Genomic DNA, 115,343 nt, shown 5'->3' with positions numbered 1-115,343 from the left:
TTTGCTCATCATTAAAACCATTTATTTTGCCAATTGCTGTATGAGCTGATAGGCAATAAATACATTCGTTTACTTGGCTTACGGCTAGATTTACAACTTCTTTTTCCTTGGCAGAAAGAGATGTTTTGGCATTTGCAAAATTGAGGTAATTTTCTAAAGCGGTATCACTATTTGCATATGTGGCATACAAATTTGGTACAAAACCTAATGCTTTAGTTAAATTGTCGAAAATGGCTTTATTGTTTTCGCTTACGTTTTCTCTTGTTGGAACATTAAATGTGCTCATAATTTTATTTTTTTAATAATTATTGTTTGTTTTTATACTGAAACGATTTCAGTATTTTTTGTTTATACAAAGGTGCGATTGATGATTGCATTAAAGAATACTTGTTTTTCCTTAAAACATGTCAATTATTCCCTATTTAGATTTATTAGATATAAAGGGTTTTTCTGAGTCGCAATAGTAATCGTGTAAAGATTTATGCTTGCAATGTGTTGCCGCACTTATGGTACTTAATATACGTTTTGGTGAACTTCTAAATATTTCAATTAAATTGAATATCGATTTGTGTGAATTTTTCATCTTTTAGGTTTTTTAAAATTACACTGCAAAGATGAGGTGAAATAGCAAGTGAGTAAATGCAGAATGCGCCTAATAACTTGTCAATATTTCCTAATAAGTTATTTTAGACTGTTTTTTATACTCGGATGGAGAGAGCGAGGTGTGTTTTTTAAAAAGCCGGCTTAGATGTGATGGGTCTTCAAAACCTACCTCATAAGCAATTTCTTTAGCTGTTTTATCTGTGTAGATGAGCAATCTTTTTGCTTCAAGTACAATCCGGTCATGAATAATTTGAAGTGGACTCTGGTTTAATTTCGCAAAATTGTTAGATAAAGTTTTTGGGGATTTAAAGAGTTTTTCTGCATAAAAACCTACGCTATGCGCTTCTCTAAAGTGTTGTTCAACTAAAAAATTATAAGACCTTAATAAATCTACTTTAGAGCTTTTAGGGGTTTCAATTATTCCTTCTTTAGCTTTTAAGAGGCGAGTAGTTTTAATAATAAATCGCGCCATTAACATGCGTAGCATTTCGGCTTGTATATTATCTTCTGTTTCAATTTCATCTATAAATACATCGTGAAGAATATTAAATTTATGCTGTTCTAAATTATTAAGTGTAATCACAGGAATATTGGTGTTTCCAAAAAATAAAATACCAACGCAACTAACTTCATGGTCATGGTCTTTTATGCAATAAAATTCTCTATTAAATTGATAGACAACAACATCTACACTATCAATTACCTGTAAATATTGTATAGGTGTTAAAGCCAAAACACTATTTGGCGTAAGTGTGAAAGGTACACCATCGATAACCAAATTAAGAGTTTGGGATTTGGTCCAAATAAACGTATAGAGTTTTGTTTGCTTTGCTTCCTTAAATTGACTTAAAACAGTTTGGTCTCCAATATGCAAAACAGCATTTGTTGAGAATTCTTTAAAATTGTACACCATAGCTTATAAGTCTGTAATAATTATATAAAATTACAGAAAGCTCGCATTTTTCTTCAAAACCTTTATTACATTTATAAAAAGCGTTAAATATTCAATTTTATGTCGACACAGCCAAAACTTACAAGATTTAAAACTAATGTGCTAAGTAAATATCAAATTTACAATAGTATATTTATGACGCTGCCTTTTGATAATATTACAAAAACAGGTGCCTTATTACCTTTGTTTCATGAGACTTGCCAAAAGGGATTTGCTGCTGGCGAAAACCCAACAACAATTGTCGAAACGTTTTTTAGAAAATATCAAGGTCGCCGCTCTAAAGACAGCCAAATAAAATTACTTTTTAAATTTATACAGTACATAGAGCGACAGGTTGTTTTATTTGATGCTATTGAGGATGCCGCTTTTCCTATTGTAAATAATATGGATGGTATTGGCACACTAAGAAATTTAAAAGAAAATGCAAAATCTGAGAATAAATTAAAGGCCTTACAGCAATATTTAAACGAATTTAAAGTACGTATTGTACTTACTGCACATCCAACACAATTCTATCCAGGATCAGTACTAGGTATTATTACAGATTTAGCAGATGCCATAGCTCATAATAAATTAGAACTTATTAATGACCTTTTAGCACAGCTTGGTAAAACACCATTTTTTAAAAAGCAAAAACCCACGCCATATGATGAAGCTATAAGTCTTATTTGGTATTTAGAACATGTATTTTATAAGTCTTTCGGAAAAATTTACGATTACATTCAACAAAATATTTATGACGAAGTACCAATGACAAACGAAATTATAAATGTTGGTTTTTGGCCTGGTGGAGACCGAGATGGTAATCCATTTGTAACACCAGAAACAACCCTAAAAGTTGCAAAAAAACTCAAACAAGCTGTTTTAAGGTGTTATTATGCAGATGTAAAAAAGCTAAAACGAAAGTTGACATTTAAAGGCGTTGAAGAGCATATTACAGAACTTGAGCAGAAACTGTATGACGCTGTAATAAACCCAAACACTAAAGACACAATTTCAATGCTACAGTTGCTTGATGGGCTAGAGAAAATAAAAAATAGCGTTATATCAGACCATCAATCTCTATATTTTAATGAGGTACAAAGTCTTATAAACAAAGTACGTTTGTTTGGTTATAGATTTGCAACGCTAGACATTAGGCAGGACAGCCGAAAGCATAACGAAGTTTTTACAGATGTTGTTGAAACATCAAAGCGTAATGGAAGCACAATTTTTCCTGAAAATTTTAATGATTTGGATGAAAAAGAACAGGTCGAAATTCTATCAAAAATAAAAGGAACCATAAATCTTGATGATTTTAAAGACGAGTTTACTTACCGAACCTTAAAAACCATGCAAACCATAAAAACCATTCAACTACAAAATGGCGAATTTGGTGCTAACCGTTACATAATAAGCAACAACCAAATGGCACTTAATGTTATGCAGTTATATGCCATGTTAAAGCTCGTTGGTTTCAACAACGAAATGCCTGTAGATATTGCTCCTCTTTTTGAAACAGTTCCAGATTTAGAAAACGCGCATTTAGTTATGGAAGAGTTGTATACCAATGAAGCTTATCGTGCTCATTTACACAAGCGAGGAAACAAACAAGATATAATGCTAGGCTTTAGCGATGGAACAAAAGATGGTGGTTATTTAATGGCAAATTGGGCTATTTTTAAGGCGAAAGAAGAGCTCACTAAAATATCTAGAGCACACAACATTGAAGTTGTGTTTTTTGATGGACGTGGTGGACCACCAGCACGTGGCGGCGGAAAAACACATCAGTTTTACGCTTCACTTGGTCCAACTATCGCCGATAAAGAAATTCAGTTAACCATACAAGGGCAAACAATTAGCTCTAATTTTGGAACTTTAGATTCGTCACAATATAATTTAGAACAACTCATTAGTGCTGGTGTCTCTAATAGATTAAGTGATAAAAATCTCAAGATGTCTGTGGCAGACAAAAGTGTTATGGATGATTTAGCTAAAACAAGCTACCAAGCATATGTAGATTTTAAGAAGCACCCTAAGTTTTTACCTTATTTAGAGCGTATGAGTACATTAAAGTATTACGCTAAAACCAACATTGGAAGTAGACCATCAAAACGTGGCAAATCTTCAGAATTGGTTTTCGAAGATTTACGTGCCATTCCTTTTGTAGGTAGTTGGAGCCAACTTAAACAAAATGTCCCTGGTTTTTTTGGTGTTGGTACAGCATTAAAGGCTTATGAAGATAATGGCAAATTTGAGGATGTTAAAAAACTATATCACAATTCTAAATTTTTTAAAACACTTATAGAAAACAGTATGATGGCCTTATCAAAATCTTTTTTTGATTTAACCAAATACATGGCAGATGACAAAGAATTTGGTGAATTTTGGAAACTGATTTACAAAGAATATGAAACATCAAAACGACTTATATTAAAACTTACAGGCTATGAAGAATTGATGGAAGAAGAACCAGCCGGTAAAGCTTCTATTGATGTTAGAGAATCTATAGTATTACCATTATTAACAATACAACAGTACGCACTAAAAAAGATTCAAGATTTAGAAAAAGATAAAAATCCTAACAAAAAAGAATTAGAAATTTTTGAAAAGATAGTAACGCGCTCGTTGTTTGGTAATATTAATGCGAGTCGCAATTCTGCTTAAAAAAATATGTCTTGTGCCAACCTAAAGGTATTAGCGTGCGCATCTACAATGGTTTTAATGTCTGGCGAATATCCGCCACCCATAGAGCACATTACAGGTATTTTATGAATTTTGCATTGTTCTAAAACAAATTTATCTCTTGCTTTACAACCATTAATTGACATACCGAGTTTTCCTAATTTATCTGAAGCAATAACATCAACACCGCAGAGATAAAATATAAAATCGGGTTGTTGTTCCTCAATGAGTCTTGGAAGCGTTGATTTTAATACCGAAAGGTAAGTGTCATCATCGGTTCCGTTTTTTAAGCCGATATCTAAATCGCTTTCTTCTTTTTTAAACGGATAATTACTTTCACCATGCATTGAAAAAGTAAATACAGTGGAATCATTCTGAAAAATTTCTGCAGTTCCGTTTCCTTGGTGCACATCTAAATCTACAATTAAGATTTTTTTAGCCAAGCCTTTATTTTGGAGATATTTTGCGCCAATAGCTTGGTCATTTAGCATGCAAAATGCTTCGCCACGATTGGTATAAGCATGATGTGTTCCGCCAGCAATATTCATTGCAATACCATTTTCTAAAGAAAATTTTGTAGCCTTAATGGTTCCGTCTGTAATAATACGTTCTCGCTCTACCAAAACTTCACTTAGCGGAAACCCTATTTTTCTTGCAGCGCGTTGGTCTAAAGTTATGTTTAATAAGTCGTAGAAATATTCAGGTTCGTGAACGGCTAATGCATACTTGTCATTTGGGATAGAAGGTTCAAAAAAATTGACTTCTGAACATGTGCCTTCATGCATTAATTGTTGCGGTAAAAGCTCGTACTTTTCCATGGGAAAACGATGACCTGTAGGCAATGGATGCTTGTATATTGGATGAAAGGCTATCTTAAGCAATTAGTTATTCTTTTCTATTTTAATTTCTTGAGAAATAAATTCATTATCATTTACAAAGCCTTCTATAAATAATGTGGTATTGCTAGTGCTATTACTTTTATACTTGAAAGTACTTTCGCCTTGATTGTTGAATTTTAAATTCGGTTGCCAATCTATTGTACCGTATTCTCTAAAAAAATCAGTGTTGTAATATGAGTATTTTGGCGTGTAAAACGTTTTATTCTTACTAAACACTAATGGGACTTTATAATCAACAACGTTATTTGGTTTGTTTATTTGTGAACCTCCTGGTGTTGTGAAAATTTTTATATAACCAGCGCCACCTCTTATTCCTCCACCAATCCCATAAGTTTCGTATTCAATATAATCTACTTGATCCATAGTTATGAACGTGAGGATTCCAAATTCTGAAAATCTTCCTTGGGTAGTTAACAAAGCTGAGTTAAGATAGACTAAAGGTGTTGGATCTGTCCAGCGTATTCTGGGATTAACTATACTTAGTCTACCTGATAAAATATCATAGTAGGTGTCGTACCCTAATCGTTGCAAATAAGTGTCAACACGCATTCCTGTTAATTTTACATTTTCCTCAATAACTCTAAATTTTGCAACTATTGCTTTTTCTCGTAATTTTTCAACTTTAGTTTCTACTGTATTCGCTTTAGCATTAATAACAACCTCTTCCAATTTGTTAGCATTGTATAAATCGAAAGCATTTAAATTTGTTTCGTTTTTTAAATAGGTATCGTCAATTGAGTAAGTTTCTTTAATGGATTTAGTTGGAATGCTAAAATCCGGAAATTGAGAAGGATAAAATTGCAAATAAACGGATGGTTTCTTTTTAAACTCTTTTCTTTTTGTATCTATATATCCAATTCTAAACAAATCGTCATCGGTAGGAAAAGATTGTTTTATAGTAAATTCATCTTCAGATTCCTCTACATCAAATAATTGAGTTTTACTTTCTGCCAGTGGATAAACAATATACGAGCCTCTTTTGTCGTCATTAATATTTGCAACGACATCAATTCCTCGCTCGAACGGGTAGATGTATTCACGTTCGTTTTTATCAAAAATCGTATTCCAGCTATAGCTGCTCCAACCTTGAGTTAACATTAGCAAATCTAGATTGTACTCGGTTTTACGATTCTTATCTTTAAAATAAGAGCCACCGTTCTCTAAAAAGCCATTTATGTAGGGTTGAATATAAATTTGCGAAAGAATTGAATTATGATGATTATAAGATTTTGTACCGGTTGGTAGGATTGATATACTTATATTAGAATTTTTGATATCTATTTTTTCGTTGATTTTAAGATTAAAAAATAAGCTATCTTGTTTTGAAGAAACACTAACATTATCTATTTCTCTTTGGTTTATATCTGTAAGATTAAAGTATAAACGTTCTAATAAAGGTGTGTTATTTTCGTTAAAAATGGTAATAATATTTATTCCTTTAAATAAGTCCGTTTTTTGAAAACTTAAAATGGCTGTTCCATCTTCATTAAAACTAAAAGGTGCTAAAACTATTTTATTCCCGTTATGAAGACCAACATTAAAGCCTTTTCCTTGAAGATTTGAATTAGTGTTTTTATTGGCTTTTAAAAGTACTTTTACAGCATCTTTTGTTTGATTAAGCGTTAAGTTAAAACCATTTTGCTTTATTCCTTTTATTGGAGTTGAAACCGTATCGCCATTTAAATCTAAAACGACATTATAGTTTGTATTAGATTTTGGACTTAATAAAACTTTAGCAAGGCCTACGTCGTTTAACTGAAACTCACTAATTACATTTTCATTTTCATCTAAAATTTTACCAAACGCATTTGCAATTCCATACCCAAATTGGTTTTTTGCTATAATTCCAATGGTGTTTGGGATATCGTAAATTATATGTCCACCTTCACCAAGAATTTGTAAATCAACTTTAATATCCTTTTTGTCAATTGGTTTTATTTCAGACTTATTATCGGCATCAATTACTTTAAATGTCTGCTCAAAATGATTGTGCTCTTCAAAATTTCGCATCCAGTTTGTATAAGCTTTAAATGTAAATATGCCTGTAGATAACGTACTGTCAATGTCAAAGACGTTAGAGGCAATTCCATCAGTAACACGAATAAGTTTCTTTTTTAAAACCTCGCCATCTTCATTTGAGATAGTACAATAGAGATTGGTAGTTTGTTTAGAAGTAGCTTTAGTAAACTTATCAAAAACATAAGAGGTAAAGCCTAATATTTCGCCCTCGATATAAGTAGATTTATTTAAATGCGAATATACAACCTCTCGAGGTGCTTCAGTATAATCCTCATAAGATTCAATAATATCTGTTTGAGCATTTATAACCGAAAGATTAAAAAAAAAGAAAGAAAAAAATAATAAAAAGTGGAGAAAGGAATTGTTTTGCATGGTTGGTTTTTTTATAAAATTCCACAAAAACTATTCCTAAAACTAAGGTTTTAACTAATTTTTATTATTACAATTTCTAAAATCAACTAAAACAAATTCTTTTTTCTTAAGGTTGATATAGGTGTAGTAAGGTGTTTCATCAACAAAAAACAAATCCTCTGCAGTTATCCCTTTATAATCTACCATGTAGTCATCAATACAATCGTTAATCGATGGTTCAAACTCTTTTTTAACATGTTCAAAATTTTCGGTTAAAACAGTTTCAAAAAATGTGGCTTTTGTCGATGAAAAAGAATTGTAATTATAAAAAGTAGGGTTAAATATTGGTACAAAAGTGCCTGTGCCAGTATTAAAAGCCAAATTATTGCCACCAAAACCTATTCCAAAACCCGCAGATTGTACCTGTTTGTAGCCACCAAGAATTATTTCATAAAGGTTGTCATTTTTTAAAATTGAAAGACCTATATCACCTGAACTTATTTTTCTAAGGTATTTTGAGCTAGCCTCTAACTCTCTTCTATTTTGAAACGGCAAATAAGTTTGCCCTTCTTGAACTATTGGACCATTTTTAAAGGTGATAGAGTCTTCTTTGGTAACATAAAATTCTTTTAAAATAGTAGCGTCTAAATCTTTTATTTGAAAGCTCATTTCTTTTCTAGATGATGCTAATTGAAAAATTCTGTCTTCGTAAATAAAAGAATTAAATTTTTTAAAGTCATCGATTTTACCTTTTGGATACAAGAATGAAGACTCCGAAATAAAAAGTGTATTTAAATCTATAGTGTAAACTAAAGTGCCATTTTCTTCGTCTTCAAAGGACAAAACAAGATTGTCTTTAAATTTATAAAGCTTATTTGGAGTTGAAGCTTGTTCTATAGAAATAGGAATCCGATGGTCTATTTTTGTAATGTTCGACTCTCTTATTTGAAGCCAAAAATACCCCCAAAAATCTGGTCTGCTATTGTATAATTTATTGTTTTTAGAGTTTTTGTTGACTTCAAATGTGCTAACTTTTTTAAGATTATTATTTTCGGTTAGCGTTCTAATAATTATAGAAGTTTTATCACTTGTTAAGAGATATAAGTTATTATCATGTACAACAGTATCAATATAAAGTTCTTTATCAATATCAAAATTGAATTCCGTAGTTGTGGTTTTTTTATTTAAAAAATCAACCGTTACAACTATAAATTTAGAAAACCCGCCATTGGCATAAAGCAGATTATAATTAGAGTCTTTAATAGAATAGGCAAGTGGCTCTAAGTACTTTCGTTTTGGCGCATCAAAGGTAAATTTTGAAACAGCTTTAAAGTCCGCGTTAAAAAGATTAGCATGTATTTGATTTCGGTCTAATATTAAAAATGCAAAATCTTTTGTTTTGCTATCAACTAAAGAATAAGTAGCTTTTTTACTTCTCGTATTTTTAGTGTCAATGCCAAAACGCAGCACTTCATCTTGGCTGTTTGCCATTAAAGAAATGCCTAAAGCAAAAAAAAGAAGTAAAGTAGGTAATGTTTTCATTTAACTAATCTTTAACCCGTTACTAACACCATCGCCTGCACTGAGCGGAGTCGAAGTGTCTGGGTTTACAAATACTAAATCGCCATGCTCGTTTTCGGTCATTAAAATCATACCTTGACTTTCAACACCACGAAGTTTTCTTGGCGCAAGATTTACTAAAACTGTCACTTTCTTGCCAATGATGTCTTCAGGTTTAAAACTTTCTGCAATACCAGAAACTATTGTTCTAGTATCTATGCCAGTATCTACTTTTAAAACCAGAAGTTTTTTGGTTTTTGGCATTTTTTCAGCTTCGAGAATCGTACCAACACGAATATCAAGCTTTGTAAAATCATCAAAAGTAATTTCTTCTTTTTGAGGTTCTACTGCTTTATTTGCTGCTTCATTTGCTTTTTTACTGGCTTCGAGTTTGCTTAATTGTTCCTCAATGGTTTTATCTTCAATTTTAGAAAATAACAATTCGCCTTTGCCAATTTTGTGATTTGTTGGAAGTAAGACGTTTTTTTCTGTTACATCTTCCCAAGAATTTTTAACTGCGTCTAAATCTGTATTAAGTATCGTTTTTAATTTGTCTGAAGTAAAAGGTAAAAACGGCTCACTTAAAACGGCTAAAGCAGATGCAATTTGAAGGGCTACAAACATAACTGTTTTTGTACGCGCTTCGTCTGTTTTTATAGTTTTCCACGGTTCTTCATCAGCCAGATATTTGTTTCCTAGACGTGCTAAATTCATTAACTCTTGGCTTGCTTCTCTAAAACGGTAACGTTCTATAGAGCTTGAAATTACTTGTGGATACGCTTTTACGGCCGCTAAAGTTTCTTGATCAACCAAAGCCAAATCGCTTGGTTCTGGCACAATACCCTCGTAATATTTGTTGGTTAAGACAACAACACGATTTATGAAGTTTCCAAAAATAGCGACCAACTCGCTGTTGTTTCTTGCCTGAAAATCTTTCCAAGTAAAGTCGTTATCCTTTGTTTCTGGTGCGTTTGCGGTTAATGCATAACGCAATACATCTTGCTGATTAGGAAAATCATTTAAGTAGTCTGGCAACCAAACAGCCCAATTTTTTGAAGTAGATAATTTCTGACCTTCCAAATTTAAAAACTCATTTGCAGGTACATTTTCTGGTAAAATATATGAACCTTCGGCTTTTAACATCGCTGGGAAAATGATACAATGAAACACTATATTGTCTTTTCCTATAAAATGAACTAAAGTCGTGTCTTCATTTTTCCAGTAATCTTCCCAATTTTTATCTTCTCGCGCAGCCCATTCTTTTGTTGCTGAGATGTAGCCAATTGGCGCATCAAACCAAACATAAAGTACTTTTCCTTCGCCACCTTCAACAGGTACAGGTATTCCCCAATCTAAATCTCTGGTTACAGCACGTGGTCTTAAACCATCATCTATCCAGGATTTTACTTGTCCGTAAACATTTGGTTTCCAGTCTTTTTTATGTCCTTCGAGAATCCAATCTCTTAAAAATTGCTCGTGTTTATTTAGCGGTAAAAACCAATGTTTGGTTTCTTTTAATGTTGGCACATTACCTGTTATTGCCGATTTTGGATTTATTAAGTCTGTAGCATTATGGCTTGTTCCGCAGCTTTCGCACTGGTCGCCATAAGCTTCTTCATAGCCACATTTTGGACAGGTTCCTGTAACAAAACGGTCTGCTAAAAATTGGTCGGCTTCTGCATCGTAAAGTTGTTCTGAAACTTCTTCAACAAATTCGTTTTTATTGTAAAGAGTTTTAAAAAATTCTGATGCGGTTTCATGATGAATTTTTGCTGTTGTACGCGAGTAATTATCAAACGTAATCCCAAAATCTTCAAAAGATTGTTTGATAATAGCATGGTACTTATCAACGATATCTTGTGGAGATACGCCTTCTTTTTTCGCCTTAATCGTAATTGGTACGCCATGCTCATCGCTTCCGCAAATAAAAGCAACATCGTTTCCTTTAAGGCGTAAATATCTGGCATAAATGTCCGCTGGCACGTAAACACCAGCTAAATGCCCAATGTGTATTGGTCCGTTAGTGTAAGGTAATGCTGCGGTTATGGTGTATCTTTTAGACATCGTGTTTCTTTAATTATAGGCTGCAAAAGTACATATTATCGCAGCCATTTTGAAAAAAAATGTACATTTACAAAAAGCACATTTATGAATGTAAAAAAGTCGGTATTCATTATAACTATTATAAGTTTTTTTGTCACGAACCTAAAACTTAGTGCACAAAACTCTACAAAATCTAAAATTGAAATGATTCAGCCACCATATCTTAAAGCCGGCGATACTGTTGCTATTGTTGCACCATCAGGAATTTTAAAAAATCGCGAGCGTGAAATTAACCAAGCTGTTGAGTTATTAAAAAGTTGGGGTTTGCACGCTCTTGTTGGTAAAAACGTATTTAGTAAATATGATCATTTTGCAGGTACAGACGCACAACGTTGTGAGGATTTTCAGAATGCTTTAGATGATCCTAAAGTTAGTGCCATTTGGTGTGCCCGTGGCGGATACGGAACCGTACGAATTCTAGATAAATTGAATTACGAAAAATTTAAAAAACATCCAAAATGGCTCATTGGCTATTCAGATATTACGGCGTTACACAATCAGTTTCACAACGAAGGTTTTCAAACTATTCATGCGTTGATGTGTGTAAGTCTCACCAAGGATTTGAGTGAGATTGAACAATCAATTTCTACTTTTAAATCGGCATTGTTTGGAGCTCCAGAAAATTATGTTTTAAAAGGTTCAGCCTATAATAAACAAGGTGAAATTACAGCACCAATTGTAGGTGGTAATTTAACCTTATTACATACTATGTTAGGTTCTGAAACTAGTATAGATACTTCTGGAAAAATTTTATTTATTGAAGAAATTGGCGAATACAAATACCATATTGACCGCATGTTACAAAGCCTAAAACGTGCTGGTTATTTTGAAAACTGTAAAGGTCTTATAGTTGGAGATATGTCCAGAATGCGAAAAAACACCACATTTTGGGGAAGTTCTGTTGAGCAGTTGGTTTTAGATGCTTTATCCGAATATGATTTTCCTATAGCTTTTAACATGCCAGCTGGTCACGAAAAAGATAATCGCGCATTGATTTTAGGGAAAACAGTGGAGTTAAAGGTTTCTAAAGATAAATCTACAATAACCTTAAAATAGTTTTTTTTGACTTGTGTAAAATATCATTGCGCCAAAAACATATAAAATCACATCTATAATATCTGCTGTATATCGCTCATAGAATTTTGGTAGAAACCATTCAAAATGAAAGATGAAATAGATTGTAATAATACTTATAGTAGTTAGTGATATATAAATATGTTCATTTTTCTTTAAAATTCTTACAATTGCTAAACATGTAGCTAAAACAATAGGCATGCACAAGAAATCATTTAAGTAAGATGAAATAATTGTCGGCAGATTGGCCCCAAAAAAACCAAGACAATAAACTATTAAAGCTATAAATAATAAGGTAACATAAATAGGGTTTTTAATAATTTTCATGCAGCAATAGCTGTAAATAGCCAAGCGATAAAGGTGCCAATGGCAATAAAAACTAGGCCAATAGATTTCAAAACCTTAATTGTTGCTCTAACAATAAAATTATTATGATTTTCATATTTTTCAAAAAAAGAGGGATTTGATTTTTTCTCTAAGCGCTCTTTTTCTTTTTGCTGAAGGTTAGCTTTTTTGTAAGCTATTTCTCTACGTTTTTTGTAAGACAATAGCGCACCACAATTTTTACAATACTCTCTGTCGGTATTAAAAACTCCGCATTCAAAACATTTTATGTGACTTGCCATTGATATAAATTTAGTTTTTTAAATGTAAAGATGCATTTAAAAATCCCTTAACTCATTAGATTAAAATTATAGTTTTTTAAGCAAATTTTTTTATTATTTCTGGAGTTTAAAAAGGATATGATTCCATTTTTCTATTTTAGTATTATGGCACAACATAACGAACTTGGTAAAAAAGGCGAAGAACTCGCCGTTAATTTTCTTCTAAAGAATGGTTACGATATTATAGAGCGGAATTATGTTTTCCAAAAAGCTGAGGTTGATATTATTGCTCAAAAAAAAGATATTTTGGCTGTGGTTGAAGTGAAAACACGTTCAACTTTAGACTTTGGAAATCCTCAAGATTTTGTAAAACCCAAACAGATAAAAAACCTAGTAAAAGCTATTGACGAATATGTTACAGTAAACGAATTAGATGTTGAAGTGCGTTTTGATATAGTGGCAATTGTAAAAGAAGGTAAAGGCTTTAAGATTGAACATTTAGAGGATGCTTTTTATTATTTTTGACAAGAATTATTTAATTTTTGTCATGCTGAACTTGTTTCAGCATCTTATCAAATTTCCGAAATTATCAAAGGACCCTGAATCATGTTCAGGGTGACAAATAAAAACAATGTTTTTATTTGTAGAAATTCATTTCATCTACATATTCCCAAACATGCTCTGGTAAAAGCGGTCTAATATTTTTTCCAGCTTTAATTGAACTTCTTATAAATGTGGAAGAAATTTCCATAATCGGCGCTTTAACGTAATGAATTTTTGGATGGCCATCAAAACGTGTTTCAACGTTGCCTTCGGAAATTCTTGGATATATGTAAATGTGGTGATTTTCTAAAATCAATTCGTAATTTTTCCACTTATGAAAGCCTTTTAAATTGTCTTCGCCCATGATTAAGGCAAACTCATATTCAGGATGTTTTTCTAATAAATAGGTAAGTGTGTCAATAGTATAATTTGGCTGTTTTAACCCAAATTCTATATCACATGGACGTAGCTTATCGTAGTCTTTTGTAGCACGATACACCATCTCAAAACGTTGACGATTATCGAGCAGGCTGCTTTTCTTTTTAAAAGGACTCAAAGGCGTCACTACAAACCAAATCTGGTCCAAATCACTATGCTCTGCGATATGGTTGGCAATGGTTAAATGTCCAATGTGTATTGGATTAAATGTACCGAAGTATAAGCCTATTTTCATCTTAATCTTGCAAAAAATCAGACACTAATTTATAAGCTTCTTCTAGAGCTTCATCTAAATTTTTATTAACCACAATCTTGTCAAATAATGGCGCCGTTGCCAATTCTGCTGGTGCCTTAGATACACGCATACTTATCTTTTCTTCGCTTTCTTCACCACGGTCTTTTAAACGTCTTACGAGCTCGTTTAAGTCTGGTGGTTTTACAAAAATGGCTAGAGTTTGCTCTGGGAATTTTCGTTTTATACGCAAACCGCCAGACACATCAATATCAAAAATAACATGTTTCCCTTTAGCCCATATACGAGCGATTTCGGTTTTTAATGTTCCGTAAAAATTATCTCTGTAGACTTCTTCCCATTCTAAAAACTCATCGTTTTTAATTCGGTTTTTAAACTCCTTTAGAGATAAGTAATAATAATCTTTGCCGTGTATTTCTTTACCACGTTTTTCACGAGACGTTGCAGAAATTGAAAACTCCAAATTAAGTTCCTGCTGTTTTAGTAAATGACGTACTATGGTCGTTTTTCCAGAACCTGACGGCGCTGAAAATACGATGAGCTTTCCTTGTTTTTCTGTTTTTATTTCTGACACGTTACTTTTATTTTATTAATGGAAAACTGCTTTTTTACTATAGTGCATTTAACATTTGCTCCTTAATCTTTTCTAGCTCATCTTTCATTTGTACGACCAATTTTTGCATCGGTGCGTAATTAGATTTTGAGCCAATTGTATTAATTTCGCGACCAATTTCTTGGGAGATAAAAGCTAATTTTTTACCGTTAGAATCTTCCGAGTTTAAAGCACTCATAAAATAATCTAAGTGATTGTCTAAACGCACTTTTTCTTCAGTGATATCAAACTTTTCGATGTAATAAACAAGTTCTTGCTCAAATCGATTTTCGTCAACTTTTTCTTTAATATCGGCAACACCTTTTTCTAGTCTTGCTCTAACGCCATCAATACGTTCTGGGTCCATTTTTATGACCTGATTTAGTAAATCTCTTAAAGTTGCAATTCTATTTTCAAAATCGTTTTTTAGGGTTTGGCCTTCGTCTTTCCGGTAAGTTTTTATATGTTCTAAAGCGGTATCAATTTCAGCTTGTATGGCTTTCCATTCATCCTCATCAATCTCGTCTCGCTCAGTCGTTACAGCATCCGGAAGCCGAATTGCCATTTTCAATAATTCAGTTTCGTTACCATCAACCACATCTTTTAGTTGCTTGATGTATTCTTTTACAACCGTTTTGTTAATTTTAGAACTTGTGTCTTCGCCTGTAATTTCAACATAAACCGAAAAATCTACTTTTCCACGTACCAAATGTTTGGCAATTTGCTTACGAATTCCAAGCTCTTTTGCACGGTACATCGATGGCATACGCACGTTTAAATCAAGATTTTTACTGTTGAGCGATTTTAATTCTATCGTTACTTTTTTTGTTGGTAACTGTAGCACAGATTTACCATAACCAGTCATTGATTGTATCATGTAATACGTAACTTTTAAAGTTGCCCAAAGGTACAAAATAGAACCATTTAATCGCAGAGCGATAGCCGAGAATAAAATGTTTAAGTGAGGAGTTATGATTTCATTTTCATAATAGATAAAATGGGCTTGCCGCAATGGTAGTTGGTTTCTATCTTTGCCGCTTCAATAAATCGAAAGCCATTATGTACAAAAAACAATTTGAAATACGTTGGAGTGACGTCGATGCTAACGGTCATTTAGCCAACTCTGCATACACTAATTTTATGAGTCATGCACGTATGACATTCTTTGCAGAGCAGGGTTTTTCAATGAAAGAAATATTAAAAAACGGCATAGGTCCAGTTGTGTTTTATGAGCACATGTTTTACTTTAAAGAATCGTTTATTGGTACGCCGATTACCGTAACTATAGAAGTTTCTGGCTTAAGTGAAGATGGTATGTTTTTTATGTTTGAACATAATTTTTATAATCATAAAGGCGAAAATTTAGCTCATTGCGAAATGCAAGGCGGTTGGATTGACCTTAAAACAAGAAAACTTTGTGGCTTACCTGAAGAATTAATGAAAATGGCTGAAAAATTTCCGAAATCTGAAAGCTTCAAAATCTTGACCAAAGAAGACACGAGAAAACATGGTGTAAAACCAAAGAACTTAGTCTAAAAGAACGTATTCAATTAAACTCTCTATTTAAACGGCGAATGCTGTTTAAATGTTTTAATCGATACATTTTTTACAAACGGACTTATAATTGCATTAGGAAATGGACGTTTGTGTTTAAAGTAACAAGTTAATGGTTGCGGCTCAGCACCAAGTGTGCTTTTAATTTCGGATGCTGTACGACCCAAATTTATACGCTTAGATTTTGTGGAAAGTCCAAGTCTTACATAGTCATTTAAAATACGTGGGTAGATGGCAAATTCTTTATTCTTTGTATAATCAATGCCAATAAAATGAGCATCAAGATTATCGCCATTTTTCATTGCAGAAAGAAAACCCACTAATTTTTCTTCGAGAAAATAACCAATAACAGTGAATTCAATTTTAAAGCTTTCTTTTAAAAAAGTATAAGTGTTCAGATTTAAAATTTGAGCATTAAAATCTGCATTATCTATAGTGTTTTGGTACAGCTCTTGAAGCTGTGTTTTATAGATTTCAATATCTTTTTTACTAAATTTTTTTGAAATTAAACGTTCACTTTTAGCGTCTGCTTTATTAGCTTTAATGCGGTACTTAGATTTTAGTGCCACTTTATAATCTTCAAAAGATGACCATTCTGGTTTAAGCTTAATAATCATATTTGGCTCAACTTCCATTGGGGTATAACCAAATTTATTAAGATGTTTTGTAATGTAAAGTGATTCGGTTTTAAAGTCTTTTACAAAAAGTCCAGTCAGTTTTTTTAATGATTTTGATAGGCGTTTTATACCTTCAGCAAGCATTTTAAAAGTTTCTATTTTTTCTTCACCTTCTTTTAAAAACGTACCATATTCGCCACTTAAAAAAATATTTCCACAGAAGAGTATTTTTATATCGTTATTGCAAAACAGTCGATTTATTTTTTGTTTTACCCAAGTGTTAATTTCAATGTTTTTAGTTATCGTTTCGACACCAATGGTTACTAATTGCGTATTGGCAAAAGCAATGGCTTCTTCATTTTTTGTAATAAACACATAGTTAAAGCTAATGTCTGTATTAGCCATTTCAAAAGCTTTTAAAAATTCTGGCGAGTAGTAAATATTTGTGCAGCATTTAAGACTATCCCAATACGCTTGTGGTATCTTATCTACGGTATCAAATATTTTGGTTTTAAAGCTCAAATTAGCTTGCGGCTTTTGGTTTTTTGCTCACAAAATATACGCCTAAAAATATTAACGAAATTGCAATGATTTTAATAAGGTCTATAACTCCAGAGCCATTTGCTACTGCAAATAAGCCCGCAATTACGGGTTGTAAATAAATAAAAATACCAACTGTCGATGCCTTAAGACGACTTATAGCTAAGGGATTTAAAAGGTAAGTGCCAAAAGTTGCACCAACAACCACAAAGACCAAAGACCAAGTAATGTACGGCGTAAAACTTTCCCAATTAACAGCCAAGACTTCAGAGTAACCAAATGGTAAAACTAAGATTAAACCAAATAAAAACAACCATTTTATAAAGTCAAACGGATGGTATTTTGCCGTGAGCTTTTTAATTAAAATAACGTAAACACTATAAGAAACTGCATTTAGAAATATCATGGTATTTCCTAAGATAACATCATCAGCAGCACGTGCCGATTTGCCATAAAGGGTCAATACCAAAGCACCTATAAAACCTAAAGCAATACCAATAATTTTAATATTAGAAATGCGCTCTTTGAGTATAAAAACCGATAACACTAAAATAACAATTGGCACAATAGTCATTATGGTTGAAGCGTGTATTGGCGAAGTAAATTCTAGACCCTTTAAAAAGAATAGCATATTTATAAATACTCCGAAAATAGCTGCGTAGAATAACTTTATAAAGTCTTTTTTCTCAATTTTTTTTGAAGGAAGAAAAAGATTTAACAACCAGAACAATAATGCTGCACCACCGACTCTTAATAGCACCAAACCAAAAGGTTTAACGTAGCCTTCATTCATTATGGTTTTTGCAAAAGTGTAATTAAAACCATACAATAATTGAACAATAAAAAGTGCTAAAATAGCAAGGTTTCTACTTTTCATGTATTGCAGATTTTGCAGCGGTAACTACTTTTTTAGAGTTGCCAATAAATATTTGATTATTAAATAAAATTACAGGTCTTTTTAGAAATGTGTAATGCTCTAAAATGTAAGATTTATAATCATCGTCAGATAAAGATTTTTCTTTTAATCCCAATTCTTTATATAATCGAGCACGTTTACTAAACAGACTTTCGTAACTATCTGTTAATGCTCTCATTTCTATAAGTTGTGCTTCTGTTATGGCTTCTGTTTTGATATCTTGGAAGGTGAAGCCCGAAGGTAAATCTAACTCGTTGATAATACGTTTGCAAGTGTCGCAAGTACTTAGGTAGTATATTTTTTTCATAGTATTTACCGAAAAATTTGATATTGCAAAGAAAATTGTTTTCGAACTAAAAAATGTACTTTTATCTAAAAATTAAAGCATGCATTACGGAATAGACATAACAAGAAAGAATAGGGTTTTATTCGAAAAATTTATAAACACGTTATCGCTTGAGCAATTAAATAAAGTACCTGATGGTTTTAATAATAACATCATTTGGAATATTGCACACTGCATCGTAACCCAACAATTATTGGTTTATAAACTCTCAAATCTTGAAGGTGTATTGTCTGACGAAATGATTGCCACATACAGAAAAGGCACCAAAACTGAGCGTGATTTATCTCTAGCTGAAGTTAACGAAATTAAGGGTTTATTGTTTTCGCCATTAGATCAAACGGAAGAAGATTACGTTGCTAAAAAGTTTGAAACGTATAATGAATATACAGTTTCTACAGGAAGCACGTTAACAAACGTTGATGAGGCTTTGGCATTTAATAACTTTCATGAAGGTATTCACTTGGGTTATATTTTGGCGCTTAAAAGAGCGTTGTAATTAGAAGCTTAAGAAATCTTGAGCGGTTTCCATCGGAATCACAAATTCTATATAATCTTGATTATAGGACGCAATTTCGTAAGTGTTGTAAAGCAAAATAACTCCCTCGTCATTAAAACCAATATTTTCTGGCAGTTGAAATGGTTTTCCGAAGAAAAATTCAGAAACATCTGTGCCTTCATTTTTCATGTGGTCCAAAAAAAAGCTTTCGGCTAATTTTTTAAATCCATCCATGTTAGAAATAAATTCGGTTTGTGGTAAAATCTTTCCAGTTTCAGGGTTGAAATTTAAAAACTGAATAGTGCCATTTCCATGTGCGCCACCAGTATCTGAATACGTGCTTAAACCCATGGTTATGATATTTTCAGATTTGTAAATAAGTTCGGTTTCTACGGATAAATACCAAGTTTGTTCACTATCTTCAAAATCATTTTTAAAGTTTAAAAATTGAGTTTCGAAATCTTTTAAAGCTTCATCAATAGTTTCAATTTTAGAATTTTCAGAAATTGGAATATTTTTTAAAATAGCTTTCTTAATTTCTTTGTTTATATTTTTAGCAACATCTGAATTTTCTTTTGCCATATCAAAGGCCACTTCAATTTCGGTTTGGAAATTATCTTCAACGAAAATAGTTTCAAATTCTAGCGGTTTAACTTCTTCTTTACAAGATGAAAGACATACCAACAATAAAAGAGGTACAAAAACTCTTTTTAAAATAAATGGACTTTTGTTAAACATACATTAAAGGTTTGATTGGCTTTACAATGCAACGAATTTAGCTTTAAATTTGTTGTATGCCATAATTAGAATTTAAAATTTTTAAAAAATGAAATTCAACACAAAAACCATCCATGGAGGACAAATAGAAGACTCATCTTTTGGAGCAGTAATGACGCCGATTTACCAAACGTCTACCTACGTACAATCTACACCTGGCGGACATAAAGGGTATCAGTATTCGCGTTCGCAAAATCCAACACGTAGTGCTTTGGAGCGTGCTTTAGCAAGTATAGAAAACGGAAATTATGGTATTGCTTTTGGCTCTGGTATTGCAGCGATTGATGCGGTTTTAAAATTATTAAAACCTGGTGACGAAGTCATTTCTACAAACGATTTATACGGCGGAAGCTATCGATTATTTACCAAGATTTATGAGAAATTTGGTATTAAATTTCATTTTATAAGCATGGAAAATATTTCGAATATTGAAGCGTATATTAATAAAAACTCCAAGCTGATTTGGGTAGAAACGCCAACAAATCCGCTATTAAATATCATAGACATAAAAGCTGCTGCAGACATCGCCAATAAGCACAATGTTCTACTGGCTGTTGATAATACGTTTGCGACGCCTTACTTGCAAAATCCGTTAGATTTAGGTGCGCATATTGTAATGCATTCGGCTACTAAATATTTGGGCGGACATTCAGATTTGGTTATGGGCGCACTTGTGGTTAAAGACGAAAATTTAGCGGATGATTTGTATTTTATTCAGAATGCAAGTGGTGCTATTTCTGGTCCTCAGGATTGTTTTTTAGCGCTTCGAGGTATAAAAACATTGCACGTACGTATGCAACGTCATTGCGAAAATGGAAAAGCTGTCGCGGAGTATCTGGCTAATCATCCTAAAATAGAGAAAGTCTACTGGCCAGGTTTTGAGAATCATCAAAATCATGAGATTGCAAGAGAGCAAATGAAAGATTTCGGTGGTATGGTGTCTTTTGTTACCAAAGGAAATAATTACGAAGAAGCAATTAAAATAGTCGAAAATCTAAAGGTGTTTACTTTGGCAGAGTCTCTCGGTGGTGTTGAGTCTTTGGCTGGTCATCCTGCAAGTATGACACATGCTAGCATCCCGAAAATTGAACGCGAAAAAACAGGTATTGTTGATGCACTTATTCGTTTAAGTGTAGGTATAGAAGACAAGGATGATCTTATTGCCGATTTGCAACAAGCTATTGGATAAGTTAATCTAGGTAGTAAATGTAACCCACATTAAGCCAAACGAGCACATCGTTCATCTTGTTTGAAGGTAATTTGTGGTTTAATCCATCAATCCAATCACTAAAATAGTACTGAAAACGTAAGTCAATCATTAAGTCTGATAGAATTGTAAGTTTGTAACGCGTACCAATACTTGTTACTACGGACCACGTATTTATTGGGTCTGTATTAATTGGGTATTCTCCACCACTAGCGGCAATCCAAGGTGCGTAAATATTATCTGGATTAAAAACATTTTCATCAGAAATAGTACCACTTCGAGCAAAAGTAGTATACTGTTTTGGATTTGCTAAGGTGTAATGTGCACCCAAACTTACAAATGGTGCCCAACCGCCTGTATGGGAAGAAAAAGCTCTAATGCTTAATGGAAAATACTCGAGTTGCATACCAACATCAAAATTTTCTGCTTCACCAGAATGCGCTCGTAAACGTCGCGCATCGATTCCAGTACGACTTGGGTTAACCCATTCTCCAAAATGATTTAGTTGGGTTTTATTGTATGAAATTTCACTTCTTAATTTAAAGTGATCATTAAAATAATTATCCGCAGTATAACAATTACAGTCAGCTCGGTAAGAAAAGTTGATGTAATGAATAAGTCCAATACCGTAACCCGTATTTCCTATATTGTTTTCTTCATTATAACGTTGCCCAAAGTCTGAACGAAATTGAGTAGGACCAGCAATTATGCCTACTTCGTGAGAAAAGCCAAACTGAGCTTGCATAGCGAGAGGCACAAAAAGTACCGTGCAGATGATGAGTAATTGCCTTATTTTTAAGGTCATAGTTTAGCTTGTTAGCAATATATTTATGCGCAAATATAAAAAATATCGACGAAATACAAAATAAAACGGACGAAATGCAATTTTATTGTGCGATTTTCAAAAACCAAACTAAAGAATATTTTTTGAATTTGGATTGATAATATTTAAAAAATTTACTACAATTTTTATAGATAACGTATATTTGTTATACAAAATCTTGAATACATTAATAATATTTCAATATGAAAGAAAAAATTGAAGCATTTTTAGAGGAAGTAAGAACCCGTAACGGTCACGAACCAGAATTCTTACAAGCTGTTGAAGAAGTGGCTGAAACAGTTATCCCTTATATAGCAAAACATGATATTTATAACGGAAAGAATATACTTCTCCGTATGGTTGAGCCAGAGCGCTTAATCTCTTTTAGAGTTTGTTGGGTAGATGACTCTGGAGAATTACAAGTAAACCGTGGTTACAGAATACAAATGAATTCAGCTATTGGGCCATATAAAGGTGGTTTACGTTTTCACCCTTCAGTTAATGCTAGTATTTTAAAGTTTTTAGCTTTTGAGCAAGTATTTAAAAATGCTTTAACAACGTTACCAATGGGTGGCGGAAAAGGAGGTTCTGATTTTGACCCTAAAGGAAAAAGTGATAATGAAATCATGCGTTTTTGTCATTCATTTATGTCAGAATTATTTAGACATATTGGTCACAATACAGACGTTCCTGCTGGAGATATCGGTGTAGGTGCAAGAGAGATTGGATTTATGTTTGGTATGTATAAAAAGTTAAAAAACTCTTTTACAGGCGTACTTACAGGTAAAGGACAATCTTGGGGTGGATCTTTAATACGTCCTGAGGCTACTGGTTATGGTAATGTATATTTTGCACAGAATATGCTAAAAACTAAAGATGACTCTTTTGAAGGTAAAAAAGTGGTTATTTCAGGTTCTGGTAATGTTGCGCAGTATGCAGCAGAAAAAGCAATTGAGCTTGGTGCTACAGTATTGACTTTTTCAGATTCTGGAGGATATATTTTAGATGAAGACGGTATTGATACAGAAAAACTAAAATTTGTGATGGAACTTAAAAATGAAAAGCGTGGTCGTATTAGTGAGTATGTTGATGAGTATCCTAATGCTAAATATTTTGAAGGTGAAAGACCTTGGTCTGTACCTTGCGATATTGCATTACCATGTGCAACGCAAAACGAGCTTAATGGTGAAGAAGCAAAACAACTGATTGATAATGGTTGTATTTGTGTTTCTGAAGGTGCAAACATGCCTTCTACTCCAGAAGCTATTCACGAATTTCAAAATGCAAAGATTTTATTTGCACCAGGAAAAGCTTCTAATGCCGGTGGTGTTGCAACATCTGGTTTAGAAATGAGTCAAAACTCTCTGCGTTTAAGCTGGTCTCGTGAAGAGGTAGATGATAGACTTAAAGATATTATGGAAGATATACACGACTCTTGTGTTGAGTATGGAAAAAACGATGATGGCTCTATAGATTATATTAGAGGTGCAAATATTGCAGGTTTTGTTAAGGTAGCAGACGCTATGTTAGCACAAGGTGTTGTATAGTATTTTTATAAAATAATTATTAAAGCTTCTGCAAAATAACGCAGAAGCTTTTTTTATATATTATAATCAAGAAAATAGCGTTACTAGTAATATATTTGAACAAATTTTAAAGTAATAATGATAAAACGATACCTTCTCGTTTTTTTTATAAGCTCAATAGTTAGCAATGTTTTATATGCTCAACAAGATTTTTCTGCGCTTTGGACAGACTATTTTTCTTTTTTTGATATAAAAGATATTACTAAAAGCGAATTTAAAGTTTTTGCAGCTTCAGAAAATGTTGTTTTTAGTTACGATGTAAATTCTAACGAAGTTGAAAAAATAACTACTATTCAAGGGCTTTCAGGCGAATTAATTTCAACAATTGAATATAGTATAGATAATCAACTGTTGCTTATTGGTTATGAAACTGGCTTAATAGAAATTTACATAGAATCTGATCAAAGCGTACTTTCAGTAGTAGATATTTTAGAAAAAGAGAGTATTGACCCTAGCACCAAAACAATAAACGATTTTTATGAACACGAAGACGTAGTTTATATATCTACAAATTTTGGCATTTCTGTATTTGATTTACAGCGTTTAGAGTTTGGAGATACATATTTTATCGGAGCTAATAACGCACAGATACCTATAGAAAAAACTACCGTATTTAATAATTTTATATATGCAGCATGTAATGGCGGAAACGGTATAAGAAAAGGTCAACTCACCAATCCAAACCTTATAGATTCTAATCAATGGGAAACCATTACAACAGGAAGTTATGTTTCCATAGAGACTATAAATAACCAACTTTATGGTTTGCGTACTGATAGAAACTTAATGCAAATTATAAATGATGCCATAACACCTGTTTTTAATTTTGACATTTTACCATTAGATTCTGATATTGGCGAAAATCAATTATTATATACAAATCAAAATTCAGTATTTATTTTTGATGCTTCAGCAAATTTAACTTCACAGATTAATCAATTTACAGATTTAGAGACCAGATTTAATTCCGCTGTTAATTTTGGAACAGATGTTTACATTGCTACAGAAGATTTTGGAGTTTTAAAAACCAATACAGATGACTTAACAACTGTTTTAGAAATTAGACCTGATGGACCTTTACGGAACAATGGATTTAGGATTCAGGCTTTTAGAAATGGTGTTTGGGTAACTTTTGGAGAGCACGATCAATTTTTAAATCCATTTCCTATAAACAGCAGAGGAGTAAGTGTTCTGCGAGATGAAGATTGGCGGAATATACCCTTTGACAGTCTTTTAGGAATGCGGGAACTTAATCAGATAAGTATAAACCCTAACAATCCAAATCAAGTTTTTATTAGTTCATTTTTTGATGGTATGTTAGAATTTAATAATTATGAAGCTACTAATTTTTTTGATGAAACAAATAGTCCTTTACAATCTTTAGTTAACCCATCTTTACCAGATTTTATAGATGTTAGAACTGGCGCTTCAGAATTTGATGATGGAGGTTTATTATGGAATTTAACCAGCCGTGTAGATTTGGCATTAAAATCCTATAATCCTGATAATGGTCAGTGGCAGACCTTTAGCTTCGAAAATTTTATTGAAGATTCATTAAATGATGAAATTGGTTTTTATGACATTGCTATAGACAATAACACTGGCACAAAATTTATAGGTTCTTTTTTTAATGGATTAATTGCATATAATGAAAATGAAGAATCTCGAATAAAGCAGATTACTAGCGAGGAACAAGGTTTGCCCAATACTTGGGTAAGATCATTGGCTATGGATAATTCTGGTCAGCTTTGGGTTGGTACAGCTTTTGGTTTACGAGTATTGTTTAATACTTCTGGTTTTTATGAAGAAGAACAACCACAACTTGAGCCTATAATTTTTTTAGAAGATGGATTAGCACGAGAGCTTTTAGAAAATCAAGCTATAACAGACATTGAGGTAGATGGCTCTAATAACAAATGGGTTGGCACGCAAGATGCTGGTGTTTTTTACTTTACACCAAATGGGCAAACAACAATCTATCATTTTACAAGAGATAACTCGCCATTACCTTCAAATTCTATAAATGATGTTTCTATTGACGAAACAAATGGTACAGTTTATATATCTACACCAAACGGGTTATTATCATTTAGAGCTGGTGGTTCGTCTCCAGTTGAGGAGTTAAGCGATGCTTATGCTTATCCAAATCCTGTAAGACCAGAATATAATATTTTGGGTTCTAATGATTTAAATGATATAAACAAAGGTGTAAAAATTGTTGGACTTACTGAGAATGTTAACGTAAAAATCACTGATGTCACAGGAAACCTTGTTGCCGAAGCTCAATCTAGAGTTAATAGACGTAATTCTAATCTTAGAACTAATTTTGCCATCGATGGCGGTACAGGTATATGGAATGGTAAAAATCTAGCCAATAACGTAGTGGCTTCAGGTGTGTATCTTATTATAATAAATGATTTAGATACTTTTGAAAGTAAAATTATAAAACTTCTTATTGTAAGATAATAAAAACGCATGCTTAGCAAATCTAGTGTTATAGTCCTGAGTAAACTTAAATACAAGGATTATGATTTAATTGTCAGAACATATAATAAAGAGCGCGGTGCTATCAGTTATCTCATAAAAGGCGGATTAAAATCTACAAAATCAAGCAGAGCAAAATCGGTTTATTTTCAACCTTTAATGCAATTATCAATAGAAGAAAATTATAAACCAAATCAATCCTTACATTATCTTAAAGAGGTTAAAACAAACTATATTTATAGAACCCTTTATACCAATGTTTACAAAAGTTCTATTGTTTTGTTTTTGTCAGAGCTAATGGCAAATGTTCTAAAAGAAGAAGAAAAAAATGAAGATTTATTTAATTTTATAGAAACTGCATTTCAATACTTAGACAGTGAAGATAATTATGCCAATTTTCATCTGTTATTTCTATTAAAGTTGAGTCGTTATTTAGGCTTTCAGCCGGAAACGCCAAAGTTTGAATCGCAATATTTTAACCTTCAGACAGGGTATTTTGAAACCACATCAAAAGGCCGATTTTCAATTTCAGGAAGAAATTTAACACTACTTAAAGCCTTACTGGGCATAAATTTTGATGACTTAGATAATATAAAAATGAATGCTTCTGAAAGACAAGACTTTTTAGGCATAGTATTGTTATATTTTGAATTACATTTGGAGGGTTTTAAAAGACCAAAATCTCTAACAGTTTTAAGCGAAGTTTTTCGTTAAAATTCAACGCACATAGTGAATTTTCTAAAATCCATATTATCATTTTTTTCGATATTTTGTTTTGTAATTCTAAATGCTCAGACCATAACGGTTAGAGACAAAATTACCAAAGAGCGAATACCGGGAGTTGCATTATACAATTTTAAAAAAACCAAAACTGTAGTTACAGACTTTAATGGAGAAGCAGATATTTCAGATTTTTTTCCGACAGAATTAATAATTTTTCAAAGTTATACTTATAAAAAATTTCAGACTTCAAAATCTATTTTGGCAACCAACAATAACGAAGTTTTTTTAGTTTCTGAAAATGAAAATTTGGCGCAAATTGTTATTTCTGCATCAAAATTTAACCAGAGTAGAGAAGAAATTCCTCAGACTATTGTTAGTCTAAGCGCAAAGGATATTGCCTTGGCCAATCCGCAAACTAGTGCGGATATTTTATCAAATTCAGGCAATGTGTTTGTTCAAAAAAGCCAATTAGGTGGTGGAAGTCCATTAATAAGAGGTTTCTCTACAAATAGACTTCTTATTTCGGTTGACGGAGTAAGAATGAACAATGCAATATTTAGAGGAGGAAATCTTCAAAATGTTATCTCAATAGACCCATTTGCTGTTCAAAACACAGAAGTTATTCTTGGTGCAGGCTCTGTTGTATATGGAAGCGATGCTATTGGTGGCGTTATGAGTTTTTATACAAAAAAACCACAGTTATCTTACAAAGATGAGCTTTTTTTTAAAGCAAATGTATTGGCTAGATATTCTTCAGCTAATAATGAAAATACAGGACATATAGACTTTAATTTAGGTTATAAAAAGTGGGGCTTTTTAACAAGTATTAGTTATACCAATTTCGATGACTTACGTATGGGAAGTCATGGTCCTGATGACTATCTTAGAAATCAATTTGTGCAAACCATAAATGGTGTAGATACTTTGGTAGATAATCCAAATCCGTTAATACAATTGCCAACGGGTTATAGCCAAATTAATTTGATGCAAAAAGTGCATTATGAACCAGCAGATAATTTAAAGTTTGATTTGGGCTTACACTATTCTGCAACTTCAGATTATGGGCGTTATGACAGACTTATTAGACCTAGAGGCGATGGATTACGTTCTGCAGAATGGAATTACGGTCCGCAAAAATGGTTTATGGGTAATTTTATAGTTACTAAGACAAGTAGCGATTCAAACTTTTACGATAAAATACATGCTGCAGCCGCTTATCAAAATTTTAAAGAAAGCAGAATAGAAAGAAATTTTGGTTCTGAGATACGTAATACAACTTCTGAAAACGTAGATGCAATTTCTTTTAATATCGATTTTGAAAAGGCGTTAAGCAAAAAATCTATATTATCTTACGGTGCAGAATATTTATACAACATAGTTAGTTCAAGTGGGTTTGAAACTAATATTACAACTAATCAAAATATTAATACTGTTTCTAGATACCCTGATGGGTCCACTTGGCAATCTATTGCAGCGTATACGAGTTATAAATACAAACCCAATTCAAAATTCGTATTTCAATCTGGTTTACGTTATAATCAAATTTTAATCGATGCAGATTTTACGGAAAACAACCAGTTTTTAAATTTACCGTTTGATGCTGCTAAAGTAAACACAGGTTCATTTACTGGAACAGCAGGTATTCGTTTTATTCCAAGTAAAATGATAGAGTGGAACCTAAATACCTCGACAGCATTCAGAGCGCCAAATATTGATGATATTGGTAAAGTTTTTGACTCAGAGCCAGGTTCGGTTGTAGTGCCAAATAATAATCTAAAACCCGAATATGCTTATGGTGTTGAATTAGGATTAAAATTAAATTTTGATGAGTTTGTAAAAATAGACATGGCAACTTATTATACATTTTTGGAAGATGCCTTAATCCGAAGGAATTTTACTTTAAATGGACAAAGTCAAATTAATTACCAGGGCGAATTAAGCAATGTGCAAGCCATACAGAACGCTTCAGAGCAAGATATTTATGGTTTTGAAGTTGGCGTTGAGGTTAATTTTAATGAAAATCTACAACTGATTTCGCAGTACAATGTTATCGGTGGAACTGAAGAAGCTAACGGAATTGAATCCCCTGTAAGACACATTGCACCAAGCTTTGGACGTACACATTTAAAGTACGATACTGGCAAATGGAAGTTTGATGCCTTCGCAATTTACAATAACGAATTATCGTTTAATCAACTGGCACCTTCAGAAATTAGTAAAGCATATTTGTATGCTTTGGATGATAATGGGAATCCATACTCGCCTTCGTGGTACACTTTAAACTTTCGAGCGCAATTTCAACTTAATAAAAATTTAGAGTTTAATGCTAGTCTCGAAAATATAACAGACCAACGTTATAGACCATACTCTTCAGGCATATCTGGTGCTGGCAGAAATTTGATTATTTCAGCTAAATATAGCTTATAAAAAAAGCCCTCTCTAAGTGAGAAGGCTTTTTTTATTTTTTATATGTTACTTTTTAATTGATTTTTTTGAAATTATAACTCCGTTAGAAAGTTCTGCTTTTACCAAATACACTTGTTGACTAAGATTAGATAAATTGTGAATTTCAGAGCTAGAATTACCTTCAAATTGGTAAATTAATCGTCCTTGTAGGTCGTATATATTAAGAGTTTCTATGGAAACAGATTGAGATTTTAATTCAAACTTCACCAAGTTATCTTCTAATTCAATTATCGAAAGTTCATTTTCATTCAACGTATTGTCGTCAATACCTAAAGCTTGATTTCTAAATACAATTTCGAAACGGTCGGTAAAATAACCACCGTCTGAAGAGAATGTATATGGTGTAGTTAAATCATGTATTGTATTTAATAAGTTGTCTTTGATGTAAACTGGATTATTTTCAAGATAGCTACCTTTTTTTTCTATAGCTTCTATAGTGTATGTTTCGTTAGTAGATATAAAAGCGCCAAAAGCAATTTTTATAACCTCGTCTTCATTTAGACTTGTTTTTGCTTTTCCTTGAATAACATAAGAACCTTCACCTTCATTATCTAGAGACACCAAATAACCCGCATTACCAGAATAATTTCTATCTGTATCAATGGTATGGCCATCGTAATTATCGGTAGCTATATCTGCGTAAGCAACACAAATTTGACTATAAATTCCAACATCTGATGACAAGTTTATATACAGCTTTTCTATATCATTTGATGTTCTGTAGAATTCATCATTAACATTATTACCACTCACACGCATGCTGTTAGTAAAAACAACACTTCCACTGGATGCCGAAGGGACAAAAAATGCTTGTCCTGACGGAATTTGTCTAGAAGGTGCTGTGGTAGTACCATTACCAGCCTCACCTAAAGTGTTTACAGTGATATAGTCGTTTTGATTGTAATTAAGAACTTCATTTCCTGGGTTAGCTCCATCTACAGGATTAACCTGAGACCACATGTAAACAACTTCATAAACAGTGTTATTGCCAGGTGCGACAGTCCCATTTTCAGCAAAAAATGCGTCAATATCTATTGCTGAAGGGTATGGATTACCAATTAGATTCCAATGAAGCCCATTTGTTGCATCATTTACAACTGGATAAGTAATATCTCCTGTGTTATATGGACCTTCAAAAATATAACTATAAGAGAATCCTGCGCCAAGAAAACCTGTCTGGTTGTGGCTACCTGCAAAACCTTGACCTGGAGTCATTGGAAAATCACCTTGTTCTCTAGTCCATGCATTTGCATCATCATCCAAGCTATCACCATCGGTATCTAAAAAATTATTGGCATTAAACCAAAATACTCTACTACTATTAAAAAGTGCTCCATCTGTGCTTTCACCTGCAACTGGAGAACTCCAATATGTAACATCATACCAATTTGTTAATGGAGAAGTAGTTTTGTTTACTACGGAACTGGCGTCAGTTCCAAGGGTAAATGAACCAGCTAAAGCCCCATCGCCACGCTGTACTAAACTACCTCTGGTTTCAACTGTAATTTCATTTGAAGCTGAGCCATCATCAGTAGCGGTAATGTCATTCATGACTTCAATATAGTAACCGTTACTGATGGTTAGACTTCCTCCAGAATTAATAACTAAACTACAAGCTGTAAAGCTTGGATTTGTAGCATTAACAGTGTAATCTCCATCTATAATAGCAGCAGTAAAAGCATTAGGTGCTCCAGCACTCCAAGTTGTACCATCCCATGTTGTAGAAGTAGTACAAGAGCAATCACTTACATGCATTCCAAAATCACTAGTATCATTTACTGTAGCAACTGACCACTGAGATGCATCGTAAGCTACCGTAGGGATGACAACATCTTGATTTCTTCTTAAAACTGTATTTTGGGCAAAGTTTGAGGCGTCTCCAATAAATCCTAATACATCAATATTTTCACCAGTAATAGTTTGTAAGGCCATAACATCATTTCCAGTAAAATTCATAGCGTTACCAGAAACAGCCAAATCTCCAGTAATGGCGGCACCAGTTCTATAGATTAAAAATGTAGAATATGAATTTATTGTTCCAGATAAATTGGCAATAGATGGCAAAGTTGCTCCATTCCTATAACTAGCTAACCTATAATTACTTAAGTCTATGTTGCTATTTGTAGGGTTATAGAGCTCGATATATTTATTGTTGCCTGTACCAGTACCCACAGGTTCGTGATATTCACTTATTATTAATTCTGAACAATCTGCAATAGGAGCCATGACTTCTGCATCAGCATTTACATTTACCGTAGTTACACCTGTGGTTGTGATAGTAACGATATCATTATAAGTATTCTCAGTTAAGCCAGAGACTAGCCTTATATAAATAGTAGTTAAACTAACAGTACCTGTTGTTGGTGTAAGATTTAAAGTATTTGTAAAACCGGTACCAGAAGTTGTTGATATTTCAAAATTAGCTGGAGCCGTAATAACGATATCAGTCGTTAAAGCAAAACCCTGCACAGTGAATTGTGCTTCTGTAAGCGAAGCATCTCCTTCAGTATAACCTAATCCAGAAACAGAAGTAGGACTTACATTTAAAGTAGGTGTCACAGGAGCTGTACCTTCAACAAGAATGTTGTCTAGCCTTTGTCGTTCTCCACCTCCATCATTAGTCATTGTGACTCTTAACTCAATGGTGTTTCCAGATAAACCAGCATCAGACACAACTGTAAGCGGAAAATCATTAATCAATGTTCCGTTATTGGTCGCTAATATCCAAGTACCACCATCTATTCTATACTCAGTAACAAATGTGTCTGCGTCTTCTAGGTTATCGTTTGCATCATTTTCAAATACATCAAGTGAAAATTGTACATTCGTAAAACCAGTAATATCAATTACAGGCGACAACCAAGTTGCTTGCGTATCTAAATCTCTTCCTTCTAAATAACCAGTTCTTACTTGGAAATAATCTGCCGTAGCTGTTAAAGAAGCAGAACTAATATCTATATTCCATGATACCCCAGAAAGGTCAACAAAATTGCTTGGACCAATAGCACCTTTTCCATTTTGACCAGTAAAATCTTCAAGGTATATTGTAGTTTGGCCAAAACAAAAAGTCGAAAAGCTTAAAATTGCAATTAGCAGGTATGGTAATTTTTTAAACATAACTAGTAGGTTTGTTACTATAGCAGTAAAAATAAAACTTTTAGGGGCTATATTTGCAATATGAACGTTGTAAAAACCTATTCTGTCGATGAAGCGCAAAAACTACTCGAAAATTACTGTGCTTATCAAGAACGTTGTCATAAAGACGTAAAGGAGAAGTTGGTGAAAATGAGGATGATACCCGAGGCAATTGACACAATTGTAGTGCATTTAATAGAGCAAAATTACCTTAATGAAGAGCGGTTTGCTAAGGCATTTGCACGAGGGAAATTTCGAATAAAAAAGTGGGGAAAAAATAGGATTGTTCGTGAGTTAAAATTTAGACAGATTTCTAAGTACAGTATCGATTCTGCTTTGCTAGAAATTGACTTAGACGACTATCATAAAACTTTGGACGAACTGACTGTAAAACGAATTGCCCAAGTCAAAGAAACTAATCTTTACAAAAAGAAAAAAAAGGTAGCAGATTATCTATTATACCGCGGTTGGGAATCTAATTTGGTTTACGAAAAACTAAACGAATTGCTGAACTAACGTGCTAAGCTTTGTGTGTTCGTAAAATAGCCTGCTCATTTTTCCAATCTATCCATTTTTGACCTTTGATTCTGCGCATTATATTATCGAAACTTCGCATAATAAAAACGTTGTAAATAGCTTTTCCAAGATTTTTAGGATTCCTTGCAATAGCTCGCAAACTCATTGAAAAACCAGGTGTAATGTAACGCATGTAATGCCAATAACCTTCAGGCATATAAAGCACTTCGCCGTGATTAAGATTGCAAACCCAACCTTTTGCATTTTTCAGCGCTGGCCATTTTTCAAAATCTGGATTGGCAAAATCAATATCTTCTCTGGTAATCAATGAATGCGGAATTTTATACAAATGCTTATTTTGCTTTTGGTCGAATAAGATGCATTGCTTTTCACCTTCAAAATGAAAATGAAAAATATTAGCCAAATCTATATCGTAATGCATAAATGTGTAAGAATCTCTTCCGCCAAAAAACAACATTGGTAACCCTTTCATGAGTCGTAATCCAAAATCTGGGAAGCTAAAATCTTTTTGAAGTTGAGGTACTTCTTTTAAAATATTCCAAAGAAAAATACGGTATTTTGTGGGTTCGCGTTTAAGCAAATCTACATAATCACTCATTTTCATCTTGGCGTGTGCCTCATTAAAACCATCTTTGTAATCTACAGGTCTATTGTCATAAAGTGGTACGGTTACATCTCCCGCAACCTCTTTCATGTAGTCTAAACTCCATTTGTTATATGCAGGCCAATCTTCAATAAAACGCTCAATAACCACAGGTTTTTGAGGTTTAAAGTAATTTTTTATAAAATCCTCTTTTGTGATGGTTTTTACCCGAGGAATGTCCTGAAGATTAAGTTTCAATGTATATTAGTTTGAAATTCAAATTTAATAAAACAAAGCTTATTTGAAATAATTATTCTCAAATAAGCGATGAAATGGTTTAACACCACTCCGATTCTCTTTTTGTTGCGTCCAAAATATCTATGTTTAATAACTTTGATATTTCTTTTGCTTTTTTAAAAGCATCTTCAACTGATTTTGTTTCGTAAGCTTTTATTTTGTGATTGCCATTGTAAAATAAATTAACTTTTATTACAGTGTCTGAAACTACTGTACTCGCGGTCGAGACCCAAACTCGAGTTTTTTCTTCTGATTTAAAAACTGAGATATAATCTATTTTTGGTAGGATTTGCCATTTACCAAATGTAAATCCCATCCAGGTTGTTATGTTTCTGAATTTTTTATTCTGAAAATTGAACTCAATTCCTTCAGACTTAAAAAAATAAAGTCCAATTATTAAAAACATAAGACCAATTAACTTCCCAGAAATTAATGAAATAACACCAATAACTAAAGAACCACAAGCGTAAATAAGCTTTAATTTTGAAGGTTTTTCTCTAAGTAGCAAACTGATAATTTCGTTATTGAATTGGTTAAAAAAAGACCTGCAAGATTTCTAAAACCTTGCAGGTCTATAAAAATTAGTCTTCAGACTTATCAATTTTAGCATCTTCTGCCTCAATCTCTTTTTTGTCTTTACCTTTTAAATACTCTGGTAAATCCATTCCTGCCATATTAAACATTTCCTGTAATGGCGGAACCGCTTTATACATGCCCGAAATAAAATTAGAAGTGGACGTTTGTCCGTCTTTTCCGCCACCGTTTTCCCAAACCGTAACTTTGTCTATTTTTATGTTTTTAATGGCTTCGGCTTGTGTTTTTACCAATTCTGGTAATTTGTCCGCGATTAATAACAGTACCGCATCTTTAGAGTTGTTGCCAGCTGCTTTTACAATTTCATCTAGACCAGCTGCCTGCTTGGTTAAAACCTCATACAAACCTTTTGCTTCGGCTTGTGCCTTAAATAATATTGCATCTGCTTCACCTTTTGCGCGTCTTCTAATGCGCTCAGCTTCAGCTTCGGCATCAATTTCAACTTTGCGTTTGTCAATTTCTGCTGGGACAATAACATCGGCCATTTGAGAAGAACGCTCGCGTTCAGCTCTTGCTGTTTCTGCTTCTTGCTCTGCTGCATATGATTCTTGTAACGCTTTTGCTGCTTGTACTTTTTCTGATGCAATAGCCACGCGCTCTGCTTCGGCTTCACGTTGGCGACGCAATGAGTCTGAGTTTGCCACTGCAATTTTTGCCGTGTTCTCACCTTCAACTGCTTGTGCGTTAGCTGCTGCGACTTGAGTTCTTTCATCTTGTACAGCATTTGCTTCACCAATAGAACCATCTCTAGTTTTTTCTGCTACCGACTTACGAGCTGCGTTAATGGCGTGTGCCGCAGCTTCTTTACCAAGTGCTTCGATATAGCCAGACTCGTCAACAATATCTGTAATGTTTACGTTGATGAGTTTAAGACCAACTTTTTTCAATTCCGTTTCAACAGACTGCGAAATGTTAGTTAAAAACTTATCGCGGTCGTTATTAATTTCTTCAATATCCATTGAAGCCACAACCAAACGTAATTGACCGAAAATAATTTCTTGTGCTAAATCTTGAATTTCATTTTGACCTAAACCCAAAAGTCGTTCTGCTGCGTTTTGCATAACGCCTGGCTCTGTGGAGATACCAATAGTAAAACGCGATGGTACATTAACACGAATATTTTGTTTTGAAAGCGCATTTACAAGATTTACCTCAATAGAAATCGGTGTTAAATCTAAGAACTCGTAATCCTGAATTACAGGCATAATAAATGCCGCGCCACCATGTATACATTTGGCTGATTGACCGCCACCAACTTTACCGTAAACCACCAATATTCTATCTGATGGACAACGTTTGTAGCGTTTAATTAATACAATCAAGATAAGGACAACAAATAAAGCAATGAAAATAAGTGCCATTGGTCCACCAATGCCTTCCATGATATTATCTTGAAGGAAAATGTTTAATAATTTCATATAGTTAAGATTTAGTATGGTTAGTAATTAATTTAATTTTTTCTGTTCTGGTAATTCTTGATGCTCAACACTTGAGACCTCAATAGGTTTTCGTGTTTTATCCACTATTAATATTCCGTTTGCGGTAACATCAACAACCTTAATTATTGTACCAGTTTTAAGCTCTGTTAATGCGTCTGTCATTGCTTCTAACTCTCTAGTTGTTCCTTGAACTCTTATGGTAACTTTACCAATATTAGAACGATCTGCTCCAATAGTTAAATACACTTCTCCTATAGCATCAATAGCATTTTTATAGTTTAATGTGCCACTATCTGTGAGTTTACCCATAAAATAGAATAATGCCGCCATAATAGTCATCATCAGTAATCCACAAATAGATGAAATGACAAGCGTTGTTGGTTTTGATAAACCAGCATCAATACAAGCAATACCACTCCAACCAAAAATTGTAAAAAAGCCAACGAGATTCTTAAATGTTATAAACTGAAATCCAATACCCGTATCGCTTTCAATCTCGGTATCTACATCTTCTAAGTCATCTGCATCGCCACCAGCAAAAGCCATAATCATTACCACGGTAAAAATTATTGACCCAAGAAGCGCAATTGACCAATAGAGCTTAGGAAAAAAATCTAAATTTGAAAACCAGTCTAACATAATTACAAGTTTTTGATGCGTTACTAAAAAGCATCCTGAAAGTTACTCTTTGAATGCTAATTACAAAAGTTAATCTGACTAATTTTTATCGGTAAAAAAAGAATGTATTTCATATTAAAAAAAATGACACACGTTTCCTGTTGAAAAGGAAAATTTCTGAAGTTTTTCGATGGTTAGTCAAAACTTTAATAAGCCTTAAGAATTGAGATGGCTTATGTTACTTTCAATATATATGTAGTCTAAGTCTTGATATTGTTACAGTTTTCATTCAAAATTCTATGTATGGCTTAAGTTCGAATGAAAAAAGCCCGAAAGATGATTTATCCTTCGGGCTTTTTTTTGTACAATATCTTTTAGTTAAATGTATATCGTAAGCCAAATAACACATTACTTGGTGGCATTGGTACGAAACCACTTTCAATATAATCAGCATCAAAAATATTACTTGCGGTTACTGTAAATTCAGTTTGTTTTAGCTTAACAATTAATGAAGCGTCCCAAACGTTGTAGGTTTGGCCTGTTGTACGTTCGGCATATTTGTAAACAATATTCTGACGTACGTTTTTAAATACTTGTGTACTTAATCTGGTAATATACTGGTGCCTCAGAGTGTTTAAAGAATAGCGCGATAAATCAGGGTTTTGGTCCATAATATTATCATCTAAATACGAATACCCAAAAGCCAAGGTCTGGTTAAAATCTTTTATTTTAAAATTATAAGCAGCATCAACCTCGACACCTTTTGTGTTGACTTCTCTAATATTTGTAGCGGTAAAAATGCCTGTTGTTGTATTTGGCCTAATGTAATCGATAAGATTTTCGGCATCACGATTAAACACAGCCACAGAAGCACTAAACTTTGAAGAAAAATATTTTAAACCAATCTCTTGAGCAAAGGCTTCTTCAGGCTCCAAATCTGGATTTCCAGATGTTGCAGGATCACTATAAAATAAATCAGTATAAGTTGGAATTCTATACGTATAACCAACATTTCCGTAAGCTCGTAAATTATCTGTAATAGAAAAACCAACATCAATACCAGGGAAAGCATTAAATTTAAAATCTGAAAAATAAGTGGCGGCAACGCCTGGTGTAATGTCTAGTTTTCCATCTAATAAATTAAAACGATGTTCTAAAAAGGCTGTTGCCATAAAACGGTTTCTTTCGCCTAAATTGTTACTTCTTAAAAACACTTTTGCTAAATCTAGTCCAAAACCAGTAGTTCCTAAATCGGACTTATAAGCCGCATTAGCTTCTGTGCCCACTTTGTTAGAAACATGAAAGTTTCTAAAAAAAGCAGGTTCAAAACGTCTCAATAAAAACATATCTTGGTTACGTCTCCAATAGATTCTTGGCGTAATTTTAAATTTTTCGTTTTTAAATGTTGTCGTAAATGCAACTAAACTATTTTGAGTTTCCTCGTATTCATTAAACGAAGGGTTTGTAGTGTAAAAGTTTTCGGCACCAAACTTGCGCTCCAAAAATGTAGCAATCATTTGTATAGGTTGCTTATTTTCATTGAAGGTGCTTTTTATAAAATAGTTAGAGTTGTCATAATCTGAATTGTTTCTATAACCCGCAGAAGTTACACGACCAGCATGAATAATATGTGATGAATTATCTAACGAAACTCCAGCAGTAACGTTTCCGTTTAATTGTCCAAACGAACCAGTTTCAACATTTATAGAAGCACTGTTTTCAAGATTTTTTTTAGTAACAATATTAATAGCACCAGTAAATGCGTTTTGTCCAAAAACACGAGCAGCTGGACCTTTTACAATCTCAATACGCTCTATGACCTCTAAAGGTAAAGCAGCATTCATGGTATGATGTCCTGTTTGTGCATCATCCATTTTTATGCCATCAATAAGTAATAAAGTTTGATCAAATCCACCACCACGAATATATAAATCGGCTTGGCTACCACCAGTTCCGCGACGCCTAATATCTACGCCAGCCACTTGCTGCAAGACATCTGCAACATTTACAGCAGCACTGTTTTTAATATCGGCTTTTGTTATAATATTTATAGTTCTAGAATTTTTTTTGAAAGGCAAATCGATACGTCTTGTAGAGTTTATGATAACTTCTTCTAGAGAATCGGTTTTTACTTCGTTTTGTTCTTGAGCATTAGCTTGAAAAAACGCAATTAAAATTAAAAGCAGAAAATTGTATTTAGTATTCATTTTAAGTCTGTTTATTAATATTGCAAAAGTCGTAACTTTCCGGACGATTAAACTAGTCCAGTTTTAAAATAATGAATAGTCCGGTTAAAGCGCTTATAAAACAATTGATTTCTTTTGATAAAAAGAGCATTCAACCCTTATACATTCAAGCGGCGCAACAAATTATAAATGCCATTCAGCGAGGATATTTAGAAAAAGGTAGTAAGTTGCCTGGCACACGAATTTTAAGCAAAATTTTAGATGTACATCGTAATACAGCTGTTGCTATATATGATGAATTAGCATCTCAAGGTTGGGTTGACATCGTGGCAAACAAAGGTACTTTTGTTTTAATACCAGATGAAAGGACTTTAAAAATTAAAGTTTCTGGACAAAGTGTTAATGATGCATATCATTATCCCAAAGTTTCAGGTTTTCCATTTCAAAGCTCCTTTAATTTAGCATCAACTAGTGATAATAGCGCTTCAAAATATATTATAAATGACGGTAAGCCAGATTTACGATTACATCCAACACATCAATTTTCGAGATGGTATGCTGCAGCAATGAAACGAAAATCACTTATAAATAAATGGAATAAATCAAGTGTAAGTTCGGCATCAGTGTTTAAAACACAACTTTGTAATTATCTAAATGCTACTCGTGGATTTAAAATTTCTTCAAAAAATACCATAAACACTCGAAGCGCAGAAATGAGCTTGTACATTGTTTCACAACTTTTAATTGAGCCAAAAGATGTTGTATTGGTTGGTGAGCTAAGCAATTATGCGTCTAACAAGATTTTTCAGCAAGCCGGAGCAACTCTAAAAACTATACCAATCGATAACGAGGGATTAGATATTGATTACATTAAAACCCATTTTGTGAAGAAAAGTATAAGATGTGTTTACGTTAACCCAAATAGAAATTATCCCACTACAGTAACTCTAAGTGCAAAAAGACGTTTACAGCTGCTCCAATTAGCAAAAGATTATGGCTTTGCAATTATAGAAGATGATTTTGATTACGATTTTCAGTACCATGGTTCTGCAATGCTACCAATAGCTTCTGCCGATGCAAGTGGTATGGTTATTTATTTGGGAAAATTAGGGCAATCTTTATTTCCAAGTTTCCATACCGGATTCATTGTGGCACCAGAAAATTTTATTTTAGAAGCTAAAAACTATCTTCAATTGCTTGATCAGCAGGGCGATTTAATCCAAGAACAAATGCTATCTGAATTGATTTCGGAAGGCGAAATTTACAGGTTAAAAAAGAAAAATAGCATTATTTACAAACGCCGTCGTGATTGTACTTCTCATTTTTTAGAGCAGTATTTTGGAGGAATTATTAAGTGGAAAATGCCTTCTGGCGGCTTAGCAATTTGGCTTCAATTTGAAGAGCCCATTTCTTTAATTAGACTTGCTGAGGAAGCTGAAAAACTAGAGGTATATCTTCCTAAAATTATTTTGTATCAAAATAAATCTACATGTGCCATACGTTTTGGATTTGGACACTTAAACGAGGACGAAATTGAAGTTGTTATAAAAAAGCTAAAGCAAGCTTATAAATTGGTACTTAATCTTTAATAGGGAAAGTTGTATTGCAATTTTCGCACTTATATTGGTAGCGAGTACTGAAAGGTAATGTGCCAAATACAAAACCTATTATAAAAGCAAAGAACGATTTAAAATTGTTAATTGTGCTAAACATCTGCACACGATTTTTACCACAATTAGGACAAATTATTGGGTTTCCGTTATCATCTAACGAATACGCTTTTATAGATTGCAATATTTCCATCGCCGCATCCTTATCTTTTGCCAAAACCTTTAGTTTAACACCACCAATAGCATTACTAACTAATGGGTCGGTATCAATTGTAAAATTATCTCGCAAAAATACTTCGATACCATCAGCCTCAAGACGTCCTTTTACGATTTGAGCTTCTGTGGTGTATTGAAATTTAGCAATAGTAATAAAGGTTTCTTCCATACAGTAAAGATACGTTTCTTGTTGAGATGAAAATAAACTTTATAAATTAAATTATTGTTTTTCAATAATTTTTATATATTTGTTATTGTTAAACAATAATTTTATGAAAAATTTCACAACTCCAATTCTAGTTTTGTTTTTGCTTTTGGTTATAGCCATCGTGGGAAATATTATTTTATCTACGATTGGAATTTTTTATAATTCTGATATTTTTAACACGGGTATATACAGTGGTACTGAAGCTTCCATAAATATTAAACTCATATTTATAGCTAAATCTTTTGCCCTAATAACTTTTATTATTGGTGTTTACGCGCTAATTAATAAATCTAAATATCTAATAAAACGCGATTTTTTTAATTTGAAATTAATCAAGGGGTTTTCAAAATCTGGAAAATTGTTTCTATTTTCTGGTATAGTAGGTTTTATAACGTCTTTAATTGAAATTCTTAATCTTATAATCCTAAATGATTTTAGTAGCCAAGCCTATTTAAATATAGATTCTAAAAGTTTGTATATTATGTTGATGATTATGGGATTATTTTTATTGCTGTTCTCAAAAGTTTTAAGCAAAGGTGGCGAGATTCAGCAAGAAAACGACCTAACCATTTGAGCCATGTCTATAAAAGTAAATTTAGATATCGTACTTTCAGAGCGTAACATGAAAAGCAAAGAACTTGCCGAAATCATAGGCATCACAGAAGCTAATCTTTCTATATTAAAATCTGGTAAAGCTAAAGCCGTGCGATTTTCTACTTTAGAAGCCATTTGTAAGGCTTTAGATTGCCAACCGAGTGATATTTTTGAGTATATTGAAGATTAATTCTTGTATCTTTATATTTTAACCCAAATATTTTGATGACGCATGATAACTCATGATTCTAAAAACCTTACTTTTTTTGTTCCCGACCCAATTGATGGTTTAGGTTCTATATTTATTAATACTGGGATTTCAGCAGGGTTTCCTTCTCCAACTGAAGATTTTACTCAAGAAAAATTATCTTTAGATGAACAGCTTATAAAAAATAAAGAAGCAACTTTTTATGCTAGAGTTAATGGTCAGTCTATGATTGGGGCAGGGCTTGATGATAACGATTTGTTGGTCATTGATAGAAGTTTAGAACCAGAAAATGGTAAAATAGCGGTCTGTTTTTTAGATGGAGAATTTACAGTAAAACGTTTACGTAAGCAGGGTAATGAAGTTTGGCTACAGCCAGAAAACCCTAGTTATCCTATCATAAAAATTACCGAAGAAAACGATTTTGTTATCTGGGGAATTGTCACCAACGTTATTAAAAAAGTATAAAATAAAAATTAATAAAAAACGCGAAGCTTAAGCTTCGCGTTTTTTATTTGTAAATAATCTTTCATAGAATTTAATCTGCAAGAATAATTATTTTATTATCGTTAATTTCTAAAGTTCCAGAGTTGATAGCCAACATGGTTTTGCCATCTTGTTTCGTAAATTTACTCTCAACGTCTTCATCTAAAGAAACAGTTCCACTAATTTTTATTTGACCTTCTTTTAAGATAGATACAATAGGAGCGTGGCTGTTAAGCATTTCAAACTCACCATTAATACCAGGAACCGCAACGCTTGTTACTTCTCCACTAAATAAAGTAGCTTCTGGTGATACAATTTCTAAATACATGTTTTTTAAGTATTCAGTATTCAGTATTTAGTCTTCAGTAGCAAAATACTAACTGATACTATTAACCGACTACTAGTTTTACGCTTCGGCTAACATTTTTTCTCCAGCTTCGATAGCTTCTTCAATAGAACCTTTAAGGTTAAATGCTGCTTCTGGTAAATGGTCTAATTTACCATCCATAATCATGTTAAAACCTTTGATTGTTTCTTTGATATCAACTAATACACCAGGGATACCTGTAAATTGCTCTGCAACGTGGAACGGCTGAGACAAGAAACGCTGTACACGTCTTGCACGGCCTACGGCCATTTTATCTTCTTCAGATAATTCCTCCATACCAAGGATGGCGATAATATCTTGTAATTCTTTATAACGCTGTAATAACTCCTTAACTCTTTGTGCACAGTCGTAGTGCTCATTACCTAAAATATCAGCAGTTAAAATACGAGATGTAGAATCTAATGGGTCTACTGCTGGATAAATACCAAGCTCAGCAATTTTACGTGATAATACTGTAGTTGCATCTAAGTGAGCAAACGTCGTTGCTGGTGCAGGGTCAGTTAAATCATCTGCAGGTACGTATACCGCTTGTACAGATGTAATAGAACCTTTTTTAGTTGAAGTAATACGCTCTTGCATTGCACCCATCTCTGTTGCTAAAGTAGGTTGATAACCTACCGCAGATGGCATACGACCAAGAAGTGCAGATACCTCAGAACCAGCTTGTGTAAAACGGAAGATGTTATCTACGAAGAAAAGTACGTCTTTTCCTTGTCCATCTCCAGCACCGTCACGAAAATATTCTGCTATAGTTAATCCTGAAAGTGCTACACGAGCACGAGCTCCAGGAGGCTCATTCATTTGTCCGAATACGAAAGTTGCTTTAGAACCTTTCATAGCTTCTTTGTCAACTTTTTGAAGGTCCCAACCACCTTCTTCCATAGAATGCATAAAGTCATCACCGTATTTGATAATACCAGACTCTAACATCTCACGAAGTAAATCGTTTCCTTCACGTGTTCTTTCACCAACACCTGCAAATACAGAAAGTCCACCGTGCCCTTTTGCAATATTGTTAATCAACTCCTGAATTAATACTGTTTTACCTACACCAGCACCACCAAATAATCCAATTTTACCACCTTTTGCATAAGGCTCAATAAGGTCTATTACTTTAATACCTGTAAATAAAACTTCTGTAGAAGTTGATAAATCTTCAAACTTTGGAGCACTTCTGTGGATAGGAAGACCAGCATCACCAGCTTTAGGTAAATTACCTAAACCATCGATAGCATCACCAATAACATTAAATAAACGTCCGTAAACATCTCCGCCAACAGGCATTTGAATAGGAGCACCAGTAGCAATAACTTCTGTTCCTCTACTTAAACCATCTGATGAATCCATAGCAATAGTACGTACAGTATCTTCACCAATGTGAGATTGTACCTCGAGTACTAATTTTGAACCATCTGATTTGTTAATTTCTAACGAATCATAAATCTTTGGAAGCTCTGCACCAGCACCGAATTCTACATCGATTACTGGACCTACAATTTGTGCAACTTTACCTGTAACTTTTGACATTACTTATCTATTTTTATTTTGCAATAATTTAAAAATGAAAACAAAGCGAATTAAATTTTAAGAATTAGCTCTGTTTTTCGCGCTGCAAAGATAGCCTTTTATTTAAAAAATAAATACTTTTTTTCTAAGGTTTTTTGCATAAAAAAAGCACGCTTATTTAAAGCGTGCTTTTTATTATTAAATCTGTGATTACTATTGTAGTAAACCAGGAGAATACGCCACATTATATTGTGATACGTCTACAAGATTTCCTGAAGCTTCGAAGTTCGATCCGTATGCTACATCAATAGCTTTTAGCATTTCATTTGCAATTAATGCATAACCTCTAGATGTTGGGTGCACGCCATCTAATGAAAACGCACCACCTGTAACTAAATCTGAAGTTAAAACTTGACCACTAGTTTCTATTCCAGCTGAAGCTAATTGGTCTAATAAAGAATTTGCATCTAATAGTGCATAACCATTTGCACTAGCAACGGATGCAATAACACCATTGTATTGAGCAGTAGCATCTGCAATAGCGCTTTGCTCTTCTGGTGTTAAAACCCATCTGTCTGCTAAAGCTACTGCAACACCATTAACTGACAATGGATTGCCTGGTTGAGCTAATGTTCCGATGAATGAAGCCGCTGGTAAAACTAATAAATCATCTGAAGTTGCTTGTCTAATATTTGGTAACGTTGTAAATGTCCCTGGTCCAGTTGGTAATGTAATTACTGTTAAATCTTCGTCTACAATTACAACGGCATTATCTGATGCAGCGGAGAATGAAATCGTTCGAGCCTCTAATTCGGCAGCAGTAATAATATTATTCGCAGCTGCTGCTTGAAGACCTCCGTTATATTGAGCATATGCTTGATTAACTAAACTAGCCGTTGCGGCATCTAATGGCACTGGATTATGAGGAACAGTTGTAAAGTGTGGTATAGCTGTAACATTAGGAATGTTTGCTAAAATTCCTTGAACACCTGGGACATTTCCAGCCATGGTAGCAACTAATGCTTGGTATGAAGCTTGGAAACCAACTCCAGCAGGACCAGCCATCGGTGTGATTGGGTTAGAGCCATCACCACCAGAAAGTGCAAATCCGAGAACATCGTTGTTTCCTATCCAAAGAGAGAAGAAAGATGGTTGTTGTGCAACAGCATCAGCAATTATACTTGTTCCAGGTGAACTTGCCATTCTTACAAAATAAGGATTAGCTGTTGGTGGATTAGATATAACTCCCGAAAAATTACCATAACCAGGAGCTAGCAAATGAAAGCTTTTAGCACCAGGAACACCTAAATTATTAAATGGTCCAGTAGGGTTATTTAAAATTACATCTGTTGTAGGAACAGCACTAGGAACTAATGATTCTAAAGGAACGGGTCCAGAACCGTTAAAAACTAAACGTGGTCCAAAACCAGGAAGCTGATTTCCACCTGCTAATAGTCCTCCAACATTGTCGTTCATTAAAGGTTGAGTAAACGAACCTCCATTTGCAACTGCCGCAAATTGCTGTGCCATAATTGCTGGTGTTGAATTTTGTTGCGCTACCTTATAAAGTGCACCATCTGCAAATCCAGCAGTTAGTGAGTTACCTAATGAAACATAAGTAGAAAAATCAGCAGAACCTGCTGTGAAAGTCTCTAGCTCTACAGCTTCTTCGTTGTTTTTATTTCTTAAATCTTCTAGAACTTCATTCTCGCATGCCAAAAAACCTAAGGCAAGAAATGATAATGCTATATGTTTAATATTTTTCATAGTTAATTTTATTATAGGTTGTTAATTGTCCAAGATAAATAGTACTGAGAACCGATAAATCCAGTTCCGAAAGCAGTAAAGTATTCATCTTGAAGTAGGTTAGTAGCGCCTAACTTAAATGTAGATTTAAAACTTGGTATTGTATAATTTATTTGAGCATCTAAAACATTAAATGCTGGTACTTCACCATCACCAAATGATGCTTCCCAGAAATAATTGTCAGACCATCTCCAAGCAACATTAAATCCAAAGTTTTCAAATAAATCTGTTTTACCGAAAGTAACTTTTACTTTATGCTCTGGTGTATTAAAGTTTGTTCTAAAATCTGGATTTGCATCTACATCAAAATCTAATTTCGCATAAGTATAGTTAGCACTTAAATCAAAACCATTAAATATTTTCTTAGAAACTTGTATTGCAGCTCCATAAGAATTTATATCAGCATCTGAATTTGTATATGTTTGGTAAGCTTGAAAATCACCGTTTGCAATAGCTGCTAGCGATAATGAGTTATCTCCTACAGTACCATATAATGGAGCAATCACTGTTTCATTTGCTAAGAAATCTTTATAAGCATTGTAGTATGCAGATGCATCGATAATAAAGCCGTCTACTTTACCACGGTAACCAACTTCAAATGAACTTACTTGTTCTGGTTGTGCAAGGTTAGAGTTCGCAATTTCTAAATCAGCAGGATTTGTACTGTCTCCAAAAGCTTGAACCGAACTTGCAAAGTATGAGTTGTTGTAGGCACTAGCACCAGTTTGTGTAATCGTACCAGGGAAACCTAAGTTTTGACCATCTACGCTTACAGCATAGTCTCTTGAAAATCTTTCTGGGTTATCAAAAGCACCACCAATTAAAATGGCACGACCAACATCTAAACCAATATATAAATCTTGTGTTGTTGGATTTCTAAAACCAGTTTGAAAAGATGCTCTGAAATTATGATTTTCATTAACTGTTAATCCGGCAGAAATTCTTGGAGAAAAGAAACCATCAAATAATTCTGACTTGTCATAACGTAGAGAACCTGTAAGTTTTAATTCCATATTCTCGTTTAACTCTAAACCTTTTTGAATTTGAGTATAAAAACCAACTTCTGAATAGTTAATAGGCGCATCAAAATCAGTATATATTGTCCCGAATGAATTTAATCTATATCTTCTGTAAGAAGCACCAACTTGAACTTCTGCAACATCCCAAAGGTGAGAGAAATTATAATTAGCATCTGCATGATATATCTTAGAATTATCTTGAAATTTTGAACCAGTACTTAAATCTGGATTGTTGATACTTTGATTAAATGCATTTTGAAATTCTGGAGTTCCTGGTAAGAAACGGCCAGTATCTGCAGCAGCTCTAGCCGCATCGTGTTTCTGTTGGTCTGTAAGACCTTGTGGGTTACCAGAAAGTTCAATACCTGCATACGTAGCAATATAATCTCCAAACCAATCTGCATCGCTTTTCCATGCACGGTTAATATTTATTCCTGTAAATACCATGTCATAAGAGTCACCTGCTTTATCTTCAGTAACATAACCTCTTACAAAAAAGTTGTCATTTCTAACTTCAATTTTGTGCTGTTGTAAGAAGAAATTTTTGATATTATAACGGTTTGCTCCTTGATATATAGTATTACCAGAACCTACTTTACCAACATATTGAATTTCAAAATCGTTAGCCCATGGACGGAAATATAATCCCCAATCTGCTTTGATGCTTTCTGCATTATAGTTGGTTAAATCAATTTCATTGTAACCTGTTCTACTTACTTCAACATCTGGAATAATTCCTAAATTTGAAGCATCTCTAATGTTAGTTGAAACTTCGTCACCATAAACATTGATTCCGTCGTAATCAGTAGCAGCTCGTGTAAGACCTCTATTAAATCTATCTTCAGTATTTGTTGCAGCCCAATCAGTTCCTTTTAAGTAACCAAAATTAACCTTTGCAGCAAATTTTTCACTGAACTTGTATGCCATTCTTATACCAAAATCAGTATAATCGTTATCTCCAGCAGCTTCTTGTGATGTAATACCTCTTTTTAAGTAAGCACTAATACCTTGGTTATCAAAAGGACTTTTACTTCTCATAAATAAGATACCATTAAATGCATTTGCACCATATAAGGCTGAAGCTGCACCAGGTAAAAGTTCTACACTATTTACATCTGTTTCTACCATACCAAGCAAGTTTCCTAGCGGGAAGTTAAGTGCAGGTGCAGAGTTATCCATTCCATCTACTAACTGCATAAAACGTGTATTTGCAAAACTTGCAAAACCTCTTGTATTAATAGATTTAAATGTTAAACTGTTTGTGTTGATATCTACACCTTTAAGGTTTTCTAGACCAGCATAGAAATCTGAAGATGGTGTATTCTTTATCTCTTTTGTGCCAAAACGCTCTACAGTAACAGGAGATTCAAAAATTCTTTCAGGTGTTCTTGAAGCTGAAATTACAACTTCATCGAGTTCGTTACCTTCTACCAATTGAACATCTACAGTTTGATTGTTAGAAGTCACTTCGATAGTTTGATTTTCAAATCCTGTGTACGAAATAATAAGTTTAAATGGAGGAACTTTGTCGGTTGAAAGTGTGTACTTGCCGTCAAAATCAGTACTTGTTCCTGTAGTTGTCCCTTCAATTATGATATTTGCTCCTGGCAAGGGCTGACCAGTATTATCAGTAACAGTTCCTTTTACTGTAGTTTGAGCAAAAGAAATTACAGAAAAAAGCATTACAAAAAGCTTAAAGGTTGTCTTCATGTTTAAAAATTAGTTAATTTATTAGTGTGCCAATTTAACTAAATATATGAAAACTTGTTAGGAAAATCTTAAAAAAGTATGCACGCATAACAAGTTTTAATAATTGAAAGCGCTTTAAACCAACAAATCCATAAAAAAACATTGTTTTTTTATGGATTTGTTAATCTTAGGTTTTAAAATAGTTACTCTACGGTAACTGATTTTGCCAAGTTTCTTGGCTGGTCAACATTTTTGTTCAAAAGAACAGCAATATGATATGATAAAAGTTGAAGCGGTATGGTTGTTAATAATGGAGATAATGATTCTAAAGTTTCAGGTACCTCTATAATATGATCTGCTAATTTTTTTACATCAACATCACCTTCTGTAACAATAGCAATAATTTTACCTTTCCTAGATTTTATTTCTTGAATATTGCTTACTACTTTTTCATAATGCCCTTTTTTTGTTGCAATGACAAAAACAGGCATTTGTTCATCGATAAGTGCAATTGGTCCGTGCTTCATTTCTGCTGCAGGATATCCTTCAGCATGTATGTATGAAATCTCTTTTAGCTTTAAAGCACCTTCTAATGCTACTGGAAAATTATATCCTCTACCTAAATAAAGACAATTGGTAGCATTCATGTATGTCTTTGCAACTTCTTTTATATGGTCATCTGCTTTTAAAGCTTTTGCAACTTTTTCAGGAATTAACTCTAGTTGCTCTAAATGATAATGAAAATCTGATTTTGAAATTGAACCTTTTTCTTTAGCTAACTTAAGTGCAATTAATGTAAGTACAGTTATTTGAGTTGTAAAAGCTTTGGTTGAGGCTACTCCAATTTCTGGACCCGCATGTGTGTAAGCACCAGCATGAGTTTCTCTTGCTATACTTGACCCTACAACGTTGCAAACTCCAAAAACAAAAGCACCGTGTTGTTTAGCTAATTTTATGGCTGCTAATGTATCTGCGGTTTCACCAGATTGGGAAATGGCTATAACTACATCTTTTTCTGTTATAACAGGATTTCTATATCTGAATTCTGAAGCATATTCAACTTCTACAGGAATTCTTGCAATGTCTTCAAAAATATACTCAGCAACTAAGCCAGCGTGCCATGAGGTTCCGCAGGCTACTATTATTATGCGATTAGCGTTGAGAAATTTTTCTTTGTGATTTTCTACGCCAGACATACGCACAATTCCCTCCTTTGCAAGCAACCGTCCACGGTATGTGTCTGTAATAGCATTAGGTTGCTCGTAAATTTCTTTTAGCATAAAATGTTCGTAGCCACCTTTTTCAATTTGTTCTAAATTAAATTTAAGTTCTTGCATTAAAGGATTTACAAGAGTATCATCTTTAATTTTACGTATTTTAATTTTTTTTCCAAGTCTTACTACAGCCATTTCCTCATCGTCTAAGTAAATAGCATTTTTAGTAAATTCTATAAAGGGAGAAGCATCACTTGCTATAAAAAACTCATCGTCACCAACACCAATTGCTAAAGGGCTTCCTAGTTTGGCAACAACAATTTCATTTGGTTTATTTTTATCAAAAACTGCAATTGCATAAGCTCCTATAACTTCATTAAGTGCTAATTGCACAGCTTTACCGAGCTTTACCTTTTGTTTATTTTTAACCTCTTCAATTAAATTAATTAAAACCTCTGTATCAGTATCAGATTTAAAAGTATAACCTCTTTTGATTAACTCTGTTTTTATGGCTTCATAATTTTCGATTATTCCATTATGAATAATTACTAAGTCTCCAGAGTTTGAATAATGCGGATGAGAATTGACATCATTAGGAATTCCATGTGTTGCCCAGCGTGTATGTCCTATTCCTAAATTTCCAGTCGTTGAAATTTCTCTTTCAAGTCTTTCTTGTAAATCAGCTACTTTTCCTTTAGTTTTTGAGAGTTTAATGTTTTTACCATCATATAAAGCAATACCAGCACTATCATAACCTCTGTATTCTAGTCTCTGTAATCCTTTTAGTATTATAGGGTAAGCTTCTCTGTGGCCTATGTATCCGACGATTCCGCACATAATTTAAAATATTGAGGATTATTGTTATTCTGGTTCTGTATAAAAAATCTCTAAAACTAATTTTTTGTCATCTACTGTGGTGGCATTTCCATAAAGAACTGTACCTCGAGGAGATATAATACTACTGACAGGGACATTCTTAAATTCATCATCATTAGTTTGGACTCCAAATTGACCAAGTGATGCTTCTAAGTTTACATTAAGTGAAACAGCTAATCCTAAATCAACATTTCCAGCATTATTTAGTAACATATTGTTAATATGTGAAGTGATTCTCATCTTATATCTTATTCCCTTATCAGTTGTTTCTTCACGTTCTAAAATACCTAAATGATTTCTAATAGATAATTCAGGCAAAGATTGGTTTTCTGCATCTTGAGAGTAATCAATTAAAGGTAATCCATTAGTTTTGTTGTATAAGTATAATCTATTTGGTTCTTGTGTATTACCATTATCATCAACTTCAATTTCATCTTGATTTACGTAAAAAATTAAATTAGCTTCATTAACTAATCGTTTTGCTGATACAAATTCTCCGTCTTCATCTACATTTACATATTCTTTTCTCCATGTCTCAAAAGCATTATCTGTTGTATTATCATCGTCAGGTTGGTCACCATTAAATAATTTTATTGTTGCTAATGACCCTTCACCACCTTTAAGATATAGGTTTTCATCTCCATTAATATCGTCTCCGTCTTGTTGGGGAAAAGTAGAATTAAAATCATTTTCGAAAAAATTGACTCTTGTAGGGTTAAAGGTTAAAACATAAGTTCCTTTATCTCTTTGATTTTCCACGGTAGGAGAATCAAAAGAGTAATGTAAAGTTATGTTAGCATCTTGAGAATTTAAATTTAATAAAAGCATAGAACCTTCATCTTGTATAGGTTCAGCTTTAAAGTAAAGACCTCTAAAATAATCATTGAAGTTATTTGTATTACTTAAAACGGTTTCTCCTTCTTGAGCTAAAATTTTTGTATTCCAATATTCTATAACATTTATATCAGCAGGTGTATTTCTATTCCATACTTTTCTTATTCTAGGAGATAAACGTTGGGTAACATTAGTTGAGGTTTCTCCTTCTTCTGTTAAAACAATTTCTTCATTTGAAATTTCTAAAGGGTCAATCACAGCAATAGGAACAGCTTCTAGTTGAGAAGCACTAATTAGTTCGTTTTCTGAAGCCGATTTATTAGAAAAAAATATCTGTGAAAAATTGAAATCTAAATTAGGGTCAAAATCTCTTAAAAAATAGGAATTCTCAAAAATACTTAACTTAATTGGTTTTATTGAATTAGAAGTTGATATAACAGAATCTAACTCATATTCAATGCCATCCGCTTCTGAAACTCCTGTTACGGTGCTAAAAAAAGGAATTGTAAAAACTACTGAATCTAATACAGCATTGCTTCCAAAAGTTGGATTAACTAATCCAGAATTAACTTGAGTTACCAAACTAGCAATGGTGCGTCCATAAGTTGGGTCATCGTATAAACCAAGTAAGTTTAAACCCAAACCACTAGTCTGCACAGGTTCTAATACATCAGTATAGCTTATAACGTCATAACGTTCTGATGTAGCATTAAAATTTGTAGCCGTTTCATCATTTATAATATCAGAATTTAGGGTTGTGAAGTCATCATCACAAGCAACAAATCCTAATGCAATAGCAGATAGTATTGCAAAATTTCTTAAAGCAATTTTTTTCAATTTCATAGGTAATTTCAATAATTATATTACACGGTTGGTGTAAAAATCTTGATAAGGTTCTGCAAATTCTTCTGGAGAATGATATCCTAGAACAGGTTTATCGGCATTATCGATGTAACTGTCTAACTCTTCCATTAAGTCTTCAGATCCTTTTATTATAGCATCAGAGTTGTCTATAGCAACTTTCATTAAATTAATGTAGTTTGGCTCACTTAATGGTTTTATTGCCTCAGCATCAAGCCCGTCAAAAGCAACTTTCTTTACCATGTCTTTATCTAACGTTCCTTCAAAGTTTTGATTGTATACTGAAGTCACAATTTTACTTTCTGTAAATAAAGGTTCGGTTTTGTAAAATTCTTTTAAATAAAGAGGTAGTAATGAAGCTAGCCAGCCATTAACATGAATAATATCTGGAGCCCAATTTAATTTCTTCACGGTTTCTATAACACCTTTAGCAAAGAATATAGCACGCTCATCATTATCAGAAAATAATTTTCCGTTTTCGTCTGTTAACGTAGCTTTACGTTTAAAATACTCTTCATTATCAATAAAATAAACCTGAATGCGTTCTTTTGGGATAGAAGCTACTTTGATAATTAAAGGCATATCCATATCATTAATCACTAAATTTATTCCCGAAAGGCGAATAACTTCATGTAATTGATGTCTACGCTCATTAATATTTCCAAATCGTGGCATAAATATTCGTATCTGTCCGCCTTGTTTGTTTACCATTCGTGGTGCTTCAAAGGACATTGAAGATATTTCGGTTTCTGGTAAATAAGGAACTACCTCAGAGGACACATATAATATTCGTTTATCTTTCATAAAAGTGATTGATTTAGAAATTCAAAGTAAAAAACATGCAAAATTACAAAAATTTATGCGATTTGCTAGTAAAATCTTAAGTTTGCACGCGTTAAACTTATGTTACAGCATTTGAAAACATTTCATAAAAAAACCGAATTAATAAAACATTTAGATAGCCTAAGAGCTTCTGATAACACTATCGGCTTTGTTCCAACAATGGGTGCGTTGCACAACGGGCATTTATCACTTGTTGAATTTGGATTAGAAGACGCCGATGTGGTTGTTGTCAGTATTTTTGTAAATCCTACGCAGTTTAACAATGCTGAAGATTTAGAGAAATATCCACGAACATTAGAGAGAGATGCCAAGTTGTTGAAGACTGTTTCGAATACTAAAATCATAATATATGCGCCAAGCGTAGAAGATATTTATGAGGGAAATACAGTGTCAGAGCAATTTACATTTGATGGATTAGAACATGAAATGGAAGGTGCCTTTAGACCAGGACATTTTGATGGTGTAGGAACCATAGTTAAACGATTGTTAGAAATTGTAAGACCAGATTTCGCTTATTTTGGGCAAAAAGATTTTCAGCAATTACAAATTGTAAAAAAGCTAGTAGAACTTAATGCGCTACCAACCAAAATTATAGGATGTCCAATCTTTAGAGCAGATGATGGCTTAGCTATGAGTTCTCGTAACGAAAGGCTAAAACCTGAGTACAGAAAAGCAGCTCCTTTTATATACAAAACACTTAAAGAAGCCAAACAAAAGTTTGGCACAAAAAGTGCTAAAGCAGTAACGGAATGGGTATCAAAGCAATTTAAAAAACAAGCTCTTTTAGAGCTAGAATATTTTTTAATAGCAGATGTTGACACTCTAAAGCCAGTTAAACGAAAATCAACAAAAAAATCATATCGCGCATTCATTGCCGCGTATGCAGATGATATTAGACTTATAGATAATATCGAACTAAATTAATTACTTTTGTAGAATGCAAATTCAAGTTGTAAAATCTAAAATTCACCGCGTAAAAGTTACAGGTGCAGACCTTAATTACATTGGCAGTATTACCATTGACGAAGACTTAATGGACGCGGCAAATATTATTCAAGGCGAAAAAGTGCAAATTGTAAACAACAATAACGGCGCACGCCTCGATACTTATGCTATTCCTGGACCGAGAAACAGTGGCGAAATTACACTCAACGGTGCAGCTGCACGTTTGGTTGCTCCAGGTGATGTTTTAATTTTAATTACTTACGCTTTTATGGATATTGAAGAAGCTAAAACCTTCAAACCATCATTAGTTTTTCCTAACGAGGAGAACAACCTTTTAAAATAGATTTTTTTTGAAAAAAACAGGTGCTATTCTCAAAATTACAATACCATTAATTTTGGGTGTCGTTTTGGTATTGTACTCGTTGTCAAAAATTTCAATTTCAGAAATATTTGAGTATCTTAAAGCATCTGATTACGGTTGGATAATTCTAGGAACTCTACTTGGTACATTAAGCCACATTTCTAGAGCTTACCGTTGGTTGTTTATGGCAGAGCCTTTGGGTTTTAAACCAAAATTTGCTAATAGTTTTATGTCGGTTTATGCGGCGTATCTCATCAACTTTACAATTCCACGAGCAGGCGAAGTGGCGCGAGCTTCAATTTTAACTAATTACGAGAAAATTCCTTTCGAAAAAACATTTGGTACCATTGTGGCAGAACGTATTGCAGATACATTGATGTTGCTTCTAATAATCGCGATAACTTTATTTTTGGAGTTCGAATTTATATTCAATTATTTTTCTGAAAAATTTAATCTTCAGACTTTAGTTTTTGTGACTTTAGCAGGAATTGTTTTAGTTGTGACTTTATTCATATTTATTAAAAAGAGCCAATCGAAATTTGCCTTAAAAGTGAAAAATTTTGTTTTGGGTTTAATTGAAGGTGCGCTGAGTATATTCAAGATGAAGAAAAAGTGGCCATTCATTTTTCATACGATTTTTATTTGGGTGATGTATGTGGCGATGTTTTACGTTACAAGTTTTGCTATACCTCAATTGGGTGAAGTTCCGCTTGCAGCAATTTTAATAGGGTTCATTTTAGCGAGTTTTAGTATTGCTGCCACAAACGGCGGTATAGGTTCGTTTCCAGAAGCAGTCGTTTTAGCATTTGGGATTTTTGCTTTAGCCGAAGACCCAAGTCGTGCCTTTGGTTGGATCATGTGGGCATCGCAAACCTTAATGATAATTTTACTTGGCGGCTTGTCTCTGATTTATCTTCCTATTTACAACAAGACTGCCAAATAATAGAAATATTGTTTACCTTGCCTTAGCAACCAAAACGTAACAACCAATGACTAAGCTAAAGGTCTTTTTATTTTTAATTTCCATTTCATTTTTTGGCTTTTCTCAAGCGAAATACGAATCTATTTCTTCCGAAATTTTAGGTCAAGAACGCGAACTTAAAGTTCTACTTCCAAGAGGTTATGATGCCGATGACAAAAAAGCATATCCCGTAATTTATATTTTAGATGGCGACTATTTATTTGAACCCGTTGCGGGAAACGTAGATTATTACGCCTATTGGGAAGATATGCCAGAAGCTATCGTGGTTGGTATCAATCAAGTTGAAACACGCGCAGACGATTTAATGTATTCTGAACAAAATTCACTACCAATTGAAAGTGGAGCTGAGTTTTTTGAATTCGTTGGTAAAGAATTGATTCCATTTGTAGAAAAAAATTACAAAACCGAACCCTTTAGAGCCATTGTAGGTCATGGCGAAACTGCCAATTTCATCAATTATTTTTTGGTTAGAGAAACACCAGTTTTTAACGCGTATATAGCTGTAAGTCCAGATTTATCAATGGATATTTCAAAATATTTAGGTGAGCGCTTAAAAACAATGGAGCAGAAAATCTTTTATTATTTAGCAGTTTCGGATGCTGATATTAAGCAAATTATGGAAGGTACTGCACAATTAAATAATACACTTAGTGCCGTTAATAACGATAACTTTCTATACACTTATAATAAAATTGAAGGACCTTCGCACTATGCGATGCCAGCGCATGCATTACCAAAGGCAATTGAATCTATTTTCTTCATTTTTCAGCCGATTAGTAAAACCGAATACAAAGAATCTATTTTAAAATTAACGACGTCGCCTGTTGAATACCTAAAACAGAAATACGATGAAATTAAAACCATGTTTGGTATAGAAAAGCAAATTTTAATGAACGATTTTAGAGCTATTGAAGCTGCCATTAAAAAGAAAGCCCAATGGGATTATTTCGAAGATTTATCAAAACTGGCAAAAGACAATTATCCAGATACAGTGTTGCCAAAATATTATTTAGGCTTGTATCAAGAAAATATTGGCGAATCTAAAAAGGCCATGAAAACTTTTCAATCAGCATACAACATGGAAGAAATTGGTGGTATTACACCAGATTTTATGTTAGAAAAAGCCGAAGCCATTAAACGCGATTTTGGATATTAAAATATGGCAAAGGCAAAAGTAAAAACAACTTTTTTCTGTCAGAGTTGTGGCAGTCAATATAGCAAATGGCAAGGACAATGTACTGCTTGTAAACAATGGAATACTATTGTTGAAGAAGTCATTCAAAAACCAGAAAAAAACGATTGGAAATCGCCGTCGATTTCAGCTTCAAAACGTGTCGCGAAACCCTTGAGAATTAAAGAAATTGATGGTTCTGCTGATGCGCGTTTAAATATGTTAGATACTGAATTTAATCGTGTACTTGGTGGCGGAATGGTGCCAGGAAGCTTAACACTTTTAGGTGGCGAACCTGGTATTGGAAAAAGTACCTTATTGCTTCAAATTGCATTAAAGTTACCATACAAAACGCTTTATGTTTCGGGTGAAGAAAGTCAGAAACAAATAAAAATGCGTGCAGAACGTATTCAGCCAAATAGTGAAAATTGTTATATTCTTACAGAAACAAAAACTCAAAATATTTTCAAACAAATTGAAGCTTTAGAGCCAGATATTGTAGTTGTAGATTCTATACAGACTTTGCATAGCGATTATATTGAGTCTTCTGCCGGAAGCATTTCTCAAATTAAAGAATGTACAACTGAACTTATAAAATTCGCTAAGGAAACCACAACGCCAGTTTTGCTGATTGGTCATATTACCAAAGATGGAAACATTGCAGGACCAAAAATTTTAGAACACATGGTAGATACAGTACTTCAGTTTGAAGGTGATCGCAATCATGTTTTTAGAATATTACGCGCCAATAAAAACCGTTTTGGCTCAACAAACGAGTTGGGAATTTATGAAATGCAAGGTTCTGGGTTACGAGAAGTCAGTAATCCTTCAGAAGTTTTAATTTCAGAAAAAGATGGCGAATTATCTGGTAATGCCATCGCTGCAACTTTAGAAGGTATGCGACCTTTGATGATTGAAGTTCAAGCTTTGGTAAGCACTGCAGTTTACGGAACACCACAACGAAGTGCCACAGGTTTTAATGCCAAACGTTTAAATATGTTATTGGCTGTTTTAGAGAAACGTGCAGGTTTTAAGCTAGGCGCAAAAGATGTGTTTTTAAATATTACTGGTGGCATTTCTGTCGATGACCCAGCAATAGATTTGGCGGTTGTTGCGTCAATTTTATCATCTAATGAAGATGAAGCCTTGCAAAGCGATTATTGTTTTGCCGCAGAAGTCGGTTTGTCTGGCGAAGTAAGACCAGTGCAACGCGTAGAACAACGAATTTTAGAAGCTGAAAAATTAGGTTTCTCGACCATATTTGTTTCAAAATACAATAAGATAAGTCTTAAAAATACACAAATTAAAATTCAGCTCATTTCTAAGGTTGAGGATTTGGTAGGTTTCTTAGTTTGATATATTTAGTTTTTAAATTGTATAAATTATCTTACTTTAGGAAAAATTAATTCAAATCAATTATGGGGAAAAAATCAATTTCAATCGAGCAAGCTACGGCTTGGACAAAGACATATCAATCTAACATGCGCTCTGGTTCTGCTAAAGCCTTTTTAATGAGTTGCGATGCTATTGTTGATATATTAAAAGAGATGAAAGTCTTACAAGACGATGGCAAAGGCAATTTTACTTTAAATAATGTTGAAGACTCAAGCATTCGTGGCTATTTAGCAATTAATCCAGACCAAACTGAAGCCAATGGAGAAACTATGGTTTTAGTCGGTACAAAAAAAGATGCCTCTGGTGTAGAACGCGATATGGTTAAAGGCGAAAAAGACGCACCTTTTAAAGAGTCTGATTTAGATGGAAGCGGTTGTTTTGATTTTTCATTGCCTTGTCCTAGACATTGTGATAAAAATAGTCCACTAAATCACGGATAAATCAAATAAATGGATATTCTAAGTGATATTTCAGCATTTGTTCCTTTAATATTAGTTGTACTCTATTTAGTAACTTTTAGAAAAAATAAAGATTATATAGGCTATCAGCAGTTTTGCATTTACTTAATATTTATTTCTTTCATATCAGCTTTTACTGCAGTTTTATATTATTTAAAAGAGAATAATTTAATTTATTCTCATGTTTATTTCATAGGAGAATTTTTGCTGTTATCTCTATTTTTTAAAAGTATTCTTTTACAAGAACAAAGAAAAAAGGCTAATTTTTTAATTATATCAGTTTCTTTTGCGTTATTAATATTGATAATTATTAGTTTCTTAGGATATTTTAATTTAACGGCTTTTCATCCTTTAGAGATTTTGCTATGTGCAATTCCAATATTATTACTTTCAGCTATAAATTTGTATAATTCTTACACAAATAAGCTTCGATTTTTATACATTACGATTGGTGTTATAGTCTATAAAACAATAAGTGTATTGGTATTTATATTGCAAAATTTTTCTAATCCAATCGAAGGATTTAAAAGTTTTGGGAGATTACTGCTAGCTTTAAATTCGGTATTTCTTTTAGTATATTATGGTTTAATATTTTTCGAATGGTTCAAGAATTTCAGGCACAAGAAAGCCAACTCATAGTAGTCCTTATTTTTGCTACTATATTCTTAATAATCGCTTGCCTAGGTGTCATCTTATTCTTCTTCTTTTCCAGAAAAAAAGTAATTGAGAAAGAGCGCGAAAAAGCCAATCTAAAAGTAAAACACCAACAAAAAGTATTACAAACTTCTATTGCAATACAAGAGCTAGAACGTAAGCGTATTGCACAAGACCTTCATGATGATATAAGTTCTAAATTAAATATTGTGAGTTTAACTACAAATATGCTTATTGAAGATGATACAATTGGGCAAAACCAAAAGGAATCTTTAGAACAAATTCTTAAAATTACATCAACCACTTTGGAAAGTTCACGAAAAATTGCACACGATTTATTGCCTCCGATTTTGGAAAAATTTGGACTTAAAGCTGCGCTTGAGGAACTTTTCGAAGATTTTAGTAAAAACACAACTATTGATATTCAGTATAATTTAGAAGAGTTACAGCTAACTCGAAATAATCAACTTCATGTTTTTAGAATTATTCAAGAGCTTGTAAACAATTCGTTAAAACATGGTAAGGCAAATGAAATAGTGGTTTTTATGGAAGATAAAGCAGATGGTTTTAAACTAAGATTTCAAGACAATGGCATTGGCTTTGACACAAATAAGGTAAATGAAAAACTAGGCATTGGACTTCAGAACATTAATAGTCGTGTTAAAATTTTAAAAGGTACATTAGCTATTGAAAGCAAAATTGGTAGTGGAAGTAATTTTTTAATTCGATGTCCTTATGAAGCCTAAAATAGAAATTGCCATAGCAGACGACGAGTTGCTATTTAGACAAGGCATCAAAAATATGCTGGAAGCTGATACAGAAATTACGGTGCTTTTTGATGCAGAAAACGGTCAAGATTTAGTTCAAAAATTACGGAGTTCAAAAATTAGACCTTCTATAGTAATAACAGATTTAAAAATGCCAGAACTAAATGGTGTTGAGGTTACCAAAATTATAAGAAAAGAGTTTCCGCGCATTAAAATTATTGCGTTAACAAGTTATTTTAGTAAACCTTTTATTTTAAATATGGTTTCCATTGGTGCTGTTGCATATTTAGCAAAAAACAGCACACCAAGTTTAATGATAAAAACAATAAAAGAAGTCCATAAAAACGGATTTTATTATACAGACGAAGTACAAAGATATATAGAAAACTCTAACCTAAACACTCAAAGTGCAAAGACAAAATCTCATCTCGATAACGAGTACTTTACAGAACGTGAGCTAGAAGTTTTAAAACTTATTTGTATGCAATTAACGGCCAATGAAATTGCCGAGAAACTATTTATAAGCAATAGAACCGTAGAAACGCATCGCAAAAATTTATTTGTTAAAACGGAAACAAAAAATATTGCTGGTTTGGTAGTTTATGCGCTTAAAAATAAGCTGGTAGAATTAGATGTAGAGTTATAAAAAAATCCAACAAATTTAATTTGCTGTATTATCTTTTTAGATTTAATAAAATAGTCTAATGTATTATAGAACCGTCAGTTTTAAACATCACATCTTTGTTTTTACCTTTCTTTTTAAACTCCACATCATAGAATAAGCCTTTGCTATGATGCATTACTTTTTCGACTTCGGTAATGTCTTCGTCATCAAATTTTTCTTTAATTACTTTTTTAATGGCTTTCGGTAACTCGTCTTTATCAATACTTATTTCGGTTTCAATCCATTTCCCAGTTTTTAAAAAATCTGCACGCATTTTCTCTCCATTTTTTTTAAAATGAAACTCGTAATTGCCATGGTCATCAATTTCCCAATTATCAGGCTTTTCATCAGGATACTTGGCTTTAAAAGAGGTTTTGACAGCATCTGGGATTTGAGCATAACTTTTTAGGTTGCAACTCACAGTAAATATAAAGAGACATATAATGTTTAAATGCATTAATCTTTTCATGTTAATTTATTTGTTGATTTACAGTAAAAATAGACCAAATTCATATTTTAATATTGCTTTATCAGTTCAAAATCTTGCTCAAAGCATATCGCTATTGAAATTAGCGCATATTCATTCAATTTTTTTTACTTTTGCCCTCTTAAAATGAAGTAATTACAATGAGCCAAAAGTTCCCTGAATACAAAGGACTTAACTTACCAAATGTTGCTGATGAAATTAGCAACTATTGGGAAGCCAACGATATTTTTAATAAATCGGTAACCACACGCGAAGGAAAACCACCTTACGTTTTTTTTGAAGGTCCACCTTCCGCTAATGGTTTACCTGGTGTACACCACGTTTTAGCACGTGCGATCAAAGACATTTTCCCACGTTACAAAACCATGAAAGGTTTTCAGGTTAAGCGAAAAGCAGGTTGGGACACACACGGTTTACCAATTGAACTTGGCGTTGAAAAAGAATTGGGTATCACCAAAGAAGATATTGGCAAAAAAATTACGGTAGAAGAATACAACGCCGCGTGTAAAAAAGCAGTAATGCGTTACACAGATATTTGGAACGACCTTACTCAAAAAATGGGTTACTGGGTTAATATGGATGACCCATATGTAACTTACAAATCTAAATATATGGAATCTGTTTGGTGGCTCTTAAAACAGATTTACGATAAAGATTTATTATACAAAGGCTATACCATTCAGCCTTATTCGCCAAAAGCAGGAACTGGTTTAAGTTCGCATGAGCTCAATCAACCAGGAACGTATCAAGATGTAACAGATACTACGGTTGTAGCGCAATTTAAAGCTAATGCAGATAGTTTGCCAGACTTTTTACAAAACGAAGGCGACATCTACTTTTTGGCATGGACAACAACACCTTGGACATTACCGAGTAACACAGCATTAACGGTTGGACCAAAGATTGATTATGTTTTAGTTGAAACTTATAATCAATATACATTTAAACCTATGAATGTGGTTTTAGCGAAGAGTTTAGTAAACAAACAATTTGCTGGAAAATTCAATTTGGTTGAAGAGAAATCTGAACTTTTAGCCTACAATTCAGGTGATAAAAAGATTCCATACTTCGTTGTAAAAGAATTCAAAGGTTCCGATTTAGTAGGAATAACTTACGAGCAGCTTTTAGATTTTAACTTAGAATTCGAAAATAAACAAAACGCCTTTAGAGTTATCTCTGGAGATTTTGTAACGACCGAAGACGGAACAGGAATTGTTCACACCGCGCCAACATTTGGAGCAGATGATGCTTTGGTAGCAAAGCAAGCAACTCCAGAAATTCCCCCATTTTTAGTAAAAGATGAGAATGATAATTTGGTGCCATTGGTGGATTTGCAAGGTAAATTCCGAAAAGAATTAGGCGAGTTTGGTGGTAAGTATGTCAAAAACGAATATTATCCTGAAGGTGAAGCACCAGAAAAATCTATTGATGTAGAATTAGCCATCAAACTAAAAACCGAAAACAAAGCCTTTAAGGTTGAAAAATACAAGCACAGTTACCCAAATTGCTGGCGTACAGATAAGCCAATTTTATACTATCCTTTAGATTCTTGGTTCATAAAAGTGACCGATGTAAAAGGTCGCATGCACGAGTTAAACATGGGCATTAACTGGAAACCAGAATCTACAGGAACAGGTCGTTTTGGTAACTGGTTAGCAAATGCAAACGATTGGAATTTATCACGTTCGCGTTTTTGGGGAATTCCGTTACCAATTTGGCGTACCGAAGACGGAAAAGAGCAGATTTGCATCGGCTCTATGAAAGAGCTTAAAGCTGAGATTGAAAAGTCAATCAACGCTGGATTAATGACCGAAGATATTTTTGCCGATTTTGAAGTTGGCAACATGTCTGAGGAGAATTACGAAAAGATAGATTTACATAAAAACATTGTTGATAAGATAACATTAGTTTCAGAATCTGGGCAACCAATGAAACGTGAAAGCGATTTGATAGATGTGTGGTTCGATTCTGGTTCTATGCCTTACGCACAATGGCATTATCCGTTTGAAAATAAAGAACTTATTGACGAGAATAAATCGTTTCCGGCAGATTTTATCGCCGAAGGTGTAGACCAAACACGTGGTTGGTTTTATACGCTTCATGCCATTGCTACTATGGTTTTCGATTCCGTAGCTTATAAAAATGTAGTGTCAAACGGACTAGTTTTAGACAAAAACGGACAGAAAATGTCTAAACGCCTTGGTAACGCCACTGATCCATTCGAAACACTATCAACTTACGGCGCAGATGCCACACGTTGGTACATGATAAGCAACGCAAATCCTTGGGATAATCTTAAGTTTGATGTTGATGGCATAGAAGAGGTAAAGCGTAAATTCTTTGGAACGTTGTATAACACCTATTCATTTTTCAGTTTGTATACAAATCTAGATGGTTTCGATTATTCTGAAGCGGATATTCCTTTAAACGAACGACCAGAAATAGACCGTTGGATACTTTCAGAATTAAATACTTTGATTCAAAAAGTAGATACATTTTATGCGGAATATGAACCTACGAAAGCAGCACGAGCGATTTCAAACTTCACACAAGAATACTTAAGTAACTGGTACGTGCGTTTAAGCAGAAGACGTTTTTGGAAAGGCGATTACCAATCCGATAAAATTTCGGCATACCAAACGCTTTATACCTGTATGGTAACCTTAGCAAAATTAGGGGCGCCAATTGCGCCATTCTTTATGGACCGCTTATATTTAGACTTAAATGCAGTCACCAAAAAAGAAAATTTTGAAAGCGTGCATTTAGCAGAATTTCCAGTTGCCGATACTAGTGCAATTGATGGCGTTTTAGAGCGAAAAATGAAAAATGCCCAGACCATTTCATCTCTCGTTTTATCATTACGAGCAAAAGAGAAAATTAAAGTACGTCAGCCATTACAGAAAATCATGATTCCTGTAACGAGTAAGCAACAAAAAGAAGAAATTGAAGCGGTTGCAGACTTAATAAAACACGAGGTTAATATTAAAGAAATTGAGCTGCTAGAAGATGCTTCGGATATCTTAGTAAAGCAGATTAAACCAAACTTTAAAACTCTAGGTCCACGTTTTGGAAAAGATATGAAGTTGATTGCCAGCGCAGTAAATAGCTTTAAAGCAGAAGATATTAACAAAATGGAGCAAAATGGTACTTACGAGCTTGACATTAATGGAAAAAATATTACTTTAGAGCTTAGTGATGTTGAGATAACGTCGCAAGATATTGAAGGATGGCTTGTGGCAAACGAAGGCGCATTAACAGTGGCTTTAGATGTAACTATTAATGAAGATTTGCGTAGCGAAGGTATTGCTAGAGAGCTGGTAAATCGCATTCAAAATTTACGAAAAGACTCTGGTTTTGAAGTGACTGACAGAATTGACGTACAATTGCAAAACGATGCAAATATTACCGAAGCAGTTAGCGCAAATGAGGCTTATATTAAATCTGAAACATTAACCGAAGATTTAAAAATTGTAGAACAATTAAATAACGGTATAGAAATTGCATTTGATGAAATAAATACCAAGTTGTTTATTCAAAAACATTAAAATTATGGCAACAGAGACAACAAACAGATATTCAGATAAAGACTTAGAAGAATTTAGAGTACTTATTCAGGATAAAATTAAAAAAGCTGAGCACGATTTAGAATTAATTAAATCTGCATATATGAATGACCATAATAATGGTACGGACGATACTTCGCCAACATTTAAAGCTTTTGAAGAAGGTAGCGAAACGATGAGTAAAGAGGCAAATTCGGCTTTAGCTATCCGTCAAGAAAAGTTTATCCGCGATTTAAAAAATGCTATCATTCGCATTGAGAATAAATCTTACGGCGTTTGTAGAGTCACAGGTAAATTGATTAATAAAGAGCGTCTAAAATTAGTGCCGCATGCGACGTTAAGCATCGAAGCTAAAAACATGCAGAAATAATATATTATTTTGAAACTTAATACAACAACAAAGCCTTGGAATATTATTTTCAAGGCTTTCTTATATTTTTTAATTGCTGCTTTTTCTTTTTCGGTTAATGCTCAAAATATAGCGAAGAATATATTTTCGGCAAACGGAATTTCAGGAGTGTATATTAATGGCGAACAGATTTTTGATATTTCAGTAGAAACATCTTCCAGAAACAATATTGAAATAGCTTCAATTTCTGATGGCGAATACGGTAATGAATTTTCGGTAATTTCAGAAGTAAAAGGCAATCAACTTATCATAGCATTAAAACGCACCGTACTTTATGATACGCCAGATGATAAAAGAAATGCGCACAAAGTTATTTCGGCCTCATTAGAAATTAAAATGCCACAAAATTTGAATCTTTCTATAAAAAGTGATGTTGGGTCTGTTGATGCTAAAGGAAATTTTAACGACCTAAAAATGGATTTGGCCCAAGGTAATTGTAAGGTTTTAGGAATTTCTAAATCTGCTGAAATAAAAACAGCTAATGGCAATATTAGGGTTGTTACCAAAAATGCGATAATAGAAACAGATTCTAAAAGCGGTTTGGTAGATATCCCCAACAATATGTTTGGATTTAATGTTTGGAAACTTACTACAGTAAGTGGAAATATAACAGTGAAAAAAGCCGAATAACAAATATAATTTAATGTCTTACAAAAACTCCATACTAATTATTATAGCGATTTTGCTTATTGACCAAATAAGTAAAATCTATGTAAAAACGCATTTTCAACTATATGAAGATGTCGCGGTTTTTAGTTGGTTTGAAATTGTTTTTGTAGAAAATAAAGGCATGGCTTGGGGAACAACTTTGAGTGATTTTCACGCTTCAATTTCTGACGAGATAGCTAAGTTGATTCTAACCCTTTTTAGAATAGTCGCTGTATCAGTCATTGGTTATTGGTTGTATACGACCATAAAAAAGCAAAAACCAAAAACACTGATTTTAGCAATTTCTTTAATCTTTGCTGGTGCTTTGGGTAATATTTTAGACTCTGTGTTTTATGGCGTTCTATTCTCAGATAGTTATAACCAAGTCGCTATGTTTTTACCAGAAGCTGGTGGGTATGCTGGTGTATTTTATGGCAATGTAGTTGACATGTTGCACTTTCCAATTTATAAAGGATTTTTACCAGATTGGTTACCCATTATTGGTGGCAAACAATTCTCCTTTTTTGATCCTGTTTTTAATATTGCCGATGTGGCTATTAGTACAGGTATTGGCGTATTGATTGTGTTTAATAAGAAGGCTTTTAAAAATTAAGCTGTTTTCGTAAAAACCGCTTCTAACTCCGAAATCTTAACAGGTTTTACCAAATAACTTTCGACCGATGAGAGAGAATTTGCTTTTTCAATATCAACCTTATTTATTGATGAGCTCACCACGTAAAGTGTAATTGGCGTGTTAAACTTATTTTTAATTTTTGTAAAGCGCTCGATAAATTCCCAACCATCCATTATTGGCATGTTAATATCTAATAAGATAATTTCTGGAATGTCTAGCTCATTGCTAAAGTTTTGAAGTAAAGTTTCAAAATAATCGATTCCACTTTTTCCGTTTTCAAAAATAAGAAGGTTTTCGGCTAGCTTTTTTGCGTCAATAATTTTACTAATGATATTTACATAAATACTATCATCATCAATAATACAGGCTAGTTTTATTTTAGAGTTTATCATTAACTAAAATGTGATTAAAAAAGTGGTCCCTTCGTTTACTTTACTTTCAACTTCAATAGTACCATTTAGAGATTCTATCTGATTTTTGGTTATAAATAATCCTATACCCGTAGCGTCTTTGTTGTAATGAAACGTTTTGTACATCCCAAAAATCTTGTCGCCAAATTTGTCTAAATCAATGCCTTTACCGTTATCTTTAATTTTTAAGCATATCCTAGATTCATCATCAGGAGAATAATAGGTTTTGATTTCTATTTTAGGGATGCGTATTTCATCTCTATATTTTATGGCATTAGAAAGGAGATTAAGAAAAATACTATCCATATAAGCTGGTATGTATTTTACGGATTCTACAGCACTAAAATCTGTTATTATAGACGCTTTATTAGAAGCAATCATTTGACTTATAGAAACACAAGCTCTGTTGAGCGTCTCGTCAAATCTGACTATTTCTCTAGGTTCCTTAACTGATGAATGTACAGTTACGACTTCATTTAAATGATTAATCGTAGAGTTAAGACTATCACTGACCTCCGTTAAGTTATCTAAAAGTTCTAATTTTTCGTTGATATCGTTTACTTCATTTATCATTTGAAGTATTAAGGAAAGATTACTGGTATGCGAGCGCAAATTATGTGATACTATGTGGGCAAAATTAAATAATCTTGAGTTTTGAGATTTTACAACTCTTGCTGCGCGTTCAATTTTTATTTCATTTTGTTTACGATCATCTATATCTTGAAATACACCTCGCAAGCCTATGATGTTTTTCCCTTTATCAAACACGGGTTTTCCCTTGGCTCTTGCCCAAATTTTTCGATTTTTAGCAGTATTAACTAAAATTTCGATATCAAAGGGTTTACCAAATTTACTACACTCATAAAATGTTTGTAAAACCAAACTTTTATGTTTTAAATTGATAACCTTATCAATTTTTTTTACTGAGGGAATAAAATCATCAGGATATTCCAAAATGCGTCTTGTTATATTATCCCAATAGCTTTTTTTGTTTTCAAAATCTACATACCAGCTACCTGTAGAAGTCATATCGGCAGTTTCTAAATAATAAAAATTACTACCTCTAACTTTTTCATGAGTGTTTATTTTAGATTTAAAAAAGTAGATGTTATTAGAGTTTTCTTTTCCATAAATTAAATCTAAAGCATCATCAGTGGTACAGACGTAATCTAATTGCTCTTTGTTTTTATTAATTAATAAGATGTTTTGTTTAAATGCAATGTTATATCTTACTAAATTGTAAAAATTATCTCTAAAGGTCTGTTTAAAATCTGGATGAATGATGTTATCAAGAAAAAAATCTAATCCTATTGAAAGTTCATCTACACAGTATCCAAGATTTGTAATAAAGGCACTTGACCAGTAACTTTTGTTTTGAGTCAATTCCCAATAACAAAGTTTGTTATTAGTAATAACCTGTTTGTTTAAGGCATTTATTTTTAATTGCATTTTAGGCAGTTTGGAGGAATGCTAAAGTATTAAAAATTCTATCAAACGCAAAAAAATACGATTAAACGTAAAATATCAACTCTAATCTTTTGATAAACAATATAAAAAGACAGCAGTAGAACTATTAAAGCTTGAATAAAAAAACAAAAAAATTAAATTATTTAAGAAATAAAAGCGCTAAAACTGATAAATTTTAGACGGTGTGATGCAGAAATCTAATTTAATATCATTTTCAGTAGAAGTAAATTTTTCTGGTTCAGCTTCAAAAAAAGATAAGCCAATTTTTAGAGTTTCGGGTTTACATTTAGACAAAAATCTATCATAAAATCCTTTACCGTATCCGATTCTATTACCAGTTATATCAAATCCCAAAAGTGGAATAAATACGACATCCAACTGTTCAGGACTTATGGGAATACCATCAATCGGTTCTGGGATATTGTAGGCGTTGATTTTTAATTTGGTGTTGTCTGTAAGCAGAAAATGAGACATAGAGTAATCGCTGAAATTACTTTTTGAAATTACGATGTGCTTGTCTTTTCCTGAAAGAATGTTTAATATATAATCTGTATTGACTTCTTTTTGAGTTTCAATAGAAAGAAATACATGATAAAAGGAATATTGCCAAATATTGAGTTTTAAAAGCTTGTTTGCAATGGCCAAACTCTTTTCTTCAATATCTTCTAAAGTTAACTTTTGCCTAAGTTTCTTATACTTATTTCGCAATTCAGATTTTGTCATTCGCCTTCAAGCTTTGTTGAAATATGAAAAATAGCATCACCTTGATAGACCAAAGGCGATTCGTTAATGTTAAAAACATAACCTGCATTTGGCGCCTTTACAAAATGATTAAAACTACCGTAAGGATCAGTTATATTTCCTATAACAGCTCCTTTTTCGACATATGTATTTATATTGATTACACTTTTAAACATACCCGAATAGCTTGCGCGCAACCATTTACTTTCTAAAATTTTTACAGCTTCTTTTTTAGGACTACTTACTTTAAATGGCGAACGCAACATTTTAAGATGATGCAAAACGCGTTTGGCACCATTAACTCCAGTATTTGTAATGGCGTTATGCATATTGAAGGATTTTCCGCCTTCGAACAAAAGCATTGGTATACCTAATTTATAAACTGAACTTCTAAATGAACTTTTTATATTTTTAGAATAATAAATAAATGGTGCACCAAAAACTTCTGCAAGTTCGTCTAACACGACTTCATTTTTTACAATTCTCACTTGCGCGGCATTAAAACGGTCTGCGCCACCAGTATGAAAATCTAAAATTAAATCGGCATGTGGTACGACTTTAGTCATAAGTTCGTGGGCAACTCTACTAGCCAGCGAGCCGTTTTTGCTTCCAGGAAATACACGATTTAGGTCACGACCATCAGGAAACAAACGGTCCATGTGTATAAAGCCAAATACATTAATTACGGGCACACAAATAATAGTGCCACGTTTGGGTTTATTAATGCCTTTTGCAATGATTTGGCGTACGATTTCTACACCATTAATTTCATCGCCATGAATACCTGCCGTAATTAATACAGTTGGTCCTGGTTTTTTTGAGCGTTCTATTATTACAGGAACATCAATAGTGTTCTGTGTATGCAGTTTAGCCACATTAAAACTTACTTTGGCGCTTTGTCCCAAGCCAACACGTTCTCCTAATATTTCTAAAACATTTGTTTCGCTCATATCAATTTCCCACGAAAGTGGTACTATTTTTAGTAAATTTTACTTTCTATTTTTTTCAATAAATGTAATAATTGCTCTAGCTATATTTTTTCCGGTGGCACCTTCAATTCCTTCGAGGCCAGGTGTAGAATTAACTTCTAAAAGTAAAGGACCTCGGCCAGACTGTAACATGTCTACACCACAAACAGGGAGTTTTAAAACTTTTGCTGCATTCATGGCTAGCTTTAACTCATCCGTGTTTAATTTAATAATTTCTGCAGAACCGCCACGATGTAAATTAGATCGGAATTCACCTTCTTTTCCTTGACGTTTCATAGCGCCAACAACTTGGCCGTCTACAACGAGCGCTCTAATATCTGCGCCTTTAGCTTCTTTTATAAATTCTTGAACAATTACTCGCGCTTGTAAACCATTAAAAGCTTCTAAAACAGATTCGGCCGCATTTTTTGATTCAGCTAAAACAACACCTAAGCCTTGAGTGCCTTCTAAAAGTTTAATAATACAAGGTGTACCACCAACGTACTTTATAACTTCTTCAACATCTCTTGAGTAGTTGGTAAAAACGGTTTTTGGCATGCCAATTCCCGCTTTACTTAAACGCTGCAAACTCTTTAATTTATCTCTAGAATGTAATATAGAATCTGACTTGGCGATGGTAAAAACGCCCATTTCTTCAAACTGTCTTACAACAGCACAACCATAAAATGTAATTGAAGCACCAACTCTAGGAATTACAGCATCAACATAATCTAAGTAACGGTTTTTATAAAAAATAGTTGGTTTTTCTTTTTCAATGATGATGTCGCATTTTAGCGGGTCAATAATTTCGACTAGATGACCTCTAGCTTCAGCCTCTTCAATCAGTCTTCGTGTGGAATATAACTGCGCGTTGCGCGATAGTATTACTATGTTCATTTTGTTTTTAAATTATAAGATTGATCAATGAGGTCTACATCAACAATAAATTTTTGTTTTAAAAATTGTCGTCCTATTAGTACAGGAAACTTCATATCTGCTCTAGTGCTTAAAGTTAAATTAATCCTATAGGTTTTTCCAAAGAATATAACTTTTGTTTTTATTTTGTATCTGTTTTCCTTAAAGCCATTACTGCTTTTTACATCTGTATACGAGTACTCTGTAAACACAATATTTGCACTATTAAAATTTAAATGCCCAATACTTTCAAATGTGCAAACGAGTGTGCCATCTTTTTCTATAATTTTAGAACAATGTATGGCAGATGTGTATGCACCAGTGTCCATTTTTACATCTACGTCAAAGAGATTTAGCTCAGGAAAATCAACTTTATCGGTACGACCGAGTATTTTTTTTGTCATTTTTTTCTTAAAAATAGCGAGCGTCGAAATTAAGAATAAAACCTATTGCGACCATAACAAACAAATAGGAATTATTACCTTTGATTATATGGCTAACAACGCACTCGATATTCAGCTTAAAACCTTACCACATCAGCCTGGTGTCTACCAGTATTTTGATGCAGATGATAAACTTATTTATGTTGGTAAAGCTAAAGATATTAAAAAACGTGTAAGTTCTTACTTTACAAAACATCATGAAAGCGGCAAAACGCGTGTGTTAGTGCGTAAAATTGCTAGTGTAAAACATATCGTGGTTGAGACAGAAAGTGATGCGCTTTTGCTTGAAAATAACCTAATAAAAAAATATAAACCCAAGTACAATGTTTTATTAAAAGACGATAAATCTTACCCTTGGATTTGTGTAAAGAATGAACGCTTTCCAAGAATATTTCCAACACGTCGAGTTATTAAAGATGGATCAGAATATTTTGGACCATACACAAGTATGAAAACCGTAAAAACGCTTTTAGGTTTAATTAAAGGGTTGTACCAATTACGTACTTGCAACTATCATCTAAGCGAAGAAAAAATTGAAGTGGGCAAATTTAAAGTCTGTTTAGAATATCACTTGGGTAACTGTAAAGGTGCTTGTGAAGGTTTAGAAACCGAAGAAGAATATCATAGTAATATCGCCGCTATTCGCGAAATTTTAAAAGGAAATTTTAAGGACTCGCTTCAGCAATTTAGAAAGCAAATGAAAACTTTTGCAGAAAATATGCAGTTTGAAGATGCTCAAAAAGTAAAAGAAAAACTTGATATTTTAGAAAACTACCAATCAAAATCCACGGTTGTAAATCCAAAAATTAGCAATGTAGACGTATTTTCAATAGTAAGTGATGAAGGTTATGCTTACATCAATTTTTTACAATTGTCATATGGTTCAATTATACGTTCGCACACTCTAGAAATTAAGAAAAAACTTGAAGAAACTGATAAAGAATTGTTAGAGCTAGCCATCACTGAAATAAGACAACGTTTTAACTCAAACAGTAAAGAAATTTATGTGCCTTTTAAAGTAGATTTAGGAGACAATGTTAAAGTAACTGTGCCAAAATTGGGTGATAAAAAAAGTATCTTGGATTTATCTCTAAGAAATGCGAAGTATTTTAGAATGGATAAAATGAAGCAAATTAAAATTGTAGATCCAGATAGACATACCAATCGTATCATGGCACAAATGAAAGCCGATTTACGTTTGTCCGAAGAGCCAAGGCATATCGAGTGTTTTGATAATTCTAATATCCAAGGAACAAATCCTGTTGCGGCGTGTGTTGTTTTTAAAGACGGAAAACCAAGTAAAAAGGATTACAGACATTTTAATATAAAAACTGTTGAAGGTCCAGATGATTTTGCTTCAATGGAAGAAGTTGTTTTTAGACGCTACAAACGCTTACTTGAAGAAGACCAACCGCTTCCACAACTTATTATCATAGATGGAGGAAAAGGCCAATTATCTTCAGCATTAAAAAGTTTAGATGTTTTAGGGCTTCGAGGAAAAATTGCGATTATCGGTATTGCAAAACGTTTGGAAGAATTATTTTATCCAGATGACCCAATTCCTTTATATTTAGATAAAAAAAGCGAAACATTAAAAATCATACAACAATTACGAAATGAAGCACACCGTTTTGGGATTGAGCATCACAGAAATCGAAGAAGTAAAGGAGCTTTAAAAACAGAGCTCGAAAATATTCCTGGAGTAGGAGAGCAAACAATTATTGATTTAATGAAACGTTTTAAATCTGTAAAACGAATTGCAAATGCTAAACTAGACGAGTTAGAAGATGTTGTAGGTGTTTCTAGAGCCAATAAAGTATATAATCATTATCATAAAGAATAGGTTGAAGATTTTAAAAACACATATCAGAGTAATTTTGCTAACCTTTTGTTGTGTTTGCTCGTTATCGTTTTACGCACAAGACGAGCCACGCAAAAAAGTAGGGCTAGTGCTAAGTGGTGGTGGCGCAAAAGGTTTTGCGCATATAGGCACGCTCAAAGTTATTGATAGTTTAGGAATAAAAATCGACCATATTGCAGGTACAAGTATGGGTGCAATTATTGGTTCGCTATATGCTTCTGGTTATTCTGGCAAACAATTAGATTCTTTATTTAGAACAATAGATTTTGATGTGTTGATAAATGATAAATTTCCAAGAAATTCAAAATCACTTATAGAACGAAACAATTCAGAACGTTATGCAATTAGCTTACCTTTTGATGGATTTAAAATAAAATTACCATCTGGTATTTCTCGTGGTCAAAACGTTTACGGCTTACTTTATAAATTATTATTAGCCTCAAAAGATGTTAAGGATTTTAATAAATTACCTATTCCATTTTTTTGTGTCGCTACAAATATTGAAACAGGTGCACCTGTTTATTTTGAGCAAGGAAATTTAGCCGAATCTGTTACAGCAAGCGGTGCTTTTCCATCACTCTTTCAGCCTGTAGAAATTGATGGTAATATATATATCGACGGTGGAGTTACAAACAATTATCCTATTGAAGAACTTAAAGAGCGAGGTATAGATATAGTCATTGGTGTCGATGTACAAGATGGCTTGAAGGACAGAGAGCAACTTACTTCGGCTCCAGAAATTTTACTTCAAATTAATAATTATCGGACGATAAATGATATGCGTCGCAAAAAAAAGCTAACCGATATTTACATAAAACCAGATATTACTAATTTTTCAGTGATTTCTTTTGACGAAGCGAGAGATATCGTTAAAGTTGGTGTGCAAGCAGCCAATAAACAACTAGATGCATTAGTGGCGCTTAGGGCAACACAAAGCACTTCTTCCAATCCAATTAGTTTAAAAATCCCAGATAGTATTAAAGTTGGTTATGTTTCGGTTAGCGGAAACGATAGATATACAAGATCATACGTTTTAGGAAAATTAAAAATTAGAGGTAGCGAAAAAGTGAGCTATGACAAATTAGATAAAGGAATTAAAAGTCTAGTAGCTACAAATAATTTTGATGCAATTAGGTATGATTTCATTTCAAAAGAAAACGACTCTGTCGATATAAAAATAAGGGTAAAAGAAGCGCAGACTAGTACGTTTTTAAAATTAGGTTTGCATTACGATGAGTTGTACCGTACAGCAGTTTTAGCCAATCTTACCAAAAAAAGACTTTTTTTTAAAAATGATTTTGCGTCTTTAGATATCATACTTGGTGACAATATTCGCTATAACTTTGATTACTTTATTGACAAGGGATTTTATCTTAGTGTAGGTTTAAAGTCTCGATTTAACCAATTTGATAGGTCTGTAAATGCCAACCTCTTATTTGCGCCAGACAATCCAATATTAGCTAATATTAATAAAGTAGAAGTTGAGCAACAAGACCAAACCAATCAAATTTATTTGCAAACACTTTTAGCCAAAGAATACGAAATTAAAGCAGGTATTGAGCACAAAAATTTAAAAATAACCACCGAAAATTTAAGTAATGGACTCAACCAAGAAGAGGCATTTACTTTCGACGATTCTAATTACTTCAGCCTTTTTGGAAATTTAAAAATTGACACGTATGACAATAAACACTTTCCAAATAATGGATTTGTGTTTAATGGTGATGCCCATTGGTATATTGGAGCAAACGGGTTAAATTCTGACTTTGATGGCTTTTCTATTTTAAAAGCAGATATGGGTTATGCGTTTAGCTTATCAGATAAATTATCTTTTAAAATTGAAGCTTCTGGTGGTTTTCAGCTAGGTGACCGTTCTACTAATTTCTTAGATTTTGCTTTCGGAGGTTATGGAGAAAATTTTATTAATAACATCAATTCCTTTTACGGATATGATTATTTAAGTATTGTAGGCAACAGTTTTGTAAAAGGAGACTTTACAATAGATTATGAGATTTTCGAAAAAAACCATATTCTTTTAGCAGGAAACTACGCCAATATCGGCAACAACATTTTTGATGATACTACATGGATATCAACCCCAGACTATACAGGTTATGCACTTGGCTATTCGCTCGAAACTTTTTTAGGACCAATAGAGGCAAAATATACTTTTTCGCCAGAAACCAAAGAGAGTCATTGGTTTTTTAATGTTGGGTTTTGGTTTTGAAAATTCATTTTTTTAATGACTTGTAATGCTAGACTTTTTTTAGTATCACATAAATTTTATGTTCTATTTAAATTGTTTTAGAAATTTTAGAGTCTCAAAAGTTTTTCGATATTTGTAACAATATGAAAGCATTCTTCGCAGATTTGAAACTTCACCTTCATTTCCTTATTAAAAGGAATCCAGAATGACAATCTAGATTGTCATGCTAAACCTGTACACTGAGCGTAGTCAAAGTGTTAATTCAGCATCTAAGTGACTAGCATCTATTTTTAAATTTACTTTTTCGTAATTTTAAGCATAATTGTTTTAAGCTTATTCAGCTTAAAAATTAAACACCAAAAAAAATGCCTTTTTATCATAAACTCGGAAAAATTCCTCCAAAGCGTCATACGCAATTCAAAAAACCAGACGGTTCGTTTTACTACGAGCAATTGTTTGGAACTATTGGTTTCGACGGTATGTCTACCAACAGCTACCACGAGCAACGACCAACACAAGTAAAATCTATAGGTGAGCCTTACAGTGTGGCACCAAAAATTGCAAAGGCGAATAACATACAATCTTACCGTTTGCATGGTTTTAAAGTAAAACCAGAAAACGACTATTTACAAAGCCGAAAGATTGTGCTTTCAAATTCTGACTGCAACATCATTTTAGCAGCGCCAAAGCATTCAACCAAAAACTATTTCTATAAAAACACCGATGCGGATGAATTGATTTTCGTACACAAAGGCAAAGGAAAATTAAGAACACATTTGGGTAATCTCGATTTTAAATACGGCGATTATTTACTTGTGCCTAGAGGTATTATTTACAAACTAGATTTCGATACTGAAGATAACAGATTATTTATCGTAGAATCCTATCGCCCAATTTACACGCCAAAACGTTACCGCAATTGGTTTGGGCAATTGCTAGAACATTCGCCATTTTGCGAGCGTGATATTCGTAGACCTTACGAGTTAGAAACCAATAACGAGTCTGGCGAGTTTACTATAAAAATTAAAAAACAAGACGAAATATTCGATATGGTTTACGCTTCGCATCCTTTTGATGTTGTGGGTTACGACGGTTATAATTATCCGTATGCGTTTTCTATTCATGATTTTGAGCCAATAACAGGTCGTGTACACCAGCCGCCACCAGTACATCAGACTTTTGAGACTGATGCTTTTGTGGTTTGTAGTTTTGTACCACGTTTGTACGACTATCATCCGCTCGCCGTACCAGCACCTTACAATCATAGCAATATAGATAGTGATGAGGTGTTGTATTATGTAGATGGCGATTTTATGAGCCGAAACGATATAGATGCTGGGCATATTTCGTTACATCCTGCTGGTATTCCTCACGGTCCGCATCCAGGTGCAATGGAGCGAAGTATTGGTAAAGTAAAGACAGATGAATTAGCTGTGATGGTTGATACATTTAAACCATTAAAGGTCACGGAAGAAGCGCTTAAAATTGCTGATGACGATTATTATAAATCTTGGTTAAGCCCATCTTAATCTTCCCAAAGGGAAAAAACTGAAGCGATGAATGTATTATATTTAGCAGCTTAAAATAATATTAACAAAACTCATTATAGCCAACCGTTAGAGTTCTTCCCCAATTGGGGAAGTTAGATGGGGCTTTTTAAAATGTATAAAAGTAAATTACCAGCAGAACCAACTGCATTAGTTTTAGGAATTATAGGTTTAGTCATCGGAATTGCGAGCTGTTGTTGTTACGGTATAACGGCTATAGTTCCTTTAGGATTAAGTATCGCCGGTTTAGTTATGGCGAATAAAAGTTTAAATGCTTACAAAGAAAATCCTGAAGCATACGAACGCGCAAGTTACACTAATGTGAGTACAGCAAAAGTGATTAATTTAATTGCTGTAATTATCAATTCGCTTATATTTTTATTCGCAATTCTAATACTAATTTTATACGGTTCGTTATTTTCAACAGCGATGTTAGAAAGTATGCGAAATGGCGAATTTAATAGCAACGATGATTACAACTACGAAGAGTACGATGATTACGAATGGGAAAACGATTCCACCAAAATAGAAGTTGAAGAATATAGTATTGAAAAAGAAATTGATTCTATTAATATAGATTCGATTATAAACGAATAAATTATGGCAAAAGAAATAAAATCGGTCAATTACGGATTAGAGAAAATTTTTGAAGGCGCACAAGATTTTTTACCGCTTTTAGGAACAGATTACGTAGAGTTTTATGTCGGTAATGCAAAGCAAGCAGCACACTTTTATAAAACAGCTTTTGGGTTTCAATCATATGCCTATCGTGGACTTGAAACTGGAGCAAAAGACTCAGTGAGTTATGTTTTGACTCAAGATAAAATTAAGCTCATGTTAACGACGCCGCTAAATAGTAAGTCAAAAATTAACGACCATATCGTTAAGCATGGCGATGGCGTAAAAATTGTGGCGCTTTGGGTAGAAGATGCCAGAAGCGCTTATGAAGAAACCACTTCAAGAGGTGCAAAATCTTATATGGAGCCAACAGTTGAAAAAGACGAACATGGTGAGGTTGTTCGTTCAGGAATATACACTTACGGCGAAACGGTACATATGTTTGTAGAACGAAAAAACTATAATGGTGCATTTTTACCAGGTTTTATAAAATGGGGATCCGATTACAATCCACCATCAGCAGGTTTAAAATACATTGACCATATGGTTGGAAATGTAGGTTGGAACCAGATGGATGTTTGGGTAAAATGGTACGAGGATGTTATGGGCTTTGAGAACTTCCTATCGTTCGATGATAAACAAATCCATACGGAATATTCAGCATTAATGAGTAAGGTTATGTCTAATGGCAATGGACGAATTAAATTCCCAATTAACGAACCAGCCAAAGGAAAAAAACGCTCTCAGATTGAAGAGTATTTAGATTTTTATGAAGGTGCAGGCGTTCAGCATATTGCTGTAGCTACAGATGACATTATTAAAACCGTTTCACAATTACGGAAAAACGGCGTCGAATTTTTATCAACGCCACCAGAAGAATATTACAGAGCTGTTCCTGGCAGATTAGAAGAATTTAGCCACGAACTGAGAGAAGATATCGAAAAATTAAAATCATTAGGTATAATGATTGATGCCGATGAAGAAGGTTACTTGCTTCAGATTTTTACAAAACCAGTAGAAGATAGGCCTACTTTATTTTTCGAAATCATTCAACGTATGGGTGCAAAAGGTTTTGGAGCCGGAAATTTTAAGGCCTTGTTTGAGTCTATTGAAAGAGAACAGGCAAAGCGAGGTACTCTATAATAAAGTCGAAATTTATCATACAATATAAGTTAATTGACTATTTTTGGTTTGAATTAATTAAAAATCAAAAAGTTATGATAAAAAAATTACTTTTCTTAAACCTATGCTTGGCATTCTTCTTTTTAAATTCAACTAAAATTTTTTCACAAACAACCCTTAACCAAGGCGAAGTAATGATAATTGGATATTATGGAGACGGTGCAACAGGAGGAACAAACTGTAATGAAGCTTTTGCATTTGTTAGCTATGTAGATTTACTACCCGGAACAGAAATAAGATTTAGTGAAGAGGATTTTGACCAATGGCAAACACCCACAGAAGGAGATTTAATTTGGACTAACGATACGGGAAGTACAATTTCTTCCTTAACAGGAATTAATGTTATTACACATGCTGAAACTGCTACGACTTGTGGTAGTGCTAGTGCCAGTATGGGAAGCATTTCATTTAATGGGCCAGGTAGTTGGGCATTGGGGACGAGTAACGAAGAAATTTTTATCTATCAAAGCTCAAATTCTTTAACATTGGGCACTATGATTTCGGCATTTTTTACAGATGACAGTACATTACCAGGTCGTATTCCTCCAGCTCCATTTTCACCTTCAAATATAATTGATTTAGAATCATTAGATGAGGATGCAGATGTAGCTGTTTATTCAGGGCCAACCACTTTTAGCTCGCTTAGTGATTTTGTTGCTCAACTAACAAACGTAACTAATAATTGGATGACCGAAGATGGCTCAGGAGATAATGGAATGAATGGCACTGGTGTAGAATATCCAGGAAGTCTACCAAGTGGATTTCCATTGAGCGTTAATGATTTTGAATTGGTTGAAGCTTTAAAAATTTATCCTAATCCATCTAATTCTGGGAGTTTTACAATATCAAACTCAAGATTTAACATTTTAGATATTAAAGTTTTTGATATTAATGGTCGCATACTACAAAATCTAAGTTATGATAGTTCAAATCAAAATATAACATTAGATTTAAGTTTACCATCGGGTATTTACATGGTACAAATCAGTTCTACTAACAACAAAACAATAACTAAAAAAGTAATTATAAAATAAACATTTGCGATTTTTTTTTAAAGCCAAAATAAACTAGTATTATCTAGATTATTTTGGCTTTATTTTTTTAACGAGAACTTAATACTATAAAAATAAGATGCTTTTTGATTTTTAATATTTTTGGAATAGTAATTGTAAATGTTCAAATATTACTAATTAAGTGTAGATATAAATTTTACATTTGCATTACAAATAGATTATGAAAAACGTCTTACTTCTTATACTAACTATAGCTACACTACAAGTCGCTAAGGCACAGAAACAATCGGCATTCCAAGATGGTGAGTGGTTCAAGTTTCGTATGAGTTATTCTGGTTGGTTTAAAGCTGGTGAAGCCACATTAAATATCAAACAAAAATCACTAGACGGCAAACAAGTTTATCATGTTGTCGGAAAAGGAAAAACAACAGGACTTATTAATGCATTTTTTAAAGTCCGCGACCGTTATGAAACTTATTTTGATACTCAAACAGGTTTACCATATAAATTTATCAGAAAAATTGACGAAGGCGGCCATACCAAAGACATAGAAATTGATTTTGACCATATTAAAAACAAAGCACTAGTCAATAACAAGAAGTACAAAAGTAAAGAAACATTTGATATTCACGAGAATGTACAAGACATGGTTTCGGCCTTTTATTACCTTCGTAATAATTACGATACAGATAAAATTAAAGAAGGAGATGTGGTAAAGTTGAGTATGTTTTTTGATAAAGAAAACTACCCATTTCGCCTAAAATATTTAGGTCGTGAAACCATAAAAGTAACAGTTAACGGAAGCCGAATTAAAGTAAAAACACTAAAGTTTAGACCTTACGTAATGGCAGGTCGTGTGTTTAAAGAAGAAGAAAGTTTAACTCTTTGGGTAAGTGCAGACGACAACAAAATTCCACTAAAGATAAAAGCAGATTTAGCTGTTGGTTCGCTTCGTGCAGATTTATATCAATATAAAGGATTGAAGCATCAATTTGAAGTGGAATTTGATAATTAAAAAACTATGGCCGACCAACCAGACTATTCACATATCATAAAAGCGCTTCAACAGAAGTACGACTCTATTGGTCAAGATACAGATGACCACTTAATGGGTTTGCTTTATAGTAAGCCCATTACCTATTGGGATTATATCCAAACCGATGCTTTACTAAATTTACAAATACAACGCACAACTTTGCCAGATGAAATGGTGTTTATTGCCTACCATCAAATCAACGAACTCATTTTTAAAATGATTCTTTGGGAAATTTCTCAAGTCGCGGAAAAAGAAAGTTTAGATGTTACTTTTTTCGAGAATAAAATTATGCGTATTTCAAGATATTTCGATATGCTCACAACCTCTTTCAATATTATGCGAGAAGGTATGGAAGTGGAGCAATATATGAAATTTAGATACACTTTGACGCCAGCAAGTGGTTTTCAAAGCGCACAGTACAGGTTAATAGAATTTGCTTCAACAGAACTCATCAATCTTATAGATTACAGATTCCGAAAAAAAATAGATCGCAAAACACCGTTTACACACGCTTTTGAACATTTGTATTGGCAAGCAGCTGGGAAAGACCATAGTACAGGTGAAAAATCTACACTATTAATAAATTTTGAAAAGCGTTACAAAGATGAGTTTTTAAGATTTATGGAAACTTATAACACCAAAAATTTATGGTCGCGCTTTAAAGAATTACCTAAAAAAGACCAGCAAGATGAAGACTTAGTCAAAGCCATGCGTCATTACGATTATACGGTAAACGTTACTTGGGTTATGGCACATTATAATGCCGCAAAGCATTATATAGATAGTGGTATCGGAGATGGAGAAGCTACTGGCGGAAGCGACTGGAAAAAATACATGCATCCAAAATATCAGAAACGCATATTCTTTCCTGAATTATGGAGCGAAGAAGAAATTAAAAATTGGGGAACTAATATTTAAACTGAAACACGATTAATGAACTTGAAAAAATTAGTTTGGTTTGTAGCAATTGCAACCACATTTTTAAATTGTAAAACTGAAGAGCCTAAAGATTTACCGGAAGAATTAGTATTGGTTGAAGAAATTGAACCAACCTACGAGTTTGGGTTTAATCTCGATAATTTCATTGTAAAACGAGATACTATAAAACGTGGAGATAGCTTTGGTGAAATTTTAGAACGCAATAACATTGGCTATCCAAAGATTTTTCAAATTGCCGAAAAGGCTAAAGATACTTTTGATATTCGTAAGCTTCAAGTGGGTAAGCCTTACACGTTACTCTGTGCTAAAGACAGCTTAGAAACACCTAAAAGTTTTATATATCAGCCAAATAAGGAAGAATACGTTGTTATAGATTTTCAGGATTCTATACAAACGTATATGGGAAGAAAGCCTATAAAATATGTCGAAAGAGAAGCATCTGGTGTTATAACGCCAGGCACAGGAATTTCTGTAGTGCTCGATAAAAAAGGATTAAGTCAGCGTTTGGCGAGTAAAATGGCAAATCAAATTTATGCTTGGACTATCGATTTTAATCGTTTACAACCAGGCGACAGATTTAAAGTTATCTATACAGACAAATATATAGATGATAGTATTTATGCTGGAGTAGACCGTGTAAAAGCAGCCTATTTTCAGCATAACAAAGAAGACTTTTACGCCTTTGAGTTTGAGTCAGATTCCGTAAGAGGTATTGTAGATTATTTTAATGAGGATGCTAAAAACTTAAGACGTGCTTTTTTAAAATCGCCCTTAAAGTTTGGACGAATTTCTTCAAAATACAATCTTAAAAGACGTATTGCCCATTACGGTTACCGAGTAAAAGCGCATAAAGGAACTGATTTTGCAGCCCAAAATGGCACACCAATTTTAGCAACTGCTAGTGGTACCGTAACTAAATCGTCTTATACGAGAGGAAATGGTAAATATGTAAAATTAAGACACAATTCTACTTACGAAACTCAATATTTACACATGTCTCGTCGTAAAGTAAAAGTTGGCGAATATGTAAAACAAGGTGAAGTGATAGGCTACGTTGGTAATACAGGTAGTTCTGCAGGTAACCATGTATGTTACCGCTTTTGGAAAAATGGAAAGCAAGTAGATCCTTTTAAAGAAAAATTGCCTGAAGCAAAGCCTATTTCAGATAGTTTAAAAGCAAAGTTTTTAAATCACATTGCGCCGATAAAACAGCAATTAGATAATATCATTTTAATAGAAGATTCTCTAAAACCTGAAACTGAAGAGACTATTTCAGAGATTCAGTAGGCTAATTTTTTCATTCAAAATTAATAGGAACGCTGCTTCTATATAGAGAGCAGTATAAATGCATATTTAGGCAGATTAAAAATAAAATTATGGCATTACAATCAACCAATCCAACAACCACAAAAGCCTGGTCTAATATACAAGCACATTTTTCAGAAATTAAAGATGTTCATTTAAAAGAATTATTCAAAACCAACCCAAAACGTGCCGAAGAACTGACCGTGATTTGGGATGATTTTTACGTCGATTTTTCAAAAAATAGAATTACTGATAAAACACTAGAATTGCTTTTTGAATTGGCTAACGAGCTGAATCTCAAAGATGCTATTTCAAAATATTTTGAAGGGGATATTATCAACAAATCAGAAGGCAGAGCAGTGCTCCATACGGCGTTAAGAGAAACCAAAGATGCTCAGGTTTTTGTAAATGGCGAAAATGTTATTCCGGGGGTTTTTCAAGTGAAAGAAAAAATTAAAAACTTCACGGATGCGGTTGTTAGTGGTAGTCACAAGGGTTTTTCAGGACATCAAATTACAGATATTGTAAATATTGGTATTGGCGGTTCGGATTTAGGACCAGCCATGGTCGTTGATTCGCTACAGTTTTATAAAAATCATCTTAATACGCATTTTGTAAGTAATGTAGATGGTGACCACTACCAAGAAATAGTTAAAAACTTAAATCCAGAAACAACGCTGTTCGTTATTGTTTCAAAAACATTTACAACGCAAGAAACACTTTCTAATGCCAAATCGATAAGAGAATGGTTTTTACAATCGCAGCCAAAAGAAGCGGTAGCTAATCATTTTGTAGCAGTTTCAACGAATGTGGAGAGCGTTAAAAATTTTGGTATAGCTGAATCTAATATTTTTCCGATGAAGGATTGGGTTGGCGGTCGTTTTTCGCTATGGAGTGCAGTTGGTTTATCTATAAGCTTGGCTATAGGTTATGATAATTTTGAAAGTCTATTAACAGGTGCGCATAAAATGGATGTCCATTTTAAAACTTCTGATTTTGAGAAGAATATTCCGGTAATTTCAGCCTTGTTGACGATATGGTATAATAACTTTTTTGAAGCTGAAAGCGAAGCAGTAATTCCTTACACGCAATACCTTAATCAATTTGCAACCTATTTGCAACAAGGTATTATGGAGAGTAATGGAAAAAGTGTTGATAGAAACGGTAATGAAGTGAACTATCAAACAGGAACATTAATTTGGGGTGAACCGGGAACAAATTCACAACATGCCTTTTTTCAATTAATTCATCAGGGTACAAAATTAATTCCGACAGATTTTATAGGTTTTGTAAAATCACTTCATGGCAATAAAGACCATCATGACAAGTTAATGTCTAATTATTTTGCACAGACAGAAGCATTAATGAATGGTAAAACCGAAGCTGAGGTTTTAGAAGAATTAGCAGATGCTACTAATGACCAAAAACAAATGCTTTTACCTTTTAAAAAGTTTGAAGGAAATAAGCCAACAACATCTATTTTAATTCAGCAATTAACACCGGAAAGTTTAGGTAAATTAATTGCTATGTATGAGCACAAAATCTTTGTTCAAGGTATTATCTGGAATATTTTTAGCTACGACCAATTTGGAGTTGAGCTAGGTAAAAAACTAGCAAAAAATATTTTGGAGGATTTACATTCTACCGAAATAAAAAACCAGCACGATTCCTCTACACAAAATTTAATAAATTTTTATAAAAACCATAATTAAGGTTAATTCTCACCTAGAATAATTTATTTTTTTGGCATTTTTTTCATTGAATTCATAGATTTTATAACTGTTAAATTTCTTAACATTTAGGTAATATTGACTATAGGGTTTAATCGTACTTTCGCGGCGTAAAAACAATTTCAATTTTAAACTCAAATGAAAAAAATTTCACAATTTGTATTAGCTTTTGCTGTGATGTTAGTTACTTCGGTAGCTTTTTCGCAAAGCACAATTACGGGTAAAGTTTTAGGTTCAGACTTTAATGGACCTTTACCTGGAGTTAACATCCTTGAAAAGGGTACAACAAATGGTACTTCGACAGATTTTGACGGTAATTTTTCAATTACTACAAAAAAAGCTTCAGGAGAATTAGTAATTTCTTACGTAGGTTATGTATCTCAAACAATCGCGTTTGACGGGAGTAAAGACTTAGGCACTATTGCACTTACAGTAAGTGACGTTGGACTTGATGAGGTAATGATTATTGCTTCTGTAGCTGTTGATAGAAAAACGCCAGTAGCGGTGTCAACTGTAAAAGCAGACCAGATTGAATTAAAGTTAGGAACTCAAGAATTTCCTGAAATTTTAAAGTCTACACCAGGTGTTTACGCTACAAAACAAGGTGGTGGATACGGTGACGGACGTATAAACTTACGTGGTTTTAACTCTGAAAACGTTGCGGTAATGATAAACGGTGTTCCTGTAAACGATATGGAAAATGGTCGTGTATTTTGGAGTAACTGGGCAGGTTTAGGTGATGTAACTAGTTCTATGCAAGTACAAAGAGGTTTAGGAGCAGCTAAAGTTGCAGTACCTTCTGTTGGTGGAACAATAAATATTATTTCTAAAACAACTGACGTTGAAGCTGGTGGTAACTTTTATACTACCTTAGGTAACGATGGTTACAAAAAGTTTGGTGTAACGTATTCTACAGGTTTAATGGATAATGGGTATGCAGCAACAATTTCCGCTGCTAAGACCGAAGGTGATGGTTACGTAGATGGTACTCAATTTGATGCAGTTTCATATTTTATAAATATTTCTAAGCAAATTAACGATAATCATAAATTAGCTTTAACAGCTTTTGGCGCTAAGCAACAACATGGTCAAAGACAAAACAGACATTCTATTGAGACTTTTAGAAATGCACCAAGCGGAATTAGATTTAACTCTGATTGGGGTTACAGAAATGGTCAAGTAACGTTTCAAGAAGACAATTTTTACCACAAGCCTCAAATTTCTTTAAATCACTATTGGACAATTAATGACAAATCTAAATTATCTACAGCAGCTTATGTATCGTTTGGTTCTGGTGGTGGCGGTGGATTCCGTGGAGTTAACAAATTCGGTTTTGATTCATCGACAGGTATTGGAGAATACAGAGATGGTTTATACGGACCAATTGACTTTGATAGAATTGCTCAAGAAAACGAAGACTTAGGAGTAAACGGTTCTGAAACAATTTTAAGAGCATCTCGAAATGACCATAAGTGGTACGGAGTTTTATCGACTTACCAAACAGATTTAACAGACGAGATTGTGCTTTTAGGTGGTTTAGATTTTAGATACTATAGAGGTATCCACTTCCAAGAAGTTACAGATTTATTAGGAGGACGTTATTTCCTTGATGATACAGATGTAAATAACCCTAATAGACAGACGCAAGTTGGTGATAAAGTTAATTACAATAATGACGGTATTGTTAATTGGTTAGGTGGATTTGCTCAAGCAGAATATTCCAAAGACAAATTAGCAGCGTTCGTTTCTTTAGCAGCGTCTAATACTGGTTATAAACGTGTAGATTACTTTAATTATTTAGATTCTGACCCATTACAAACAACTGGCACATCAAACTTTTTCGCTTACGGTGCAAAAGGTGGTGCTAACTATAACTTAGACGAAAATCATAATGTGTTTGCTAACTTGGGTTATTTTGAAAAAGCGCCTTTCTTTAGAGCGGTTTACCCTGAGTTTGATAATGAAAATATTAATGATGATGCTGAAAACCAAAAAATCACAAGTTTTGAGTTAGGCTACGGCTACAGAAGTGAAAAAATAAGTGCTAACGTAAACGTGTATTACACAAAATGGGATGATAGAACTGAATTTGCATCTTTCCAAACTCAAAATAATGAATTAGCCTTCGTAAACATCTTAGGTGTAAACGCTATCCACCAAGGTATTGAGATTGATTTTGTTTACAGACCTTGGGATAATTTAAAATTAACAGGTATGGCCTCTATCGGAGATTGGAGATGGGCAAACAATGTTGAAGATGTAGAGATTAGAGACGAAGATCAAAACCTTATTGATACTGTAGATATTATTATCGAAGACCTTAAAGTTGGTGATGCTGCTCAAACTACATTTGCATTAGGCGCAAATTATGATGTAGGTCCTAAAACTACGCTTACTGTAGATTATAATTACTTTGCAGATTTATATGCAGATTTTGACCCTAGTGATAGAGGTTCTGCAGGTCCTCAAGCATGGGAAGTTCCTGCTTATGGTATTTTTGATACCGCTGTAAGACACGGTTTTAAATTTGGTAACTTTGATGCAACTTTAACAGCTAGAATGAACAATATATTTAATACTGAATATATCGCAGATGCTCAAGATGGTGATGGTACAGCACAAGGCGCAAGAGTTTACTACGGTTTCGGACGTACATTTAGTGTAGGTGCTAAAATTAACTTCTAAAAAAAATTGAAAATGAAAAAAATAGTTTATTTATTCGCTTTAGTGGCTATAGCTTTAACAAGCTGTAATCCATTGGAAGACATCAACGCAGAAGTTGATGCATTGCCAGACGCTCCAAATGTTGGTGTATTTGAGTATACATTAACAACAGAAGATTATGAAACTTTAGAAGTAGATGGGGCTTTTGCATCTGTAGATGAAGCAAAATTATTAGTACCTAGTTTATTGGATGATTTGTATCCACTATATGGTCAGGGCTCTTCGGTATTGGTTAATTTTAACCTGTTTTTTAGTGGTATTGAAGGTGTTTCTGATTATACAGATGCTAATACTTATCAACTTTCAAATTCAGATTATAATGTAACACCAAATCAAGGATTTGGTTTTTATCCAAATGAAACTCCAGAGGACTTTATTCCTACTATTTTAGATAATCAAATAGCTAGCCCTGAATCAGGTGATATTGTTTTAGCTACTTTTGTACAATACACAGAAGAGCCAGTTGTTGGTTTAGCAGACGTTGTTTCATTTGACTTTACAACTACTTTTGATGGTTGGACTGTTAGCGATATTTCCGGAGCTCAAGATGCTTGGACAGAAAGAACAGGTTATGTACAAGCTAGTGGTTTCGTTGGTGGTGGTGTTGGTGCTCAACCAAACGTAGAGTGGTTAATTTCTCCAGAAATTGATTTAACTTCTGAAACTGATTTATCTATTGAAATATTACAAGAAATCGACTTTATAAATGCAGGTTCTCAAGACTTAATTGATGTTTTAGTATCTACTGACTATACATCTGGTAATGCACCTTCAACTGCAACATGGACAGCTATTTCTTTTGATAAGTTAGCTTTTGGAAGTCAAACTTCAACTGGAGATTTAGATTTTTCAGCTTACGATGGAGAAGAAATTCATATCGCATTTAAGTATGAATCTACTTTATCTGAATCTTCAAGATGGAGAGTTGCAAGTTTATCTATAAAGACTCTAGGAGTAACTGGAGATTCTGAAAATTTAGGTGAGTATTATACTTATGATGGTTCTGAATGGGAACTCAACGAGGATGTTTACTATTTAAGTTCTGCGGATTATGACTCAATGGGTGAAGAATCTGGACAACCAGGTCGTTTCGATAATTTTAGTGATAACGTATTACCAGAAAATTACGTACCACAATTTTTAGAAATCACTTATCCATTTGCTCAAGAAGGCGATGAATTATTTGTAATCTACAAATATTTCTCTGGTGGAGTTTCTTTACGAGGAGATTTCTATACGTTTACAAATGGAGAATGGTTACCATTTCAGGCATCATTACAGTTTGGTTTTGATGAAGGTATGTGGGTTCCAGATAATACAATAAGATACGAGCTTGTCACAGCAGATTACGAATTAGTTGTTACTGAATTAACAGGTGTTGCTGGTTTTGAAGCTGCTGTTTCTAACCTTGATAGCTTTGGGAATTTTAGTAGAAGTGGAGGATCATCTAACTGGTCTGACGAAATGATGCTAAGAGCTATGAATATTATTTTAGACGCTCGTGACCCTAATGCAGAAGAAGGTCAAAAATACGTTATGTTAGCTCAAACTTGGCAACCAGGTAATGAAATTGAAGAGTTTGCAGTAATTAAAACTGATGGTGTTTGGGTTTACCAAGATTAACTAATCATTAGTATTTATAAAATGAAAAAGCCCATCAGTTCTGATGGGCTTTTTTTATTTAGTTTTCTGTCTTCAATCTTTCAACCTCTAACTTAAAGCTTCACTCTTTCCACTCTAAAGTTTCCATAATGCGTTTTATATCATTACTTAAATAAATAGCTGCTGGGTAAATAGAATCGTAATTTGGTTTTGCGTAGAAGTATAGAGAACCATTTAAAAAATGATTAGTACTATCTGTTGCATAAAATTGAGATTGTGATGCTGCATTACCACCAACTTCGTAATAAGTGCCGTAAACGCTTTTTTCTGCGTTTTCAAATAAGTTAGTTTCTATTTCGTCTGCTTTCTGAGTATGCTTTTGAGTTAAATTTTGGGCATCTCTTAAAAGTTCCTTTAAATTGTCTGAGGTAACTTTATTATAAGTTAGATATATTGTTCCTTTTAATTTAGGATACTCAATATCTACACTATAAGAATTTCCGTTCTCGGTATTTTTTATTTTTGTAATTGGGTTTGCTAATTCGTTTTTTTCAAATGAAAATGGCACAGGCGGATTTACGCGTTTGTAAGTAGCTGTTGGGTACTTTAATCTTAGATATGCTTTTGGCTTTGGTAATGTGTCATTGTCACAACCCAATAAAAATAAAGCGCATAAAGGAATAAGAAGTTTTCTCATTTATAATTTTGCTATTATTCAGTAATAGTCAATTTAATTTGTTTAATGCGTTTTTTCTCTAAACTCTCTATTGTAAAAACGTAATTTTCAAAATTTATTTTACTAGCTATTCTTGGAAAACCACCAGATATTTCTAGGACAAAACCGGCTAATGTTTCTGCTTCTCCCTTTTTAGCTTCAAAAACGCTTACGTCTTCAAGCTTTAAAATTTTATAAATGTCTTTTAAAGGCGTTTTACCATCAAACCTGTAATTGTTATCATCAATTTTTGTGAAATTAAGGTCTTCATCGTCATATTCGTCACTAATATCTCCAACAATTTCTTCAATAATATCTTCTAATGATACAACTCCAGAGGTGCCTCCATATTCATCTACGACAACAGCTAAATGTACTTTTTTGGTCTGAAACTCTTGCATTAAATCGTCAAGTTTTTTGTTTTCGGGTACAAAAAAAGGTTCTCGCAAAATGGTGGTCCAATCAAAAGTTTTATTGTTGAGATGCTCGAGTAAATCTTTTACATACAAAATACCCACAACCGTATCAATATTTTCTTTGTAAACAGGAATTCTAGAGTAGCCATTATTAATAATTTCAGGGATAATGTCTTCAAAATTGGCATCGATATTTACCCCAAAAATGTCCATACGAGGTCGCATCACTTGCTTTGTGTCAGTATTACCAAAAGACACGATACTCTGCAGAATTTGCTGCTCTTCTTTGGTTGTGTCTTGATGGTCTGTTAGCTCTAAAGCTTGTGACAATTGGTCTACGCTTATATTAGATTTTTCTTTGCCGAGTTTGTTTTGTATTTGTATGGTAATAAAACGTAAAGGCATGCTCACAGGCGAAAAAACCACGTCTAAAAACTTGAGTGGTTTGGCAAGAGCTAATGAAAATTTCAACCTATTTCTGCTTGCATAAATCTTTGGAATAATCTCACCAAAAAGAAGGATTAAAAAAGTAGCACTCACCACTTCTAATAAAAATCGTATTAAAGCACTATTTACTCCAGAAAATAAAAATTCACCGATGTAAGCAAACAAAATAACAATAGCAATATTTATAAAATTGTTGGCTACTAGTATTGTGGCTAGTAAACGTTTTGGTCGTTCTAAGAGAGATGTTATTAATTCTATATTTTTCGCCTGTGCTTCATCTGACCCATCAATATCTGATTTTGATAAAGAAAATAAAGCAACTTCAGCACCAGATATAAGCGCAGAGCAAAACAATAAAAGTAACAATATAAGGACGCTAACCAAAAATGAAGCGTCAAAAGAAATAATTAAAAATTTTAAGCTACTGGGATCAGGGTCCAAAATTAATAAGATTTAAGTTAATTAAAATGGTAAATCATCATTATCGTCTACTGGTGCATTTGCAGAGGTTTGTTGCGCAGACGCAGTATTCTGCGATGTATTTTGTGGTTGTGGGGCAGAATTTTGTTGATCAGCTTTAGGAGTTAAAAAGGTAAATTCATTACACTGAATTTCTGTTGAATAGCGTTCCATACCTTTATCATCTGTCCATTTACGGGTTTTAATCTTGCCCTCAACATAAATCTTGTCACCTTTGCTAAGGTATTTTTCGCAGATTTCTGCAGCTTTATTTCTCACAACAATATTATGCCACTCGGTATTTGTAATTCGCTCATTGGTTTGTTTGCTTACATAGCTTTCACTTGTTGCAATAGGGAAACGACCTACGCAATTTTTATCGTCAAAATAGTGCATTTTTACTTCGTCTCCGAGGTTTCCGATGAGTATAACTTTATTTAGAGTTCCTGACATAATATTTTATTTTATAGTGTACAAAATTACACTTTTATAACTGTATTTAAAGATAATAAAAATTAGAATAGGTCTAATTCTTAAATTTGAATTTTGAAATAAACTCACCAATCAAAGCAGGCACAGGAAATTCCTTTAACTCGGAATAAGATACAGCGTTTTCCAGTTCGCCTTCAAGTTGAATTATCCAAAATTTGGTGTGTAGATGCTGATGAGATAGTTTATGAATAATATCCGCTTCATTATATAAATTGAAATCGAACGTTTTACCATTTAATATTTCTGAAGATTTTGAAAAAGTTTCAAATTCATCGATAGACAAACTTTTTTCAGATTCTATTAAAGGAAACTGATAGAGATTTTGCCAAATGCCTTTTTTAGTGCGTTTTTCGACTAAAGTCTTATGGTTTGCATCTAAAAATACGAGATAATTGAAAAAGCGATTTCTCACTTTAGTTTTTTTTAATTTTACTGGCAAATTTTCAATTTTATTAGTTTGAAATGCCACGCATTTTTCTTGCAAAGGACAAATAATACAATACGGGTTTTTGGGTTTGCACTGCTGTGCACCAAATTCCATAATAGCTTGGTTAAATTTAGCTGGTTGTTTTTTATCAATTAACTCAGTAGCTAAAGCTTTAAACCCCTTAATACCTTGAGTAGAATTTATAGGTGTGTCAATTCCAAAATAGCGTGATAATACCCTATACACATTACCATCTACAACAGCTGTAACTTCACTAAAAGCAAATGATGCAATGGCACTTGCTGTGTAATCTCCAACACCCTTAAGTTTAACAATGTCTTTGTAAGTATTTGGAAAGTTACCGTTTAATTCTTCAGCTATATATTTAGCTGTAAAATGAAGATTTCGTGCTCGTGAGTAGTAACCCAAACCTTGCCATAACTTTAGGACCTTTTGCTCATCACTATCGGCTAAATCAAAAACTGTCGGAAATACTTCCACAAATTTTAGGTAATAAGGCAGGCCTTGTTTTACTTGTGTTTGTTGTAAAATAATTTCTGATAACCAAATGTGGTATGGATTTTGAGTTTTACGCCACGGTAAATCTCTTTTGTGAGCTGAGTACCAATTAATTATGATTTTTGAAAAATTCATTCGTGTTTTTAAATCAATACAACAAACATAAAACTATATAGGCTTAAATTTTAATGAATTACGCTTGAAATATTGAATTTAAATTCTATATATTTGCAACCCCTTATAAACAATAGTAACATAACAATTAAATAAAATGACAAAAGCAGATTTAGTAGCTAAAATTTCTGATAAATTAGGAATCGAAAAAGGTGATGTACAAGCTACAGTTGAATCTTTCATGGACGAAGTAAAAACTTCATTAGAGAGTGGAGATAACGTATATTTAAGAGGTTTCGGAAGCTTTATTATTAAAACTAGAGCAGAAAAAACAGGACGTAATATCTCTAAGAATACAACAATTAAAATACCAGCTCACAACATACCAGCGTTTAAGCCAGCTAAAGTTTTCTTAGAAGGTGTTAAGACTAAAGTTGAAGTGAACTAAGACATACTAAAAAGAAATTATTAATTAAAAACCGAATTATTTATGCCAAGTGGTAAGAAAAGAAAAAGACACAAGGTAGCGACGCATAAGCGTAAAAAACGTAGACGCGCTAATCGTCACAAGAAAAAATAAATCGATGAAAAGTAGTTGAAAAGGCTACTTTTTTCGGTTTTAAAAAACGTTCTTTGATATAGAATATAATGCATATTTAATAGAGTATGCTTTATGTTTGTTGGAATCCCGTTTGTAAAATTACGGGACATCCTGTGTCAAATTATTAAGTACAATCCATTTGTCTCAATTTAGAGATGGATATAAATTAACTATTATGAACAAAGAATTAATCGTGAGAACGAGTTCAGATGTTGTTGATTTTGCCTTATTAAAAGATGGAAAACTTATTGAATTGCACAAAGATGATGAGGATAACAACTTTGCTGTTGGTGATATATTTATTGCCAAAATACGCAAAGTTATTCCGGGCTTAAACGCCGCATTTGTTAACGTAGGTTATGAAAAAGATGCATTTTTGCATTATCATGATTTGGGACCACAATTGCCATCGCTTTTAAAATTCATTAAACGTGTAAGCACAGGGAAATTAAAAGATTACTCTTTAAAAAACTTTCCTTTTGAAAAAGATTTAGACAAGCATGGCAAAATCGCCGAGGCTATAAAGTCTAACCAATCATTATTAGTACAAGTTGTAAAAGAGCCTATTTCTACCAAAGGACCACGCATTAGTTCAGAGTTATCTATTGCAGGTCGTTATATTGTTTTAGTGCCTTTTTCTAATCGTATTTCTGTTTCTCAAAAAATAGAATCGCAAGAAGAAAAAGACCGTCTAAAACGATTGGTAAAAAGTATTACACCTAAAGGTTTCGGCGTAATTATACGCACCGTAGCCGAAGGTAAAAAAGTGGCAGAAATAGACAGTGATTTGCAAAGTTTGCTGAACCGATGGACAGCAATGTGCAAAAAACTCTACAAAGCACATCATCCTACTAAAGTGCTAGGAGAAATGAACAAAGCCTCTTCAATTTTAAGAGACATTTTTAACGATTCATTCTCAGGCATTCATGTAGATGACGAAGCCTTGTATGAGCAAGTAAAAGATTATGTGCACCAGATTGCACCAAAAAAGGAATCTATTGTTAAGCTCTACAAAAACGGAATGCCAATTTTTGAAAAATTTGGTATTGAGCGTCAAATAAAAACAACATTTGGTCGCACCGTAAGTATGGCAAAAGGCGCATATTTGGTTATAGAACACACCGAAGCCTTACATGTAGTAGATGTAAACAGTGGAAACCGCTCTAACAAAGAGAAAAACCAAGAAGACACCGCATTAGAGGTGAATCTTATTTCGGCTACCGAAATTGCCCGTCAGTTACGCTTGCGTGATATGGGCGGCATTATCGTGGTAGATTTCATTGATATGGGTAAAGCCGAAAACCGAAAAAAACTCTACAATCATCTTCGTGACGAAATGAAAGATGATAAAGCAAAGCACAAAATATTACCGCCGAGTAAGTTTGGTTTAGTGCAAATAACCAGACAACGCGTTAGGCCAGAACGTAATATTAAAACAAAAGAGGTAAATCCAGATAGTGTTGGTGGCGACGAAATCGAAGCGCCAATTAAGGTGGTTGAGCGTATTAATCAAGACCTAAAACGTATTTACCGTAAAGACTATAAACAAGTGTCATTGCATGCACACCCATTTATAGCGGCCTTTTTAACCAAAGGGTTTCCATCACCACGTTCAAAATGGTTTTTTGAACACAAAAAATGGGTAAAAGTTTTACCTAGAGATGCTTACACTTATCTTGAATATCATTTTTTCGATAAAAATGGTAACAAAATCAAATAATATCTATTAGTAAAAAAGCCCTTTAATTTAATTTGAAGGGCTTTTTTTGGTTTATTTAAATTAAGCATCTGACTTTTTGCTCGGACTGCAAGTCAGCGCTATCTGGGCTTTAAATGCTAGAATATTTATCAAAATTTGACTTCATATGCTTTAAGTCGTATTGAATTGTCTGTTTCCGATCCTTCATCCACAAAATAAACGTTTTTGGCACGTTTAATTATTTTATAAAAAAGATTAAAATCTACAGACATAAAATCGTCATAAGTAATTATATTTTTCATATCTATTACTCTTAAAGTTTTAACCTCATTTTCTTTGCTGTCGTGCATCGCCGTAATTTTACAACATCCGAGACCATATTTTGCTCGATGTTTTTTCTCCAATTTTCCTGTATCATTAATAAACATAGTGTATTCTTCTTCGTTTTTACGACCAAAGTGAAAAAACTTCTGAGAACCATCATTGATTTTCCTCTCTGATATATACACTTCCTTTTTATTAGAATTAAAAACTAAATATATATCATAATTTTTTGCGTTTTGGGATGCACAAAAATTGAATAAAATTAAAAATGGAATAAGCCTTAAATTTCTCATAAGCAATTTTTTTTCCCTTGTAATTTAACAAGCGTTATTAGTTCATTAAAAGCTGGATATGTGATGCTTCCGTTTGTGCCTACTTGTGATGATAATCCTTCGCCAACTGCCCAGCCAATAAATTCATCTGTATGTTCAAGACCTTGCCAAGACATGTACTCAGCCGTTTTGCTTCTCCATGCAGTACCAAATTGATTTTGAAGAGATGTTTTAAAGGCTTCGCTTTCGCCGTGCCAATTGTGATTATTGAACAAAAAGTCTTGTAGCGCCTGTCGATATGTAGTTAAGATAAAAGTTGAAGTATTAAATAGAGAATGAACCCATTCTTCATCTGCCGCTACACTGTTACTATTAAACGCGCATAATAGTGCAACCCATCTTTCTTGGGCTGTTAAAGTATTTAGATTTACGTTAGCTGGAATGTCTGGACATAAAATATTAAGTTCTGGATTTCCATTTTCTTCGTAGGTTATAATTCCCATATCATCTAAAGTATCATACATAAATGCGTGTATTATCTCATGACACAATGTAACCATTTTTGCTAAGTTAGATGCATTATTTATATCATCACTATAGGTTATAGTGTAATAATCAAATATCCAGTCTGTATTATTAGCACTATTTCCGTGAGTGATTCCCCATTGTTCACCTATGTCCGCAACCTTCAATGTTAATACATCATTATCATTTTTAAAATTGGCTATCATTAAATTATAAAGGCTTTCTTCATCTCCTTCTAACAATTCATCATGCATACATTCAATTTCTGTATTTTTAAAACTTGAATCTTCGTAAATCCTATCTTCGTAGTCAACATTACCACCATCTGCAATTACTTCTTGTGCTAATTGATGAAAATCTAATTCTGCAATAATTTCTTCATTACTAAGGTTACTATTTACTATGGTGTTAAAGTAATCTAGATGTTCTGGATTTAGCGAGTCTTCTCCTGTAATTAAAGGTTGTCCAGACAAAAACATATATTGTAAATAATCTATAGACCAATCTATAAATTGGTAGCCATCAGTGTCACTATTATTGGATAAGTAAGAGTTAAAGGCGGTTTCCATGTGTGGGTAATTATTAAGAAAATTAGTATCATGAAAATCTAACAAATCAGCCATATCAGTTCTTACAATACTTCGTAGTGGAGGATTAATTTGTGTTACAGGACCTTCAGCTAGTATATCTTGACTGTTGTTATTATCTGGATTATAAGGACTATATTCTGCGCCGCCCCAATCTATTGGAGTTCCACCACCATTATTACTAGTACCACCAGAGTCATTTCCTGAACTACCCGCTACTCCGCCAGAGTCACTGCATGCACCAATTTCACTTATAGTAAAAATTACTTCTCCTTGAGGATGTCCACAAGGTGCAGCTTCGTGGTCTTCATCTGTATGGCAAGAGCAAGGTATAGTAAAAGTATAAGTGGTTGTAAATTCTGTACATCTAAACATACCTAGCTGAACTAAATCAAAACCCTCTAAACGTTCAAAAATTGGTTGATTGGTGTAAGTTAATGGTATTTCGCCATCGTTTATGGCGATTAGTTCTTGTTCTGTTAAATTATAAGTGACTAGCATTGGTAAATACTCATCCATATTATTATGCTTGGCAAGTAAAAGATTTTTTATAGAAGTTATAGAATCAGTAGCAGATATGGTATTAAGTGCAAAGGTATAACTGTGGCTATAATTTGTTTCAATATATTTTACACTTGTCGTATCAACGATAAACGTATTTTCAAAATCGGTAGCGCTGCGTTCCTGCGAATAATTTGTAGATTCTCGAATAAGTGGTGATTTTTGATAGACATTATTAAGTGTTTCGCTTATAACGTTATAATTTTTGGTTTTAGATAGCGTAGAAATTTCTAGTCTTACCTCTTGTATTGTTTTTAGTTGCTCAATTTCTGTTATAGTTTCTTCTTCACAACTCAAATTAAAAACTAAAGTAATAGCTAATAAAATTTTAAATAATAATTTGGTGCTTTGGTGCTTTAAATGTCATTCTGTATTATTGTTTAGATTAGTAAACCTCTAATCTAGTTTTTTAAATTCTTCTGGATATCCGTAAAATTACGTAGAATAAAAAACAATAATTAATTGATAGTTAACAGTTTATAAATTATAAAATAAAATTAAGATTAAAAATTCTGCGTGTTAGGTGAAAGAATGTTTTTTACATGAATTTTAAATTTATAAAAAAAATCCTTTCATCAACAGACAAAAGGATTTCAAACTATTTAAAACTAAATTGTGTGCTTAGCACAGTCTTTCTCTTTTTATTTTGTCTTTAAGGCTTTTTCTGTACGCTTTAATACTAATAATGTCATTACTCTTTTTGTAATTTACTTTTAAGTGCTTAGCGTTACGAGATGTGCTTGCCTTGCGTGGCGCAACATCTTCTACCTTAATGATAGAAACCAATTCTGTATTAGCAGGTGCAGACGTTTCGGCCTGTGCAAACCCTACAATTGGTAAGGTTAAAAATGCTAATATTAGAATTACCTGTTTCATTTTGTTTTATTGTCTTATTTTTAACAACACCACAAATTAACAACACAATTAAGGTTAGTACAGAATGTTTTAGACCAAACCAGGGTACTTTTAGATAAACGGAGTACGTTTACAGAAATCATCGACGAAATACACAATTTCGCCATGTAGCCCTTTAAAATCAATACCGATTAAATGACAGATTTTACCGATAACCCATATTATAGTTTATTTGCTAAGCAGAAAGCGCATCAGTATGCTGTTTCTAATTCTACTTATAATCAGCGCATAACAAAATTAAATGCATTTCAACGAGCTATTGAAATCACTTTTAGAGACGAAATCATTATTGCGCTTCAAAAAGATTTAAATAAACCGAAGGTGGAAACCGAAATGTCAGAGATTTATCAGGTTATCGGTGATATAAAACACGCAAAAAAGTACCTTCATAAATGGATGCGGAATCAAAAGGTAAAAACACCTTTGGCATTATTGGGTTCGTCGTCATATATTAAATTTGAAGCAAAAGGCGTATGTCTAATTATTTCGCCATGGAATTTTCCTTTCAATTTAACTTTTGGGCCATTAGTATCTGCCATTGCAGCTGGCAATACGGTTATTATAAAACCGTCGGAAATGACACCAAATTCTTCCGCTTTAATGAAGAAAATAGTAGAAACTGTTTTTAATGAAGAAGAAGTAGCTCTAGTTGAAGGCGAAGTACAAACTTCTACAGATTTATTAAAACTACCATTTAACCACATATTCTTTACAGGTTCACCTGCTGTTGGAAAAATAGTGATGAAGGCTGCTGCAGAACATTTGAGTTCTGTAACGTTAGAACTTGGCGGAAAATCACCTACTATTATAGATGAAACGGCAAATTTGAAAGTTGCTGCCAAACGCATCATGTGGGGAAAATTTATGAATGCTGGCCAAATCTGTATTTCGCCAGACTATGCTTTAGTTCAAGAAAATATTAAAGATGAATTTGTAGATGCTTGTAAAACTGTTTTAAAAGACTTTTACGGCAGCAATCCTAAAACATCTAGCTCTTTTGCTCGTATCGTTACGTCAAAGCATTACAAACGTTTAAATGGATATTTAAAAGATGCCGAAGAAAACAATGCAAATTTTCTAGTTGGAAACGAGACGGACGAAACTTCAAAATATATTTCTCCAACTTTGGTATCTGATTTAAAAGATGATGCCAAACTTTTAGAAGAAGAAATATTTGGACCAATCTATCCAATCTTAACCTATACAACAATTGATGATGCCATCGCTTATGTCAACAAAAAGGAACGTCCGTTAGCATTATATATTTATAGTAATAGCAAAGCGAATACCAAAAGAATACTTAACAGCACAAAGGCTGGTGGAACTTGTATCAACAACAATATCATCCATTATGCAAATCATTATTTACCTTTCGGTGGAATAAATAACAGTGGCATCGGTAAGTCCAACGGTTATTATGGTTTTAAAGCTTTTAGTAACGAACGTGCAGTGGTTAAGCAAAACTTTTTTGGAATAGCAGAATTACTTTTTCCGCCATACACAGATTATAAAGAAAAATTAGCGCGAATTACAGTGAAGTGGTTTTAGATTTTATTAAAATAATCCACCTCTACACGTTCATTTTTATCGTCTTGATATTTCATCATTGCAAAACCTTTATGAATACAATAAGCACCAGTTTCGCCAGCTTTATTCATAGCAATATATGCAATCTGAAAATCCTTATAATCGTCACCTTTGGATGTAATGCGTTTTATAGCTTCTTCACAAGCTTCTTGTGGTGTTTTGCCTTGTCGCATTAATTCAACAATTAAAAAACTACCAACGGTTTTAACAACTTCTTCGCCAAGACCAGTAGCAACAGCGCCGCCAACTTCATTATCTATAAATAAGCCAGAGCCTATGATTGGAGAATCTCCAACGCGTCCTTTCATTTTATAAGCTAAACCCGATGTGCTACAAGCGCCAGCAATATCACCATTTTTGTCCATGCAAAGCATACCAATGGTATCGTGATTTTCGATATTGATTATAGGTTTATATTCTGAAGTTTTTTTCCAATTATCAAGTGCTTTTTTAGAGCTTTCAGTAAGCAGATTTTCTTTTTTAAACCCTTGGCTGTAACCAAATTCTTCAGCCCCTTTTCCGGCTAAAATAACGTGCGGTGTATCTGTCATCACTTTTTTAGCAAGCGCTGCGACGTTGGTTATGTTTTCTACACAAAGTACGGCGCCACAGTCGCCATTACTGTCCATAACACAAGCGTCTAAAGTAACATTACCTTTTCGGTCTGGCGTACCGCCTTTTCCAACGGTTGTGTTTCTTATGTCTTCTTCTTCAACAGCAACGCCCGCAATTGCAGCATCTAGTGCGTTGAGTCCGTTTTTAAGAGATTCGCCTGCTTTTGCGTTGGCATTAACAAAGCCCCAAGTGCAAATAGAGATTGGAAAATTTTTATTTTTCAAAGTTGTAACATTATCATTAAGTGGTTTTTTATTTTCTTCATTTGAATGAGTATTGCAAGCGTTTAAAGCTGAACTGGCAGCAATTCCTATACCGGTTAATGATGCATTTTTTATAAATTTCCTTCTATTCATCGTCGGCTTCTTTTTTATTTTTAACTTCAATTTGGATTTTGTCTTCAATTAGTATTTCACACCTTGTTTATCGAGTACAGATTTTGTTCTAAAAGCATAAAACAGTAAGTATCCAAAGCAAGCTACGGCAATCCAATAAGATGATTGTATGCTAAATATGTCAGCTATTTTTCCTTGTAATGGCGGAATAATTGCACCTCCTAAAATCATCATTATTAAAAATGCTGAACCTTGAGATGTATATTTTCCTAAACCAGCAATACTCAGTGTAAAAATACATGGCCACATGATTGAGCAGAATAAACCACCAGAAAGAAAAGCAAATAATGCTAAATTTCCTGTGGTGAATAGTCCAATGAGCATTCCGAGTATTCCAAATAAGCTAAAGATTTTAAGTGTTGCCACTGGTTTATCTTTGGCCATAAAAAATCCAAAAATCTGTACCGCAATACATATAGCGAAAAAGAGCATTTCGTTTGTTGTAAAATTCAATTCGCCATTAGAGACAAGCGAACTCGCCGAGTTTGCCAAAATAATTACACCAAAAGCAACATATGGCACTAAAATTAAAAGTACTTTCTTTAAACCTTTACTTGGACTAAAAACGGTAATGGCTCCAACCCAACGGCCAATCATAAGTCCACCCCAATACATAGAGATATATTTTCCGATTTCGCTATCGTTTAAAACTGGTAATCCTAGTGGATTAAGATTATTAGCCGAATCTCCGACGGTTTTTAGTAATTCACCCAAATTTGATTGAATAGTAACTTCTACACCAACATAAGTAAAAATGGCCAACATGCCCAAAACCAGTTGTGGATATTTCATGGCGCCCCAACCAATTGGATTTTTCGCAGCGCTTGAATTAGCAATAAATACTGAAGCTATAACAGCAATTAATGCAAGAAATAATAAGGCTAATCTTGTATTTTCAACACTTTCAGTAGCTACTTCATCGCCGGCATAGGTACTAAATATATAACCAAAACATGCCATAATTATTAGGGTTAAAATAATGAGTAAGTTCTTAGCTTTATTAGCTGCTTCAAAATCAGTTTCAGATTTTAAAGCTGGTAATTTTTTTGAAAAATGAAATAAAGCAGCAGCGACTAAAAATAATGCACCAACACCTAAATACAGCAGTTGAACTGTGGTTAGAGTAATTTTATTTTCTTTAATCATTCGCACCAATTCTTCCGGACTAACGGCTGCAGCACCAAAAAGCACTAAAGCCACGACTATTGGTCCAATGGTTGTACCAAATGAATTGATTCCGCCAGCCAAATTTAAACGATGCGAACCTGTTTCTGGTGGGCCGAGTGCAATTGCAAAAGGATTAGCGCCAGTTTGTTGCAATGAGAAACCAAGACCCACAATAAACAAGGCGATTAAGACAAAATAAAATACTGCTGTTTGACCTTGCTCTGCGCCTGCAGTTGCTGGATACATAATAAAAGCACCAATTGCCGAAAGTAACAAGCCATAGACAATAACTTTTTTGTAGCCCCATGAATTGACAATGTCTTTTTTAATACCACTCGAAATAATAAATAACAAAAGTGCCCCGATGTAATAGGCGCCATAAAATGCAAAATCTACCAATTGCGACTGAAACTGGTCGATATTAAAATAGGTTTTACAAAATGGAATAAATACACCATTTGATGCTGCGATAAAGCCCCAAAAAAAGAAAACAGTCACTAGCGTTGTTAATGCCGATTTGTTGGTTTGTTGATTACTCATGTTTTTTTTATTAGTTAGTTGGTTAGTTTGATTTTTTGTTATGCTGAACTTGTTTCAGCATCTCATTTAGTTTTTTGAAATTATTCAAATTTTCTTCAACAGTAATTACTTTAAGCTTTTTATTTTCAAGATGAATTTCAGCGTACGATTTATCTTTAAATCTTCCACCTGTAGAACTTCCAATAAACAAATCAAAAATTATACTTAAGGTTGAAATTAACCAATTGGTTTTTGCCCTTTCAAATCTTATATACTTTACATCTGTGTATTTGAATGAACCATTATTCTCATTATTCGTTTTGTCAATAATTTGAAATTCATTTTTAAAAAACATCAGTGTTGCATAGTCTTTATTCATATTAAAAACTGTCTACTTAACCGAAATCTCATCCACAAATATCCAGCTTTTCCCATTCATAGGATAGCCTATGTGCCACTCCGGTAAATTACCTAATTTTTTAGCAATAACTTTGACGTATCTATAATTAGATTTCGGGATTTTCATCTCTACAGTTTCAATAGCGATATTGTAATTCTTAGGTTTTGTTTCTAAGGTTTTCTTTCCAATTGAATTAAATGTTTTTCCGTCTTTGGAAACTAAGTATTCCACTTCGGTTGGATGAAAAATCCACGCGCCTTGGTCTCGTAAATAGTTTGAAGTGATTAAGTTTATTGGTTTCACAGAGCCCAAATCGACAACCGCCACCAAATCTTGGTCATGATAACCTTGCCAACTTCCTGTTCTGTAATTTTTAGTGCTTCTGATACCATCGATTAAAGCGTCATTCCCACCTGCGGAATATTGATTAGCATACTTAGATTCTAATTTGATACTTAAATTCGGGTCAATCTTAAAGAAAGGGGTTTCTAAAACAGGACTTTTTAATTCGCCTTTTTCAGAATATAATTTCACTTTCGTATCTGTTTTAATTTTGAAAGGTTTTGAATATTCTTGAAATGCCCCATCGTCTAATGCATAAAAGATTTTCGCATCTTTTTCAGAAGTATTTAAAACCACTTCGGTTTCACCTCTAAAGGTAATATCACCTTTTTCAATATATGGCGAAGGCAAAATAATGTGCTCAGCAATTTCGGTTTTTGGTTCGGTACCTTCGGCTGTTCCCCAAACGGTTGGAGAAGAAGTCATATTGAATTCCAACGTGCCACCTTTAACAACATCTGAATGTTTGATGAATGTTTTGTCTAAAGCTTTACCATTTAGACTCACACTTTCAATGTAAATATTGGTATCACTTAAATTATTTGCGATAATGTTGAATTGTTTTCCTCCCGAATTATCTCGGGATTCAAGATTAATTGTGGCTTTGTCAAACAGTGGCGTGCCAATGACGTAATAGTTACTTCCTGGTGTTACCGAATAAAATCCCATAGAACTCAAAACATACCAAGCACTCATTTGCCCACAATCTTCGTTACCCGAAATACCATCTGGGTCGTTTTTGTAAAGCTCGGTTAAAATTTGATGAACTTTCTCCTGCGTTTTGTGTGGTTTGTTAACAAAATTATAGAGATACGCCATATGATGACTTGGCTCATTTCCATGAGCGTACTGCCCGATTAAGCCTGTAATATCAGATTGGTCACGACCTGTAAACTCTGTTTGTGCAGAAAATAAGTCGTCTAGTTTTGCTTCAAGTTGTTCTTTTCCACCTAATAAGTTTATAAATCCAGAGACATCTTGCGGTACATAAAAACTGTATTGCCATGAGTTGGCTTCGGTGTAATTAAAATTTACCTCGTAAGGGTCAAAAGGCGCAAACCACGTGTTTCTAAAACGTCCTCTCATAAATTTGGTTTCTTGGTCAAAAACGTTTTTGTAATACTGCGCGCGTTGAATGTAGGTTTTATAATCTTCGGTCTTTCCCATGTCTTTTGCCATTTGCGCAATCGTCCAATCGTCATAAGCATATTCTAAGGTTTTGGATACCGATTCGCTTTCTTCATCAACAGGAATAAATCCGTATGTCTTATAAGCCTCCAGTCCAAATTTATCTCTAGTTGCTGAATGTTTCATCGCTTCAAAAGCCTTTTCCGTATCATAACCTCGAATACCTTTTAAATAAGCGTCTGCAATAACTGGTACGGCATGATAACCAATCATACAATCGGTATAATTACCAGCTAAATCCCACATGGGCATAATACCACCTTCGTCATATTTTGCCAAAAATGTATTGATAAAATGGTTGGTGCGGTCTTGCTCAATAATGGTATAGAGTGGATGTGCCGCGCGATACGTATCCCAAAGTGAAAACACTGTGTAGTAATCGAAATCAGCTTCATGAATTTCTAAATCCATCCCACGATAACGCCCATCGACATCTTGATAGCGGTTTGGTGCTAGCATGGTGTGGTAAAGTGCTGAATAGAAATTTACTTTGTTCTCTAAATCTTGGTCATTTATTCTATCAACTCCGCTCAAAACATCATTAGTTGAAGCATTAGATTCAACTACAATTTTTGCGAGTTGAGATTCCCAATAGTCTTGTCCAATTTTCTTGACGGTTTCAAAATCTTTATTGCCAATTTCGGCTTCTAAATTTTTCTTGGCACCTTCAATATCAACAGCCGAAATACCGACTTTAATAAAAACTGGTTCATTATTTGGATTGTTAAACTTAATAACCGCTTTTTTACTGCTGAATTTATAGTTTTTTGAAATGGGATTACCCTCATTATCATTATATACAATGCTTTCCATAGGGTGCGAAAACGTCGTGTAATAAAACAAGCGTTGGTCTTTTGCCCAAGCTTCGGAATGCCGAAAACCTTGAATAGTTTTATCATCAATTTTCTGAATTTTATAGTCTAATAATTTATCGCGATGCGCCAAGTCAAGAACCATATATTGATTTTCGGCAGATGGAAATTCGTATTTATGAATGCCACTTCGGTTAGAAACTGTAAGCTCTACATCAATTTCTGTAGAATCTAAATGTACTTTGTAATAGCCAGGTTCAGCAAATTCGTTGTCATGCGAAAAATGGGCAAGATAGCCAGGTTTACCATCAGCACCGTTATTGAATTCTACTTTATTTGTTGGCATCAAAAGCACATCGCCATAATCGCTAATACCTGTTCCGCTGAGATGCGTATGCGAAAATCCGTAAATATATTCGTCTGTATAATGGTAACCAGAGCAGCCATCCCAGCCTTCTAATCGTGTGTCAGGACTTAATTGCATCATACCATAAGGCAGAGTTGCACCTGGATAAGTATGACCGTGTCCACCAGTACCTATGAAGGTATTAACATAGCTGATGAGCGATTGGTCTTTTTCTGCAGGAGTAACGGATGTTTTGTTATTGCATCCAAATAAGAAAAAAGCTCCAAGGAAAGCGGAAATAAATTTAAGATTCATTAAAAGATTACTAATTTTAACGGACCTAAGATAATAAAATGAATTTCAAGAAAAACTACATCCTTTTATTTTTGTTTACAGCTTGTTTGAGTTGTCAGAAAAATGAAGTAAAGGCCATTCAGGCTCAGATAATTCCTGCTCCAAGTAATTTAAAACTTTTAAAAGGTCAATTTTTATTGAGTTCAGAAACGCATGTCATTTATGATGAAGAATTAGAACCAGTTGTAGCATATTGGAAATCCTTAATGACGTCTGTTTTTGGTTCGAATACTGGTAAATCAAATACCATAAGATTTGCATTTGATGATGCTATTCAAAATCCCGAAGCTTATATGTTGGATGTTAGACCAGAAGAAATTACTATAAATGCAAGTTCTTCAAAAGGGGCATTTTATGCGGTTCAAACCTTAATTCAATTATTGCCGCCAGAATTAGCTAATGGCAGCTTAAACACAGATGGTATTTACATTCAAAATCTTGAAATTGAAGACGAGCCTCGATTTAGTTATAGAGGTATGCATTTGGATGTTGCCCGCCACATGTATCCTATAGATTTTATTAAAAAGCATATAGATATGTTGGCAATGCTTAAGATGAATACCTTTCATTGGCATCTTACAGAAGACCAAGGATGGCGGATAGAAATTAAGAAGTATCCTAAACTACAAGAGATTGCAGCCTACAGAGACGAAACACTAATAGGCCATTATAGTGACCAGCCGCATCAATTTGATGGAAAAAAATATGGTGGTTATTATACGCAAGACGAAGTAAAAGAAGTTGTAGCTTATGCCCAAGAACGATTTGTTACAGTTATTCCAGAAATTGAAATGCCTGGGCATAGCCAAGCCGCTATAGCTGCATATCCACAATTAGGCTGTACTGGAGAACAAGTAGAAGTCGCAACAAAATGGGGCGTTTTTGAAGATATTTATTGTACAAAAGATGAAACCTTTGATTTTCTTGAAGACGTTTTAGACGAAGTTTTAGAGTTATTTCCAAGTAAATACATTCATATTGGAGGTGATGAAGCCCCAAAAACGCGTTGGAAAACTTGTGATAATTGTCAAGTACGAATTAAATCTGAAGGCTTAAAAGATGAGCACGAACTTCAGAATTATTTTATCACGAGAATGGAGAAATACCTTAACTCAAAAGGACGACAAATTATTGGCTGGGACGAGATTTTAGAAGGTGGTTTAGCACCAAACGCCACAGTAATGTCATGGCGTGGAACCGAAGGTGCTGTTGAAGCCGCAAAGTCTGGTCATAACGTGATTATGACACCAACATCTCATTGTTATCTAGACTATTACCAATCAGATACTGATGACGAGCCGTTAGCCATTGGCGGTTATTTGCCTCTAGAAAAGGTGTATAGCTTTAATCCAATTCCGGAGGAGTTAAATGAAGAAGAAGCCCAGTACGTTTTAGGTTCTCAAGGCAATATTTGGACAGAATATATGCCAACAGAAGAACAAGTAGAGTATATGGCTTATCCTAGAATTTTAGCAATTGCTGAGGTCAATTGGACAAAATCTGAAAATAAAAATTATGAAAACTTTGTTACTCGAGTTGAAAATTTTCATGGGCGATTAGATGTTTTGAATATTAATTATGCAAATCATTTGTATGAAATTGAAGGTGGAATGACTTCTGAAAATGGCCGATCATTTTACGAATTAACCACACTCACAAAAGGTAAAGACATACGCTATACTTTGGATGGAACAGAACCCACTTTAAATTCTGAAGTTTACACATCTCAAATTCCAATTACAGAAAGTGTAAAAATTAAAGCTGCTGTTTTTAATTCAGAGAAACAATTAGGTAAAACATTTTCTCAAACTATTAATTACCACAAAGCTGTAGGCGCAAAAATTACCATTGATAAAGAGCCACACAAAAGCTATCCTGGTAGTGGCGTAGAAGGTTTAATAAACGGAATTAGCGGAAGTGATACGCGCTATGGAGATAAAGAATGGTTAGGCTTTTGGGGCGAGGATATTGAGATTACTATTGACTTAGGTAAAGAAAAAAAGATAAAATCTGTCGAAACTAGATTCTACAACGCGAATGGTCAATGGATTTATATTCCAAATGGAGTTCAAATAGGTTTTCTAAATTCTAAAAATGAAATTGTTTTCCCTTTTGTTGAACAATTATTTGAACCAATAACACGAAATACTTGGGGTATAAATTTTGATTACGATGAATGGTTCGTTACCAGATATATTGTTTTTAAAATCAGAAACTACGGAGTAATCCCAGAAGGCAAACAAGGCGCTGGTAATAAAGCATGGACGTTTATTGATGAAATTATAGTCAATTAATATGAAACTTGAAGTCTGTGCCAACTCATACCAATCTGCAAAAAACGCACAAGATGCAGGGGCACATCGTGTAGAACTTTGTCAAGAATTGTCCATTGGCGGAATCACACCATCTTATGGATTAATAAAGCAAGTGATAGAAAATTTAAAGATTAAGACTTTTGTCTTAATTCGACCGCGAAGTGGAAATTTTGTGTATTCTGAAGAGGAATTTCAGATTATGAAAAATGACATTCAATTGTGTAAAGATTTGGGTTGTTACGGCATTGTTTCTGGAGTTTTAAATTCTGATGGAACGATAGATGTAAAAAGAACAAAAGAATTGGTGGAATTATCTAAACCATTACCATTTACTTTCCATCGTGCGTTTGATGAGGTAAAAAATCCAATTGAAACTTTAGAGCAATTAATCGATTTAGGCGTTGAACGTGTATTAACATCAGGTCAGAAAAAAGCAGCACAAGAAGGTTTAGATTTACTTAGACAATTAAATGAAATTGCCGATGGTAGAATAACCATTTTAGCTGGTGGCGGAATTTATGCTAGCAACGCTTCAAAATTTAAAGCTATTGGATTACAAGAGATTCACGCATCGTCATCAGTAAGAATAAATCAAGCCAATTCTATGTTTGCAATGCCGCAAACCGTTTCAGATATTACCAACATAAAAGCCATTTTAGATGCGATATAGTTGTCTCATTTTTGCGCTACTCATTTTTGGCTGCCAACCGAAACACGACGTGCCAGTAAGTATAGAGTTAAATAAAAACTGGAAGTTCAAAAAAGCAACCGATACGCTTTGGCAATCGGCTACGGTGCCTGGTAATGTATTTTCAGATTTATTAGAAAACAAACAAATTGAAGACCCGTTTATTGGCGACAACGAAAAAGATGTGCAATGGGTTTCTGAAACCGATTGGGAATATAAAACCACATTTTTGGTAAGCAAGGAAACACTTCAAAAGAAACATATAGGATTAAATTTTGAAGGTTTAGATACGTACGCTTCTGTATTTCTGAACGATAGTTTAATCCTAAAAACCAATAATGCTTTCCGAAATTTTGAGGTCGATGTAAAACCTTTTTTGAAGCCGGAAAACGAATTACGAATTCTGTTTGAAGCTACTTCAAAATACGAAGAAAGAGAAAAAGAAAAATTAGGATACGAGTTGCCCGAAGGTGAACGCATTTTCGCCAGAAAAGCTCAGTTTCAGTATGGTTGGGATTGGGGTCCAAAATTAAATACAAGTGGGATTTGGCGACCAATAAAGTTAGTGGCTTGGACTGATTTTAAGATTACAGACGTTTACATTAGAACCAATAAAATTACAGACTCAGTTTCGGATTTAACCTTGCAATTAAATCAGACAAATTACTTTAATGAGAATCTTAATTATGAAATTTTAGTAAATGACAGTCTTATTAAAAAGGCAGCGCTTCCAGAATATCAGCCTTATGACATTTCTTTCAAAATCAAAAATCCAAAACTTTGGTGGCCACATAATCTTGGCGAGCCTTATTTGTATAACATTAAAGTTATGGTAAAAGATGGCAATGAAATATTAGATAGCGTTTCTACCAAATATGGTATAAGAGATATAAAACTGGTGACTGAAAAAGACAGCATTGGAGAGAGTTTTTACTTTAAAGTTAATGGCGAGCCAGTTTACACAAAAGGTGCTAATTACATTCCGCAACATAGTTTTCAAAATCAAGTAACCGATGCACATTATGAGAAATTGTTAGATGATGTCGTTGATGCCAATATGAATATGCTCAGAGTTTGGGGCGGCGGCATTTACGAGAACGATATCTTTTACGATTTATGTGACGAAAAAGGCATCTTGGTTTGGCAAGATTTTATGTTTGCTTGTGCCATGTATCCAGGCGATGATGCTTTTCTAGAGGATGTAAAACAAGAAGCTATTGATAACGTCAAGAGATTACGCAATCATGCATCGATTGCATTATGGTGTGGCAATAACGAAAATTCTGAAGGTTGGCATCGTTGGGGTTGGCAAGCGGGTAGAAGTGATGAAGAAAAAGAAGAAATTTGGAATAATTATCTAAAGGTATTTGATTCTATTTTACCAGAAACCGTTTCAAAATATACAAATACCGATTACTGGGAAAGCTCACCCAAATATGGTCGTGGAAATCCAAAATACAAAGCTGAAGGTGATGCTCACGATTGGTGGATTTGGCATGATGCCTATCCGTTTGAGTATCTTGAGGAAAACGTACCGCGTTTTATGAGCGAATTCGGTTTTCAGTCATTTCCGAGTTATGAAACAATTAAATACATCAACCAAAATGATAGTATAGAAATTTCTTCAGAAGGCTTCAAAAATCATCAGAAACATATTAGAGGTTTTCAATTGATAGATGAATATATGAAGAGAAATTTCCCAGTCCCTGTTAATGACGAGGATTATGTATATATGAGTCAATTATTACAAGCTTACGGAATGGAAATAGGTTTTGAAGCTCAACGTCGTTCTCAACCTTACAATATGGGTACTTTGTATTGGCAACTTAACGATTGTTGGCCATCCGTTTCTTGGTCAAGTATTGATTATTTTGGAAATTGGAAAGCACTACATTACAAAACAAAAAAAGCTTTCGCGGATGTTTTAATAAGTTCTAGAGAACAGAATGAAACGTTAAAAACTTGGATTATTAATGATAAATTAGATGTTAAATCTGGTATACTGAAATCTAAAATTATGACTTTTAATGGCAATGTTCTATGGGAATTTTCTAAACAAGTCGAAGTATTAAAAAACACAAGTACACTAGTTCAAGAAGTAGATTTAAAAACTATCGATTTTAAAAAAAGCAAAGTAGTTTTAGTTTCAGAATTCAATGGTAAAACTTCTTATCATTACTTTATAAACCCTAAGAATTTAAATTTAGAACTTTCAAAATTAAAGGTTGAAATTGCAAAAGCCGAAGATGGTTTCAACATAACTTTATCATCTTCAATTTTAGAAAAAGACGTCTTTTTATATACGAACGAAAAAGGTCATTTCTCAGATAATTTTTTCGATATTTTACCAAATGAGAGAATAATAATTCACTTTAAAACAGATGCTAAAAAACTAGAAAATCTTCAATATAAAACCTTTAACACTTTTGTAAGAAAGCCATAAACACTTATGCGTAAATTTGCTTTTGCAAATAAAAGTTAATGACAATACTAGTTATATTTATAATTCTCTGCATTTTAATGATAGTTTATGGCTATCAGGCAATAAAAACTATAACCAAACAAAATTGGGCACTTTACCTATATTTTGGGATAGTAATATTAATAGTCGGTAATTTGTTTTATCAATTATTTTCCTCACCAGTTGAAGGTCGAGTACTCACACCAATAAAAAGTTATGCTTTTGGTTTTGTTTTAGCACTTTTTGCTTTCAATTTAATTATCACTTTTATTCTTTTTAGTGAAGATATTTTTAGGTTTTTTGCAGGTTTGTACCATAAGTTTGGTACTTCAAAAGATAGTTTTCATATCCCTTCGAGACGAAAGTTTATAAGCCAAGTTGCTTTAGGTTTGGCAGCAATTCCTTTTGCAAGTTTGCTTTATGGGATGTACCAAGGCAAATATAATTTTAGAGTATTAAAATATACTTTGAATTTTGATGATTTGCCAGATGCTTTTGATGGGTATAAAATTACGCAGATTAGCGATATACATTCTGGGAGTTTTGATAATAAAGAAAAGATTGAATATGCAGTGGATTTAATCAACGAACAGCAATCAGATGTTTTATTATTTACAGGCGACATGGTAAATAATAAAGCATCAGAAATGATACCCTGGAAAGATACTTTTGGACGACTAAAAGCCAAAGATGGTAAATATTCTGTACTTGGTAATCATGATTATGGCGATTATGTAGATTGGCCTAGTAAGGATGCAAAACACCAAAATTTGGAGGATTTAAAAACCATACAAAAAGAAATGGGTTTTAATTTACTGCTAAATGAAAGCCGTTACTTAGAAAAAGACGGACAACGGATTGCTATTATTGGTGTTGAAAATTGGGGTAAAGGTGGTTTTAAAAAAGCGGGTGATTTAGAAAAAGCTTCGGCAAATATTCAGCCAAATGATTTTAAAATTTTAATGAGTCACGACCCAAGTCACTGGGAAGCACAAGTAGTGCCAGACAAAAATCATTACCATTTAACGCTGAGTGGTCATACACACGGCATGCAGTTTGGTATTGAAATTCCGGGTTGGATTAAGTGGAGTCCAGTAAAATGGCGTTACAAACAATGGGCAGGCATTTATAACCAACTTGGACAATATATAAATGTGAATCGAGGTTTTGGTTATTTGGGCTATCCTGGGCGCGTAGGTATTTGGCCAGAAATTACTATGATAGAATTAAAAAAAGGAAAATCTACCGCTATTAGCTAGAATTAAAGGTGTTAGCCTTTTTTAACAAAAAAATGCTTAAATTTGAAATACGTGACTAAAACCACAAACGTATGTCAAAATTTGGTGCGCTTATAGATGTAGATAAACCAGTACTTCTCGATTTCTATACCGAGTCTAATGAACAGTCTATTGCAATGCATCCTGTACTTAGAGATGTAGCTGCAGCACTTGGGGACAAAGCCAAAGTCATAAAAATAGATGTCGATAAAAACTTAGAACTTGCCGAAGCACTTCGTGTTAAAGGTTTACCAACATTAATCATTTACAAAAATGGAGAAATGAAATGGCGCCACAGTGGTGAGCAAGATGCCAATACGCTGATTGGGATTATTGAGGAGTATGTCTAATGTTTCTGCTTGGACAGAAATATTAAAATTTCAAAAAACAATCCCGACGCTTCGGGACTAAATTCTAAAAGCCGATCAATTTCAAAAATTGTCTTATAGGTATTTTTTTGGCTTGTTATAAACTTTCAAACCCAAATCCTTTTCCAACATAATTCTTCAAAACCTTTGGTAAAACTGCCTTCAAATTTCGTGATGCTTTTACACTATCATGAAACACAATAATACTTCCGTTTTTAGTGAATTTTAAAACATTTTGAAGGCATTTTTCTTCAGAAACTGAGTTGTCCCAATCAAAAGACAAAACATCCCACATCACTATTTTATAGCCTAATTCTTGAAGTTTTTTTGCTTGTTTGTTTTTTAGTTTTCCGTAAGGCGGACGAAACAATTTTGAATAAGAAGACTTTGTCACACTGAGGGCAGTCGAAGTGTTTAGTTTAGATAAAAATTCTTCACACTTCAGAACATTCTCAATATAATTTTGGGTATTGCATTCCCAACCTTTGAAATGATTCTGGGTATGGTTTCCTACTGAATGTCCTTCAGTAATAATTCGCTTAAAAATTTTAGGATGTTTTTCAATATTGGCGCCAATGCAAAAGAATGTTGCTTTAGCATTGTATTGCTTTAAGAGGTCTAAAACCCAAGGTGTAATTTCTGGCGTAGGTCCATCATCAAACGTAAGAAACAATTCTTGTTTTTCGGTATCAATATTCCAAACAAATTCTGGAAATAAAGATTTTACAAATCCTGGTGTTTTTGCAGGAACGAGTTTCATTTAGTTAATGGTGTCGTCATCAGCCGGAACAACTTTATTAATAGTATCGTTTGCTGATTGTCCATCTCTAAAAAGTTCATTGATGTCTGCTTCTGGTTCTTCAGTCAAATCATCATCGCCCATTAATGGCCCAAACAAGCTTAAATATTCATTAAATCTTCGGGTTTCTTGTAATGCAAAATCTTTATCGCCATAAGCTACTAAAGCATCTACAAGCGAACGGTATTTTTGAATATCGGTAAATATTTCATCAATAATTTCTTCTTGTGTATCAATATCTTGACTACTGTAGAAAACTAAGTTTTCCTGATATTTGGCAGCTACTTCAAGATATAATTTTTTGGCTTTTTCAGGTTTTCCAACTTCAAAATAGGTTGAAATATAAGGCTCTAATAGTGTATAGAATCCAAAGTCGTCAACAGGCATTTTTTCCATAGCAATGTCTGCTAATTCTTCTGCACGTTTGTAATCTTTTTGTTCTAACAAAGCCTCAATACCTCTGGCAATATTACCTCGATAAGTAATACCATTTTTACGCGTTTCGACATCGTAGTAGATGTCTTCACCGCTTCCGCCCCAATCCCAAGACGTTACCATATCGTACATTAAATCTGGGTCTACGCGTCCCATATCAAAGGGATTTGCCTTATCAACCTTTGTTTTAATTGGTACTAATTTGTAGCATAAACCATCTAGCTGAAGATAGTCTTTCATCCAGATGTAATCTTCATCTGCAAAAGCGCCACCACTGAAATAAATTGGGCGTTCCCAGTTGTTATTTGCTATAATATCAAGCATTAATAAACGATTTTTATAAACGGCGCTTCCAGAAATTTTAATATATAAATTGTCTTCTATTTTATCTGCATCTTTTGGTTTTACAATACCATTTTTAAGAACTGCTTCTTTATTAACAGGAATTTTGATATTTCTTGTCGGATAATAGTTTGAGTTTAAGAAATAAGACGGATAGTCTCTTGGGTCTTCGCCTTGAGATTTAATTAAATGACGCAACTTACTTTTCGGATCATCACTACCAATAAAACTCATAAAGTCTTTAATATTTAATGTGTCCTTGGCAATTTTGTCACTTATTTCTCTGTAAAAGGTGTAATCACGCGTTCCATCTCGATATTGTTTATGTTCTAGTTGCGATGGAATTGGGTCGCTTGAATAAGCCTTTCGCTTCATTTGGTCAATGTACCATGCTGTTTGAAAAAGACTTGTATTCACTACGCGGACATCAGTACGCACACCTTCAATCTCTTGTAAATACCAAAGCGGGAATGAGTCATTGTCACCAATTGTAAATAATATGGCATTTGGTGCACAAGATTCTAAATATTTTCGGGCCATAGCGTTGGCGGTGTATTTGCCCGAGCGATCATGGTCATCCCAGTTGTTTGCTGCTAAAACACCAGGCACAGCAATTAAACATGCCAAAATTATTGCTGCAATTGGAACAATACCTTTTTTCGCTTTTTTACTCAGCAAATCGTAAAGTGCGTAAACACCAAAACCAATCCAAATCGCAAATACATAGAATGAACCTACAACCGAATAATCTCTTTCTCGTGGCTCAAAAGGTCTTACGTTTGTATAAAATTGAATAGCTAAACCTGTTAAAAGGAAAAAAACCAGCATTACCCAAAATCGTTTTCTGTCAACATTTAGTAAGAAGAAAAAGCCGATTAATCCAAGTATTAGCGGTAAGAAATAATAGGTATTTCTACCTTTATTATTTTCTACATCACTTGGAAGATTATCTTGGTTTAGTCCAATATGAATATCATCTATGAAGCCTATTCCAGAAATCCAATTGCCATTAAAATCGTCATATTTTCCTTGAATATCATTTTGTCGGCCAGTAAAATTCCACATAAAATAGCGCCAATA

General features: G+C 33.5%; 97 protein-coding genes (2 of these 97 cut by a window edge). 48 read left to right on the top strand and 49 right to left on the bottom strand.

Translation table 11 applies throughout. The features are described 5' to 3' along the window. Positions 1–286 carry the 5' portion of a carboxymuconolactone decarboxylase family protein gene (locus ACFQ1Q_RS04240; RefSeq protein WP_386128314.1) on the bottom strand. It extends 263 nt beyond the left edge of the window, so the window shows 286 of its 549 coding nt (coding positions 1–286); its start codon is at positions 284–286; its stop codon lies beyond the left edge, outside the window. A gap of 387 nt (positions 287–673) precedes the next feature. Continuing rightward, positions 674–1,516: an AraC family transcriptional regulator gene (locus tag ACFQ1Q_RS04235; protein WP_386128312.1), complete on the bottom strand. Its 843-nt coding sequence runs from the start codon at positions 1,514–1,516 to the stop codon at positions 674–676. A gap of 99 nt (positions 1,517–1,615) precedes the next feature. Here ACFQ1Q_RS04235 and ACFQ1Q_RS04230 point away from each other — a divergent pair, with 99 nt between their 5' ends. Then, positions 1,616–4,201 carry a phosphoenolpyruvate carboxylase gene (locus ACFQ1Q_RS04230; RefSeq protein WP_386128310.1) on the top strand — a complete coding sequence of 862 codons (2,586 nt, stop codon included), beginning with the start codon at positions 1,616–1,618 and terminating at the stop codon, positions 4,199–4,201. On the opposite strand, the gene ACFQ1Q_RS04225 is transcribed toward ACFQ1Q_RS04230, so the two are convergent. From ACFQ1Q_RS04225 to metG, 4 genes are read right to left on the bottom strand one after another with little or no spacing between them, the layout of a single operon-like run. Then, a complete protein-coding gene (locus ACFQ1Q_RS04225; protein ID WP_386128308.1) occupies positions 4,198–5,100 on the bottom strand; it encodes a histone deacetylase family protein in 903 nt (300 codons plus the stop codon). The two genes, ACFQ1Q_RS04230 and ACFQ1Q_RS04225, sit on opposite strands and share 4 nt — an antisense overlap. Continuing rightward, entirely contained in the window at positions 5,101–7,509 is a 2,409-nt protein-coding gene (locus ACFQ1Q_RS04220) for a hypothetical protein (RefSeq protein ID WP_386128306.1), read from the bottom strand. A 54-nt stretch (positions 7,510–7,563) separates the two neighbouring features. Beyond that, on the bottom strand, positions 7,564–9,030 hold the full coding sequence (locus ACFQ1Q_RS04215; RefSeq protein WP_386128304.1) for a hypothetical protein: 1,467 nt from the start codon (positions 9,028–9,030) through the stop codon (positions 7,564–7,566). Next, complete coding sequence (metG, locus tag ACFQ1Q_RS04210; protein WP_386128303.1) at positions 9,031–11,112, bottom strand: methionine--tRNA ligase; 2,082 nt, start codon at positions 11,110–11,112, stop codon at positions 9,031–9,033. It lies immediately after the preceding gene. A gap of 84 nt (positions 11,113–11,196) precedes the next feature. On the opposite strand from metG, the gene ACFQ1Q_RS04205 reads away from it, so the two are divergent. Continuing rightward, positions 11,197–12,207 carry a S66 peptidase family protein gene (locus tag ACFQ1Q_RS04205; RefSeq protein ID WP_386128301.1) on the top strand — a complete coding sequence of 337 codons (1,011 nt, stop codon included), beginning with the start codon at positions 11,197–11,199 and terminating at the stop codon, positions 12,205–12,207. Positions 12,208–12,548: 341 nt separating this feature from the next. On the opposite strand, the gene ACFQ1Q_RS04200 is transcribed toward ACFQ1Q_RS04205, so the two are convergent. Next, positions 12,549–12,851 (bottom strand): hypothetical protein, encoded by a 303-nt coding sequence (locus tag ACFQ1Q_RS04200; protein ID WP_386128299.1) that lies wholly within the window; start codon positions 12,849–12,851, stop codon positions 12,549–12,551. A 144-nt stretch (positions 12,852–12,995) separates the two neighbouring features. Here ACFQ1Q_RS04200 and ACFQ1Q_RS04195 point away from each other — a divergent pair, with 144 nt between their 5' ends. Further along, a complete protein-coding gene (locus ACFQ1Q_RS04195; protein WP_386130152.1) occupies positions 12,996–13,355 on the top strand; it encodes a YraN family protein in 360 nt (119 codons plus the stop codon). Positions 13,356–13,467: 112 nt separating this feature from the next. On the opposite strand, the gene nadD is transcribed toward ACFQ1Q_RS04195, so the two are convergent. Genes nadD through ACFQ1Q_RS04180 form a run of 3 tightly spaced genes read right to left on the bottom strand, consistent with a single transcriptional unit; the run spans position 13,468 to position 15,533 of the window. Beyond that, complete coding sequence (gene nadD, locus ACFQ1Q_RS04190; RefSeq protein WP_386128297.1) at positions 13,468–14,046, bottom strand: nicotinate (nicotinamide) nucleotide adenylyltransferase; 579 nt, start codon at positions 14,044–14,046, stop codon at positions 13,468–13,470. A 1-nt stretch (position 14,047) separates the two neighbouring features. Next, positions 14,048–14,638, bottom strand: coding sequence for a guanylate kinase (gmk, locus tag ACFQ1Q_RS04185; protein WP_386128295.1), 591 nt, complete (start codon positions 14,636–14,638; stop codon positions 14,048–14,050). A 37-nt stretch (positions 14,639–14,675) separates the two neighbouring features. After that, positions 14,676–15,533 (bottom strand): YicC/YloC family endoribonuclease, encoded by an 858-nt coding sequence (locus ACFQ1Q_RS04180; RefSeq protein WP_386128293.1) that lies wholly within the window; start codon positions 15,531–15,533, stop codon positions 14,676–14,678. Positions 15,534–15,715: 182 nt separating this feature from the next. On the opposite strand from ACFQ1Q_RS04180, the gene ACFQ1Q_RS04175 reads away from it, so the two are divergent. Further along, complete coding sequence (locus tag ACFQ1Q_RS04175) at positions 15,716–16,192, top strand: acyl-CoA thioesterase (RefSeq protein ID WP_386128291.1); 477 nt, start codon at positions 15,716–15,718, stop codon at positions 16,190–16,192. A gap of 23 nt (positions 16,193–16,215) precedes the next feature. Here the strand turns inward: ACFQ1Q_RS04175 and ACFQ1Q_RS04170 are convergent, their stop codons facing one another. Genes ACFQ1Q_RS04170 through ACFQ1Q_RS04160 form a run of 3 tightly spaced genes read right to left on the bottom strand, consistent with a single transcriptional unit; the run spans position 16,216 to position 18,590 of the window. Continuing rightward, positions 16,216–17,349, bottom strand: coding sequence for a hypothetical protein (locus ACFQ1Q_RS04170; RefSeq protein ID WP_386128289.1), 1,134 nt, complete (start codon positions 17,347–17,349; stop codon positions 16,216–16,218). Between the two features lies 1 nt (position 17,350). After that, a complete protein-coding gene (locus ACFQ1Q_RS04165; protein ID WP_386128287.1) occupies positions 17,351–18,244 on the bottom strand; it encodes a DMT family transporter in 894 nt (297 codons plus the stop codon). Next, positions 18,234–18,590 (bottom strand): arsenate reductase family protein, encoded by a 357-nt coding sequence (locus ACFQ1Q_RS04160; RefSeq protein ID WP_386128285.1) that lies wholly within the window; start codon positions 18,588–18,590, stop codon positions 18,234–18,236. Before ACFQ1Q_RS04160 ends, ACFQ1Q_RS04165 begins: the two co-directional genes overlap by 11 nt. A gap of 79 nt (positions 18,591–18,669) precedes the next feature. Between ACFQ1Q_RS04160 and ACFQ1Q_RS04155 the strand changes: the two genes are divergently transcribed. Then, positions 18,670–19,125, top strand: coding sequence for a DinB family protein (locus ACFQ1Q_RS04155; RefSeq protein WP_386128283.1), 456 nt, complete (start codon positions 18,670–18,672; stop codon positions 19,123–19,125). Here ACFQ1Q_RS04155 and ACFQ1Q_RS04150 read toward each other — a convergent pair whose 3' ends face one another. After that, a complete protein-coding gene (locus ACFQ1Q_RS04150; protein WP_386128281.1) occupies positions 19,126–19,863 on the bottom strand; it encodes a DUF3298 and DUF4163 domain-containing protein in 738 nt (245 codons plus the stop codon). An 88-nt stretch (positions 19,864–19,951) separates the two neighbouring features. Here ACFQ1Q_RS04150 and ACFQ1Q_RS04145 point away from each other — a divergent pair, with 88 nt between their 5' ends. Continuing rightward, entirely contained in the window at positions 19,952–21,091 is a 1,140-nt protein-coding gene (locus tag ACFQ1Q_RS04145; protein ID WP_386128279.1) for a cystathionine gamma-synthase, read from the top strand. 1 nt (position 21,092) lies between these two features. Here ACFQ1Q_RS04145 and ACFQ1Q_RS04140 read toward each other — a convergent pair whose 3' ends face one another. Then, positions 21,093–21,854: a THC0290_0291 family protein gene (locus ACFQ1Q_RS04140; protein WP_449361588.1), complete on the bottom strand. Its 762-nt coding sequence runs from the start codon at positions 21,852–21,854 to the stop codon at positions 21,093–21,095. A gap of 281 nt (positions 21,855–22,135) precedes the next feature. On the opposite strand from ACFQ1Q_RS04140, the gene gdhA reads away from it, so the two are divergent. From gdhA to ACFQ1Q_RS04120, 4 genes are all read left to right on the top strand, one after another. Further along, positions 22,136–23,479 carry an NADP-specific glutamate dehydrogenase gene (gene gdhA / locus ACFQ1Q_RS04135; protein WP_386128275.1) on the top strand — a complete coding sequence of 448 codons (1,344 nt, stop codon included), beginning with the start codon at positions 22,136–22,138 and terminating at the stop codon, positions 23,477–23,479. Positions 23,480–23,596: 117 nt separating this feature from the next. Beyond that, on the top strand, positions 23,597–25,984 hold the full coding sequence (gene porZ, locus ACFQ1Q_RS04130) for a type IX secretion system anionic LPS delivery protein PorZ (RefSeq protein WP_386128273.1): 2,388 nt from the start codon (positions 23,597–23,599) through the stop codon (positions 25,982–25,984). 9 nt (positions 25,985–25,993) lie between these two features. After that, positions 25,994–26,716, top strand: coding sequence for a DNA repair protein RecO (gene recO, locus ACFQ1Q_RS04125; RefSeq protein ID WP_386128271.1), 723 nt, complete (start codon positions 25,994–25,996; stop codon positions 26,714–26,716). A gap of 15 nt (positions 26,717–26,731) precedes the next feature. Then, positions 26,732–29,152, top strand: a complete 2,421-nt coding sequence (locus tag ACFQ1Q_RS04120) for a TonB-dependent receptor plug domain-containing protein (protein WP_386128269.1) — start codon at positions 26,732–26,734, stop codon at positions 29,150–29,152. Between the two features lie 45 nt (positions 29,153–29,197). Here the strand turns inward: ACFQ1Q_RS04120 and ACFQ1Q_RS04115 are convergent, their stop codons facing one another. Then, positions 29,198–32,308, bottom strand: coding sequence for a lamin tail domain-containing protein (locus ACFQ1Q_RS04115; RefSeq protein WP_386128267.1), 3,111 nt, complete (start codon positions 32,306–32,308; stop codon positions 29,198–29,200). Positions 32,309–32,368: 60 nt separating this feature from the next. Between ACFQ1Q_RS04115 and ACFQ1Q_RS04110 the strand changes: the two genes are divergently transcribed. Beyond that, on the top strand, positions 32,369–32,842 hold the full coding sequence (locus ACFQ1Q_RS04110) for a regulatory protein RecX (RefSeq protein WP_386128265.1): 474 nt from the start codon (positions 32,369–32,371) through the stop codon (positions 32,840–32,842). A 4-nt stretch (positions 32,843–32,846) separates the two neighbouring features. On the opposite strand, the gene ACFQ1Q_RS04105 is transcribed toward ACFQ1Q_RS04110, so the two are convergent. The 5 genes from ACFQ1Q_RS04105 to ACFQ1Q_RS04085 form a co-directional block, all read right to left on the bottom strand. Further along, positions 32,847–33,704 (bottom strand): cupin-like domain-containing protein, encoded by an 858-nt coding sequence (locus tag ACFQ1Q_RS04105; protein ID WP_386128263.1) that lies wholly within the window; start codon positions 33,702–33,704, stop codon positions 32,847–32,849. 79 nt (positions 33,705–33,783) lie between these two features. Further along, a complete protein-coding gene (locus ACFQ1Q_RS04100) occupies positions 33,784–34,251 on the bottom strand; it encodes a hypothetical protein (RefSeq protein ID WP_386128261.1) in 468 nt (155 codons plus the stop codon). Between the two features lie 73 nt (positions 34,252–34,324). Next, positions 34,325–35,698 (bottom strand): flotillin family protein, encoded by a 1,374-nt coding sequence (locus ACFQ1Q_RS04095; RefSeq protein ID WP_386130149.1) that lies wholly within the window; start codon positions 35,696–35,698, stop codon positions 34,325–34,327. Positions 35,699–35,782: 84 nt separating this feature from the next. Then, positions 35,783–36,415: a hypothetical protein gene (locus tag ACFQ1Q_RS04090; protein WP_386128259.1), complete on the bottom strand. Its 633-nt coding sequence runs from the start codon at positions 36,413–36,415 to the stop codon at positions 35,783–35,785. A 353-nt stretch (positions 36,416–36,768) separates the two neighbouring features. Beyond that, positions 36,769–38,601 (bottom strand): TonB-dependent receptor plug domain-containing protein, encoded by a 1,833-nt coding sequence (locus ACFQ1Q_RS04085; protein ID WP_386128257.1) that lies wholly within the window; start codon positions 38,599–38,601, stop codon positions 36,769–36,771. A gap of 71 nt (positions 38,602–38,672) precedes the next feature. On the opposite strand from ACFQ1Q_RS04085, the gene ACFQ1Q_RS04080 reads away from it, so the two are divergent. Next, positions 38,673–40,169 carry an aminotransferase-like domain-containing protein gene (locus ACFQ1Q_RS04080; protein ID WP_386128255.1) on the top strand — a complete coding sequence of 499 codons (1,497 nt, stop codon included), beginning with the start codon at positions 38,673–38,675 and terminating at the stop codon, positions 40,167–40,169. On the opposite strand, the gene ACFQ1Q_RS04075 is transcribed toward ACFQ1Q_RS04080, so the two are convergent. Further along, positions 40,159–40,575 (bottom strand): putative signal transducing protein, encoded by a 417-nt coding sequence (locus ACFQ1Q_RS04075; RefSeq protein WP_386128253.1) that lies wholly within the window; start codon positions 40,573–40,575, stop codon positions 40,159–40,161. The genes ACFQ1Q_RS04080 and ACFQ1Q_RS04075 overlap by 11 nt on opposite strands. Before the next feature lie 103 nt (positions 40,576–40,678). On the opposite strand from ACFQ1Q_RS04075, the gene ACFQ1Q_RS04070 reads away from it, so the two are divergent. From ACFQ1Q_RS04070 to ACFQ1Q_RS04060, 3 genes are read left to right on the top strand one after another with little or no spacing between them, the layout of a single operon-like run. Continuing rightward, positions 40,679–41,188: a DUF2975 domain-containing protein gene (locus ACFQ1Q_RS04070; protein ID WP_386128251.1), complete on the top strand. Its 510-nt coding sequence runs from the start codon at positions 40,679–40,681 to the stop codon at positions 41,186–41,188. Positions 41,189–41,191: 3 nt separating this feature from the next. After that, positions 41,192–41,398, top strand: a complete 207-nt coding sequence (locus ACFQ1Q_RS04065; protein ID WP_386128249.1) for a helix-turn-helix domain-containing protein — start codon at positions 41,192–41,194, stop codon at positions 41,396–41,398. A gap of 42 nt (positions 41,399–41,440) precedes the next feature. Then, a complete protein-coding gene (locus ACFQ1Q_RS04060) occupies positions 41,441–41,881 on the top strand; it encodes a LexA family protein (RefSeq protein WP_386128247.1) in 441 nt (146 codons plus the stop codon). A gap of 70 nt (positions 41,882–41,951) precedes the next feature. Here ACFQ1Q_RS04060 and ACFQ1Q_RS04055 read toward each other — a convergent pair whose 3' ends face one another. From ACFQ1Q_RS04055 to ACFQ1Q_RS04025, 7 genes are all read right to left on the bottom strand, one after another. After that, positions 41,952–42,227, bottom strand: a complete 276-nt coding sequence (locus ACFQ1Q_RS04055; protein ID WP_386128245.1) for a F0F1 ATP synthase subunit epsilon — start codon at positions 42,225–42,227, stop codon at positions 41,952–41,954. Positions 42,228–42,305: 78 nt separating this feature from the next. Beyond that, positions 42,306–43,814: a F0F1 ATP synthase subunit beta gene (gene atpD, locus ACFQ1Q_RS04050; RefSeq protein ID WP_386128243.1), complete on the bottom strand. Its 1,509-nt coding sequence runs from the start codon at positions 43,812–43,814 to the stop codon at positions 42,306–42,308. A gap of 192 nt (positions 43,815–44,006) precedes the next feature. After that, on the bottom strand, positions 44,007–45,560 hold the full coding sequence (locus ACFQ1Q_RS04045; RefSeq protein ID WP_386128241.1) for a G-D-S-L family lipolytic protein: 1,554 nt from the start codon (positions 45,558–45,560) through the stop codon (positions 44,007–44,009). 11 nt (positions 45,561–45,571) lie between these two features. Next, positions 45,572–48,328: a TonB-dependent receptor gene (locus ACFQ1Q_RS04040; RefSeq protein ID WP_386128239.1), complete on the bottom strand. Its 2,757-nt coding sequence runs from the start codon at positions 48,326–48,328 to the stop codon at positions 45,572–45,574. A 182-nt stretch (positions 48,329–48,510) separates the two neighbouring features. Next, a complete protein-coding gene (gene glmS, locus ACFQ1Q_RS04035) occupies positions 48,511–50,358 on the bottom strand; it encodes a glutamine--fructose-6-phosphate transaminase (isomerizing) (protein ID WP_386128237.1) in 1,848 nt (615 codons plus the stop codon). A gap of 24 nt (positions 50,359–50,382) precedes the next feature. Then, complete coding sequence (locus ACFQ1Q_RS04030; RefSeq protein WP_386128236.1) at positions 50,383–52,074, bottom strand: DUF4270 domain-containing protein; 1,692 nt, start codon at positions 52,072–52,074, stop codon at positions 50,383–50,385. Positions 52,075–52,089: 15 nt separating this feature from the next. Further along, positions 52,090–52,896, bottom strand: coding sequence for a glycogen/starch synthase (locus ACFQ1Q_RS04025; RefSeq protein WP_386128234.1), 807 nt, complete (start codon positions 52,894–52,896; stop codon positions 52,090–52,092). A 111-nt stretch (positions 52,897–53,007) separates the two neighbouring features. Between ACFQ1Q_RS04025 and panC the strand changes: the two genes are divergently transcribed. The 9 genes from panC (at position 53,008) to ACFQ1Q_RS03980 (ending at position 60,314) form a co-directional block, all read left to right on the top strand. Further along, the gene (gene panC, locus ACFQ1Q_RS04020) at positions 53,008–53,859 is read left to right on the top strand and encodes a pantoate--beta-alanine ligase (protein WP_386128232.1); all 852 of its coding nucleotides are present in this window, start codon (positions 53,008–53,010) and stop codon (positions 53,857–53,859) included. Positions 53,860–53,872: 13 nt separating this feature from the next. Further along, positions 53,873–54,223, top strand: coding sequence for an aspartate 1-decarboxylase (gene panD, locus ACFQ1Q_RS04015; protein ID WP_386128230.1), 351 nt, complete (start codon positions 53,873–53,875; stop codon positions 54,221–54,223). 7 nt (positions 54,224–54,230) lie between these two features. Further along, positions 54,231–55,184 carry a lysylphosphatidylglycerol synthase transmembrane domain-containing protein gene (locus ACFQ1Q_RS04010; protein ID WP_386128227.1) on the top strand — a complete coding sequence of 318 codons (954 nt, stop codon included), beginning with the start codon at positions 54,231–54,233 and terminating at the stop codon, positions 55,182–55,184. A 46-nt stretch (positions 55,185–55,230) separates the two neighbouring features. After that, positions 55,231–56,379, top strand: coding sequence for an alpha/beta hydrolase (locus tag ACFQ1Q_RS04005; protein ID WP_386128225.1), 1,149 nt, complete (start codon positions 55,231–55,233; stop codon positions 56,377–56,379). A gap of 3 nt (positions 56,380–56,382) precedes the next feature. Beyond that, entirely contained in the window at positions 56,383–57,750 is a 1,368-nt protein-coding gene (gene radA, locus ACFQ1Q_RS04000) for a DNA repair protein RadA (protein ID WP_386128223.1), read from the top strand. Positions 57,751–57,812: 62 nt separating this feature from the next. After that, positions 57,813–58,229, top strand: coding sequence for a hypothetical protein (locus ACFQ1Q_RS03995; protein WP_386128221.1), 417 nt, complete (start codon positions 57,813–57,815; stop codon positions 58,227–58,229). Positions 58,230–58,238: 9 nt separating this feature from the next. Then, positions 58,239–58,886, top strand: a complete 648-nt coding sequence (locus tag ACFQ1Q_RS03990; protein ID WP_386128219.1) for a hypothetical protein — start codon at positions 58,239–58,241, stop codon at positions 58,884–58,886. Then, positions 58,847–59,647: a sensor histidine kinase gene (locus ACFQ1Q_RS03985; protein ID WP_386128218.1), complete on the top strand. Its 801-nt coding sequence runs from the start codon at positions 58,847–58,849 to the stop codon at positions 59,645–59,647. The genes ACFQ1Q_RS03990 and ACFQ1Q_RS03985 overlap by 40 nt, the downstream gene beginning before the upstream one ends. Further along, the gene (locus ACFQ1Q_RS03980) at positions 59,637–60,314 is read left to right on the top strand and encodes a response regulator transcription factor (protein WP_386128216.1); all 678 of its coding nucleotides are present in this window, start codon (positions 59,637–59,639) and stop codon (positions 60,312–60,314) included. The genes ACFQ1Q_RS03985 and ACFQ1Q_RS03980 overlap by 11 nt, the downstream gene beginning before the upstream one ends. A gap of 55 nt (positions 60,315–60,369) precedes the next feature. Here the strand turns inward: ACFQ1Q_RS03980 and ACFQ1Q_RS03975 are convergent, their stop codons facing one another. Continuing rightward, positions 60,370–60,801 carry a PepSY-like domain-containing protein gene (locus tag ACFQ1Q_RS03975; RefSeq protein WP_386128213.1) on the bottom strand — a complete coding sequence of 144 codons (432 nt, stop codon included), beginning with the start codon at positions 60,799–60,801 and terminating at the stop codon, positions 60,370–60,372. A 158-nt stretch (positions 60,802–60,959) separates the two neighbouring features. Here ACFQ1Q_RS03975 and ileS point away from each other — a divergent pair, with 158 nt between their 5' ends. Genes ileS through ACFQ1Q_RS03955 form a run of 4 tightly spaced genes read left to right on the top strand, consistent with a single transcriptional unit; the run spans position 60,960 to position 66,052 of the window. Next, entirely contained in the window at positions 60,960–64,364 is a 3,405-nt protein-coding gene (gene ileS, locus ACFQ1Q_RS03970) for an isoleucine--tRNA ligase (protein ID WP_386128211.1), read from the top strand. 4 nt (positions 64,365–64,368) lie between these two features. Next, positions 64,369–64,752, top strand: coding sequence for a TraR/DksA family transcriptional regulator (locus ACFQ1Q_RS03965; RefSeq protein ID WP_386128209.1), 384 nt, complete (start codon positions 64,369–64,371; stop codon positions 64,750–64,752). A 9-nt stretch (positions 64,753–64,761) separates the two neighbouring features. Beyond that, complete coding sequence (locus ACFQ1Q_RS03960) at positions 64,762–65,421, top strand: hypothetical protein (RefSeq protein ID WP_386128207.1); 660 nt, start codon at positions 64,762–64,764, stop codon at positions 65,419–65,421. Positions 65,422–65,434: 13 nt separating this feature from the next. After that, positions 65,435–66,052 (top strand): lipoprotein signal peptidase, encoded by a 618-nt coding sequence (locus tag ACFQ1Q_RS03955; protein WP_386128205.1) that lies wholly within the window; start codon positions 65,435–65,437, stop codon positions 66,050–66,052. Here ACFQ1Q_RS03955 and ACFQ1Q_RS03950 read toward each other — a convergent pair. From ACFQ1Q_RS03950 to ACFQ1Q_RS03925, 6 genes are all read right to left on the bottom strand, one after another. Beyond that, positions 66,049–66,465 carry a response regulator gene (locus tag ACFQ1Q_RS03950; protein WP_386128203.1) on the bottom strand — a complete coding sequence of 139 codons (417 nt, stop codon included), beginning with the start codon at positions 66,463–66,465 and terminating at the stop codon, positions 66,049–66,051. The genes ACFQ1Q_RS03955 and ACFQ1Q_RS03950 overlap by 4 nt on opposite strands. 3 nt (positions 66,466–66,468) lie before the next feature. Beyond that, entirely contained in the window at positions 66,469–67,932 is a 1,464-nt protein-coding gene (locus ACFQ1Q_RS03945) for a PAS domain-containing sensor histidine kinase (protein ID WP_386128201.1), read from the bottom strand. Between the two features lie 177 nt (positions 67,933–68,109). Next, complete coding sequence (locus ACFQ1Q_RS03940) at positions 68,110–68,673, bottom strand: 5-formyltetrahydrofolate cyclo-ligase (protein WP_386128199.1); 564 nt, start codon at positions 68,671–68,673, stop codon at positions 68,110–68,112. Further along, positions 68,670–69,641 carry a succinylglutamate desuccinylase/aspartoacylase family protein gene (locus tag ACFQ1Q_RS03935; protein ID WP_386128197.1) on the bottom strand — a complete coding sequence of 324 codons (972 nt, stop codon included), beginning with the start codon at positions 69,639–69,641 and terminating at the stop codon, positions 68,670–68,672. The genes ACFQ1Q_RS03940 and ACFQ1Q_RS03935 overlap by 4 nt, the downstream gene beginning before the upstream one ends. A gap of 39 nt (positions 69,642–69,680) precedes the next feature. After that, positions 69,681–70,556, bottom strand: coding sequence for a 30S ribosomal protein S6--L-glutamate ligase (gene rimK, locus ACFQ1Q_RS03930; protein ID WP_386128195.1), 876 nt, complete (start codon positions 70,554–70,556; stop codon positions 69,681–69,683). Beyond that, positions 70,553–70,978 (bottom strand): ATP-dependent zinc protease family protein, encoded by a 426-nt coding sequence (locus ACFQ1Q_RS03925; RefSeq protein ID WP_386128193.1) that lies wholly within the window; start codon positions 70,976–70,978, stop codon positions 70,553–70,555. The genes rimK and ACFQ1Q_RS03925 overlap by 4 nt, the downstream gene beginning before the upstream one ends. Positions 70,979–71,066: 88 nt before the next feature. On the opposite strand from ACFQ1Q_RS03925, the gene uvrC reads away from it, so the two are divergent. The 12 genes from uvrC (at position 71,067) to ACFQ1Q_RS03865 (ending at position 88,801) form a co-directional block, all read left to right on the top strand. After that, positions 71,067–72,860: an excinuclease ABC subunit UvrC gene (uvrC, locus tag ACFQ1Q_RS03920; protein WP_386128191.1), complete on the top strand. Its 1,794-nt coding sequence runs from the start codon at positions 71,067–71,069 to the stop codon at positions 72,858–72,860. A 34-nt stretch (positions 72,861–72,894) separates the two neighbouring features. After that, complete coding sequence (locus tag ACFQ1Q_RS03915; protein WP_386128189.1) at positions 72,895–75,105, top strand: patatin-like phospholipase family protein; 2,211 nt, start codon at positions 72,895–72,897, stop codon at positions 75,103–75,105. A gap of 344 nt (positions 75,106–75,449) precedes the next feature. Next, complete coding sequence (locus ACFQ1Q_RS03910) at positions 75,450–76,613, top strand: homogentisate 1,2-dioxygenase (protein ID WP_386128187.1); 1,164 nt, start codon at positions 75,450–75,452, stop codon at positions 76,611–76,613. Positions 76,614–76,730: 117 nt separating this feature from the next. Beyond that, positions 76,731–77,228 (top strand): CCC motif membrane protein, encoded by a 498-nt coding sequence (locus ACFQ1Q_RS03905; RefSeq protein WP_386128185.1) that lies wholly within the window; start codon positions 76,731–76,733, stop codon positions 77,226–77,228. A 3-nt stretch (positions 77,229–77,231) separates the two neighbouring features. Continuing rightward, entirely contained in the window at positions 77,232–78,392 is a 1,161-nt protein-coding gene (hppD, locus tag ACFQ1Q_RS03900) for a 4-hydroxyphenylpyruvate dioxygenase (protein WP_386128183.1), read from the top strand. Between the two features lie 74 nt (positions 78,393–78,466). Next, positions 78,467–79,465 carry a T9SS type A sorting domain-containing protein gene (locus tag ACFQ1Q_RS03895; protein ID WP_386128181.1) on the top strand — a complete coding sequence of 333 codons (999 nt, stop codon included), beginning with the start codon at positions 78,467–78,469 and terminating at the stop codon, positions 79,463–79,465. 199 nt (positions 79,466–79,664) lie between these two features. Continuing rightward, on the top strand, positions 79,665–80,459 hold the full coding sequence (locus ACFQ1Q_RS03890) for a DUF3108 domain-containing protein (protein WP_386128179.1): 795 nt from the start codon (positions 79,665–79,667) through the stop codon (positions 80,457–80,459). 6 nt (positions 80,460–80,465) lie between these two features. Continuing rightward, complete coding sequence (locus ACFQ1Q_RS03885) at positions 80,466–81,398, top strand: tryptophan 2,3-dioxygenase family protein (RefSeq protein WP_386128177.1); 933 nt, start codon at positions 80,466–80,468, stop codon at positions 81,396–81,398. Positions 81,399–81,413: 15 nt separating this feature from the next. Next, the gene (locus ACFQ1Q_RS03880; RefSeq protein ID WP_386128175.1) at positions 81,414–82,706 is read left to right on the top strand and encodes a peptidoglycan DD-metalloendopeptidase family protein; all 1,293 of its coding nucleotides are present in this window, start codon (positions 81,414–81,416) and stop codon (positions 82,704–82,706) included. 89 nt (positions 82,707–82,795) lie between these two features. Then, the gene (pgi, locus tag ACFQ1Q_RS03875) at positions 82,796–84,436 is read left to right on the top strand and encodes a glucose-6-phosphate isomerase (RefSeq protein ID WP_386128173.1); all 1,641 of its coding nucleotides are present in this window, start codon (positions 82,796–82,798) and stop codon (positions 84,434–84,436) included. 156 nt (positions 84,437–84,592) lie between these two features. After that, positions 84,593–87,139, top strand: coding sequence for a TonB-dependent receptor (locus ACFQ1Q_RS03870; protein ID WP_386128171.1), 2,547 nt, complete (start codon positions 84,593–84,595; stop codon positions 87,137–87,139). A gap of 12 nt (positions 87,140–87,151) precedes the next feature. Beyond that, a complete protein-coding gene (locus ACFQ1Q_RS03865) occupies positions 87,152–88,801 on the top strand; it encodes a choice-of-anchor J domain-containing protein (protein WP_386128169.1) in 1,650 nt (549 codons plus the stop codon). A 100-nt stretch (positions 88,802–88,901) separates the two neighbouring features. On the opposite strand, the gene gldD is transcribed toward ACFQ1Q_RS03865, so the two are convergent. The 4 genes from gldD to mutY form a co-directional block, all read right to left on the bottom strand. After that, a complete protein-coding gene (gene gldD, locus ACFQ1Q_RS03860; RefSeq protein ID WP_386128167.1) occupies positions 88,902–89,477 on the bottom strand; it encodes a gliding motility lipoprotein GldD in 576 nt (191 codons plus the stop codon). Positions 89,478–89,491: 14 nt separating this feature from the next. After that, positions 89,492–90,799: a gliding motility-associated protein GldE gene (locus tag ACFQ1Q_RS03855; RefSeq protein WP_386128165.1), complete on the bottom strand. Its 1,308-nt coding sequence runs from the start codon at positions 90,797–90,799 to the stop codon at positions 89,492–89,494. 21 nt (positions 90,800–90,820) lie between these two features. Beyond that, the gene (locus ACFQ1Q_RS03850) at positions 90,821–91,270 is read right to left on the bottom strand and encodes a single-stranded DNA-binding protein (protein ID WP_386128163.1); all 450 of its coding nucleotides are present in this window, start codon (positions 91,268–91,270) and stop codon (positions 90,821–90,823) included. Between the two features lie 73 nt (positions 91,271–91,343). Next, positions 91,344–92,390, bottom strand: a complete 1,047-nt coding sequence (gene mutY, locus ACFQ1Q_RS03845) for an A/G-specific adenine glycosylase (RefSeq protein ID WP_386128161.1) — start codon at positions 92,388–92,390, stop codon at positions 91,344–91,346. Between the two features lie 136 nt (positions 92,391–92,526). Between mutY and ACFQ1Q_RS03840 the strand changes: the two genes are divergently transcribed. After that, the gene (locus tag ACFQ1Q_RS03840; RefSeq protein ID WP_386128159.1) at positions 92,527–92,817 is read left to right on the top strand and encodes an HU family DNA-binding protein; all 291 of its coding nucleotides are present in this window, start codon (positions 92,527–92,529) and stop codon (positions 92,815–92,817) included. Positions 92,818–93,145: 328 nt separating this feature from the next. Continuing rightward, positions 93,146–94,690 carry an Rne/Rng family ribonuclease gene (locus ACFQ1Q_RS03835; RefSeq protein WP_386128157.1) on the top strand — a complete coding sequence of 515 codons (1,545 nt, stop codon included), beginning with the start codon at positions 93,146–93,148 and terminating at the stop codon, positions 94,688–94,690. A gap of 128 nt (positions 94,691–94,818) precedes the next feature. Here the strand turns inward: ACFQ1Q_RS03835 and ACFQ1Q_RS03830 are convergent, their stop codons facing one another. The 3 genes from ACFQ1Q_RS03830 to ACFQ1Q_RS03820 all read right to left on the bottom strand — a co-directional run bounded on the left by ACFQ1Q_RS03830 (position 94,819) and on the right by ACFQ1Q_RS03820 (position 97,814). Further along, entirely contained in the window at positions 94,819–95,286 is a 468-nt protein-coding gene (locus tag ACFQ1Q_RS03830) for a hypothetical protein (RefSeq protein WP_386128155.1), read from the bottom strand. After that, positions 95,283–97,235 (bottom strand): hypothetical protein, encoded by a 1,953-nt coding sequence (locus ACFQ1Q_RS03825; protein WP_386128153.1) that lies wholly within the window; start codon positions 97,233–97,235, stop codon positions 95,283–95,285. The genes ACFQ1Q_RS03830 and ACFQ1Q_RS03825 overlap by 4 nt, the downstream gene beginning before the upstream one ends. Before the next feature lie 324 nt (positions 97,236–97,559). Continuing rightward, the gene (locus ACFQ1Q_RS03820) at positions 97,560–97,814 is read right to left on the bottom strand and encodes a hypothetical protein (RefSeq protein WP_386128151.1); all 255 of its coding nucleotides are present in this window, start codon (positions 97,812–97,814) and stop codon (positions 97,560–97,562) included. 174 nt (positions 97,815–97,988) lie between these two features. On the opposite strand from ACFQ1Q_RS03820, the gene ACFQ1Q_RS03815 reads away from it, so the two are divergent. Then, entirely contained in the window at positions 97,989–99,401 is a 1,413-nt protein-coding gene (locus ACFQ1Q_RS03815; protein WP_386128149.1) for an aldehyde dehydrogenase family protein, read from the top strand. Here ACFQ1Q_RS03815 and ACFQ1Q_RS03810 read toward each other — a convergent pair. From ACFQ1Q_RS03810 to ACFQ1Q_RS03795, 4 genes are read right to left on the bottom strand one after another with little or no spacing between them, the layout of a single operon-like run. Next, positions 99,398–100,411: an isoaspartyl peptidase/L-asparaginase family protein gene (locus ACFQ1Q_RS03810; protein WP_386128147.1), complete on the bottom strand. Its 1,014-nt coding sequence runs from the start codon at positions 100,409–100,411 to the stop codon at positions 99,398–99,400. The genes ACFQ1Q_RS03815 and ACFQ1Q_RS03810 overlap by 4 nt on opposite strands. A 48-nt stretch (positions 100,412–100,459) precedes the next feature. Further along, a complete protein-coding gene (locus tag ACFQ1Q_RS03805) occupies positions 100,460–102,157 on the bottom strand; it encodes an MFS transporter (RefSeq protein ID WP_386128146.1) in 1,698 nt (565 codons plus the stop codon). A 22-nt stretch (positions 102,158–102,179) separates the two neighbouring features. Further along, positions 102,180–102,515, bottom strand: coding sequence for a hypothetical protein (locus tag ACFQ1Q_RS03800; RefSeq protein ID WP_386128144.1), 336 nt, complete (start codon positions 102,513–102,515; stop codon positions 102,180–102,182). A gap of 12 nt (positions 102,516–102,527) precedes the next feature. Continuing rightward, positions 102,528–105,539, bottom strand: a complete 3,012-nt coding sequence (locus ACFQ1Q_RS03795) for a GH92 family glycosyl hydrolase (protein ID WP_386128142.1) — start codon at positions 105,537–105,539, stop codon at positions 102,528–102,530. Between the two features lie 38 nt (positions 105,540–105,577). On the opposite strand from ACFQ1Q_RS03795, the gene ACFQ1Q_RS03790 reads away from it, so the two are divergent. The 5 genes from ACFQ1Q_RS03790 to ACFQ1Q_RS03770 all read left to right on the top strand — a co-directional run bounded on the left by ACFQ1Q_RS03790 (position 105,578) and on the right by ACFQ1Q_RS03770 (position 112,669). Next, positions 105,578–107,872 (top strand): beta-N-acetylhexosaminidase, encoded by a 2,295-nt coding sequence (locus tag ACFQ1Q_RS03790; protein WP_386128140.1) that lies wholly within the window; start codon positions 105,578–105,580, stop codon positions 107,870–107,872. A gap of 1 nt (position 107,873) precedes the next feature. Continuing rightward, on the top strand, positions 107,874–108,563 hold the full coding sequence (locus tag ACFQ1Q_RS03785; RefSeq protein ID WP_386128138.1) for a copper homeostasis protein CutC: 690 nt from the start codon (positions 107,874–107,876) through the stop codon (positions 108,561–108,563). Continuing rightward, entirely contained in the window at positions 108,553–111,024 is a 2,472-nt protein-coding gene (locus ACFQ1Q_RS03780; protein WP_386128136.1) for a glycoside hydrolase family 2 protein, read from the top strand. The genes ACFQ1Q_RS03785 and ACFQ1Q_RS03780 overlap by 11 nt, the downstream gene beginning before the upstream one ends. A gap of 38 nt (positions 111,025–111,062) precedes the next feature. Next, the gene (locus ACFQ1Q_RS03775; protein WP_386128134.1) at positions 111,063–112,301 is read left to right on the top strand and encodes a metallophosphoesterase; all 1,239 of its coding nucleotides are present in this window, start codon (positions 111,063–111,065) and stop codon (positions 112,299–112,301) included. A 71-nt stretch (positions 112,302–112,372) separates the two neighbouring features. Further along, complete coding sequence (locus tag ACFQ1Q_RS03770) at positions 112,373–112,669, top strand: thioredoxin family protein (RefSeq protein WP_386128132.1); 297 nt, start codon at positions 112,373–112,375, stop codon at positions 112,667–112,669. Between the two features lie 115 nt (positions 112,670–112,784). Here ACFQ1Q_RS03770 and ACFQ1Q_RS03765 read toward each other — a convergent pair whose 3' ends face one another. Next, a complete protein-coding gene (locus ACFQ1Q_RS03765; protein ID WP_386128130.1) occupies positions 112,785–113,447 on the bottom strand; it encodes a polysaccharide deacetylase family protein in 663 nt (220 codons plus the stop codon). After that, positions 113,448–115,343, bottom strand: the 3' portion of a protein-coding gene (locus ACFQ1Q_RS03760; protein ID WP_386128128.1) for a protein O-mannosyl-transferase family. The gene runs 1,539 nt beyond the window's last position; the window shows 1,896 of its 3,435 coding nt (coding positions 1,540–3,435); its start codon lies beyond the right edge, outside the window; the stop codon is at positions 113,448–113,450.

It is taken from the genome of Winogradskyella litorisediminis (assembly GCF_042675765.1).
In the GTDB taxonomy this organism is placed as follows: Bacteria; Bacteroidota; Bacteroidia; order Flavobacteriales; family Flavobacteriaceae; genus Winogradskyella; species Winogradskyella litorisediminis.
Note: the sequence above shows the minus strand (reverse complement) of the source record. Positions and strands in the feature narration are given on the sequence as shown.

Excerpts from the sequence above, each read along its gene's own strand:
- ACFQ1Q_RS04235 (WP_386128312.1), bottom strand. The coding sequence starts at position 1,516 with ATGGTGTACAATTTTAAAGAATTCTCAACAAATGCTGTTTTGCATATT.
- ACFQ1Q_RS04230 (WP_386128310.1), top strand. The coding sequence starts at position 1,616 with ATGTCGACACAGCCAAAACTTACAAGATTTAAAACTAATGTGCTAAGT.
- ACFQ1Q_RS04220 (WP_386128306.1), bottom strand. The coding sequence starts at position 7,509 with ATGCAAAACAATTCCTTTCTCCACTTTTTATTATTTTTTTCTTTCTTT.
- ACFQ1Q_RS04215 (WP_386128304.1), bottom strand. The coding sequence starts at position 9,030 with ATGAAAACATTACCTACTTTACTTCTTTTTTTTGCTTTAGGCATTTCT.
- metG (WP_386128303.1), bottom strand. The coding sequence starts at position 11,112 with ATGTCTAAAAGATACACCATAACCGCAGCATTACCTTACACTAACGGA.
- ACFQ1Q_RS04205 (WP_386128301.1), top strand. The coding sequence starts at position 11,197 with ATGAATGTAAAAAAGTCGGTATTCATTATAACTATTATAAGTTTTTTT.
- ACFQ1Q_RS04200 (WP_386128299.1), bottom strand. The coding sequence starts at position 12,851 with ATGGCAAGTCACATAAAATGTTTTGAATGCGGAGTTTTTAATACCGAC.
- ACFQ1Q_RS04195 (WP_386130152.1), top strand. The coding sequence starts at position 12,996 with ATGGCACAACATAACGAACTTGGTAAAAAAGGCGAAGAACTCGCCGTT.
- nadD (WP_386128297.1), bottom strand. The coding sequence starts at position 14,046 with ATGAAAATAGGCTTATACTTCGGTACATTTAATCCAATACACATTGGA.
- ACFQ1Q_RS04180 (WP_386128293.1), bottom strand. The coding sequence starts at position 15,533 with ATGATACAATCAATGACTGGTTATGGTAAATCTGTGCTACAGTTACCA.
- ACFQ1Q_RS04175 (WP_386128291.1), top strand. The coding sequence starts at position 15,716 with ATGTACAAAAAACAATTTGAAATACGTTGGAGTGACGTCGATGCTAAC.
- ACFQ1Q_RS04165 (WP_386128287.1), bottom strand. The coding sequence starts at position 18,244 with ATGAAAAGTAGAAACCTTGCTATTTTAGCACTTTTTATTGTTCAATTA.
- ACFQ1Q_RS04160 (WP_386128285.1), bottom strand. The coding sequence starts at position 18,590 with ATGAAAAAAATATACTACCTAAGTACTTGCGACACTTGCAAACGTATT.
- ACFQ1Q_RS04155 (WP_386128283.1), top strand. The coding sequence starts at position 18,670 with ATGCATTACGGAATAGACATAACAAGAAAGAATAGGGTTTTATTCGAA.
- ACFQ1Q_RS04150 (WP_386128281.1), bottom strand. The coding sequence starts at position 19,863 with ATGTTTAACAAAAGTCCATTTATTTTAAAAAGAGTTTTTGTACCTCTT.
- ACFQ1Q_RS04145 (WP_386128279.1), top strand. The coding sequence starts at position 19,952 with ATGAAATTCAACACAAAAACCATCCATGGAGGACAAATAGAAGACTCA.
- ACFQ1Q_RS04140 (WP_449361588.1), bottom strand. The coding sequence starts at position 21,854 with ATGCAAGCTCAGTTTGGCTTTTCTCACGAAGTAGGCATAATTGCTGGT.
- gdhA (WP_386128275.1), top strand. The coding sequence starts at position 22,136 with ATGAAAGAAAAAATTGAAGCATTTTTAGAGGAAGTAAGAACCCGTAAC.
- porZ (WP_386128273.1), top strand. The coding sequence starts at position 23,597 with ATGATAAAACGATACCTTCTCGTTTTTTTTATAAGCTCAATAGTTAGC.
- recO (WP_386128271.1), top strand. The coding sequence starts at position 25,994 with ATGCTTAGCAAATCTAGTGTTATAGTCCTGAGTAAACTTAAATACAAG.
- ACFQ1Q_RS04115 (WP_386128267.1), bottom strand. The coding sequence starts at position 32,308 with ATGTTTAAAAAATTACCATACCTGCTAATTGCAATTTTAAGCTTTTCG.
- ACFQ1Q_RS04110 (WP_386128265.1), top strand. The coding sequence starts at position 32,369 with ATGAACGTTGTAAAAACCTATTCTGTCGATGAAGCGCAAAAACTACTC.
- ACFQ1Q_RS04095 (WP_386130149.1), bottom strand. The coding sequence starts at position 35,698 with ATGGCACTTATTTTCATTGCTTTATTTGTTGTCCTTATCTTGATTGTA.
- ACFQ1Q_RS04090 (WP_386128259.1), bottom strand. The coding sequence starts at position 36,415 with ATGTTAGACTGGTTTTCAAATTTAGATTTTTTTCCTAAGCTCTATTGG.
- ACFQ1Q_RS04085 (WP_386128257.1), bottom strand. The coding sequence starts at position 38,601 with ATGAATACTAAATACAATTTTCTGCTTTTAATTTTAATTGCGTTTTTT.
- ACFQ1Q_RS04080 (WP_386128255.1), top strand. The coding sequence starts at position 38,673 with ATGAATAGTCCGGTTAAAGCGCTTATAAAACAATTGATTTCTTTTGAT.
- ACFQ1Q_RS04075 (WP_386128253.1), bottom strand. The coding sequence starts at position 40,575 with ATGGAAGAAACCTTTATTACTATTGCTAAATTTCAATACACCACAGAA.
- ACFQ1Q_RS04070 (WP_386128251.1), top strand. The coding sequence starts at position 40,679 with ATGAAAAATTTCACAACTCCAATTCTAGTTTTGTTTTTGCTTTTGGTT.
- ACFQ1Q_RS04065 (WP_386128249.1), top strand. The coding sequence starts at position 41,192 with ATGTCTATAAAAGTAAATTTAGATATCGTACTTTCAGAGCGTAACATG.
- ACFQ1Q_RS04060 (WP_386128247.1), top strand. The coding sequence starts at position 41,441 with ATGATAACTCATGATTCTAAAAACCTTACTTTTTTTGTTCCCGACCCA.
- ACFQ1Q_RS04055 (WP_386128245.1), bottom strand. The coding sequence starts at position 42,227 with ATGTATTTAGAAATTGTATCACCAGAAGCTACTTTATTTAGTGGAGAA.
- atpD (WP_386128243.1), bottom strand. The coding sequence starts at position 43,814 with ATGTCAAAAGTTACAGGTAAAGTTGCACAAATTGTAGGTCCAGTAATC.
- ACFQ1Q_RS04045 (WP_386128241.1), bottom strand. The coding sequence starts at position 45,560 with ATGAAAAATATTAAACATATAGCATTATCATTTCTTGCCTTAGGTTTT.
- ACFQ1Q_RS04040 (WP_386128239.1), bottom strand. The coding sequence starts at position 48,328 with ATGAAGACAACCTTTAAGCTTTTTGTAATGCTTTTTTCTGTAATTTCT.
- glmS (WP_386128237.1), bottom strand. The coding sequence starts at position 50,358 with ATGTGCGGAATCGTCGGATACATAGGCCACAGAGAAGCTTACCCTATA.
- ACFQ1Q_RS04030 (WP_386128236.1), bottom strand. The coding sequence starts at position 52,074 with ATGAAATTGAAAAAAATTGCTTTAAGAAATTTTGCAATACTATCTGCT.
- ACFQ1Q_RS04025 (WP_386128234.1), bottom strand. The coding sequence starts at position 52,896 with ATGAAAGATAAACGAATATTATATGTGTCCTCTGAGGTAGTTCCTTAT.
- panD (WP_386128230.1), top strand. The coding sequence starts at position 53,873 with ATGCAAATTCAAGTTGTAAAATCTAAAATTCACCGCGTAAAAGTTACA.
- ACFQ1Q_RS04005 (WP_386128225.1), top strand. The coding sequence starts at position 55,231 with ATGACTAAGCTAAAGGTCTTTTTATTTTTAATTTCCATTTCATTTTTT.
- radA (WP_386128223.1), top strand. The coding sequence starts at position 56,383 with ATGGCAAAGGCAAAAGTAAAAACAACTTTTTTCTGTCAGAGTTGTGGC.
- ACFQ1Q_RS03995 (WP_386128221.1), top strand. The coding sequence starts at position 57,813 with ATGGGGAAAAAATCAATTTCAATCGAGCAAGCTACGGCTTGGACAAAG.
- ACFQ1Q_RS03990 (WP_386128219.1), top strand. The coding sequence starts at position 58,239 with ATGGATATTCTAAGTGATATTTCAGCATTTGTTCCTTTAATATTAGTT.
- ACFQ1Q_RS03985 (WP_386128218.1), top strand. The coding sequence starts at position 58,847 with ATGGTTCAAGAATTTCAGGCACAAGAAAGCCAACTCATAGTAGTCCTT.
- ACFQ1Q_RS03980 (WP_386128216.1), top strand. The coding sequence starts at position 59,637 with ATGAAGCCTAAAATAGAAATTGCCATAGCAGACGACGAGTTGCTATTT.
- ACFQ1Q_RS03975 (WP_386128213.1), bottom strand. The coding sequence starts at position 60,801 with ATGAAAAGATTAATGCATTTAAACATTATATGTCTCTTTATATTTACT.
- ileS (WP_386128211.1), top strand. The coding sequence starts at position 60,960 with ATGAGCCAAAAGTTCCCTGAATACAAAGGACTTAACTTACCAAATGTT.
- ACFQ1Q_RS03965 (WP_386128209.1), top strand. The coding sequence starts at position 64,369 with ATGGCAACAGAGACAACAAACAGATATTCAGATAAAGACTTAGAAGAA.
- ACFQ1Q_RS03955 (WP_386128205.1), top strand. The coding sequence starts at position 65,435 with ATGTCTTACAAAAACTCCATACTAATTATTATAGCGATTTTGCTTATT.
- ACFQ1Q_RS03950 (WP_386128203.1), bottom strand. The coding sequence starts at position 66,465 with ATGATAAACTCTAAAATAAAACTAGCCTGTATTATTGATGATGATAGT.
- ACFQ1Q_RS03945 (WP_386128201.1), bottom strand. The coding sequence starts at position 67,932 with ATGCAATTAAAAATAAATGCCTTAAACAAACAGGTTATTACTAATAAC.
- ACFQ1Q_RS03940 (WP_386128199.1), bottom strand. The coding sequence starts at position 68,673 with ATGACAAAATCTGAATTGCGAAATAAGTATAAGAAACTTAGGCAAAAG.
- ACFQ1Q_RS03935 (WP_386128197.1), bottom strand. The coding sequence starts at position 69,641 with ATGAGCGAAACAAATGTTTTAGAAATATTAGGAGAACGTGTTGGCTTG.
- rimK (WP_386128195.1), bottom strand. The coding sequence starts at position 70,556 with ATGAACATAGTAATACTATCGCGCAACGCGCAGTTATATTCCACACGA.
- ACFQ1Q_RS03925 (WP_386128193.1), bottom strand. The coding sequence starts at position 70,978 with ATGACAAAAAAAATACTCGGTCGTACCGATAAAGTTGATTTTCCTGAG.
- uvrC (WP_386128191.1), top strand. The coding sequence starts at position 71,067 with ATGGCTAACAACGCACTCGATATTCAGCTTAAAACCTTACCACATCAG.
- ACFQ1Q_RS03910 (WP_386128187.1), top strand. The coding sequence starts at position 75,450 with ATGCCTTTTTATCATAAACTCGGAAAAATTCCTCCAAAGCGTCATACG.
- ACFQ1Q_RS03905 (WP_386128185.1), top strand. The coding sequence starts at position 76,731 with ATGGGGCTTTTTAAAATGTATAAAAGTAAATTACCAGCAGAACCAACT.
- hppD (WP_386128183.1), top strand. The coding sequence starts at position 77,232 with ATGGCAAAAGAAATAAAATCGGTCAATTACGGATTAGAGAAAATTTTT.
- ACFQ1Q_RS03895 (WP_386128181.1), top strand. The coding sequence starts at position 78,467 with ATGATAAAAAAATTACTTTTCTTAAACCTATGCTTGGCATTCTTCTTT.
- ACFQ1Q_RS03890 (WP_386128179.1), top strand. The coding sequence starts at position 79,665 with ATGAAAAACGTCTTACTTCTTATACTAACTATAGCTACACTACAAGTC.
- ACFQ1Q_RS03885 (WP_386128177.1), top strand. The coding sequence starts at position 80,466 with ATGGCCGACCAACCAGACTATTCACATATCATAAAAGCGCTTCAACAG.
- ACFQ1Q_RS03880 (WP_386128175.1), top strand. The coding sequence starts at position 81,414 with ATGAACTTGAAAAAATTAGTTTGGTTTGTAGCAATTGCAACCACATTT.
- pgi (WP_386128173.1), top strand. The coding sequence starts at position 82,796 with ATGGCATTACAATCAACCAATCCAACAACCACAAAAGCCTGGTCTAAT.
- ACFQ1Q_RS03870 (WP_386128171.1), top strand. The coding sequence starts at position 84,593 with ATGAAAAAAATTTCACAATTTGTATTAGCTTTTGCTGTGATGTTAGTT.
- ACFQ1Q_RS03865 (WP_386128169.1), top strand. The coding sequence starts at position 87,152 with ATGAAAAAAATAGTTTATTTATTCGCTTTAGTGGCTATAGCTTTAACA.
- gldD (WP_386128167.1), bottom strand. The coding sequence starts at position 89,477 with ATGAGAAAACTTCTTATTCCTTTATGCGCTTTATTTTTATTGGGTTGT.
- ACFQ1Q_RS03850 (WP_386128163.1), bottom strand. The coding sequence starts at position 91,270 with ATGTCAGGAACTCTAAATAAAGTTATACTCATCGGAAACCTCGGAGAC.
- mutY (WP_386128161.1), bottom strand. The coding sequence starts at position 92,390 with ATGAATTTTTCAAAAATCATAATTAATTGGTACTCAGCTCACAAAAGA.
- ACFQ1Q_RS03840 (WP_386128159.1), top strand. The coding sequence starts at position 92,527 with ATGACAAAAGCAGATTTAGTAGCTAAAATTTCTGATAAATTAGGAATC.
- ACFQ1Q_RS03835 (WP_386128157.1), top strand. The coding sequence starts at position 93,146 with ATGAACAAAGAATTAATCGTGAGAACGAGTTCAGATGTTGTTGATTTT.
- ACFQ1Q_RS03830 (WP_386128155.1), bottom strand. The coding sequence starts at position 95,286 with ATGAGAAATTTAAGGCTTATTCCATTTTTAATTTTATTCAATTTTTGT.
- ACFQ1Q_RS03820 (WP_386128151.1), bottom strand. The coding sequence starts at position 97,814 with ATGAAACAGGTAATTCTAATATTAGCATTTTTAACCTTACCAATTGTA.
- ACFQ1Q_RS03815 (WP_386128149.1), top strand. The coding sequence starts at position 97,989 with ATGACAGATTTTACCGATAACCCATATTATAGTTTATTTGCTAAGCAG.
- ACFQ1Q_RS03810 (WP_386128147.1), bottom strand. The coding sequence starts at position 100,411 with ATGAATAGAAGGAAATTTATAAAAAATGCATCATTAACCGGTATAGGA.
- ACFQ1Q_RS03805 (WP_386128146.1), bottom strand. The coding sequence starts at position 102,157 with ATGAGTAATCAACAAACCAACAAATCGGCATTAACAACGCTAGTGACT.
- ACFQ1Q_RS03800 (WP_386128144.1), bottom strand. The coding sequence starts at position 102,515 with ATGAATAAAGACTATGCAACACTGATGTTTTTTAAAAATGAATTTCAA.
- ACFQ1Q_RS03795 (WP_386128142.1), bottom strand. The coding sequence starts at position 105,539 with ATGAATCTTAAATTTATTTCCGCTTTCCTTGGAGCTTTTTTCTTATTT.
- ACFQ1Q_RS03790 (WP_386128140.1), top strand. The coding sequence starts at position 105,578 with ATGAATTTCAAGAAAAACTACATCCTTTTATTTTTGTTTACAGCTTGT.
- ACFQ1Q_RS03785 (WP_386128138.1), top strand. The coding sequence starts at position 107,874 with ATGAAACTTGAAGTCTGTGCCAACTCATACCAATCTGCAAAAAACGCA.
- ACFQ1Q_RS03780 (WP_386128136.1), top strand. The coding sequence starts at position 108,553 with ATGCGATATAGTTGTCTCATTTTTGCGCTACTCATTTTTGGCTGCCAA.
- ACFQ1Q_RS03775 (WP_386128134.1), top strand. The coding sequence starts at position 111,063 with ATGACAATACTAGTTATATTTATAATTCTCTGCATTTTAATGATAGTT.
- ACFQ1Q_RS03770 (WP_386128132.1), top strand. The coding sequence starts at position 112,373 with ATGTCAAAATTTGGTGCGCTTATAGATGTAGATAAACCAGTACTTCTC.
- ACFQ1Q_RS03765 (WP_386128130.1), bottom strand. The coding sequence starts at position 113,447 with ATGAAACTCGTTCCTGCAAAAACACCAGGATTTGTAAAATCTTTATTT.